At 71.9% G+C, this 111,876-nt stretch carries 105 protein-coding genes, 1 pseudogene and 1 riboswitch (2 of these 107 running past the window's edge); of the genes and pseudogenes, 43 read left to right on the top strand and 63 right to left on the bottom strand.

The window, feature by feature from the left end:
- A protein-coding gene (locus ACIOC1_RS23085) for a class I adenylate-forming enzyme family protein (RefSeq protein WP_401856208.1) crosses the window boundary here: on the top strand, positions 1 to 212 show its final stretch. 1,321 nt of this gene lie to the left of the window's left edge; only the last 212 of its 1,533 coding nucleotides appear in the window; the start codon falls outside the window, past its left edge; the stop codon is at positions 210 to 212.
- Positions 213 to 279: 67 nt separating this feature from the next.
- Here the strand turns inward: ACIOC1_RS23085 and mca are convergent, their stop codons facing one another.
- Positions 280 to 1,131, bottom strand: a complete 852-nt coding sequence (gene mca, locus ACIOC1_RS23080; protein WP_401856207.1) for a mycothiol conjugate amidase Mca — start codon at positions 1,129 to 1,131, stop codon at positions 280 to 282.
- Between the two features lie 104 nt (positions 1,132 to 1,235).
- On the opposite strand from mca, the gene ACIOC1_RS23075 reads away from it, so the two are divergent.
- Positions 1,236 to 1,874 carry a TetR family transcriptional regulator gene (locus ACIOC1_RS23075; RefSeq protein WP_391043161.1) on the top strand — a complete coding sequence of 213 codons (639 nt, stop codon included), beginning with the start codon at positions 1,236 to 1,238 and terminating at the stop codon, positions 1,872 to 1,874.
- Positions 1,875 to 1,968: 94 nt separating this feature from the next.
- Here the strand turns inward: ACIOC1_RS23075 and ACIOC1_RS23070 are convergent, their stop codons facing one another.
- On the bottom strand, positions 1,969 to 2,358 hold the full coding sequence (locus ACIOC1_RS23070; RefSeq protein WP_391043574.1) for an anti-sigma factor antagonist: 390 nt from the start codon (positions 2,356 to 2,358) through the stop codon (positions 1,969 to 1,971).
- Positions 2,359 to 2,640: 282 nt separating this feature from the next.
- Between ACIOC1_RS23070 and ACIOC1_RS23065 the strand changes: the two genes are divergently transcribed.
- Positions 2,641 to 3,219: a sigma-70 family RNA polymerase sigma factor gene (locus ACIOC1_RS23065; protein WP_355337555.1), complete on the top strand. Its 579-nt coding sequence runs from the start codon at positions 2,641 to 2,643 to the stop codon at positions 3,217 to 3,219.
- Positions 3,216 to 4,565 carry a maleylpyruvate isomerase N-terminal domain-containing protein gene (locus tag ACIOC1_RS23060; protein ID WP_401856206.1) on the top strand — a complete coding sequence of 450 codons (1,350 nt, stop codon included), beginning with the start codon at positions 3,216 to 3,218 and terminating at the stop codon, positions 4,563 to 4,565. Before ACIOC1_RS23065 ends, ACIOC1_RS23060 begins: the two co-directional genes overlap by 4 nt.
- A gap of 99 nt (positions 4,566 to 4,664) precedes the next feature.
- On the opposite strand, the gene purU is transcribed toward ACIOC1_RS23060, so the two are convergent.
- Both purU and ACIOC1_RS23050 read right to left on the bottom strand, forming a co-directional pair.
- On the bottom strand, positions 4,665 to 5,540 hold the full coding sequence (gene purU / locus ACIOC1_RS23055) for a formyltetrahydrofolate deformylase (RefSeq protein ID WP_188279924.1): 876 nt from the start codon (positions 5,538 to 5,540) through the stop codon (positions 4,665 to 4,667).
- 151 nt (positions 5,541 to 5,691) lie between these two features.
- A complete protein-coding gene (locus ACIOC1_RS23050; RefSeq protein ID WP_355337548.1) occupies positions 5,692 to 6,138 on the bottom strand; it encodes a hypothetical protein in 447 nt (148 codons plus the stop codon).
- A 160-nt stretch (positions 6,139 to 6,298) separates the two neighbouring features.
- Between ACIOC1_RS23050 and ACIOC1_RS23045 the strand changes: the two genes are divergently transcribed.
- Complete coding sequence (locus ACIOC1_RS23045) at positions 6,299 to 7,561, top strand: ABC transporter substrate-binding protein (protein WP_401856205.1); 1,263 nt, start codon at positions 6,299 to 6,301, stop codon at positions 7,559 to 7,561.
- Positions 7,562 to 7,616: 55 nt separating this feature from the next.
- Here the strand turns inward: ACIOC1_RS23045 and ACIOC1_RS23040 are convergent, their stop codons facing one another.
- The 3 genes from ACIOC1_RS23040 to ACIOC1_RS23030 form a co-directional block, all read right to left on the bottom strand.
- Positions 7,617 to 8,801 carry a serine hydrolase domain-containing protein gene (locus ACIOC1_RS23040; RefSeq protein ID WP_401856204.1) on the bottom strand — a complete coding sequence of 395 codons (1,185 nt, stop codon included), beginning with the start codon at positions 8,799 to 8,801 and terminating at the stop codon, positions 7,617 to 7,619.
- 200 nt (positions 8,802 to 9,001) lie between these two features.
- On the bottom strand, positions 9,002 to 10,498 hold the full coding sequence (locus ACIOC1_RS23035; protein WP_401856203.1) for a hypothetical protein: 1,497 nt from the start codon (positions 10,496 to 10,498) through the stop codon (positions 9,002 to 9,004).
- Positions 10,499 to 10,733: 235 nt separating this feature from the next.
- Positions 10,734 to 12,113 (bottom strand): transcriptional regulator, encoded by a 1,380-nt coding sequence (locus ACIOC1_RS23030; protein WP_188279929.1) that lies wholly within the window; start codon positions 12,111 to 12,113, stop codon positions 10,734 to 10,736.
- Between the two features lie 258 nt (positions 12,114 to 12,371).
- Between ACIOC1_RS23030 and ACIOC1_RS23025 the strand changes: the two genes are divergently transcribed.
- From ACIOC1_RS23025 to ACIOC1_RS23015, 3 genes are all read left to right on the top strand, one after another.
- Complete coding sequence (locus ACIOC1_RS23025) at positions 12,372 to 13,028, top strand: bifunctional DNA primase/polymerase (protein ID WP_391043148.1); 657 nt, start codon at positions 12,372 to 12,374, stop codon at positions 13,026 to 13,028.
- Positions 13,029 to 13,170: 142 nt separating this feature from the next.
- Entirely contained in the window at positions 13,171 to 14,052 is an 882-nt protein-coding gene (locus ACIOC1_RS23020) for an ATP-binding cassette domain-containing protein (RefSeq protein WP_391043145.1), read from the top strand.
- Positions 14,052 to 15,731 (top strand): transporter, encoded by a 1,680-nt coding sequence (locus ACIOC1_RS23015; RefSeq protein WP_401856202.1) that lies wholly within the window; start codon positions 14,052 to 14,054, stop codon positions 15,729 to 15,731. Before ACIOC1_RS23020 ends, ACIOC1_RS23015 begins: the two co-directional genes overlap by 1 nt.
- Here the strand turns inward: ACIOC1_RS23015 and ACIOC1_RS23010 are convergent.
- Positions 15,670 to 17,049: an MFS transporter gene (locus tag ACIOC1_RS23010; RefSeq protein ID WP_401856201.1), complete on the bottom strand. Its 1,380-nt coding sequence runs from the start codon at positions 17,047 to 17,049 to the stop codon at positions 15,670 to 15,672. The two genes, ACIOC1_RS23015 and ACIOC1_RS23010, sit on opposite strands and share 62 nt — an antisense overlap.
- Positions 17,050 to 17,243: 194 nt before the next feature.
- Between ACIOC1_RS23010 and ACIOC1_RS23005 the strand changes: the two genes are divergently transcribed.
- Positions 17,244 to 17,882 carry a CGNR zinc finger domain-containing protein gene (locus tag ACIOC1_RS23005; protein WP_401856200.1) on the top strand — a complete coding sequence of 213 codons (639 nt, stop codon included), beginning with the start codon at positions 17,244 to 17,246 and terminating at the stop codon, positions 17,880 to 17,882.
- 9 nt (positions 17,883 to 17,891) lie between these two features.
- Here the strand turns inward: ACIOC1_RS23005 and ACIOC1_RS23000 are convergent, their stop codons facing one another.
- The 15 genes from ACIOC1_RS23000 to ACIOC1_RS22930 all read right to left on the bottom strand — a co-directional run bounded on the left by ACIOC1_RS23000 (position 17,892) and on the right by ACIOC1_RS22930 (position 31,148).
- Positions 17,892 to 18,497, bottom strand: coding sequence for a hypothetical protein (locus tag ACIOC1_RS23000; protein WP_401856199.1), 606 nt, complete (start codon positions 18,495 to 18,497; stop codon positions 17,892 to 17,894).
- A complete protein-coding gene (locus ACIOC1_RS22995; protein ID WP_401856198.1) occupies positions 18,494 to 19,039 on the bottom strand; it encodes a hypothetical protein in 546 nt (181 codons plus the stop codon). Before ACIOC1_RS22995 ends, ACIOC1_RS23000 begins: the two co-directional genes overlap by 4 nt.
- Before the next feature lie 86 nt (positions 19,040 to 19,125).
- A complete protein-coding gene (locus ACIOC1_RS22990) occupies positions 19,126 to 19,521 on the bottom strand; it encodes a hypothetical protein (protein ID WP_401856197.1) in 396 nt (131 codons plus the stop codon).
- A 28-nt stretch (positions 19,522 to 19,549) separates the two neighbouring features.
- The gene (locus ACIOC1_RS22985; protein ID WP_401856196.1) at positions 19,550 to 20,887 is read right to left on the bottom strand and encodes a hypothetical protein; all 1,338 of its coding nucleotides are present in this window, start codon (positions 20,885 to 20,887) and stop codon (positions 19,550 to 19,552) included.
- A 5-nt stretch (positions 20,888 to 20,892) separates the two neighbouring features.
- Entirely contained in the window at positions 20,893 to 21,168 is a 276-nt protein-coding gene (locus ACIOC1_RS22980; protein ID WP_401856195.1) for a hypothetical protein, read from the bottom strand.
- Between the two features lie 136 nt (positions 21,169 to 21,304).
- Positions 21,305 to 24,379, bottom strand: coding sequence for a BTAD domain-containing putative transcriptional regulator (locus ACIOC1_RS22975; RefSeq protein WP_401856194.1), 3,075 nt, complete (start codon positions 24,377 to 24,379; stop codon positions 21,305 to 21,307).
- A 161-nt stretch (positions 24,380 to 24,540) separates the two neighbouring features.
- The gene (locus ACIOC1_RS22970; RefSeq protein WP_401856193.1) at positions 24,541 to 25,032 is read right to left on the bottom strand and encodes a Tad domain-containing protein; all 492 of its coding nucleotides are present in this window, start codon (positions 25,030 to 25,032) and stop codon (positions 24,541 to 24,543) included.
- Between the two features lie 3 nt (positions 25,033 to 25,035).
- On the bottom strand, positions 25,036 to 25,479 hold the full coding sequence (locus ACIOC1_RS22965; RefSeq protein WP_355337501.1) for a TadE/TadG family type IV pilus assembly protein: 444 nt from the start codon (positions 25,477 to 25,479) through the stop codon (positions 25,036 to 25,038).
- 4 nt (positions 25,480 to 25,483) lie between these two features.
- Positions 25,484 to 26,002, bottom strand: a complete 519-nt coding sequence (locus ACIOC1_RS22960) for a TadE family protein (RefSeq protein WP_355337498.1) — start codon at positions 26,000 to 26,002, stop codon at positions 25,484 to 25,486.
- A gap of 20 nt (positions 26,003 to 26,022) precedes the next feature.
- A complete protein-coding gene (locus ACIOC1_RS22955; protein WP_355337495.1) occupies positions 26,023 to 26,271 on the bottom strand; it encodes a hypothetical protein in 249 nt (82 codons plus the stop codon).
- 100 nt (positions 26,272 to 26,371) lie between these two features.
- On the bottom strand, positions 26,372 to 27,283 hold the full coding sequence (locus tag ACIOC1_RS22950) for a type II secretion system F family protein (protein WP_391162464.1): 912 nt from the start codon (positions 27,281 to 27,283) through the stop codon (positions 26,372 to 26,374).
- Positions 27,280 to 28,356: a type II secretion system F family protein gene (locus ACIOC1_RS22945; RefSeq protein ID WP_401856192.1), complete on the bottom strand. Its 1,077-nt coding sequence runs from the start codon at positions 28,354 to 28,356 to the stop codon at positions 27,280 to 27,282. The genes ACIOC1_RS22950 and ACIOC1_RS22945 overlap by 4 nt, the downstream gene beginning before the upstream one ends.
- Complete coding sequence (locus tag ACIOC1_RS22940; protein WP_391162465.1) at positions 28,356 to 29,663, bottom strand: ATPase, T2SS/T4P/T4SS family; 1,308 nt, start codon at positions 29,661 to 29,663, stop codon at positions 28,356 to 28,358. Before ACIOC1_RS22940 ends, ACIOC1_RS22945 begins: the two co-directional genes overlap by 1 nt.
- Complete coding sequence (locus ACIOC1_RS22935) at positions 29,660 to 30,463, bottom strand: hypothetical protein (RefSeq protein ID WP_391162466.1); 804 nt, start codon at positions 30,461 to 30,463, stop codon at positions 29,660 to 29,662. The genes ACIOC1_RS22940 and ACIOC1_RS22935 overlap by 4 nt, the downstream gene beginning before the upstream one ends.
- Before the next feature lie 19 nt (positions 30,464 to 30,482).
- Positions 30,483 to 31,148, bottom strand: a complete 666-nt coding sequence (locus ACIOC1_RS22930) for a hypothetical protein (RefSeq protein ID WP_355337480.1) — start codon at positions 31,146 to 31,148, stop codon at positions 30,483 to 30,485.
- A 506-nt stretch (positions 31,149 to 31,654) separates the two neighbouring features.
- Here ACIOC1_RS22930 and ACIOC1_RS22925 point away from each other — a divergent pair.
- Entirely contained in the window at positions 31,655 to 36,193 is a 4,539-nt protein-coding gene (locus ACIOC1_RS22925; RefSeq protein ID WP_401856191.1) for an FtsK/SpoIIIE domain-containing protein, read from the top strand.
- A 39-nt stretch (positions 36,194 to 36,232) separates the two neighbouring features.
- On the opposite strand, the gene ACIOC1_RS22920 is transcribed toward ACIOC1_RS22925, so the two are convergent.
- A complete protein-coding gene (locus ACIOC1_RS22920) occupies positions 36,233 to 36,739 on the bottom strand; it encodes a hypothetical protein (protein WP_401856190.1) in 507 nt (168 codons plus the stop codon).
- A gap of 287 nt (positions 36,740 to 37,026) precedes the next feature.
- On the opposite strand from ACIOC1_RS22920, the gene ACIOC1_RS22915 reads away from it, so the two are divergent.
- The 5 genes from ACIOC1_RS22915 to ACIOC1_RS22895 all read left to right on the top strand — a co-directional run bounded on the left by ACIOC1_RS22915 (position 37,027) and on the right by ACIOC1_RS22895 (position 41,490).
- Positions 37,027 to 37,248 (top strand): hypothetical protein, encoded by a 222-nt coding sequence (locus ACIOC1_RS22915; protein ID WP_317452509.1) that lies wholly within the window; start codon positions 37,027 to 37,029, stop codon positions 37,246 to 37,248.
- A 5-nt stretch (positions 37,249 to 37,253) separates the two neighbouring features.
- A complete protein-coding gene (locus ACIOC1_RS22910; RefSeq protein ID WP_355337470.1) occupies positions 37,254 to 38,597 on the top strand; it encodes a putative T7SS-secreted protein in 1,344 nt (447 codons plus the stop codon).
- A gap of 166 nt (positions 38,598 to 38,763) precedes the next feature.
- Entirely contained in the window at positions 38,764 to 39,645 is an 882-nt protein-coding gene (locus tag ACIOC1_RS22905; protein ID WP_401856189.1) for a hypothetical protein, read from the top strand.
- Between the two features lie 157 nt (positions 39,646 to 39,802).
- Positions 39,803 to 40,702 (top strand): hypothetical protein, encoded by a 900-nt coding sequence (locus tag ACIOC1_RS22900; protein WP_401856188.1) that lies wholly within the window; start codon positions 39,803 to 39,805, stop codon positions 40,700 to 40,702.
- A complete protein-coding gene (locus ACIOC1_RS22895) occupies positions 40,699 to 41,490 on the top strand; it encodes a hypothetical protein (RefSeq protein WP_401856187.1) in 792 nt (263 codons plus the stop codon). Before ACIOC1_RS22900 ends, ACIOC1_RS22895 begins: the two co-directional genes overlap by 4 nt.
- 117 nt (positions 41,491 to 41,607) lie before the next feature.
- On the opposite strand, the gene ACIOC1_RS22890 is transcribed toward ACIOC1_RS22895, so the two are convergent.
- Entirely contained in the window at positions 41,608 to 42,606 is a 999-nt protein-coding gene (locus ACIOC1_RS22890; RefSeq protein ID WP_401856186.1) for an alpha/beta fold hydrolase, read from the bottom strand.
- Between the two features lie 341 nt (positions 42,607 to 42,947).
- Positions 42,948 to 43,640 (bottom strand): metal-dependent transcriptional regulator, encoded by a 693-nt coding sequence (locus ACIOC1_RS22885; RefSeq protein WP_188279958.1) that lies wholly within the window; start codon positions 43,638 to 43,640, stop codon positions 42,948 to 42,950.
- A 124-nt stretch (positions 43,641 to 43,764) separates the two neighbouring features.
- On the opposite strand from ACIOC1_RS22885, the gene ACIOC1_RS22880 reads away from it, so the two are divergent.
- Complete coding sequence (locus ACIOC1_RS22880) at positions 43,765 to 44,526, top strand: SIS domain-containing protein (protein WP_355337455.1); 762 nt, start codon at positions 43,765 to 43,767, stop codon at positions 44,524 to 44,526.
- Between the two features lie 148 nt (positions 44,527 to 44,674).
- Here the strand turns inward: ACIOC1_RS22880 and ACIOC1_RS22875 are convergent, their stop codons facing one another.
- Together ACIOC1_RS22875 and pdxH are read right to left on the bottom strand one after the other, a co-directional pair.
- The gene (locus tag ACIOC1_RS22875; protein ID WP_401856243.1) at positions 44,675 to 46,024 is read right to left on the bottom strand and encodes a PAS domain-containing protein; all 1,350 of its coding nucleotides are present in this window, start codon (positions 46,022 to 46,024) and stop codon (positions 44,675 to 44,677) included.
- A gap of 485 nt (positions 46,025 to 46,509) precedes the next feature.
- Positions 46,510 to 47,148, bottom strand: coding sequence for a pyridoxamine 5'-phosphate oxidase (gene pdxH / locus ACIOC1_RS22870; protein WP_355338049.1), 639 nt, complete (start codon positions 47,146 to 47,148; stop codon positions 46,510 to 46,512).
- A 364-nt stretch (positions 47,149 to 47,512) separates the two neighbouring features.
- Between pdxH and ACIOC1_RS22865 the strand changes: the two genes are divergently transcribed.
- Both ACIOC1_RS22865 and serC read left to right on the top strand, forming a co-directional pair.
- Positions 47,513 to 48,613 carry a citrate synthase 2 gene (locus ACIOC1_RS22865; protein ID WP_401310041.1) on the top strand — a complete coding sequence of 367 codons (1,101 nt, stop codon included), beginning with the start codon at positions 47,513 to 47,515 and terminating at the stop codon, positions 48,611 to 48,613.
- A gap of 192 nt (positions 48,614 to 48,805) precedes the next feature.
- Positions 48,806 to 49,924, top strand: coding sequence for a phosphoserine transaminase (gene serC / locus ACIOC1_RS22860; protein WP_355337449.1), 1,119 nt, complete (start codon positions 48,806 to 48,808; stop codon positions 49,922 to 49,924).
- Between the two features lie 132 nt (positions 49,925 to 50,056).
- On the opposite strand, the gene ACIOC1_RS22855 is transcribed toward serC, so the two are convergent.
- On the bottom strand, positions 50,057 to 51,112 hold the full coding sequence (locus ACIOC1_RS22855; protein ID WP_391043106.1) for a hypothetical protein: 1,056 nt from the start codon (positions 51,110 to 51,112) through the stop codon (positions 50,057 to 50,059).
- A 47-nt stretch (positions 51,113 to 51,159) separates the two neighbouring features.
- Between ACIOC1_RS22855 and ACIOC1_RS22850 the strand changes: the two genes are divergently transcribed.
- Together ACIOC1_RS22850 and ACIOC1_RS22845 are read left to right on the top strand one after the other, a co-directional pair.
- Positions 51,160 to 51,840 carry a GDSL-type esterase/lipase family protein gene (locus tag ACIOC1_RS22850; protein ID WP_391043103.1) on the top strand — a complete coding sequence of 227 codons (681 nt, stop codon included), beginning with the start codon at positions 51,160 to 51,162 and terminating at the stop codon, positions 51,838 to 51,840.
- A gap of 103 nt (positions 51,841 to 51,943) precedes the next feature.
- Positions 51,944 to 52,939 (top strand): aldo/keto reductase, encoded by a 996-nt coding sequence (locus tag ACIOC1_RS22845; protein WP_391043100.1) that lies wholly within the window; start codon positions 51,944 to 51,946, stop codon positions 52,937 to 52,939.
- A 344-nt stretch (positions 52,940 to 53,283) separates the two neighbouring features.
- Here the strand turns inward: ACIOC1_RS22845 and thpR are convergent, their stop codons facing one another.
- The 3 genes from thpR to ACIOC1_RS22830 all read right to left on the bottom strand — a co-directional run bounded on the left by thpR (position 53,284) and on the right by ACIOC1_RS22830 (position 56,280).
- Complete coding sequence (thpR, locus tag ACIOC1_RS22840) at positions 53,284 to 53,877, bottom strand: RNA 2',3'-cyclic phosphodiesterase (protein ID WP_401856185.1); 594 nt, start codon at positions 53,875 to 53,877, stop codon at positions 53,284 to 53,286.
- Positions 53,878 to 54,097: 220 nt separating this feature from the next.
- Positions 54,098 to 55,585 carry an MFS transporter gene (locus ACIOC1_RS22835; protein WP_401856184.1) on the bottom strand — a complete coding sequence of 496 codons (1,488 nt, stop codon included), beginning with the start codon at positions 55,583 to 55,585 and terminating at the stop codon, positions 54,098 to 54,100.
- Positions 55,586 to 55,839: 254 nt separating this feature from the next.
- Positions 55,840 to 56,280, bottom strand: coding sequence for a MarR family transcriptional regulator (locus ACIOC1_RS22830; RefSeq protein WP_355337431.1), 441 nt, complete (start codon positions 56,278 to 56,280; stop codon positions 55,840 to 55,842).
- Between the two features lie 144 nt (positions 56,281 to 56,424).
- Here ACIOC1_RS22830 and ACIOC1_RS22825 point away from each other — a divergent pair, with 144 nt between their 5' ends.
- The gene (locus tag ACIOC1_RS22825; RefSeq protein ID WP_355337428.1) at positions 56,425 to 56,676 is read left to right on the top strand and encodes a ribbon-helix-helix protein, CopG family; all 252 of its coding nucleotides are present in this window, start codon (positions 56,425 to 56,427) and stop codon (positions 56,674 to 56,676) included.
- Here ACIOC1_RS22825 and ACIOC1_RS22820 read toward each other — a convergent pair.
- Positions 56,646 to 58,055: an NCS2 family permease gene (locus ACIOC1_RS22820; RefSeq protein WP_401310142.1), complete on the bottom strand. Its 1,410-nt coding sequence runs from the start codon at positions 58,053 to 58,055 to the stop codon at positions 56,646 to 56,648. The genes ACIOC1_RS22825 and ACIOC1_RS22820 overlap by 31 nt on opposite strands.
- 173 nt (positions 58,056 to 58,228) lie before the next feature.
- Between ACIOC1_RS22820 and ACIOC1_RS22815 the strand changes: the two genes are divergently transcribed.
- On the top strand, positions 58,229 to 58,507 hold the full coding sequence (locus ACIOC1_RS22815) for a DUF2530 domain-containing protein (protein WP_355337425.1): 279 nt from the start codon (positions 58,229 to 58,231) through the stop codon (positions 58,505 to 58,507).
- Positions 58,508 to 58,537: 30 nt separating this feature from the next.
- Complete coding sequence (locus ACIOC1_RS22810; RefSeq protein ID WP_401856183.1) at positions 58,538 to 61,021, top strand: HAD-IC family P-type ATPase; 2,484 nt, start codon at positions 58,538 to 58,540, stop codon at positions 61,019 to 61,021.
- A 21-nt stretch (positions 61,022 to 61,042) separates the two neighbouring features.
- Here the strand turns inward: ACIOC1_RS22810 and ACIOC1_RS22805 are convergent, their stop codons facing one another.
- Both ACIOC1_RS22805 and ACIOC1_RS22800 read right to left on the bottom strand, forming a co-directional pair.
- Positions 61,043 to 64,279: a sacsin N-terminal ATP-binding-like domain-containing protein gene (locus ACIOC1_RS22805; protein ID WP_401856182.1), complete on the bottom strand. Its 3,237-nt coding sequence runs from the start codon at positions 64,277 to 64,279 to the stop codon at positions 61,043 to 61,045.
- A 141-nt stretch (positions 64,280 to 64,420) separates the two neighbouring features.
- A complete protein-coding gene (locus ACIOC1_RS22800) occupies positions 64,421 to 65,329 on the bottom strand; it encodes a DUF3027 domain-containing protein (RefSeq protein ID WP_401856181.1) in 909 nt (302 codons plus the stop codon).
- 259 nt (positions 65,330 to 65,588) lie between these two features.
- Between ACIOC1_RS22800 and ACIOC1_RS22795 the strand changes: the two genes are divergently transcribed.
- From ACIOC1_RS22795 to ACIOC1_RS22780, 4 genes are all read left to right on the top strand, one after another.
- Positions 65,589 to 66,968, top strand: coding sequence for an MFS transporter (locus tag ACIOC1_RS22795; protein WP_401856180.1), 1,380 nt, complete (start codon positions 65,589 to 65,591; stop codon positions 66,966 to 66,968).
- 153 nt (positions 66,969 to 67,121) lie between these two features.
- Positions 67,122 to 67,613, top strand: a complete 492-nt coding sequence (locus ACIOC1_RS22790) for a hypothetical protein (RefSeq protein ID WP_355337414.1) — start codon at positions 67,122 to 67,124, stop codon at positions 67,611 to 67,613.
- A 77-nt stretch (positions 67,614 to 67,690) separates the two neighbouring features.
- Positions 67,691 to 68,353, top strand: a complete 663-nt coding sequence (locus tag ACIOC1_RS22785; RefSeq protein ID WP_401856179.1) for a futalosine hydrolase — start codon at positions 67,691 to 67,693, stop codon at positions 68,351 to 68,353.
- Complete coding sequence (locus ACIOC1_RS22780) at positions 68,343 to 69,227, top strand: 1,4-dihydroxy-6-naphthoate synthase (protein WP_355337408.1); 885 nt, start codon at positions 68,343 to 68,345, stop codon at positions 69,225 to 69,227. Before ACIOC1_RS22785 ends, ACIOC1_RS22780 begins: the two co-directional genes overlap by 11 nt.
- A 155-nt stretch (positions 69,228 to 69,382) precedes the next feature.
- Here the strand turns inward: ACIOC1_RS22780 and ACIOC1_RS22775 are convergent, their stop codons facing one another.
- Entirely contained in the window at positions 69,383 to 69,766 is a 384-nt protein-coding gene (locus ACIOC1_RS22775; protein ID WP_033173507.1) for a cold-shock protein, read from the bottom strand.
- 165 nt (positions 69,767 to 69,931) lie between these two features.
- Here ACIOC1_RS22775 and ACIOC1_RS22770 point away from each other — a divergent pair, with 165 nt between their 5' ends.
- Positions 69,932 to 70,180, top strand: coding sequence for a hypothetical protein (locus ACIOC1_RS22770; RefSeq protein WP_355337403.1), 249 nt, complete (start codon positions 69,932 to 69,934; stop codon positions 70,178 to 70,180).
- A 58-nt stretch (positions 70,181 to 70,238) separates the two neighbouring features.
- On the opposite strand, the gene ACIOC1_RS22765 is transcribed toward ACIOC1_RS22770, so the two are convergent.
- Positions 70,239 to 70,892, bottom strand: a complete 654-nt coding sequence (locus ACIOC1_RS22765) for a haloacid dehalogenase-like hydrolase (protein ID WP_391043085.1) — start codon at positions 70,890 to 70,892, stop codon at positions 70,239 to 70,241.
- Between the two features lie 280 nt (positions 70,893 to 71,172).
- Positions 71,173 to 72,183, bottom strand: a complete 1,011-nt coding sequence (locus tag ACIOC1_RS22760; protein WP_401856178.1) for a hypothetical protein — start codon at positions 72,181 to 72,183, stop codon at positions 71,173 to 71,175.
- A gap of 126 nt (positions 72,184 to 72,309) precedes the next feature.
- On the opposite strand from ACIOC1_RS22760, the gene ACIOC1_RS22755 reads away from it, so the two are divergent.
- Positions 72,310 to 74,838, top strand: coding sequence for a helicase C-terminal domain-containing protein (locus tag ACIOC1_RS22755; protein WP_355337395.1), 2,529 nt, complete (start codon positions 72,310 to 72,312; stop codon positions 74,836 to 74,838).
- Here the strand turns inward: ACIOC1_RS22755 and ACIOC1_RS22750 are convergent.
- Both ACIOC1_RS22750 and ACIOC1_RS22745 read right to left on the bottom strand, forming a co-directional pair.
- Entirely contained in the window at positions 74,801 to 75,838 is a 1,038-nt protein-coding gene (locus ACIOC1_RS22750; RefSeq protein ID WP_401856177.1) for a VanZ family protein, read from the bottom strand. The two genes, ACIOC1_RS22755 and ACIOC1_RS22750, sit on opposite strands and share 38 nt — an antisense overlap.
- A 117-nt stretch (positions 75,839 to 75,955) precedes the next feature.
- A pseudogene (locus tag ACIOC1_RS22745) lies at positions 75,956 to 76,075 on the bottom strand (LPXTG cell wall anchor domain-containing protein); the annotation flags it as partial.
- Between the two features lie 136 nt (positions 76,076 to 76,211).
- Between ACIOC1_RS22745 and ACIOC1_RS22740 the strand changes: the two are divergent.
- From ACIOC1_RS22740 to ACIOC1_RS22730, 3 genes are all read left to right on the top strand, one after another.
- A complete protein-coding gene (locus tag ACIOC1_RS22740; protein ID WP_401856245.1) occupies positions 76,212 to 76,715 on the top strand; it encodes a hypothetical protein in 504 nt (167 codons plus the stop codon).
- A gap of 172 nt (positions 76,716 to 76,887) precedes the next feature.
- A complete protein-coding gene (locus ACIOC1_RS22735) occupies positions 76,888 to 78,534 on the top strand; it encodes a DNA repair helicase XPB (RefSeq protein WP_355337392.1) in 1,647 nt (548 codons plus the stop codon).
- A gap of 110 nt (positions 78,535 to 78,644) precedes the next feature.
- Positions 78,645 to 79,232 carry a hypothetical protein gene (locus ACIOC1_RS22730; protein WP_401856176.1) on the top strand — a complete coding sequence of 196 codons (588 nt, stop codon included), beginning with the start codon at positions 78,645 to 78,647 and terminating at the stop codon, positions 79,230 to 79,232.
- 76 nt (positions 79,233 to 79,308) lie between these two features.
- Here ACIOC1_RS22730 and ACIOC1_RS22725 read toward each other — a convergent pair whose 3' ends face one another.
- The 3 genes from ACIOC1_RS22725 to ACIOC1_RS22715 are packed head-to-tail and all read right to left on the bottom strand — an operon-like array spanning position 79,309 to position 81,388.
- Complete coding sequence (locus ACIOC1_RS22725; RefSeq protein WP_355337386.1) at positions 79,309 to 79,785, bottom strand: hypothetical protein; 477 nt, start codon at positions 79,783 to 79,785, stop codon at positions 79,309 to 79,311.
- On the bottom strand, positions 79,782 to 81,158 hold the full coding sequence (locus ACIOC1_RS22720) for a glycosyltransferase 87 family protein (RefSeq protein WP_401856175.1): 1,377 nt from the start codon (positions 81,156 to 81,158) through the stop codon (positions 79,782 to 79,784). Before ACIOC1_RS22720 ends, ACIOC1_RS22725 begins: the two co-directional genes overlap by 4 nt.
- A 59-nt stretch (positions 81,159 to 81,217) precedes the next feature.
- Entirely contained in the window at positions 81,218 to 81,388 is a 171-nt protein-coding gene (locus tag ACIOC1_RS22715; RefSeq protein ID WP_391162493.1) for a hypothetical protein, read from the bottom strand.
- Positions 81,389 to 81,743: 355 nt separating this feature from the next.
- Here ACIOC1_RS22715 and ACIOC1_RS22710 point away from each other — a divergent pair, with 355 nt between their 5' ends.
- Entirely contained in the window at positions 81,744 to 83,858 is a 2,115-nt protein-coding gene (locus ACIOC1_RS22710) for a HelD family protein (RefSeq protein WP_401309987.1), read from the top strand.
- A 43-nt stretch (positions 83,859 to 83,901) separates the two neighbouring features.
- On the opposite strand, the gene ACIOC1_RS22705 is transcribed toward ACIOC1_RS22710, so the two are convergent.
- The 3 genes from ACIOC1_RS22705 to ACIOC1_RS22695 all read right to left on the bottom strand — a co-directional run bounded on the left by ACIOC1_RS22705 (position 83,902) and on the right by ACIOC1_RS22695 (position 85,592).
- Positions 83,902 to 84,306, bottom strand: coding sequence for a VOC family protein (locus ACIOC1_RS22705; RefSeq protein ID WP_188285367.1), 405 nt, complete (start codon positions 84,304 to 84,306; stop codon positions 83,902 to 83,904).
- Positions 84,307 to 84,358: 52 nt separating this feature from the next.
- Positions 84,359 to 84,778: a helix-turn-helix transcriptional regulator gene (locus tag ACIOC1_RS22700; protein ID WP_355338040.1), complete on the bottom strand. Its 420-nt coding sequence runs from the start codon at positions 84,776 to 84,778 to the stop codon at positions 84,359 to 84,361.
- A 103-nt stretch (positions 84,779 to 84,881) separates the two neighbouring features.
- Positions 84,882 to 85,592: a copper homeostasis protein CutC gene (locus ACIOC1_RS22695; RefSeq protein ID WP_391043066.1), complete on the bottom strand. Its 711-nt coding sequence runs from the start codon at positions 85,590 to 85,592 to the stop codon at positions 84,882 to 84,884.
- 60 nt (positions 85,593 to 85,652) lie between these two features.
- Between ACIOC1_RS22695 and ACIOC1_RS22690 the strand changes: the two genes are divergently transcribed.
- The gene (locus ACIOC1_RS22690) at positions 85,653 to 86,333 is read left to right on the top strand and encodes a hypothetical protein (protein WP_391162498.1); all 681 of its coding nucleotides are present in this window, start codon (positions 85,653 to 85,655) and stop codon (positions 86,331 to 86,333) included.
- Positions 86,334 to 86,348: 15 nt separating this feature from the next.
- Here ACIOC1_RS22690 and ACIOC1_RS22685 read toward each other — a convergent pair whose 3' ends face one another.
- Positions 86,349 to 86,615, bottom strand: a complete 267-nt coding sequence (locus ACIOC1_RS22685; protein WP_401856174.1) for a DUF4031 domain-containing protein — start codon at positions 86,613 to 86,615, stop codon at positions 86,349 to 86,351.
- A 25-nt stretch (positions 86,616 to 86,640) separates the two neighbouring features.
- Positions 86,641 to 86,994: a hypothetical protein gene (locus ACIOC1_RS22680; protein ID WP_391043064.1), complete on the bottom strand. Its 354-nt coding sequence runs from the start codon at positions 86,992 to 86,994 to the stop codon at positions 86,641 to 86,643.
- Between the two features lie 89 nt (positions 86,995 to 87,083).
- Between ACIOC1_RS22680 and ACIOC1_RS22675 the strand changes: the two genes are divergently transcribed.
- Together ACIOC1_RS22675 and murQ are read left to right on the top strand one after the other, a co-directional pair.
- Positions 87,084 to 88,052 carry an SIS domain-containing protein gene (locus ACIOC1_RS22675; protein WP_391043062.1) on the top strand — a complete coding sequence of 323 codons (969 nt, stop codon included), beginning with the start codon at positions 87,084 to 87,086 and terminating at the stop codon, positions 88,050 to 88,052.
- 40 nt (positions 88,053 to 88,092) lie between these two features.
- Positions 88,093 to 89,037 carry an N-acetylmuramic acid 6-phosphate etherase gene (gene murQ / locus ACIOC1_RS22670; RefSeq protein WP_355337360.1) on the top strand — a complete coding sequence of 315 codons (945 nt, stop codon included), beginning with the start codon at positions 88,093 to 88,095 and terminating at the stop codon, positions 89,035 to 89,037.
- An 18-nt stretch (positions 89,038 to 89,055) separates the two neighbouring features.
- Here murQ and ACIOC1_RS22665 read toward each other — a convergent pair whose 3' ends face one another.
- The 11 genes from ACIOC1_RS22665 to thrC form a co-directional block, all read right to left on the bottom strand.
- Positions 89,056 to 89,820: an enoyl-CoA hydratase/isomerase family protein gene (locus ACIOC1_RS22665; protein WP_355338034.1), complete on the bottom strand. Its 765-nt coding sequence runs from the start codon at positions 89,818 to 89,820 to the stop codon at positions 89,056 to 89,058.
- Positions 89,821 to 89,867: 47 nt separating this feature from the next.
- The gene (locus ACIOC1_RS22660; RefSeq protein WP_401856173.1) at positions 89,868 to 90,779 is read right to left on the bottom strand and encodes a cytochrome P450; all 912 of its coding nucleotides are present in this window, start codon (positions 90,777 to 90,779) and stop codon (positions 89,868 to 89,870) included.
- A 594-nt stretch (positions 90,780 to 91,373) separates the two neighbouring features.
- Positions 91,374 to 92,723 (bottom strand): cytochrome P450, encoded by a 1,350-nt coding sequence (locus ACIOC1_RS22655; protein ID WP_355337354.1) that lies wholly within the window; start codon positions 92,721 to 92,723, stop codon positions 91,374 to 91,376.
- Between the two features lie 54 nt (positions 92,724 to 92,777).
- Complete coding sequence (locus ACIOC1_RS22650) at positions 92,778 to 93,395, bottom strand: ATP/GTP-binding protein (RefSeq protein WP_355337351.1); 618 nt, start codon at positions 93,393 to 93,395, stop codon at positions 92,778 to 92,780.
- Positions 93,370 to 93,744: a DUF742 domain-containing protein gene (locus tag ACIOC1_RS22645; protein WP_355337348.1), complete on the bottom strand. Its 375-nt coding sequence runs from the start codon at positions 93,742 to 93,744 to the stop codon at positions 93,370 to 93,372. Before ACIOC1_RS22645 ends, ACIOC1_RS22650 begins: the two co-directional genes overlap by 26 nt.
- On the bottom strand, positions 93,741 to 94,145 hold the full coding sequence (locus ACIOC1_RS22640; protein WP_355338031.1) for a roadblock/LC7 domain-containing protein: 405 nt from the start codon (positions 94,143 to 94,145) through the stop codon (positions 93,741 to 93,743). Before ACIOC1_RS22640 ends, ACIOC1_RS22645 begins: the two co-directional genes overlap by 4 nt.
- Before the next feature lie 8 nt (positions 94,146 to 94,153).
- Positions 94,154 to 95,335, bottom strand: coding sequence for an ATP-binding protein (locus tag ACIOC1_RS22635; RefSeq protein WP_355337346.1), 1,182 nt, complete (start codon positions 95,333 to 95,335; stop codon positions 94,154 to 94,156).
- Between the two features lie 297 nt (positions 95,336 to 95,632).
- A complete protein-coding gene (gene groL / locus ACIOC1_RS22630) occupies positions 95,633 to 97,258 on the bottom strand; it encodes a chaperonin GroEL (protein ID WP_188285378.1) in 1,626 nt (541 codons plus the stop codon).
- A 308-nt stretch (positions 97,259 to 97,566) separates the two neighbouring features.
- Positions 97,567 to 97,773, bottom strand: coding sequence for a cold-shock protein (locus ACIOC1_RS22625; protein ID WP_093715500.1), 207 nt, complete (start codon positions 97,771 to 97,773; stop codon positions 97,567 to 97,569).
- A 476-nt stretch (positions 97,774 to 98,249) separates the two neighbouring features.
- Positions 98,250 to 98,525, bottom strand: a complete 276-nt coding sequence (locus ACIOC1_RS22620; RefSeq protein ID WP_188285379.1) for a MoaD/ThiS family protein — start codon at positions 98,523 to 98,525, stop codon at positions 98,250 to 98,252.
- Entirely contained in the window at positions 98,522 to 99,814 is a 1,293-nt protein-coding gene (thrC, locus tag ACIOC1_RS22615; protein ID WP_401309971.1) for a threonine synthase, read from the bottom strand. Before thrC ends, ACIOC1_RS22620 begins: the two co-directional genes overlap by 4 nt.
- A 17-nt stretch (positions 99,815 to 99,831) precedes the next feature.
- Positions 99,832 to 99,961, bottom strand: a riboswitch (SAM riboswitch).
- Between the two features lie 205 nt (positions 99,962 to 100,166).
- On the opposite strand from thrC, the gene ACIOC1_RS22610 reads away from it, so the two are divergent.
- Together ACIOC1_RS22610 and ACIOC1_RS22605 are read left to right on the top strand one after the other, a co-directional pair.
- Positions 100,167 to 101,135, top strand: a complete 969-nt coding sequence (locus tag ACIOC1_RS22610) for a glucosyl-3-phosphoglycerate synthase (protein WP_401856172.1) — start codon at positions 100,167 to 100,169, stop codon at positions 101,133 to 101,135.
- 117 nt (positions 101,136 to 101,252) lie between these two features.
- On the top strand, positions 101,253 to 102,674 hold the full coding sequence (locus ACIOC1_RS22605) for a trehalose-6-phosphate synthase (protein ID WP_401856171.1): 1,422 nt from the start codon (positions 101,253 to 101,255) through the stop codon (positions 102,672 to 102,674).
- Between the two features lie 15 nt (positions 102,675 to 102,689).
- On the opposite strand, the gene otsB is transcribed toward ACIOC1_RS22605, so the two are convergent.
- The 3 genes from otsB to ACIOC1_RS22590 form a co-directional block, all read right to left on the bottom strand.
- Positions 102,690 to 103,532, bottom strand: a complete 843-nt coding sequence (gene otsB / locus ACIOC1_RS22600) for a trehalose-phosphatase (protein ID WP_391043051.1) — start codon at positions 103,530 to 103,532, stop codon at positions 102,690 to 102,692.
- A 71-nt stretch (positions 103,533 to 103,603) separates the two neighbouring features.
- Positions 103,604 to 103,840: a DUF3263 domain-containing protein gene (locus tag ACIOC1_RS22595; protein ID WP_188285385.1), complete on the bottom strand. Its 237-nt coding sequence runs from the start codon at positions 103,838 to 103,840 to the stop codon at positions 103,604 to 103,606.
- Between the two features lie 74 nt (positions 103,841 to 103,914).
- Positions 103,915 to 105,165, bottom strand: coding sequence for an extracellular solute-binding protein (locus ACIOC1_RS22590; protein ID WP_355337328.1), 1,251 nt, complete (start codon positions 105,163 to 105,165; stop codon positions 103,915 to 103,917).
- A 418-nt stretch (positions 105,166 to 105,583) separates the two neighbouring features.
- On the opposite strand from ACIOC1_RS22590, the gene ACIOC1_RS22585 reads away from it, so the two are divergent.
- From ACIOC1_RS22585 to ACIOC1_RS22575, 3 genes are all read left to right on the top strand, one after another.
- Positions 105,584 to 106,516, top strand: a complete 933-nt coding sequence (locus tag ACIOC1_RS22585) for an ROK family protein (RefSeq protein ID WP_355337325.1) — start codon at positions 105,584 to 105,586, stop codon at positions 106,514 to 106,516.
- Positions 106,516 to 107,679 (top strand): N-acetylglucosamine-6-phosphate deacetylase, encoded by a 1,164-nt coding sequence (gene nagA / locus ACIOC1_RS22580; protein WP_391043049.1) that lies wholly within the window; start codon positions 106,516 to 106,518, stop codon positions 107,677 to 107,679. The genes ACIOC1_RS22585 and nagA overlap by 1 nt, the downstream gene beginning before the upstream one ends.
- A gap of 192 nt (positions 107,680 to 107,871) precedes the next feature.
- Complete coding sequence (locus ACIOC1_RS22575) at positions 107,872 to 108,831, top strand: 1-phosphofructokinase family hexose kinase (protein WP_355337319.1); 960 nt, start codon at positions 107,872 to 107,874, stop codon at positions 108,829 to 108,831.
- A gap of 19 nt (positions 108,832 to 108,850) precedes the next feature.
- Here ACIOC1_RS22575 and ACIOC1_RS22570 read toward each other — a convergent pair whose 3' ends face one another.
- Positions 108,851 to 109,894, bottom strand: coding sequence for a carbohydrate-binding protein (locus tag ACIOC1_RS22570; protein ID WP_401856170.1), 1,044 nt, complete (start codon positions 109,892 to 109,894; stop codon positions 108,851 to 108,853).
- A gap of 224 nt (positions 109,895 to 110,118) precedes the next feature.
- Here ACIOC1_RS22570 and ACIOC1_RS22565 point away from each other — a divergent pair, with 224 nt between their 5' ends.
- Positions 110,119 to 111,084, top strand: coding sequence for an SAM-dependent methyltransferase (locus tag ACIOC1_RS22565; RefSeq protein WP_401856242.1), 966 nt, complete (start codon positions 110,119 to 110,121; stop codon positions 111,082 to 111,084).
- Positions 111,085 to 111,202: 118 nt separating this feature from the next.
- Positions 111,203 to 111,876: the start of an Eco57I restriction-modification methylase domain-containing protein gene (locus tag ACIOC1_RS22560; RefSeq protein ID WP_401856169.1), read on the top strand. The gene runs 988 nt beyond the window's last position; the window shows 674 of its 1,662 coding nt (coding positions 1-674); its start codon is at positions 111,203 to 111,205; its stop codon lies beyond the right edge, outside the window.

Here is a 111,876-nt window from a genome sequence, read left to right as displayed (position 1 = left end):
GCGTGTGCGCCGTGGTCGAACAGCCGCCGGGCGCCGATCCCCTCACCCTGGCCACCATTACCGACCACCTGCGCCGCTCGGGGCTCGCCGTCCACAAACTCCCCGAGCAACTGGAGATCGTGGACGCCCTGCCCCGCAACGAGACCCTGCGCAAGGTCCTCAAGTTCAAGCTCCGCGAGCGCTTCGCCGACACTCACGAGCGGCCGAACTGAGCGGACCGGCCGGCCAGGCCCCGACCCGCGGCGCGCGTCCCGCGCTCCCTCCTCCCCGCACCGCCCGTCACTCCTTGATTCCGGCGAAGAGATCGGTCTCCGGAAGCTTGGCCGGGATGTAGGAGCGGGCGAGAACGTAGTCCTCGGTGGGCCACAGGGCCCGTTCGAGGTCCCGAGGGTGGGAGAAGAAGGGGTTGTCCGGAGCGGCCTGGCTGGCGTGCGCGCGAAAGGCGCGGTCGCGGGTGGCGAAGTGATCCTCGCAGCGGATCCGGGTCGTCGGGTGCAGCTCGACCGCCCAGTCGGGCCACTCGTCCAGCACCTGGCCCATCGAGGAGGAGAGCCCTCGGGCCGTCATGCCGTGGTGCAGGGTCTCGAACCAGGCGCGCGAGAAGGCCACTTGGTAGTACAGCTTCAGCGGTTGCCAGACCGGACCCGCCAGCGGGAAGCATGCCGGGTCCCCCGCCGCGTCGAACGCCTCGACGGCGACGCGATGGGTCTGGACATGGTCCGGATGCGGATAGCCGCCGGATTCGTCGTAGGTGACGAGGACATGGGGCCGGAACTCCCGGACCACCGCGACCAGCCGCTCTGCCGCGACCGGCGGATCCTCGCGGGCGAAGCAGCCCTCCGGCAGCGCCTCGCCCTGCCCGGGCAGTCCCGAGTCGGAGAAACCGAGGAACCGTTGGCGCACCCCGAGGACGGCCGCCGCGGCGGCCATCTCCCGTCGTCGCACCTCCGGCAGCCGGGCCCTGACCTCCGGTGTGTCCAGCAGCGGGTTGAGCACGTCACCGCGCTCCCCGCCCGTGCAGGTCACGACCAGGACATCGACCCCATGGGCCGCGTAGTGCGCGAGCGTGGCGGCGCCCTTGCTGGACTCGTCGTCGGGGTGGGCGTGGACGGCCATCAGTCGGAGTGTCATCACGGTCTCCTATTCCTCTATTTCTTGTATTGGACCTAAAGTTAGGACGGACCCACTCAACCCGTCAAGACTTTTTTTAGGTCCGACCTACTAAAGTGGGAACCATGGCCCAGCTCCGCGAGTTCAAGAAGCAACAGACCCGGCAGACCATCACCCACGCCGCCACCGCCCTCTTCGTCGAGCGGGGCTTCGAGGGGACGACGATCGCCGACGTCGCCGAGGCGGCCGGGGTCTCGAAGATGACCGTCACGAACTATTTCCCGCGCAAGGAGGACCTGTTCTTCGACATGCACGAAGAGGTGATCACCGGCCCCGCCCGCGCCTTCGCCGGCCGCCCCGTCGGCGAGTCCGCACTGGACGCGGTGCGCCGGGACTACCTCGAAGCGGTCGAGCGGCACGACGCGCTGCTCGGCTGGACCCAGCCCGGATTCACGCGGCTGATCGACGAGAGTCCGGTGCTGCGCGCCCGCCTCCGCGAGATGTACGACCACCAGGAGCAGGCACTGTCCGTCACGCTCGCCGAGGCCGTGGGCGACGAGCCGGACGCCTTCGAGCCGCGGCATGCCGCCGCCCAACTCAGCACGGTGCTGAGGCTGTTGTTCGGTGAGGCGCAGCGCCGGGTGCGACAGGGCACGACCGAAAGGGAGTTGTTCGACGCGCTGGGGCGGATTGCGCGGGAGGCGTTCACGCGACTGGAGCCGTCATTGGGCGCGTACGCGGTGCGGGAGTCCCCGCACGAGTGAAGACGGACGGGAAGGAAAGAGGAAAGGAGAGGAATGGTGAAGGCGAGCGAAGTCGAGCGAGATTGGCCGAAAGGGGCCGCCGGCAGAGGCCGGTTCAGGCCGAGAGCGGCCTGGCGGTGTCGTCCGTCGCGGCTTCCAGATCCGGATAGACCTCAAAGAGCCGTCGTACGCCGAGGGCGGCCAGCACCCGGTTGACGTGCGCGCCGCCGCCGTAGCCCTCGGTGGGCGCCGTCACCGTGGGAACGTCCTCGGGCAGCACGATGCGCAGGCGGCCCGCACAGGACCGCATCAGCCGCCGGGCACCGATCAGGACACCGACTCCGCTGGAATCGCAAAAGCGCACGTCAACGAGGTCGAGTACCACCCGGCGCCGCCCTGCGGCAACCGCGTCGTGAACCTTCTGCCGGACCGCGGGAGACGAGATCAGGTCCATCTCACCCGCGACCGTCACCACCACCCAGCCGTCTCGCTCGGCCTGGGTCACCAGCACCGGTTCCCACCTCGCCTCGCCGTCGACTTCAGGAACATCATCACCATGACCCTATGCCCGTTCTCCGTCGTAACTCTGCAATGTTCCGGTCACACCCGGATAACAGACCGCCAAAATCGATCACAGTCAGCAGCAGGTTGGTGCAAAGCGACGCACGTCGCAGGAGGTGCCCGTTACATTCGACCTGAGCGCATTCGGGCACGCTGAACACACTCGGCTACGGTCGGTGGCCGGGCAAGGGGCGACAGGGCAGGCGACGAGGCAAGGGGGCGGCAGATGGCGACACCCGCACCACCGCGCTGGGACCGCAAGATGCAGCAGCGGCTGGCGCGCGGTGAGGAAGCCGCACTCGGCGAGCTGTACGACCGGTACGCCTCACTTGTGCACGGCCTGGCCTATCGCGTGATGGACGACGACGACGCGGCCGACCTCATCACCCGCGAGGTGTTCGGCTACATCTGGGAAAATCCGGACGCCTACGACCCGAAGCACGGCTCGCTGCGGTCGTGGATCGCGACACTCACCCAGCGGCAGGCCGTGCACCGGCTGCGACAGCAGTCGAACCGGGGCCGTTCCACGCCGGACGAGGTGGAGGCCCGGGTACGCGAGGCCAACACGGCGGCCCGCGCCGACTTCATCGTCACCTCGATGCCCGCGCCGCTGCGCGCCGCCCTCGAACTGGCCTACCGGGAAAGGGTCGACTACCGCACCGCGGCGGCCGGGCTCGGGGTGAGCGAGGACGAGGCGCGCCGTCGGCTCCGGCTCGGGCTGCAACTGCTGTCCACGGCCATGGAACCGGGCGAGCAGGGCGACGACCACCCGCTGGATCCCCGGGGACAGCGAGGGCGACGATGAGCGGTCCCGCGTTCCACAACGGCGACGGCCCGCACGGCGGGGACGACGGCGAGCCGCGCGTCCCGTACCAGCGCGAGCAGCCCGAGACGCGGGAGACCGCGCACCGGCAGCCGCCCGCGGAGTCGCACCAGCCGATGCCCCAACTGCCGCACTACGACCACCGCACCCTCAAGTCGCTGCTCGGCGCGTGGGCGTTGTCGGTGTGCTCGCAGGACGAGGCGCTGGCGGTCGAAGTGCATCTGACGGACTGCGCCACCTGTGCGGATGAGGCGCTACGACTGCGGGACGCGGTGGGTCTGCTGCACCAGGAGGATTCGCTCGACCTCGATCCGCTGCTGCGGGCAAGGGTGTTGGAAGGCTGCCTCGGCCGTCGGCCGGCGCGTATCCCGGTGCCCGAGTGGGCCGGACCGTTCGACGCGGAGGCCGCCCGACTGGACGCGCTGCTGCGCGACCTCGGCGACGGCTACTGGAAGGCACCGGTCGAGCTGAAGTGGCACGACGGCGAGCAGCGGTCGACGGAGTTCACGGTCGCGCAGGTCATCGGTCATCTCACCGCCGTGGACAGCCTGATCGCCAGGTCGCTCGGGCTGCCGCCGGACGGCGGCGACCCGTCGGCGGACCCGCCGCGTTCCGGGCTCGGCGGCCTGGGCCTGGGCATCGGAATGGGCATCGCCTCCCGCGCCCGGCTGCGCAACGCCCGCAATATGGGCGACTTCCCGCTCACCCCGGTCGAGCGCACCGCCGCGCACTGGGCGACGCACAGCATGTTGCCCGGAGCGACCGTGCGCTCCCTGTGGCGCGAGCAGAGCCACAGCCTGGTGCGTACGGTCTCCTTCGCGGGCGGCGGCGCGGGCGGGCTCGATGTCGACTACGGCTCGTTCGCGCTGCCGCTGGAAGACGCCTTCCTGGACCGGGCCTTCGAGTGCTGGATCCACGCGTCGGACATCGCCGAGGCCGTGGACTATCCGTACGATCCCCCGGCGCCGCGCAATCTCAACCGCATCATCGACCTCGCCGCGCGGCTGCTGCCCGAGGCGCTGGCGGACCGGCGCAGGGCCGGTCTGACCACCTCGCCGACGCATCTGGTGACGGCCGGTACGCCGGGCCGTTCGCTGCTGCTCGAAGTCGAGGGCAAGGGCGGCGGCCAGTGGTATCTGCCGCTGGACTCGCCCGGCGCCGTCGCGTCGCCGGAGGAGATGGTCGCCCATGTGGCGATGGACTGCGTCGAGTTCTGCCAGTTGGCGGCGGGTCACATCGAGCCGGAGCGGATCGCGGTCGGCCAGATCGGCGACCGCGACGTCATCCGTGACGTGCTCTTCGCCACGGCGTCCCTGTCCCGCCTCTGAGACGGACGCCTCTGCCCTGACGAGGGCCGGGCGAAGAGCCCGCTCGGACAGAGAGCTCAAGCGAAGAGCTCGGACAGAAGGCTCAAGCAAAGAGCCCGCTCAGGCGAAGACGACCGTGCGGTGGCCGTTGAGCAGCACCCGGTGCTCGCTGTGCCACTTCACCGCGCGGGCCAGCGCCTGGCACTCCACATCGCGCCCGATGGCGACGAGCTGTTCCGGCGTGACCTCGTGGCCGACCCGCTCGACCTCCTGCTCGATGATCGGCCCCTCGTCGAGGTCGGCCGTCACATAGTGCGCGGTGGCGCCGATGAGCTTCACACCGCGGGCGTGCGCCTGGTGGTAGGGCTTGGCGCCCTTGAAGCTCGGCAGGAAGGAGTGGTGGATGTTGATGATCTGACCGGACAGCTCACGGCACAGGTTGTCGGAGATCACCTGCATGTAGCGCGCGAGCACGACGAGTTCGACGCCCTCCTTGCGCACGATCTCCAGCAGCCGCGCCTCGGCCTCGGCCTTGGTGTCCCTGGTGACCGGCACATGGTGGAAGGGAACGCCGTAGGAACCCACAAGTTCCTGGAAGTCGGTGTGGTTGGAGACCACGGCGGCGATCTCGACCGGCAGCGCGCCGATGCTGGTGCGGAAGAGCAGGTCGTTGAGGCAGTGCCCGAACTTGCTGACCATGAGCACGACCCGCATGCGCTCGTCTGACGGGTGGATCCGCCAGTCCATGTGGTACGCCTCGGCGATCGCCGCGAAGCTGGCGCGCAGCTTGTCCACGGTCACCGCCTGCTCGGCCGAGAAGTGCACCCGCATGAAAAACAGGCCGGTGTCCTGGTCGCCGAACTGCTGACTGTCGACGATGTTGCAACCGGTCATGAAGAGATAGCTGGAGACCGCGTGCACGATGCCCTGTTTGTCCGGGCAGGACAGGGTGAGGACGTACTGCGGGTCTGGCTGCGGCGGCTGCTGTTCGGTCACGCCGTCAGCCTCGCACAAACCGACCCCTTCAGGTCGGACTGTCCGTCAAGCGGAACCCACGGATATCGCGCGCCAGGTGGCGCGGGGAAAATCAGGTGCCACCGGAAAACACGCACCAGGTGCGGCCCGGGGACGTATGAACATCCAACGGTCACGCCGACCGTATGTAGATCGCCAGCACCTCCAGCGAGCGCGGCGGCGTGTCCGGGTCGTCGCCGTCGGCGGCGGACATCCGTACGTGGGCGTCGCGGGCGGCGCGGACCGCCTCCGGCCAGGCGTGGTGGTCGAGATAGGCGGCGACAGGTGCGTCGGCGCCCACCTGGTGCAGGATTTTGAGGACGCGCAGCACGGCGACGTCGACGAGCGCGGCCTCCTGCGAGTCGCGGAAGATCGTGCCCACGTACTTCTCGGCGGACCAGTTGTCGAGCCAGGTGTCCTCGACGAGCCGGTACACGGCGTCCGTGACGTCCCCGTATCCCTCGCGGCCGGTCTGCCAGACCTCCCGCTGGAACACCGGGTCGCTGATCATGTGCAGCGCGGAGCGCACATTGCTGCGCCAGCGCCACCAGGGCATGTCATTGAGCGGCATGCCCCCCATCGTGGAGGAGTGACGGCCGCGACGGGAAGACTTCTCCGAACCTTGCACAATGGCGCATCGTACGTTCTCCACCGACGCCACCCGTAATTCACCTGATAGTGACCGTCCGTTCGCTTGTGGTCACCCCGGCGTTGGGCGCGGGCCGGAATCTTCGCATGACATGAGGGAACGGCGTATCCGCAGGGTCCGCACGGCTGCCGTCGCGCTGCTGGCCACAAGTGCGCTGCTCAGCGGGTGCGGTGTGCTTCCCGGAGGTTCGGGCGGCTCCACTGGACCGCTCGTCGTGATGACGTGGGCGCCGGTCGACACGAAATCGACCAATATGCCGGGAATGCTCGCCATGGCGCAGGCATTCGAGAAGTACACCAACGAGCAGGGCGGTCTCAACGGCCGCAAGTTGAAGGTGCTGACCTGCAACGAACGCCATGACGCGGTCGCCGTCACGGACTGCGCGCAGCAGGCGGCGAAGGCGGGCGCGGTCGCGGTTGTCGGTTCCTACAGCGAAGAGGGCGGCAGTTTCACCACCGCCCTGGAGTCGAACGGCATCCCGTACATCGGCGGCTACGGCATCACCGCCGACGAGTTCCAGAGCCTGCTGTCGTACCCGGTCAACGGCGGTCTGCCCGCGCTGCTGGCGGGCAGCGGACGGCAGTTGGCGGACCTGTGCAAGAAGGTCAATCTGGTGCGGCCCGACACGATCACCGGTGACCAGTTCCCGATCTTCCTCGACCAGGGGCTCAAGAGCGGCGGCCGGCCGCCCGCGCGCGACATGCTCACGGCCGACGACTCCAACGACTACACCGACATCGCCACCGCCGCGGTCGGCAACAACAAGCCCTCCACCTGCGTCTCCGCGGTGCTCGGCGACCGCACCAGCACCTTCTTCGACTCTCTGCGCCGGGTCGGCGAGGAGCAGCCGAAAGTGCGGCTGTCCTCGGTGCTCGGCAGCGTGCAGCAGTCGGTGGTGGACTCGACCGGCGGCGCGGGCAGCCCGCTGGAGAACGCGTACGTGACCGGCTGGTACCCGCCCGCGTCCGACGCCAAGTGGGCCGAGATGAAGTCGGTGGTGAAGAAGTACGCGTTCGGCGACGACCGGATCGACGTCGCCGACCCCGGGGTGCAGACCACCTGGGTCGCGTACACCGTCTTCGCCAAGGTGGTGCGGGAGATGGACGAGAAGGTCAGCGTGAACGCGGACAATCTGCACCGCGCGATGGACACCACGACACACCTGTCGACCGGCGGCCTCACCCCGGATCTCGGCTGGACGCAGACGGATCTGCTGGGCATCCCGAGCCACTCCCGGATGGTGAACTCCAAGGTCACTTATCAGGTGGTACGCGACGGGCGGCTCGTGCTCGCGCGGCCGGGCTTCGTGGACCTGACCAAGACGCTCCGGCAGAACTCGTCCGCGCAGAACTGAGCGCCCCCGAGCGGCCCGTACGACCCCTAGCGCACCGTCCAGGACGCGCGCGCCCTCACACCCCCGCCGCGTACCGCCAGAAGTCCCGCATCACCTGGGGCGGCGTCGGGCCGGTCATCGAGCGCTGCGTGAAGAGGATGCTGACAGCGCCGGTCGAGGGCGTGACATGCGCCGTGGTGCCGCTGCCGCCGACCCAGCCGTAGCGGCCAAGGACGTTCCAGGGGTCGGTCTCCGCGACGTCCACCGAGCCGCCGAAGCCCCATCCTTGGCCTTCGAGGAACAGCTCGCTCGCGTCGCGCTGGGACCGCGTCAGGTGGTCGGTGGCCATCATCCGCACCGACCGCGCGGACAGCAGCCTGCGGCCGTCCACGGTCCCCTCGGCGAGCAGCATGCGGGCGAAGGCGAACCAGTCGTCGACGGTCGAGACGAGGCCGCCCGCGCCCGAGGTGAAACCGGGCGCCTTGGTCCACTCCTCGCCCGGCGGGTCCGACAGTTCGATACCGCCGTCCGCGCCCGTCCCGTAGGCGCTGGTCAGCCGGGCGAGCGCGGTCGCGGCCACGGTGAAGCCGGTGTCGGCCATGCCGAGCGGTTCGAAGATCCGCTCGGCGAGGAACTCGGCGAAGGAGCGGCCCGAGACCCGGGCGATCAACGCGCCCTGGATGTCCGAGCCGGTGTTGTACAGCCAGGCGTCTCCCGGCTGGTGGAGCATCGGGATACGGGCCAGCGCCGCCAGCCAGTCGTCGGGGCCCGCGAAGCCCGACAGCCGCGCCGGGCCCTGCTTCAGCTCGGTGAACAGCGGTTGCAGGGCGGGGAGTGAGAAATCGCTGGGCATGCCGTACCCGGCCCTGAAGGTGAGCACGTCGGCCACGGTGACCGGCCGGGCGGCCGGGACCACGTCGTCGACCGGGGCGTCCGGGGTGCGGACGACGACCGGCGCGGCCAGTTCCGGCAGCCAGGTCGCGATGGGGTCGTCCAGCGCGATCCGGCCGTCGTCGACGAGCATCATCACGGCGGCGGCGGTGATCGGTTTGCTGACGGAGGCGATCCGGAAGATCGCGTCCCTGGCCATCGGCACGGCGCCCTCGAGGTGCGCGGAACCGACCGCTGCGACCTCCACCCGGTCGCCGCGCGCCACCAGACCCACCGCACCCGGAATCGTGCCGTTGTCGATGTACGGCTCCAGGACGCCGCGCAGGCCCGCCGCCGGATCGGTCGTGGAACTGTTCGTGGGATGCGTCATCGGTCCACCTCTCGCATGGTGCGGTCGAGAGGAAGACTGCCGCGTCGGCGCGGATTCATCGGTCGGGCGCGGACGTGTCGGGTCCGTCACCGTCCGTCCGCGTACGCACGCATATAAGCGCACGGGAGCGCACAGGCGCGCAAGGAAACGCGCGGTGACGCGTATACGCGCGTGGCCCCGTCAACCAACGGCCCCGCGGCTCAGAGCTGGCTGTACTGCCGCTCGGTGAGCCCGTACTGCTTCGCTATGGCGTTCCACAACCGGACCGCGCGCTTCTTCTGCTCGGTGGCGGTGCCGCTCTCGCGGTTGCCGTCCTGGGCCTCGCCGGTGCTGCGGGCGTGGCCGCCCTTGCAGACGCTGTGGTTGTGCGCGGCCTGGTCGGCCCAGTTCGCGTAGTGGCCGTCCGCGGCGGCCGACGCCTGCCACGCCTTGGTGAGGGCTTCGGTCAGGTCGGCGTGGTTGGGCAGCTTGTCCACCGACAGGCCGCCGAGCTGGGTGACCAGGCCGGTGCGCTGGGTGGCGGCGGACCGCAGGTCGGCGGCGGCGGGCCCGAGATTCTTGCAGTTCTTGATCGACTCGACCGCGCTCACCACGGAGCTGCGGCTGTTGCCGCTGGTTTTCAGCAGCGCGTCGAGGCCCTGCGCCTGCTGCTTGACGGCGTCGTCGGCCGCGGAATCGGTGCTGCCGCTCGCGGACGTGCTCGGCGCGGAGGACGCCGGGGTGCCGCTCTTCGACGCGGTGTTGTCCGTCTTGGCGTCGCCGCCCTTGTTCAACAGCCCGCCGACCACGAGGCCCGCGACGACGCACCCGGCAACGACGATGCCGATCACCATGAGGGGCGACAGCCTGCGGCGCGGACCGTCGTCCTGACCGTGCCCGCCGTCGTAGCCGTAACCGGGGTCGTACGGCTGCTGCGGGGGCTGGCCCATGCCGCCCTGCTGCTGCCCGTACTGCTTCTGTTGCTGTTGCTGGGACGGCGGCTGGATGATCCGCTGGCGCAGCGGTTCCGGGCCGGGCACGTCGCTGCGGAACAGGTGGTCGTAGTCGCTGTCGTGCTGCGGCCCCGTCTGGGGCTGCTCCTCGTACCCGCCGCCCTGGCCCTGACCTTGGCCCTGGCCCTGGCCCTGACCTTGGTCGTACGACTGCTGGCCGTACTGCTGCTGGCCGCCGTACGACTGCTGCTGGTCGTACCCCTGCTGCCCGTAGCCGTCGTAAGGCTGCTCATAGGACTGCTCGTATGACTGCTGCGCGGGCGGGGACTGCGGGCCGCCGTACTGCGGCTGCTGCTCCTGCTGGTCGCGGTCCTGGAAGATCGACAGCGGCAGCGCCTGGGTGGCGTCGGCGGCCTGCTGCTGCGGGGCCGTGGGCGGTGCCTGCGGCGGTACGGGCGGCAGCGGCGGTACGGGGCCCGGCCCCTGGCTCGCGGCGGCCATCGGCATGCCGGGGTCGCCGCCGGGGTACGGGGGCAGCATTTGCGTGGCGTCGGCCACCGGGACGGCGGGCGGCGGCATGCTCCCGGGATACGGCGGCAGCATCTGGGTGGCGTCGGCGGGCTCGGGCAGCGGGGCGGGCTCGCCCCAGGGGGAGCCGCCGGCCGGCTGCACATGTTCCCCGTAGGGCGGCTGCTGCCGCCCCGCGGGCACCACGACGCCCCGGTACGCCTCAGGCGTCTCCTCGCCGCGTCCGTCGGTGTGCATCGCCGCTGACTCCCGCCTATGCCCTGTCGTCCGTTGCCGGATCCTTCCGAACCATCCGCCAACGCTACCGGGTTAACCGGACCATCAACCACGTACCCGAACGAGTGAACGTCATGACACACCGAGAGGGCGGAAGTACCGGGCGTACCGGGCCCGTTCCCGCAAGGTCTCTCCAGCGCTTTGGCCACCGCGCGGGGACGCGGTGTCGGTCGCGTAACGATTCGGTGATGGTCCGCTATGCGGCGTCCTGTTCCTCCAGACGGGCGCCGAACTCGCGGACCACGGGCTCCGCCGCGTAGGGCTCCAGGCGGCGGCGGAAGTCGTCCAGGTACTCCGCGCCGCGGTTGGAGCGCAGACCGGACAGAAGGGTGACGGCGCGGGTGCCCGTGTTGCAGGCCTCTTCCAGTTCACGCTGCTGCACCTGGGCGTCGGCGAGCAGCAGCATGTCGATGGCACGGCGCCTGGTGCGCGATTCGGGGTGCGCGGCGAGCGCTTCCTCCGCGCGGCGCGCGGCGGGCGCGGCCTGGCCGAGGTCGCGGTGACAGTGCGCCAGTTCGTCGGCGAGGTAGGCGTGGTCGAAGTGGGCGATCCAGGGCGGGTCGTCGTCGGGCCGGGAGTGTTCCATGGACTCGACCGCGAGGTTGGCCACGGTGGCGAAGGTGCGGGCGTCGCCGAGCAGCGCGTGGCCGCGGGCCTCCGCGGCGTAGAACATCGCCTCCGCCGTGGGTGTCACCTGGCCGCGGGCGCCTTCCTGTGCCGCGCGGGCGAGTTGGGCGATCTCGCGCGGGTTGCCGAGCGAGGCGGCGAGGTGGCTCATGCTGGCCGCGAGGATGTAGCCGCCGTAGCCGCGGTCGCCCGCCGCCTGGGCCAGGCGCAGCGCCTGGATGTAGTAGCGCTGGGCGAGTCCGGGCTGTCCGGTGTCGACGGCCATGTAGCCCGCCAGTTCGGTCAACCGCGCGACGGCGCCGAAGAGTTCCCTGCCGACCTGGTCGCGGTAGGTGCCCGCGAGTAACCCGGACACCACGCTGTTGAGGTAGTGGACGACGACCGGGCGGACGTGTCCGCTGCCGAAGCGGTGGTCCAGGTCGGTGAGCGCCTGCGTCGTCGCCTTGACGGCCTCGACGTCCGACATGCCCACCCTGGCACCGCCGTTGCGGGCGACGCCCTGGTCGGGGCGGGTGATCAGCCAGTCGCGGCTGGGCTCGACGAGGGCGGAGGCGGCGACCGTGGAGCCGGTGAGGAAGTCGCGGCGGCCGACGTCGCTGCGCCACAGCTCGCAGACCTGCTCGATCGCGCCGAGGACGGTCGGCGCGAAGTGCAGACCTATGCCGGTGGCCAGGTTCTTGCCGTTGGCCATGCCGATCTCGTCGATGGACACGGCGCGTCCCAGCTTGCGGCCGATCGCCTCGGCGATGATGGCCGGGGCCCGGCCGCGCGGCTGCTGACCCCGCAGCCAGCGGGCCACGGACGTCTTGTCGTACCGCAGGTCGAGGCCGTGTTCGGCGCCGCACATGTTGACCCTGCGGGCGAGCCCGGCGTTGGAGCAGCCGGCCTCCTGGATAAGTGCCTGAAGCCGTTCGTTCGGTTGCCGAGCCACGAGCGGTCGTGCGGCCATCAATTCCCCCACTTCGACGATGCGTACCTCGTCCTGGTGACAGGTGCCCATCTCATCACCGAAAAATGCCCTGTTAGAGCGGCATTTCATGTCGTTTTCGCCTTTAGCGGAACGAGCGGAACGACACGCGGACCCCAAGTGACTACCCGAATACGGGCCCGGATCGCGCACGCGCCCCCGGGCGTGCACCAGTGCGCCCGCCATGAGCCGAGGGCCCGGCCCCCGTAACTCACGCTGACGAGGGAAGTTGTGCAGCGCGTGGAAGACACCATCGGAGCACCGCGGCAGCTCACCGCCCAACTTCTCGACACGGCCGTCCGATACGCGCAGGAGCGGCACTGGGACGTGCTCCCCGGCTCCTGGATCGAGGACGACACGGGCGGCCCCGCGCTGTGCTCCTGCGCGTCTCCTACCTGCCCTGCTCCCGGCGCCCACCCGACCCGGCCCGACTGGGCGGCGCACGCCAGCGGCAGCGCCGACGCGGTACGGCGCATGTGGGGCAAGCAGCCGCGCGCCTCGGTCCTGTTGCCGACGGGCCGTACGTTCGACGCGGTCGACGTGCCGGAGGTGGCGGGGTGCCTGGCGCTGGCCAGGATGGAGCGGATGGATCTGCCGCTGGGCCCGGTGATCTGCACGCCCGACCGCAGGCTGGTCTTCTTCGTCCTGCCCGGCGCCACCGTCAAGGTGCCCGATCTGCTGCGGAAGTTGGGCTGGGCGCCCGGCTCGCTCGACCTGCGGGTGCGCGGCGAGGGCGACTGGATCGCCGCGCCGCCGACGCGGACGGGGCCGGGCGCCTCGGTGCAGTGGGCGCGGCAGCCGACCGCCCTGAACCGGTGGCTGCCGGACGTCGAGGAGCTGCTGAGCCCGCTGGCGTACGCGTGCGGGCGGGAGTTGGCGGCGGCGAGGGGCCGCTGACCCCTGCGCGCGGGGCTCACGCTCCCGAGTCCTTCGGTCACTGTCAGTGGTCGCGTCTAGGGTTGTCGGACATAGACCTTCGCGCGTCGTCCGACCAGCGGCGCGCCGGGGGCAGGGGCGCGAGACGGGGAGAGGTGCCGCCATGTCGGAGCCGCAGAGGTCGCAGGGGGAGCAGGAGTCGCAGCGGAAGCTGACGCCGTACCGGCCGGTGCCGTACGGGAGGACCGCCGAGGAGGTGTCCGAGGCGGCCGGAGACACCGATCCGGTCGCTGTGCGTGTGCGCGGGCTGTGGAAGCGGTTCGGCGAGCAAGTGGCCGTGGCCGGGATCGATCTGGAGCTGCCCGCGGGCCGCTTCATCGGCCTGGTGGGGCCGAACGGGGCGGGGAAGACGACCTCGCTCTCCATGATCACCGGCCTGCTGCGGCCGGACGACGGCAGTGTGCGGATCGTGGGCCACGACGTGTGGACGGACCCGGTCGGCGTGAAGTCCAGGATCGGCGTGCTGCCGGAGGGTCTGCGGCTGTTCGAGCGGCTGTCGGGACGTGAACTGCTCGGCTATACGGGTCGGTTGCGCGGTCTGCCGGGCGCCGAGGTCGACAAGCGCGCCGGTCAGCTCCTCGACGTCCTGGACCTGTCGGCCGCGCAGAACAAGCTGGTCGTCGACTACTCCACCGGTATGCGGAAGAAGATCGGCCTGGCCGCCGCCCTGCTGCACAATCCCGAAGTCCTCTTCCTCGACGAGCCGTTCGAGGGCGTCGACCCGGTGTCCGCGCAGGTCATCCGCGGTGTGCTGGAGCGCTATACGGAGTCAGGCGGCACGGTCGTCTTCTCCTCGCACGTGATGGAGCTGGTGGAGAGCCTGTGCGACTGGGTCGCGGTCATGGCCGCGGGCAAGATCGTGGCGCGCGGCCCGCTCGCCGAGGTGCGCGGCACCGCTCCCTCGCTCCAGGACGCCTTCCTGTCGCTGGTGGGCGCCGACCGGCGCGACGGGCAGGCGCTCGACTGGCTGAGCGGCGGCAAGTGATGACCACCTCGGCCACCGCCCCGCTCGCCGCTCCCGCGCCGCCGCCCCCGCCGGGTCGCGGTTCCTCGCTCACGCCAGTCTTCGTACGGCTCAAGCTCACCCTCTTCCGCAACGGCCTGCGCCGGTCCACCGGCCGTACGGTCGGCTGGTCCCTCGGCGTCGCCTTCGCGATGCTGTACGCGCTCGGCATGGGCGCCGGAATGGTCGCGCTGCGGAACAACCACTACGCACCGTCCGCCGCCGTCACCGTGACCGTCGTCCTGGTCGTGGGCTGGGCGATCATGCCGCTGTTCTTCTTCGGCGGCGACGACACGCTCGACCCGACCCGGCTGGCGATGCTGCCGCTACGGCCGCGCCCGCTGATAACGGCGCTGTTGGTGTCGTCGCTGATCGGCGTCGGTCCGCTCTTCACACTGCTGGTGTCGACCGGTGCGGTCGTCGCGGTCGCGCACGGCGGGGCCGCGTGGGTCGTCGCGGTCGTGGCCGTGGCCCTGACGCTGCTGCTGTGCGTGGCGCTGTCGCGGGCGGTGGCCGCCGCCAACACCCGGCTGCTGACCAGCCGGAAGGGCCGCGACCTGGCCCTGCTCAGCGGTCTGTTCGTGGCGGTGGGTGCCCAGCTCGTCAACCTCGGCGTCAACTCGCTGTCGTCCGACGGCGGTCTGCACCGGGCGACCTCGGTGGCGTCCGTACTGCGCTGGATTCCGCCCGCGCCCGCCGTGGACGCGGTGCGTTCGACGGCGCGCGGGTCGTACGGCCTGGCCGTCGTGCAACTGGCCCTCACCGTCGCCGTGCTGGCGCTGGTCCTGCGCTGGTGGCACGCCAGCCTGCACCGGCTGATGGTCTCGCCCGACGCGTCCACGCTCCAGGCGGCGCCGGAGCGCGAGGGGTCGAAGGCGCGGGGCGGGGCGGCGACGGGCCCTTCGCTGCCGGCCCGGCTGCTGCCCGGACGGCTGGTGGGCGGCCGGACGGCCACGGTGATGGAGCGGCAGTTCCGGTACCTGTGGCGCGACCCGAGGTCGAAGGCGGCGTGGGCGACCGGGCTGGCCGTCGGGCTGCTGCTGCCGCTGGTCGCGGTGGTGCAGCACGGCACCGTCTACCAGTGCCTGTGGGCGGCGGGGCTGCTCGGCATGCAGATGTACAACCAGTTCGGCATGGACGGCTCCGCTTTCTGGACGGTGTCGGCGACGATCACCACCCGCAGGGACGCGGCGCTCGAACTGCGCGGCCGGGCGCTGACGTTGGCCGCCATCGCCGTGCCGTACGTCACCGTCGTCACCACCGGCGCGGCGCTGCTGCTCCACCGGGTGTCGGCGCTGCCCGAGACGCTGGGGCTGTCCTTCGCCTTCCTGGGCGCGCTCATCGCGACCGGCAGCTACGCGAGCGTCCGCTACCCGTACGCGCTCCCGCAGGACAACCCGTTCGCCAACGCGGCGCCCGGCCAGGGCGGTCTCGTCGCGCTGAACGTCGTCGGCGGCACCTTCAGCGGCGCGGCCCTGTCGCTACCGGTGATCGCGCTGACCCTCGCCCTCCACTTCAACGATCTCCATTCGCTGCTGTGGCTGGTGCTCCCGGTGGGCGCGCTGTACGGGCTCGCGGTCGCGGCGGTCTCGCTGCGGTTCACCGCTCCGCGGCTGCTCGATCGTCTTCCGGAGATCCTGGGGGTGGTGGCGAAGGCGTGACGGACGGGGCCGGTGGCAGGTGGTCGTCGAGGGCGGTGCCGTCCTTGCCTGCCCAGCCTGTGCTGCCGTCCTTGCCTGCCCGGACTGTGCTGCTTTTCCTGTCGGCGGTGCCGGCCGTGTCGATGCCGTCCGCTCGGTCGGCGCGGCGCCGCGGGCCGCGCCATTCCGCGATCCAGTAGAGCAGCGCGAGGGCGGGCAGGGCGGCGCCGAGCAGGGCCACCGAGGTCCAGCCACCGGCGTGGTAGGCGTAGGAACCGGCTTGTGAGCCGATCGCGCCGCCGACGAAGAAGGTGGCCATGAAGGCGCTGTTGAGCCGGGACCTGGCCTGGCCGTCGAGCCGGTAGATCACCTGCTGGCCGAGGATCAGGGTGGTCTGCACGGCCATGTCGAGAAGCACCGCGGCGGCGCCGAGCGCGATGACGCTGTGCCGTCCCACCCCGGCGAGGCCGAAGGCCAGGGCCGCGGTGACGAAGGCGACGGCCGTCATCGGCCGGACCAGGCCGCGGTCGGCCCAGCGTCCGGCGAGCGGTGCCACCAGTGCGCCGCCCGCGCCCGCGAGCGCGAAGAGGCCGACCTGCCACTGGCTGTAGTTGAAGGGATCGCTGGTCAGAACGAAGGAGATGGTGGTCCAGAAGACGCTGAAGGCGCCGAACATCGCGGCCTGGTACAGCGCCCTGCGCCGCAGCGCCGGGTGCACGCGCAGCAGGCGGGCGGTGGAGCGCAGCAGCAGCCCGTACGACAGCGTGGCGGCGTCGGCTCCGGGAGCGCGGCGCGGCAGGGACCTGCGCAGTACCAGGGTCAGTACGGTCATCAGCCCGGCCGAGGTCAGGTAGACGACCCGCCAGCTGGTCGCGTCCGCCAGCAGGCTGCCGAAGGTACGGGACAGCAGGATGCCGGTCAGCAGGCCGCTCATCACCTGCCCGACGACCTTGCCGCGGCTCTCGTCCGGCGCGAGGTCGGCGGCGAAGGGCACGAGGATCTGGGCGACGACGAGCGTCGTGCCGACGATCAGCAGCGCGGCGAGCAGGACGGCGAAGCCCGGTGCGAGACCGGCAAGCACCAGACCGGCGATGGTGAGGGCGAGCAGGACGGTGGCGAGGCGGCGCTTCTCGATGACGTCGCCGAGCGGGACGATGAGCAGCAGGCCGGCGGCGTAACCGAGTTGGGAGACGGTGACGAGGCTGCCCGCGGCGACCGCGCCGATCCCGAACGCCTGGCGCAGCTCGCTGAGCAGCGGCTGCGCGTAGTAGAGGTTGGCGACGGTCAGACCGCAGGCCACGGCGAGCAGGACGATGAGGCGGCGGGGCGGGCCCGGCACGGGGACCGGTGTGGCGCCGACTGCGTGTCCGGGCCCTGCGGCGGCGGGTCCGGACGCGGGTATGTGCACGGGTTCGGGCCCTGGGGACGGTGCGTCGGACGACGGCTGGGACATCGATACCTCGTCGAAGTGGAAACCGGTTTAACCAGTTCCGAAGGTACCAGTTAAACCGGTTCCCCGGTAGAGTGGCCCGTATGACCGCGAACGGCATCGACGCCTACGCCCCGGCCCTGGACGGCGGCCGTGCTCAGCCGCGTTTCCGCGAGGGCGCCGGGCGGCTGTGCCTCGACTACCTGCGGACACTGCGCTACCGGGGCACGCCCGCGGTCACCGAGGAGCTGGCCGATCCGGAGGCGCTGATCGCCTGGGTACGGCAGTGCGGCCCCTGCTCCGACGTACCCGCCACCCCGCCCACACCCGCCCGGCTGCGCGAGGCCCGCGCCTTGCGCGAGGCGGTCCACGCGCTGGTCAGCGCCGCCATGGCCCCCGGCAGGGAACCCGGCGCGGCCCCCGGCTCCGGCCTCGGCGACACCGCCCGCGCCCGGCTCAACCGCGCCGCCGCCCACGCCGTCCCCGCCCCCCGCCTCGCCCCCTCCGGCGACCTCCAGTGGCGCGCGGACGACCCCCTCACCGCGACCCTCGCCCTGATCGCCCGCGACGCCCTCGACCTAGCCGCCACCCCCGAACTGCTGCCGCGCCTGCGCCCCTGCGCCTCCCCGACCTGCGGCGCCGTCTTCCTCGACCAGTCCCGTCCGGGGACGCGGCGCTGGTGCTCCATGGACGTGTGCGGCAACCAGGCCAAGAAGACGGCGCTACGGGCGCGGAGCGCGTAGCCGGTGACGTCAGGGGCCGAAGTGCAGGGCCCGCGCGAAGGCGTCGATGTCGTCCATCGCCCGGAGCACCCGCCCCGGATCGGGCGCCGCCGTCATCACCAGCACGTCCGCACCGTGCTCGGGCACGCGCCACGCGTAACGGAGGCCGATGGTGATGTCGTTGTCGTCCGGGTCGACGAAGTAGCGCATCACGCGGATGCCGGTGCCCAAGTGCTCACTGCCGAAGTCCTCGACGATCGGCGGCTCCACGGCGTACTCCGCGTCCGCGTGGGTGAGCTCCCGCAATTCGCCGGGCAGTTCGCCCTCGATGTCGAACTCCGCCCAGTACACGGCCAGCGGATTCCCGCGCGGGCCGTCCAGGTGGAAGTGCAGCCCGTACCCCGGATAGACGCGCGGATACCGCTCCATCCCGTACGTCAGCGCCTCGGCCAACTCCCTTACCTCGCCGGGGCCCGGCGTCAAGGCGCTGTCCTCCCAGTGCGCCTCGGCCATCACCCGCGCGTACGCGGCGGCGTCCGGGAACTCCCCCTCGCTCCCCGGCACCGGCCACCGCGGCGGGACCCACACCCACCGCGAACCGTCCACCCGCCGGGCGTCCAGCCGGCTCCCGCTCACGCGTAGCTCCAACGGAACGTCGTCATCAGCGCGTCGAACAACTCGGCCAGCGCCCTGGTGAATTCGCTGCCCGGATCCCCGTCCCCCACCGTCGAGAACGCCACCGCGAGCCACCGCCCCGCGCCCTGCCTCGGCATGGGGACGACGTAGTCGACATGCCGTGCACACGTCTCCACCGGTTCGCTCTCGCGGAGGGCCGGCGGCTCCACGTACTCCCACCGCACGCCCAACGTCCCCGCCACCTCCCGCACTTCCCCCGGCTCCCCGCCCCGCTCCTCCCCCACCAGCCGCCCCAACACGGCCTCCGCCCCCGTCTCCTCCCCCGCCCACTCCCCCGCCACCTCGGCGACCACGAACGACGCCCCCATCACCAGCCCCGCCCGCGCCTTCACCGGCACATACAGATCCAGCCCACCCCCCGCCCTCGCCTCCCGCGCCATCCCCTCCACCCTCCGGCGCACCTCCGCCCGAAACGCCATCCCCTCATCCCTCGGCACCCCCGCCGGAATCCGCTCGATCCCCCGAAACACCTTCTCGTCCAACGCCGTCGCGGTGCCCGCGCGCAGAGGGATCCGGGCCCAGCCCGGGGGCAGCACGAGGGTGTACCCGACGGGGGTGGTCGCGGCCGTCACCGGGCCGCCTCCGCCGGGGGTTTGCGGCGCAGCCGCACTTTGGCAAGCCAGGCGGTGGCTGGAGCCAGCAAGGGGATGGGCGCGAGGTAGACGATGCCGGTCGACGCGACCGCCAAGGCGTTGAACATGGCTCCGAGCCAGATATAGGCGAGCACGCCGGAGGCCCAGCCGCGAATGCGGAACAGGCCGAACATGCCGCACCACACGAATAGTTGTCCGGTAGCCGACAGCGACAACGTCTCGACGGTGAAGGTGAACCTGCTCGGGCGAAGTAGCGGCGCTGTGACGGCTAACAGGCCAAGCCCAGCAAACGGCACCACGCCTCCAGTCCGAATCAACCTGTCGCTACGTGCCAGGACAGGATCGCCATTCGCGTTGCTCACGTAGAACACGTGGACCTCGTCATCCCGCGCGGCACAGTCACCATGCCGAGCCAACCTCTCTCGTATACCGATCCTTGAAGGCTCCGTACGGACCGTAGTCCGGCTTCTCCGGCAGGGCGTCGCTGTCACCAACGGCTTTATCCGCACCGTCCACGGCGGTGGCCGCAATCCACGTTCCCTGGAACGTGCCCTTGTAGCCCTCAGCCCCCTGGCTGGCCCGCTGCACAGCGGCACTCTCCGGATACGCGGCCCGCATCCGGACCACGTCCTTGTAGAGATTCGCCGTCTCGCGGTCGCCTCCGACAAGCACCGCCTCTCGTTGGGAAGCCTCAGCCATCGGGGTGGCAGCCTCCTCCACGGCCGCGTTGCGACCGGCCCGCTCGGCTGCGGCTTTAGCGATGTTGCGGACGTGGCGGGCCCTGGCACGCGCCGCTGCTGTGGAGCCGCGACGGTTGACGGTGGCGGACGAGCGGTCGAGAACGGACCGGGAGGCCCGCGTGGCGGTGACGGCGGCCCGCTCGTCGGCAGCGGCTTGAGCGGCGAGCTTCGTCGCGGCACGTACGTCTTTGAGACCGTTCAGGGCGGCGCCCCCGATGCCCATCGTCAGCAGGCCGAAGATGTCCATGCCGACGTCGAGCCAGGAGCAGTCGCCTGCGGCGGCGAGGGCGATGTGTCCCGCTAGGACGCCGACCGCGAGCCAGACGGCGAGACCTGCGATCCAACCGGCGGGGGTGGTGAAGATCGCGACGATCGCGATGACGGTGGCGACCCAGCTCATCACATCCGCGACAAGCGAAATCGCCCCCTTCACCCCGTCGATCTCGTTCTTGCGCCGCTCCCACCAACTGTCCTTGATCTTGTCGTTGATCTCGTGCCGGATACGCGCCGCGTAGTGCGACGCCCGCTCGTCGCGGTGGGCCTCGACCCTGGTCAAGGAGCGGCGGTGCCTGGCGAGCGGGTCGTCGCTGGAGCCGGAACCGGAGCCCGGGCCCGAGGCAGATTCGGTGTCCTCAGGGGGAGCCGCCTCGGCGTCGGCGCGTGCGCCTCGCAGGATGCGGTCGGCGTCGGACTGGATGGCCTCCAATTCGCCGGCCCAGGCGGTGAGATGGCCGTGGACGCGTTCGTAGCGGCCGGCGGTCTCGCGGAGGTGGACTTCCAGTTCGCGGGCTTCGTCGCGGAGTTTGGCGGCGTAGCGGCCCTTGAGGCCGTCGCCGGCGCCGATGACCTTGAGGTCGGCGGCCTCGGCTCTGAGCATGCCCGCGAGGTGCTTCATGTGGGCGACCTCGTCGCGGATGGACTCGGGGTCGCCGGGGGTGGGATCGGTGTCGGTGAGGGGGTGCCAGTCGCGCGGGCGCGGCCTGGTGGTCGTCGCCACGGGGGTCAGCCGCTCTTGGCGAGGTGTTCGTCGGTCTGCTTGAACGTCTCGCGGGCCGCGCCGACGAGTCCGCCGACGGACTCGATGCCGCCGACGAGCTTCTTGCGGTACCACGCCCAGTTGTTGACGAACGCGTCCATCGCGCCCGCTACCGCGCCCGACCCCCAGATGTGGTGCAGGTCGTCCCGATGGACCTTGATGCTCTTGAACTCGAAGTGCAGCTTCGTCAACAGCCGCTCCGAATCGGCGAGCACCTGATCCGTCACAATGAGGTCCGCCATCCTCGTACCCCGACCACCCTCGTTGTCGCCGTCATATGCCGTTACCTACGGACTGACAACGACCCCGATCCGCCTCGGGGTTACGGGTGAATCGGATTTGACGGCGCGCGGCGCGTAAGGCAGTGCCTTCCGAGGGTCAGTTGGCGATGCTGCCGCGCCATTCGGGGAGCAGTTCGTCCAGGAGGGCTTCGACGCGGGGCGGGAGGCCGCGGCTGGGGCCGCTGAGGGAGTCGCTGCGGGCGATGAGGGAGTTGGCGGCGGCCTGGAGGCGGGCGGGGTCGCCGGTGGCCTGGGTGGCGCGGAGGAGTTCGAGCCAGAGGCGCTCGTCGTTGGGGGAGACGACCAGGGCCGCCTCGATGGCCGCGACGGCCGCCTTCGGCTTGGCCGCGTCGAGGTGGAGGGCGGAGAGCGCGAGGGCGATCTCGGCGACGAGGACGGGGTGTTGGGCGTCGACTATCTCGTGGGAGAGCCAGCCGTAGCGGCCCGCGGTGCGGTCCTGGAGGAGCGGGCCGCGGGCCAGCGAGAGGGCCTGGGTGAGCAGGCGGCGGCGGGCGGTGGGGTCGGAGGCGGCGCTGCCCTCGGTGGACTCGTGGTGGAGGGTCTGGAGGACGTCCCAGTCGGAGACGACGGAGGAGGCGAGGACGATCCGGCCGGTGTCGTCGATGGTGAGCCGGGCGATGCCGCCGGGGTCGGTGCCGAGCCAGTCGCGGAGGCGTTCGACGAGGGCGTCGCGTACGTCCTCGGTGACGCCGCGCGGCCAGAGCGCGGAGGCCAGGACGCGGGGGTGGACGCCTTCGCGGTGCAGGAGGAGCAGGGCCAGGGCCTCGTGGAGGAGCTGGCTGCGCTCGGCGGACGGCTCGTCGACGCCGACGAGTTCGAAGGAGCCGAGCAGGCGCGCGTACACGCCGGGCCGTCCCTGGTCGGAGAGGTCCACCATGAACGGCGGGGCGTCGGGGCCCGATCCGGGGCCGTCCTCGCCGCCCGCCTCGGCGAACAGCCGCAGCACGGCCTGGTATTGATCGGCGGGCAGCACCTGCGCTTCGAGGTCGAGGCCGAGCAGCGGGGCGAGCAGCCGTCCCGCGGAGGTGATCTCCAGCTCCCAGGCGGCGCCCGGCATGTCGGGACGGCTGGAGGCGACGAGGTAGCCGATGCCGAGCCGGCCCGCGTCGGAGGCGAGTTCGGCCAGCCGGTTCGCCTCCTCCTCGGTGGGCTCGGCGGCGAGCAGGACGAGGTGCGGTGCCCATTGGGTGTGCTGGGCGCGGCCGGTGCGGCCGGTGAGGACGCTGTCCTGGCCCGCCGTACGCAGGGCGCCCGCCCGCTGCGCGGTCTCCGCGGACATCGTCTCGATGACCTCGGGCACGTCGGCGAGGTGCCGGACGCGGGCGGGGGCGAGGGCCGTGAGGTCCTCGGCGAAGCCGACGAGGGTGACGGTCATCCGGTCCGACCAGCCGTTGGTGGCCAACTCCGAGGCGACGGAGGCCAGTACGGCCTCGCGGTCGGCGGCGGCTCCGGACAGCGAGACGATGCCGGGCACCGCTTCGAGGTTGAGCAGCAGCCGCGCGCCGTCGAGCGTGCCGAGCGCGACCAGGCCGGGGTACGGGGCCGCCGCCGACACGTCCGCGTCCTCGGTGAGGTCGGCGCGGTCGAGCCGCCAGAAGGTCTGGTCCTGGCCGAGCTGCCAGGGGGCCGGCGGCTGGCCCTCGGGCCAGGCCAGTTGCAGGTGCAGGGCCTCGTCGGTGAGCCACGCGGCGTAGACGGTCGGGAGCTTGAGGCCCTCGGCGTCGAGGCGGCCGGACAGCGCGCGCAGCGCGCGGTCGAGGAAGGCGACGGTGTCCTGGTCGGCGCCCACGCGCAGCGCGTCGGCGGCGTCGGCCTGCGGCCCGGTGGGGGTGCGCGGCGTGCGCAGGCCGCCCGCGGTGACCGACTGCCACAGGGCCGTACGACGGCGGCGGCCGAGCGCGGCGAGCAGGCCCGCGGCCAGCAGCGGGGCGGCGATCAGCGCTTCGGACAGGTCGAAGCCGTGCGAGTGGGAGGAGGAGTTCGCGGTGAAGGCGGCGGTGGGCCCGTGCTCGGGTGCCGTCTCGGCGTGGGCCGGGGTGGTGACGGCCGCGTGGCGACCGCCGGACCCGCCCGTACCGCCCGTACCCGTACCGCCCGTACCCGTACCGCCGGGGCCGGTCTCGGCGGACGCGCTGTCGGTGGAGCCGGAACCGCCCGATCCGCCGCCCTGGGCGCCGGTCCCGCCGCCGCCCTGCTCGGCCGCCGCGTGCTGGGCGGAGGCGTGCGCGCCCTCGGCCGCGGTGTCCTTGGCGCCGCCGTGCTCGGCGTAATGCTGCACGTCGGGCGCGACGTGCGTGGCCGCGACGGGCATCTCCACGAGGTCGCCGCCGTGCGCGTCGGAGGGCATCTCCATCACCCAGCCGGGCCGGATGAGGCTGGCCTGCGACAGCTTGGAGCCGTCCGGCTGCACGCGGTCCTTGTTGAGCTGGTAGATCTCGTTGTACCTGCGGCCGTCGCCGAGGTGGCGCTGCGCGATCTCCCACAGCGAGTCGTGGTGCCGGCCCTCGGGCGGCTGGATCCGGTAGAACTTGGTGTCCTTGTGCGCCGACTGACCCGCGCTCTGGTGCGATCCCGCCGCGTGCTGGGCGGCCTGCTGATGCGGTACGGCGGCGCTGACGGTACGTGCCTGGTGCTGCTGGCCGGGGGTCTGCTGCGCGGTGGCGGCCACGCCCGGCCGCGCCTGGCTCTCGTGCTGGTTGCCCTGGCCGAGTTGGGACAGACCGGGGACGAGGCCCGCGGTGCTCACGCCGACGAGCAGCAGCGCCGCGATCAACTGCCGTGCCAGCAACTGGCTCGGGCCCGCGCCCGGCACCCGGCTCGGCATGCCCACGCCGGAGACCGCCGCCTTGGTCTCGACCAGCACGCACGCCGTGAACTGCGCCCAGGCCAGCCATACGATCACGGCAAGTGTGTTGACGAACGTCTCGCTGGTGATGGGCTGTTGCACCAGGTCGGAGTCGAAGTGGTGCGGGAACGGCGACCCGATGAAGTACAGGAGCGCGCCCGGCACCCCCACCACGAGCACGGCGAGCGCCAGGAACGCGCCGAGCGCGCGCACGAAGTCGCCGAACGTACGGTGCCTGCGCGGCGGGCGCGCCGCCGCCCCACCCTGCTGCGTACGGTTACGTCCCGTGGCGGTCGTGCGTGCCATGGCTGCTTCCTCTGCCTTCGGTTGGAGCGGCTGGTGCTTCGGCTGAACGGCTGGTGCTGAACGGCTGATGCTGAACGACTGGTGCTGTACGGCTGGTGCTATACGGCTGGTGCTATACGGCTGGTGCTGTACGAATGCTGCTAAGGGCTGCTTGTCACGGACTAGTTGGCCGGTCCCGTGACGGACTCGGCCGCCGCCGTACCGTGGACGACGATGTTGTGGTCGTAGAAGAAACCGGTGAGCATCGGCTCATACGTGAGCTGGACGGTCACCTCCACCCGGTTGGGCAGGGCGGAGGTGCAGTAGGAGGCCATGACGTCGGCCGGGCTCAGCCCCGACTGCTCGGCGAAATTCCTGACCCTGCCGGTGCAGGCCCCGGTGTTGATCACGGGCTGGGTGCCCGCGGGAGCGTTGCGCAGCGCCTCGACGTCGATGTCCTGGGCCGCGTAACGGGCCGCCTGCTCGGCTATGTCGGCGGCGCGCTCGCGCTTGGAGATCGACAGTCCGCCGTCGACGACGAAGGCGGCGAGCGCCATGAACACCACGGCGAAGATAAGCATCGCGGCGGTGCCGGAGCCGCGGTCGGGGCGGCGTACCACCCTCCGCGCCACCCTTCCTACGAGGCGCCGTACGACGTGCCGTGTCCGGTGCATCGGTCACTCCGCCCGTCGGTACGGGTCGAGCGGTGAGGCCGCCGTCGACGTGATCGTCTTGTTGATCTTGAGGCCGAGCGAGGCGAGGCCGCGGATGGTGCAGCTCACCTCGACCCTGAAGAGGGTGTCGGCCTCGAAGCCCTCGCTGGTCTTCTTCACCGACAAGGTGCCGGCCACGCAGGTGTCGCCGAGGTCCGCCCGGGCCGCCGCGATCGCCTCGGACATGGCGACGCCCTGACTGCGCTGGATCGACCCCGCACGGGCGGCGTCCCTGGCGGCGCCGTCCACCGCGCCCCGGCCGTCGACGAGTTGGCCGAAGGCGACCAGGATCAGGATGAACAGGATCATGATCGGGGCGAGGATCACCACCTCGATGGTGGACAGCCCTCCGTCGGCCCGCTCCCCCACCCGTCTGGTGCGCAGTGCGGTTCGCAGTCGGGTACGCATCGGATCAGCCCCCGTTGTCCGGTACGAAGCGCTCCACCGGCCCCTGGGAACTCTCGTTCACCTTGAAGTGGAAGCCGGGGAAGATGGTCGGTACGTCGGCCGTGACGCGCACGCCGACCGTGGCCGCGTCCGGCTGCAAGGACGTCACCTTGCGGCCGTCCAGCAGATTCGGTCCGAGCTGGTCGATACGGTCCTCGGCCGCGCTGGTCGCCTTACCCGACCAGCCGCCGGGATCGGCGTCGGCCTCCGCCCGCGCCTTGCGGGCACCGGCGTGCGCGGCCGCCTGCGCGACATGGTCGGCGAAGGAGTACAGACCGAACTGCACCGTCGCGAAGATCATGAAGAACAGGACCGGGGTGAGGAAGACGAACTCGATCGCGGTCATCCCGCGGTCATCGCCGGTAGGCGCCCCCGCGCCGCTTACCGCTCTCGTGCTCGTACGGCTGCCCACGCCGCTGTCGCCGCGGGCGGCGTCCAGCCTGCGGCGTACGGCGTGGTGCAGCGCGTCGATTCGTCGTTCCATCACGGATATCGGTCCCGGCCTCAGCAGGTCTTGCTGTCCGTGGTGTTCGAGATGCAGTTGCCGACGTCCGATGCCTTGCCCTTGAGGGCGCCGTTGATGATGACGGCGACCACGCCGACGACGGTGACGACCACCGCGGAGATGATCACCCACTCGACGGCGGAGGCACCGCGGGACAGGCCCTCGGAACGGGCGCGCTCGACGCGCCCCTTGAGGAAGGTGAGAAGGAAGTCGACAGCCGGATGGCTGACCTTGGGCAAGCGGTTCATGGTTCAAGTCCTCTCGACTCGACGCTCGGCGTTTCGATGACAGTGGTGCTCAGGAGGGACGGTGACGATCGGAGACAGTGGTGCTCAGAGACGTTGGTGGTCAGACCTGGAACACGCGCATCGCGGCGGGAAAGATCAGGAAGACCAGGAAGCCCGCGCACAGCAGGAGTTGCGCGACGAGCATGGACTGGGACTTCTCGCCCGCGGATCCCTCGATCTCGGCGAGTTCCCGGTGCCGCATCGTCTCGGCGCGCGAGGCGAGCGACTCGCGGACCTTCGCGCCGTCGTCGGCCACCAGGCCGAGTGTGACGGACAGGTCCCTCAACTCCTCGACGCCCAGCTCGTCGCCGAGTCTGCCGAGGGCCACCCACTGGCTGGTGCCGGTGATCCGGGCATCGGCCAGGCAGTTGCGGATACGGGTCAGGGCCCAGCCGTCGCTGATCTCGGCGGCGGCCATCAGGGCCTCGGGCAGACCGCGGCCGCCCGCGAGGTTCATCGACACCAGGTCGAGGTAGGCGCCGATGACCCGGCGCAGGTCCTTGCGCTTGTCGGCGGCGTCGCGGCGCACTTCGAAGTCCGGCAGGAGGAAGAAGACGCCGCCGCAGATCAGGGCCATCCAGACCGGGATCACGGGGTTGCTGCCCATGCCGAGCTGCCAGATCACGGCGAAGAGGAACGGCCCGAAGATCACACCGGCCGCGGCCAGGATGATCTTCGTGGCCAGGAAGTTCTCCCAGCTCCGGTCGAGCACGGCGAGGTCGGCGCGGAGCGAGCGCTGCTCCCAGCCCTGCTGGAGGTAGAAGGTGGCGACCCGCTGGCCGACGCGGCCCTTGAAGTCGGTCGGCGCGGAGTGCGCCGGTCCGCTGCTGACCGGGCCCGCGGCGCGCATCGCGTCGATCTGCGCCACCGTGTGCACGGCGCTGCGCTTGCCAGGCATGAGCGCCCGGATGAGGACGAAGACGCCGAGGCCGACGGCCGCGCCGACCAGGCAGGTGAAGAGGATGTTGTTCATCGTGCCGCCCCCTGACCCGGGATGGCCTGGCCCGGTACGCCGCCGTGGCCGGGCACACCGCCGCGGCCAGGTGCCGTCGCGTGGCCGGGTGCGGCGTGCCCCGGCGCTCCGTGACCCGGCAGCGGCTGGCCGGGGGTCGCCTGTGCGTGGGCGCCGTGGCCGGGCGGCACTCCGATGCGGTCGGCGGCCGAAACGCGCTCCGGCTCATGGACCAGGAACCGGTCCGGCGTCTCGATGTTCGACAGCTTCCGCAGCCACCAGAATCCGGCCGCGAACAGCGCGCACACCAAGGTGAGTACGGCCTGGCCGATCGCCGTGCCGTACGGCTCGACGAAGCTGCGGTTGAAGATGGCCAGACCCAGCACGAAGGCCACGGACACCACGACGACGATCTGCACACTGCGCCGGGTGCTCGCGCGCTGCGCCATCACGCGCTGCCGCATGTCCACTTCCTCGCGGGCCGACTTGGCGAGCGCGCCGAGCACTTCGCGCAGACCGGGTCCGCGCAGGCGGGCGTTGAGGATGAGCGCGGCGATGATGATGTCGGCCGACGCGTCGTTGATCTCGTCGGCGAGGTGCTGGAGCGCTTCCGGCAGCGGGGTGCGCGACCTGAGGCGGTCGACGAGCGACGACAGGTGGCCGCGCAGTGCGGGTGCGGCGGCGCGGGCCGAGGCGGGTATGGCCTGTTCGAGGCCGACGGCGCCCGCGATGGTGTCGCGCAGCGACTCGGTCCAGGCCGCCAACGCCTCGACGCGCTTCATCGCGGCGCGTTCCTCCGCCGCGCCGCCGAAGAGCTTGTCCCAGGTGAAGACCAGCACGGCGGTGGAGACACCGAGGACGGCCCAGCGGGTCAGGCCGAGGACGACGAGTCCCGCGACGATGGCGAGCGAGCCGCGCTGCGACAGGAAGCGCATGAACTCCGCCGCTTTGTCGCCGGACGACTCACCCGGCGCTGTCGCACCGGGCTTGGGCGCCCAGCCGCGCATCGCGAGGACGAACAGCGCGATACCGCCGCCGACGGCGGCTCCGGCGAGCAGTCCGTAGAGCACGGACAGGGAGAAGATCCCGGTCATTACCGCCACACCCCCGTGGGCTGGTAGCCGTTGGCGAGGAGTTCCTCGAGGCAGGAGATCGGGGCGTGGGGCAGTGCCACGCCCTCCCGCCCCTCGGCGAACACCTCGCTGGACAGTACGCGGCCGTCCACGCCGTTCACCTCACGGACGGAGGTGACCACACGGCGCAGGGTGCCGCCGCGCTGGAAGTCGTTGCGTCGCTGCACGAAGACGACGAAGTCGATGGCGCCCGCCACCAGCATCTGCGACGCCTCGACCGGCAGCCGCTCGCGCGCCTGGAGTGCGTAGGTGGAGATGCGGTTGAAGACCTCGGCGGAGCTGTTGGCGTGAATGGTGGACAGGGAGCCGTCGTTGCCCTGTGACATCGCGTTGAGCATGGTGACGATCTCGTCGCCGAGCACCTCACCGACGATGACGCGCGAGGGGTTCATGCGCAGCGAGCGGCGGACCAGCTCGGCCATCGAAATGGCGCCCTGGCCTTCGGAGTTGGGCAGCCGCTCCTCGAACGCCACGACGTTGGGGTGGATCTCGGGGAACTGGTCGAGGCCGAGTTCCAGCGCGCGCTCGACGGTGATCAGGCGCTCGTGCGGCGGGATGACGTTGGCCAGCGCGCGCAGCAGCGTCGTCTTTCCGGCGTTGGTGGCGCCGGCGATCATCACATTCTTACGGGCGAGGACGGCGGCCGACAGGAAGGAGCCCAACTCCGGGGTGAGCGTGTAGTTGCCGACCAGGTCGGAGAGGAAGACCTTGCCGAGGCGGGCGCGGCGGATGGACAGCGCGGGGCGGCGCGTGACGTCCATGACGGCGGAGAGCCGGGAGCCGTCCGGGAGCCGCAGGTCGAGTTGCGGGTTCGCGGAGTCGAAGGGGCGCGAGGACAGGCCGGAGTACGCGCCGAGCACCTGGATCAGCTCGATGAGTTCCTCGTCGGACTCGGCGACCGGCTCGACCTGGAGCTCGCGGCCGTCGGAGTAGCCGACGAAGACCTGGTCGCAGCCGTTGATGTCGATGTTCTCGACCTCGGTGTCGTCGAGCAGCGGCTGGAGCCTGCCGACGCCGAAGAGCGCGGCGTGCACGGCTGCCGCGTACGCCTCCTCGGCCTGCGCGTCGGGCGGGGTGCGGCCGAGGTTGATCTCGGCGCGGGCGTAGTCCTCCAGGATCTGCGCGATGATCGCCCGCGCGAACTGCCGCTCGTCCTCGGGTGACATGGCGGGTTCACCGGTCACCTGGTCCAGTCGGCGCTGTTCCGAGATGCGGTCGCCCGCCTCCTGCCGGAACCGCTTGACCAACTGGTGGTCGACGGTGCTCATCGGAGCACTCCGTACCGGTGCGGTACGTCGGCGGTGATCTGCCGGGCCGAGCGGATCAGCAGGGACTTGTCCAGGCGGCCCCGGCGGCGGCCGTTGAGGGTGTCGGCGCCCGCCGTGTCGTGGGCGAGGGTGCCGACGACCCGTGCGGAGATCTGCGAGGCCACCAGCATCTCGTTGACCTGGCTGGCCTGTCGGGCGCTGTGGCTGGGGTCGGTGATGAGCACGATGCCGATCGGCGGGTGGCCGAGCGCGGCGGCGGCGCCGCGCTGCGAGCCGTGCAGTTTGGCCGACAGCGCACCGGCCCTGTCCCGTACCCGCGCGAGGTGTTCGGGTTCGGTGCGGGCCACCAGGAGGACGAGGGCGGCGTGCGAGAAGAGGTCGAGGGTGGGCGAGTCGGCGCCGATCCGGCCGCAGTCGGCGATCACGTCGGCGGCGCCGTTGGGCGACTCGGCGAGCGTGGCGAACGCCTGGCCGAGCATCGGCCACAGTCCGGACAGACCGGCGGCCTGTTCGGCGCTGCCGATGCCGACGAGGACGTCGAGTCCGCCGGCCAGCGGCTGGGCGTGGTCCCACAACTGCTCGGCGGCCAGGCCGCGTCGGGCGGTGGCGGCCAGCGAGAGCAGGCCGGTGTTGGGGTCGAGCATGCCGCCGTGCGCGGCGGGTGAGCGGTAGACGAGGTCGCCGCCCGCCGGGTCGGCCTCCGCCAGCAGGACACGGCGCGGCCAGACGGCGGCGAGCGCGACGGCGCTGGTGGTGACGCCTGGTGAGCCCTTGTCCGCGGCGATTGCGATCAGTGCCATGACGTATTCGCCCGCTCGCTCAGTTCTTGCTGTCGGGCATGAGCACGAGCGCCACTTCGTTCGCCGCGGCGGCGAGGGTGAGTTTGCCCGCGACGGAGGAGTCCGCGATCACGGTGACCAGGGTGTCGCCGCCACCGAGCCCGGAGGAGTCGGACTTCACGGACTTGATGATCAGGCTGTCGCTGATCAGCGTGTTGGCGCTCGCTCCGCCGCTGTCGCCCGAGGAGCCGTTCTGCCCCTTGGCCGCGTCGTTCCCCACCAGATACGCGGCGACGGTGTGGCCGTTGGCGAGACCGTCGGGGAACACGCCCTGCTTGAGGGAGAGTCCGACCAGCGACTTCCCGGCCGGGAGGGCGCTGCTGTTCGTCACCATCTCCTTGACCAGGACGGAGCCTTTGACGATGTTCGTGGACGCCCGGTAGTTCTTCTCCAGGTCGCCGCGCTGCTTCCACAGCACGAAGTTGACCCCGGAGTCGTCGGAGACCATGACCTCGCGGAGCGCGGAGGCGGGAATCCGGTCCCCGACCGGGATGTCCTGGTCGATCTTCACGACCGAGATCTTGTTCCCCGCGCGCATGACCATCACGGTGGCACCGAGCGCGCCGACGAGAATGAGCAGCACGGCCAGTGCGGCCAACGCGGGTTTGCGCTCCCGCGACACTGTCGGCAGCCGCTCTCCGCCCATCGGCGCCCCATGCATGGGCGCGGATCCGGACTGACGGCTGTTACTGCCGCCGCCCGCAGCGGAACGTTCTCTGGTCCTCACGTCACTGCCCCCGTCGAGCCGGCGTGCTTCTTCGAAATCGGTTGCGTGGGGAGAGACTGCCGCGCTCCTGTCCGGCGACAGCCCGCAGGCCGATGTCAAGTCACCGCACGCTATCAGCGCCTTACAAACACCCTCAAGGCGCATCCCGTGACAAGCGACTCACAGCCTTGCAACAGAACGGAACGGCTTCCGTGACATGCCCACGCTCGGGCCGCACGCTACCCCACCCGCCCCGTCCACCCCTCTTCCCTCCGGCCTGAGGACCACTGTCCCACCCGCGACGGGGGCCGTGTCCAGCCCTGTTCCCGGCCTGTGGATAAACCGGTGCAGGTTATCCACAGGCCGGGCACCTGAGGCCCCACGACCGGCCTCCAGCGGATATCGTCCTGAGAAACCAAGTCGAATCCGGGGGAACGAGGAACGTCGTGCGTCTGTCGTTGACCGTGGTCGACCCGCTCGGCGGGGACCGCGCCGATGTTGTGGTGGAGACCGAGTCCGCGTCGACCGTCGCGGATGTCGCGCGCGAGCTCGGACGGAAAGTCGGCGGAGGCGGCGCGGAGATCATCTCGATCTCCGGTGGCCCCTCGCGCGCGCCCGGCTCGCCCGCGGTGTACGTGGACGGGTACGCGGTGGACCCGAGTTGGTCGGTGGCCCAGTCACCGCTGCGCGAGGGCGCGGTAGTCAGCCTCTACGACCCGGCGGGCTGCCTGCCGGGCGAGCCCGCCGGTGTGGTCGAACTGCGGGTCGCGGGCGGCCCGGACGCGGGCGCGGTCCACCGTCTGGGCATCGGCAAGGTGGAGATCGGGCGCGGTGCCTCGTCCCGCATCCGCATCGACGACTCGGAGTTGGCGGAGCGCGCCGCGGTGCTGACCGTGGGCATGGGCGGCACCTGCCAGGTCACGGTCGGCGGCGACACGAAGGAATGGCCGCTCGGCGACCAGCTCTCCCTCGGCAACAGCCTTCTGGAGCTTGGCCCCTATATCCCGCCGAACGCGGCGCTGCATCCCGGCGAGGACGGGGCGACCTACGACTACAACCGTCCGCCGCGGCTGTCACCGCCCGAGCGGACCACCGTCTTCCGGCTGCCGACCCCGCCGAAAGAGCCGGCCGGACGGCCGCTGCCGTGGCTGATGGCGGTCATGCCGCTGCTCATGGCCGTGATGATGGCCTTCATGATGCACCGCATGATGTACCTGTTCATGGCGGTCGTCAGCCCGATGGTCATGGTCGGCAACCACTTCATGGACAAGAAGAACGGCCGTAAGTCGTACGCGAAGACGGTCACCGAGTTCCGCGAGCGCAAAGAACGCATCGAGCAGGACGCCAACAAGGCGCTCGACCTCGAACGCAAGGACCGGGCCGCGGCCTCGCCCGACCCGGCGACCGTGCTCAACACCGCGACGGGGCCGCGCACCCGGCTGTGGGAGCGGCGGCGCGGCGACGCCGACCACCTGCTGATCAGGGTCGGCACGGCGAAGCTGCCGTCCGAGGTGATCCTGGACGACCCGGAGCAGGAGGAGCACCGCCGCAAGGTCAACTGGGAGATCGACGACGCCCCGGTCGCGGTGGAGTTGCGCAGGCTCGGCGTGATCGGTTTCGCGGCGCCCGGCGACGACGCGCGGGCGATGGGCCGTTGGGCGGTGGCGCAGATGGCGACGCTGAGCAGCCCGATGGATGTGCAGTTCTATGTGCTCACCGAGCAGTCGGGGCAGCAGAGTTGGGACTGGGTGCGGTGGCTGCCGCACTCGCGGCCGACCGACGGGCAGGACGCCAGCGCGCTGCTGGGCACGGACGCCGAGACGGTCGCGGCGCGGGTCGCTGAGCTGACCTCCATTCTGGACGGACGGCAGAAGGCGAAGCAGAAGGCGGGCAGCGCGGCCAATCACGCGGCCTTCTTCAAGGACCCGGACATCGTGGTGATCCTCGACGGGTCGCGACGGATGCGGTCGCTGCCCGGTGTGGTGCAACTGCTGCGCGAGGGCCCAGGTGTCGGGATGTTCGCCATCTGTCTGGACTCCGAGGAGCGCTTCCTGCCCGGCGAGTGCCAGGCCGTGGTGATTGCGGAGTTCGAGGCGCCCGCCGTGGACGCGACCGTCGCTTCCGTTCCGGAGACCGCCGCGGCGGCCGCGCCCCGGCAGGGCGGCTTTCCCTCGGTGAACGCCTGGTACGCGGGCGCGCAGCAGGCCCAGGCGGTGGCGGCGGAACCGGCCTCCGGCGCCTTCCGGTTGCGCGTCGAGCAGGCGGGGGTGGCACGCATCCGCAAGGTGCGGCCCGACCTCGTCTCGCCCGCCTGGTGCTCCCGGCTGGCCCGCTGCCTGTCGCCGATCCGGGACATCAGCGGTGACGCCGAGGATTCCGCGATCCCGTCCGCCAGCCGCCTGTTGGACGTCCTGGAGATCGAGCCGCCGACGGCCGACGCCATCGCCTCGCGCTGGCGGCTGAGTCCGATCTCCACCCAGGCGGTGGTCGGCGAGTCCTACGACGGTCCGTTCGCGATCGACATCCGCAAGGACGGGCCGCACGGCCTGATCGCGGGTACGACCGGTTCGGGTAAGTCGGAGCTGTTGCAGACCATCGTGGCCTCGCTCGCGGTGGCGAACACCCCCGAGGCGATGACGTTCGTGCTCATCGACTACAAGGGCGGCTCGGCGTTCAAGGACTGTGTGCAACTCCCGCACACCGTCGGCATGGTGACCGACCTCGACGCCCACCTGGTGGAGCGCGCGCTGGAGTCGCTGGGCGCGGAGCTGAAGCGGCGCGAGCACATCCTGGCCGAGGCCGGGGCCAAGGACATCGAGGACTACACCGACCTGATGCGGCGCCAGCCCGAGCTGAAGCCGATGCCGCGGCTGCTGATCGTGATCGACGAGTTCGCCTCGATGGTCCGTGAGCTGCCCGACTTCGTCACCGGTCTGGTCAACATCGCCCAGCGAGGCCGTTCGCTGGGCATCCACCTCATCCTCGCCACGCAGCGGCCGAGCGGTGTCGTCTCGCCGGAGATCCGGGCCAACACCAACCTGCGGATAGCGCTGCGCGTCACCGACGGCAGCGAGTCCTCCGACGTCATCGACGCCCCGGACGCGGGCAACATCTCCAAGTCCACTCCGGGCCGCGCCTATGTGCGGCTCGGCGCGACCTCGCTGGTCCCCTTCCAGTCCGGCCGGGTCGGCGGACGGCGGCCGGGCGCGGTCGAGAACGTGACGGTGGCGCCCTGGGTGGGCATCGTCGACTGGTCGCAGCTCGGCCGTTCGGCCCCCCGCCGCCCCGCGGGCGCCAAGGGCGAGGAGGACGAGATCACCGACCTGAAGGTGCTCGTCGAGGCGATCTGCGAGGCCAACGAGCGGATGGCGATCCCGCCGCAGCACAGCCCGTGGCTGCCCGCGCTGCCCGACAGTCTGCTGCTTGACGAGCTGCCGACGCCGGTCGCCGCGGGGGCGCTGCCGCCCGCCGCGTACGGCATCGAGGACCTGCCCGCGCTCCAGGCACGGCGCCCGGTGGCCATCGACTTCCACACCTTCGGCCACCTGTTGGCGGCGGGCGCCCCGCGCTCCGGCCGCTCCCAGCTCCTGCGGACGATCGCGGGCTCGCTGGCCCGTACGCACTCCACCGCGGATCTGCACCTGTACGGCATCGACTGCGGCAACGGCGCGCTGAACGCGCTGACGAAGCTTCCGCACTGCGGCGCGGTCGTGGGCCGTGCGCAGTCGGAGCGGGCGATCCGGCTGATCGGGCGGCTCAAGGCGGAGATGACGCGCCGTCAGGAGCTACTGGCCGGTGACGGGTTCGCGGACATCGGCGAGCAGCGCGCGGCGGTGACCACCGAGGAGGAGCGGCTGCCGCACATCGTGATCCTGCTCGACCGCTGGGAGGGCTGGACGCCCTCGCTCGGCGAGCTGGACCACGGGGCGCTCAGCGACGAGCTGTTCATGTTCCTGCGGGAGGGCGCCTCGGTCGGCATCCACCTGATCATCACCGGTGACCGCACGTTGATGGCGGGCCGGATCTCCACGCTCACCGAGGACAAGATCGCCTTCCGGCTCGCGGACCGCTCGGACTTCTCGCTGATCTCGGTCAATCCGCGCAAGGTGCCGGACGAGATCCAGCCGGGCCGCGCGTACCGGGCGGAGTCCGGTATCGAGACGCAGGTCGCGCTGCTCACCGACGACTCCACCGGTCAGGGCCAGGCCGCGGCGCTGGCCGCGATCGGCGCCGCCGCCACCGAGCGGGACGCGGCGCTGCCCAGGGCGCGGCGGCCGTTCCGGGTGGACGTGCTGCCCTCGCGGCTGTCGTTCGCCGACGCGTGGGAGATGCGCGACACCGACGCGGCGCGCAATCCGCTGTGGGCGCTCGTCGGCGTCGGCGGCGACGAACTCACCGGCTACGGGCCCAACCTGTCCGACGGCCTGCCCGCGTTCGTCATCGGCGGCCCCGGCAAGTCGGGCCGCTCGACGCTGCTGCTCACCCTCGCGCGCAGCTACCAGCAGCAGGGCGTGAAGCTGGTCGTCGCGGCTCCCCGCCCGTCGCCGCTGCGTGAACTGGCGGGCGCTGAAGGGGTGTTGCGGATGTACACCGACAGCGACATACCCGCCGACGACCTGGGCAAGGCGCTGGAGGAGGCCGAGGGCGGCCCGGTGGTCGTCATGGCCGACGACGCGGAGCTGCTGCGCGACTGCGACGCCAAGGATGTGCTGAAGGAGATCATCGCCCGCGGTTCCGACCACGGCCGGGCCGTGGTCATCGCGGGCGGCGAGGAGGACATCTGCTCGGGCTTCTCCGGCTGGCAGGTCGACGCCAAGAAGGCGCGGCGCGGTGTGCTGCTCTCGCCGCAGCAGACCATGAGCGGTGAACTGATCGGTACTCGGTTGAGCCGCAGCAGCGTCGGCGGGCAGGTCACGCCGGGCCGGGCTCTGCTCCACCTCGGCGACGGTGAGCCGCTGACGGTGACGGTGCCGCTGACCACCTGAGCGACCGCCGTGGGGACCGGCGGCCTGACGGGCCGCCGGTCAGCTGCTCGGCAGTCCCGTGCGGGAGAAGGTGTCGGTCGGGCCACCGGTCCAGCGCACGGTGAGGGTCTTGCCGTCGCCGGTCAGTTCGCCGCGGCCGGAGGTGCGTTCCTTGTCGCCGTCCATGCAGGTCAGCGTCAGGCCGAGGCCGCCGCGGTCGGTGTAGGTGCCGCCGCACAGGTGGCTGCTGGTCAGCCCGGCCTTGCCCTTGCCGAGAACGAGTTGGACCTTCGTCGAGCCCTGCGTCGCCAGCCAGACGCCCTCGACGCCCTGCGTCGAGTCGCCGCCGACGACGGAGGAGGCGGTGGGACCGCCCGACGCCCCCGGCTCGGCCGACATGCTCGCCGCCGTGCCCGGAGTGCCGGTCGCGGACGCGCTCGCGCTCGCGCTCGCGGGCGGCGCCTTCTTCGCCTCGTTCCCGCCGCCACTGCCGCACCCGCTCACAGCGAGTGCGGTGACGACCGCCACCGCGGCGATTCCCGCTCCCGTGGACGTACGACGAAGCACCTGAACTCCCCCATGTCGCTGTCTGGACCCGGCGTCGGCAAGCTACCAGCAGGTCCCCGAAGCAGGCGTGGGTGAATCCGCGCACACACGCGACTGCCACAGGACCGTGACCAGTGGGCCATCGACGGCCCGCATACGCCTAATAGAGTAGGGGCCCTGAGATCCGCACGCGGCCCGCGGAATCTTACGTAATGCCGAGAAAGGGTTGATTTTCCATGGGGGACTTGCAGATCAACGGGACGGTGATGGGGGACTTGCGAAAGACGTTCTCCACCATTGCGGACCGAATGGACACGGTGAGCCGGGCGATGGGCAATGCCAACGGCGAGTCGGTCGGCGCGCCCAAGCTGATAGACGACGTCCACGACTTCGCCGACGACTGGCACTACGGCATCAAGCAGATCGGCCAGCACGCCGACACCGCGGTCCACATGATCGACCAGATCGGCAAGACCTTCGACGACGCCGACCTGCAACTCGCCAACTCCCTCAAGACCGGCGGGAAGTGACGGGCGTGACGCGCAGCTTTCCGCATCTGGGCTTCGACCCCACGCCCGGGGACGTCGAGCGCACCCGCTCACTGGCCCGGCAGATCGGTGATGTGCACACCGAGTTGAGCACCACGGTCTCCGAACTGGGCCGGCTCGACTGCGGTTACTGGAAGGGCGAGGCCGCCAGGGCCTTCATTTCTCACATCGACAGCGATGTCACCCCGTTGATCAAGAAAGCGCACGACTCCTTCGGCCGCGCGTCCAGCGCGCTGGGCCGCTGGGCCGAGCAGCTCCACGGCTTCCAGGCGGAGGCCGACACGCTGGAGCGGGAGGCCGCCACCAAGCAGGGCACACTCGACCACGCGAAGACCGCGGCGGGCATCCCCACGGACAACAGCGTTCCGCACCCGCAGCCTCAGGCGTCCCCCGACCCGGACCCGGCTGCCGCGGCCGACGCGAAGAAGAAGCAGCAGGCCGTCACCGACGCGAACAACGCGCTGGACGGCGTGCGCCACCGCGCGGAAGAGCTGCACAACCGTTTCACCAGCGCCGCCAACGCGATCAGCCACGACCTGGACAAGGCCGGTGACATCGCCCCGGACAAGCCGGGCCTGTTCAGCCGCATGGTGCACGGCATCGAGGACGCCTGGAACGACACGATCCAGTGGGTCAAGGACCACGCCGACATGATCAAACTCATCGGCGACCTGCTCAGCGACCTCAGCGGCCTCCTCGGCGTGCTGGCCATCATCACCGCGCCCTTCGAGCCGCTGGGCGCGATCTTCGCCGCCGCGGCCGTCGTCACCAGCGCCGCCGCGCTGATCACCCACCTGATCGCCATGGCCGCGGGCGCCGACGTGAGCTGGATCAGCATCGGCTTCGACGCGCTGGGCGCGATACCCGGAATCGGCGCCTTCGCCAAGGGCGCCAAGGTCGCCGACGGAGCCATCGCCGCCACCCGCGCCGCCGAACTCGGCGAGGGATTCCGCGGAGTCACCACCATCAGCCGGAACTTCGTCGGCAAAGCGGGCGATTTCATCGCCGGCGGCAAGCAGATAAAGCTGTTCAAGAACGTCACGCTGGAGTTCGGCGGCCTCAAGACCGCCGGGCAGGTCATCTCCGACGGCAAGATCATCAATCGTATGCAGACGGTTTCCGAGCAGCTTTACCACGGTGGCCAGTTGATCGGTACGAAGGGCATCAAGATGGTCACCGGCGGCCGGGTGGCGATCGACGCGATGGGCAACGTGGGCCGCTCCATCGACGTGGGGCTCAAGCTCGCGCCGAAGCTCTACTCGATCCCGCAGCACATCGGCGAGGCCGTCCACCTCGGCGACCGCTTCGACCGGGCGGCCACCGCCAACTGACGACCGGCGCCGACCGGCGACCGCGTACGGTCGTATCCGCACGGCCGCCGCACGAGGACTCCACGGCGACGTCGACAGCGACCCCGCACAGTGACTCAGCACAGCGACTCAGCACAGCGACTCAGCACAGCGACTCCGCTCAGAGCCGACCGAAAGGCGCACGACGATGGACTGGTTCCCGGATCAGGACGAATCCACGCTGGTACGTACGCCGATCCGTTTCGCCACCGGGTACGCGCATCCGGTGGCGGGCTCGCGGTGGTTCCGGGACACCGAGCGGCGCGACATCCAGGCGGAGCTGCCGGGCTGGCCCGCCGGGCCGGAGTACACCCTGCACTCCAAGACGACGCAGAAGGTCGACCGGGTCGGCGGCGGGCTGCTCGGCGGCATCGTGACCGCGCTGCATGTCGCCGTCGAGGCGGTGACCGGCGGCAACTCGGTGCAGGTCGGCGGGGCGTCGCGGTCGGCGCCGCAGGACCCGGCGAACGAGTCCGAGGACTTCCCGGTGATGTGGGCCGCGCCGGGGACCGTCGCCCGTACCGTGCCGTGGCAGTTGGACCCCGCGCGCAGCGCGGAGCGCACCCGCGTGGACGCGGTCGTCACCGAACGCCGCTTCCTGCTGCTGGGCGTCGGGCCCGACCTCACGGCGTCCGCCACCGTCCTGTGGGAGACGCCCCGCGAGTCGGTGGGCGGCGCCGAGCAGTTGGCGTTCAGCGAGGGCGGGCACGATGTGCGCGTCACCTTCACCGACGGGTCGTGGGTACGGCTGTCCACCGGAGCGGCCGACAAATTCGCCGGGGTGCTGGCCGAGCGGCGCAAGCCGCTGCCCGAGTCCGAACTGACCGCGGGACAGCGCGAGCGGCTGGCCCGTTTCGTCGGCGAACTGCCCGCTGCGGCGCAGCCGCCGCGCGCCTTCCGGCTGGCCAGCGGCGCCGTCCTCGTCGAGTCCCAGGTCCCGGCGAAGGTCGGCAAGGGGCTGTTCGAGACCCACTCCGTCATCATGGGCGAGTCCGGCGAACCGGCCCGCCCGCAGCCCGGCGACCTCTGACCCCGACGCTCCTCGTCCGCCGTCCGAAGCCCCACCGCCCGAAACCCCACCGCCCGACGCCCAGCCGTCCAACGCCCCGCTGTCCAAGGCCCCGACGCCCGACGCCCCGACTCCCCTTGACGACCTCTGCCGTCCAGAACCTCTAGGCGAGACCACCATGACGACTCCCCCTCCGGACGCCACCACCCCGGAAACCCCCGCCGCGGCGGGCCCGACAGCCGCGGCGGACGACACCGGCCTCGAACTCCAGGCCGTCGAGATGTCGGACGTCCCCCCGCTGTCCTTCGTCGTCCCCGAGTCCTTCCACGGACTGCCGATCGCGGCCACCCCCGAGGAGCGCGCCGCGCTCGCCGAGGAGTTCGTACGGGAGATGTACCCGGAGGGCAACGACGACCTGTGGACGCCCGCCGCCCCGTACTACGCGGCGCTCGGCGAGGCGATGGGCGACCGGGGACTCGCGTACTCCGCGATGGGCCTGTTCTCCATCGACGAGGGCATAGCCCACTGCTCCTTCACTGTCGCCGCGATCGCCTCCGACCACCCCTCCCCCGAGGTCGCCGCGCTCGGCATCCGGGAGATCCTGGTCCGCGAGGAGACCAACGACGCCCGCTGGCTCGACCTGCCCTGCGGCCCCGCCGTCTCCTGCGTGACCCTGCGCGAATACGTCATCGGCGCCGAACTCACCGCCAGCGGCGAAGAGGTCAAGCTCCAGATGGGCCAGGTGCAGGTGTACGTGCCCTTCCCCACCGGCCCCTACACCGCGGTCTTCACCCTGGACACCGCGGCCGTCAACTACTGGGGCGAGTTCAGCGAGCTGACGATGGCCATCCTGCGCAGCGTCAGCTTCGCGGACGACGACGGCACCGTCGGCGACGGCACCGCAACGGTATCCGCGGCCGAGGGCGGACCCGCAAGCGGGAACGGGAACGGCCAGACCGTGACGCCGACCGGCCCCGGCGCAAGCACGGGCGCCGACACGGGCACGGGCCCCGGCACCGGCACCGGCACCGGCACCGGCACCGGCACCGGCACGACCTCACCGCAGGCCGACCGATGACGGCGCCGCTTCCCGGCACGCCCCAGGACCCGGAAGCGGCCGGACCCCCCACCGGACTCGCGGCCGGACCGCCCACCGGATTCGCCCGCGTGTGGGAAGCGGGCCGGATCGGCTCCCCGACCCGCGGCGCCGCCTGGGCACGCTGCGCCGTCACCCTGCTGTTCACCGTGCTCGCCACCGTCGCGGTCGCGATCGGCTGGTCGCACGCCACCTACGCGGGCTCCTTCGCCGTGGCGGGCGTCGCCCTGATCGTGGTGACCGCCTCGGTCACCATGGTGCTGACGCTGTACTGGCTGCACGGCTCCATCGGTCAGGTCATGTGCGGTTTCCTCCTTCTGCTCTTCTGCATGTTCGTCGGTGGTTACGCCGTCTCCAGCGCGCTGTTCGCGGCGCGCGGTGAGGTGTCCACCGGTGTGATCACCGAGTACACGAACCGCACGACGCTGCGTACGTCCTGGGAGTCGTGCCGGGTCCGGCTGGACAGCGGCGCCATGGTGGACCGGGAGATCCGCTGCGACCGGGCGTCGGTCGGCAAGCACGTCACCGTGACGCAGGACCCCTCCGGCATCGCCGCCCCCGCGTTCGGCGATCGCACCGACGGCTCGCCGGTCCTCTCCGGCTTCGTCGGCGGCGCCTTCCTCCTGCTCGTCCTCACGATCGTGCGCGCCACCGCCGTCGGTGAGCGCTACCGGCTGACCGGCGCCGCCAGCCCCGCCGAGGGCCCGAACCCCGGCTACTACCCGCGTCGGCTGGCCTCCCCCGACTACGGCTCCCGCGCCTCCGCCTGACCGACCGCCGACGCCTGCCCCACCGGCTGGGAGGCCGGGCGGCACCGCGGCCACCACCGCCTCCCGACCGGCACCCGCGACCCGCCGCCGGACGAACGCCCCCCGTACGCCCCGGCCTCAGCGGCTCTCCGCAGTCTGCGGCTCCGCCAGCGCGCCCCGCAGGAAGCCCTCGACCGCCTCGCACCACGCGTCGGGCTGGTCCCACGGGACGAGGTGACCGGCGTCCGGGATCTCCGCGTAACTGCCCCGGGGCAGCACCCGGACCATCTCCTGGGCCTCCGCGCGGCCCAGCTCGCCGTCGAGACCGCGGACGACGAGGGCGGGGCAGCCGACCCGCGCCAGCTCGTCCCAGTGGGCGTCACGTATCCAGGGGTCGCGGGAGCGCAGCAGATGGCGGGGCGCGTAGAGCGGGCGCCAGCCGTCGCCCCGCTCCTCCATGACCTCGGCGAAGAAGTCGCCCCTGGCCGGATTCGGCGGATCGGCCCACGGGTCCTCCACGCCGAACCACCGGCGCGCGTCGGCGAGCGTGTCGAAGGGCAGCGGCCAGGACCGCGTCCAGTCCTCCCACTCGCGCTGCCCGGCCTCGCCGAGCGCCGCCGCGCGCATGTCGCAGATGACCACCGCGGCCACGAGGTCGGGACGGCTCGCGGCGACCTGCCAGGCGGTGAGCGCCCCCATGGAGTGGCCGACCAGGGTGACCGGGCCGAGGTCGAGCTGTTCGACGGCGGCGACGGCGTCCGCCACGTACGCCTCCGGGGTGTACGGGCCCTCCGGCTTCGCGCTGCGTCCGTGGCCGCGCTGGTCGAGGGCGACGGCCCGGTAGCGCGAGGAGAGACGGCGGGCGGTCGGCGCCCAGTGCGAGGCGCGGCCGAGCAGGCCGTGCAGGAGGAGCACGCCGGGACGCCGGGCACCGGATTCGGGACCGGGCCCGGGACCGGCTCCGGAACGGGAAGGGGAGTCACGAGCGGAACGGGAAGCGGAATCGGCGCCGGAATCCACCTCGGCCGCGTAATCCCAGGCGGCGAGCCGGGCCCCGTCGGCCCCGATCACCTCGGTGCGCCGGGTCGTATGCCGCGTCGTGTGCCGAGCCGCCTGCCGCGTCGCGTGGCCGGCCATGTGCCCCACCCCCTTCCGTCGATCTCGTCCGTCCGGCCGCACGCTCGCGGCCGGCTCGTCCAGAACCCCCACGCTATCGAACTTTTATTCGAACAAGCTCGTCCCGCGCCCAACACCGCTCTTTCGAGTGACAACGCTCAAGGATTGGCGGCTCAGGCCGAGGGGAGGACTTCTGCGGGGCGCGGCACGCAGGGGAAGCGGGCCGCGGGAGGCACTCGGGAGGCTCGGGGTCCCGGGTCCTTCGAGGGGGTCCCAAGGGGAGGGACAAGGGGAGGAGGGGCCCCGACGCCGTTCGACGGCGCCGGGGCCCTCACCCTTCAGGAAGGCACGAAGCCGTGGGTCTACCGCTTGGCCACGAAGACGTGCGAGGCGATTTCGGCGTCCAGTTCGGCCGCCTCGCCGCCGCTGCCGACGAGCACTCCGCCCGCCGACGACGTGACGCTGACCACGGCGCCCGGCTGCACACCGGCCCGCCGCAGCGTGTACATCACCTGCGCGTCGGTCTGGATCGGCTCACCGATCCTGCGCACCACGACGCTCGCCCCGGCGGCGCCCGGCTGCAGCTCGTTGAGACTGACCATGCCGTCCTCCAGGAACGGATCGGCCTCGCCCTTCTCGCCCAGCTCCTCGAGTCCGGGAATCGGGTTCCCGTACGGCGACTCGGTCGGGTGGCGCAGCAGTTCGAGCACGCGCCGCTCCACCGCCTCGCTCATCACGTGCTCCCAGCGGCACGCCTCCGCGTGCACCTGCTCCCACTCCAGGCCGATCACATCGACCAGCAGGCACTCGGCGATGCGGTGCTTGCGCATCACGCGGGTGGCGGTGCGGCGCCCCTCGTCGGTCAGCTCCAGATGCCGGTCGTTGGCGACGTGCAGCAGCCCGTCGCGCTCCATCCGCGCCACCGTCTGGGAGACCGTCGGGCCGCTCTGGTCGAGCCGCTCGGCGATTCGGGCGCGCATGGGGACCACACCCTCCTCCTCCAGCTCCAGGATGGTGCGGAGATACATCTCCGTCGTGTCGATCAATCCGGACATGCGCGCCCCTCGTTTGTTCGTGCGTGGCCCTCAACCAATTCTGACCCATAGCGCCGACAACGGTCCCCGATCCGGTCGTCGCCCTTTCTTGACACCGGCTCGCGGGGGCCGCACGGTGATCCGCATGAGTGAGCCTCGCGAGTCCCTGGCCGACCGATACTTCGACGCCGCGATCACCCTTCTGCACCGGATCAGGGACGAGGAGGCCGCCGGGATCCAGGCCGCCGCGGACGCCGTCGCCGACGCCATCGCCGCGGACGGGCGGGTCTTCGTCTTCGGTGCCGGCCACTCCTCGCTGCCCGCCCAGGACGTGGTCTACCGGGCGGGCGGCCTCGCCCTCATCAATCTACTGGCTGTTCCCGGCGTCGTCGGCGTGGACGTGATGCCCGCCACCTTGGGCAGCGCCCTGGAGCGGGTCGACGGCCTCGCGGGCGCCGTCCTGGACACCAGCCCCGTACGGCCGGGCGACGTCCTGTTCGTGATCTCCCTGTCCGGGCGCAACGCGTTGCCGGTCGAGATGGCGCAGAACGCCCGCGCCCTGGGCCTCACCGTGATCGGCGTCACCTCGGTCGCGTACGCCAAGGAGACGCGTTCCCGGCACGCCTCGGGCACCTTCCTCAAGGACCACTGCGACATCGTCCTCGACTCCAAGATCGCGGTCGGCGACGCGGAGCTGACCGACGACGCCATCCCCGCGCCCTTCGCCCCCGCCTCCACGGTCGTCATCAGCGCCCTGATGCAGGCCGTCGTCGCGACCGCCGCCACCGGGCTCGCCGCCCGCGGCGTCACCCCGCCCATGCTGCGCTCGGGCAACGTGGACGGCGGCCACGACTGGAACGGCCGGATCTTCGAGGAGTACCGGGAGCGGATCTTCTTCCGGCACTGACCGGCGACGGGCCACCCGCACCGGCCTTCCCACATCACCGACCGACGGCAGGCCGCCCGCACCGGCGCTCCGGCACCGACCGGCCGCAGGCCCGCCCGCACCGGCCTTCGTCCGCTGCCCGCCGACGCCCCGCGAAGGGCGTCGGCGCTCAGCGGTCCCCCGTCAGCCCGGCCAGGTCCAGCGCCATGGCGACCCGCGCCGCGACGTCCTCCGCGTACGCCGCGTCCGCCCGGTCGAAGAGCCTGCGGCCCGAGCCGCGCAGGAAGGTGAGCGCGCCGACCGTACGACCCCTGCTGCGCAGCACCGTGGCCAGCCCGTGCACGGTCCCGGAGGGCCAGCGCCTGGCCGCCGCCCACTCGTCGATCCGTTCACCGGTCGCCGGTTCGTCCGCCGTCAGCGCGCCGAAGCTGGCGCGTACGGTGCCGATCCGCTCCAGCGCCTGGAGGACGGGGTGGGCGACATCGTAGCCGACCGGGATGGAGTTGTCCTCGGTGGCGTCGGCGGGACCGGGCTCGCCCGCCGGGGTCGCCGCGATCCGGATCAGGCGGCCCGCGTCGTCGGTGATGTCGACCAGGGCGTGGTCGGCGAATCCGGCCAGTGCGAAGTCGAGCTGCAAGGTCGCGGCCTCAAGGGCGCTCTCGCACTCGGCGGCGGCGCGGTCGGCGCGGTGGAGCTGCTGGTAGCGGAACCGCACCTGGGCCCCGTCCTTTTCCAGCGCCTTCTGCCGGGTGATGTCCAGGAAGAGCCAGCCCACGCCCAGCGGTACGGGTTCCTCGCCCAGCGGCGAACCGAGGCGGACGAATCCGCTGCGCCAGCAGTAGCGCCCGCCGGTCTCGTCGCCGCGCACGGTCACCCACAAGTCGGTGGTGGCGGGCGGCGCGCCCTCGGAGAGCACGTGCTGGAGTACGTTCTCCAGCTCCTCGACGCCCTGGGCCAGCAGGTCGCCCAGCGGCCTGCCGAGCAGCGAGTCGCGGCCGGTGCGCAGCAGGCGGGCGGCGTGCGCGTTGACCACGGCGGGGCGCAGATCGGCGTCGATCAGTACCACACCCCATGAGGCGTCGGTGAAGAGCACTTCGCTGAGAGCGATCGACCGTTCCAGGTCGATCTGCGCGTGCACCTCGGAGAAGGCGCAATAGACGCCGCTCGGCTGCCCGTCGGCGCCCTGCACGGCCGCCGACTGGGTACGGACGAGCACCCGGCGGCCGTCCTTGGTGACGAGCGCGAATTCGTGCACCTGGCGGCCGGGGCCGTCCATGGCGCCGAGCAGGCGTTCCTCGGTCTCGCGGGCGTCGGCCGTACGCGCCGCCCAGCCGGCGAATCCGTGCCGCCCGATCGCGTCCTGCGCGGTCCAGCCCAGGATGCGGACGGCTTCGGAGTTCCAGTGGGTGATCACGCCATGGCGGTCGAAGGCGCACAGGCCCGCTTCCATGCCGTCGAGGAGCGCGGCGAGCAAGTGCTCGTCGCCCTCGTGCCCGCCATGGGCCCCGTCCGGGGCAATGCCGTCGCCACCCCCCTGGCTCCCGTGGACTCCGCCACCGCTGTTGTCGCCACTGCCGCCGTCATCGAGCGGCTTTGATTGCGCGTCGAAAGGCTGCACGTCGCAACATTGAACTCTGGTGTGGGCTGCGTCACACGAGATTTCCATAAATAGGTTGTGCGGTTCCGGCCGGCTTCTTACTGTTGCGGGACACACGAAGGGAGGTGGTCTGACGCATGAAGTGCACTCGGACACGTGAGGTGGCTGCGGGCTAGCTCCGCGCACTGGGCGTGCGCGAAGCGCGCCAATCCCACGCAGTTCACCCGACCCGCGGGCTCGTCGGACTTGTCCGGCCGGTGCCCGGAGCCTCCTGGCTCCGGGGAGCAGCCCGCGGGTCGTTCGCGTTCCAGCAGGACCAGCGCTCCAGGACCGGCCCTCAAGGACCGGCCTCCGGGACCCACGCTCCAGCACCGGCGTTCCGGCACCAGCGCTCCGGCACCCGCGTTTTACGGCGCCAGGCGCTCGATTCCCCATCCGCCGTCCGCACCGCGCGTATAGCGCAGCCGATCGTGCAGCCGGTTCTCCCGGCCCTGCCAGAATTCGACGGTGCGCGGCTCGACCCTGAAGCCGCCCCAGAACGGCGGTACGGGCACGTCCGTCCCTTCCGGCCAGCGCGCGCACAGCTCCGCGTAGCGCGCCTCCAGCACCTCGCGCGAGGCCACCACGGCCGACTGCTCGCTCGCCCAGGCGCCGATCCGCGAACCGTACGGTCGGCTGCGGAAATACGCCGCCGTCTCGTCCCGCGGCACGCGCGCCGCCGAGCCCCCGACGATCACCTGGCGGGCGATCGGATGCCAGGGGAAGAGCAGCGCCAAGTGCGGGTTGGCGGCCAGCTCGCGGCCCTTGCGCGACGCGTAATTGCTGAAGAAAACGAATCCGCGCTGGTCGTAGCCCTTGAGCAGGACCGTACGGGAGCTGGGTACGCCGTCGGCGTCGGCCGTGGACACCACCATGGCGTTGGGTTCGGCGAGCGCGCCGTCGTCACGTGCCCGTACGGCGTCGGCGAACCAGCGGGCGAACTGCTCGTAGGGGTCGGCCGCCAGCTCCGGCTCGGTCAGTCCCGCGGCCCGGTACTGCTCGCGCATCGCCGCCGGGTCCGCGGCCGGGAGGGGCCGCACCTGGCGCTCTTCATGTGGTTGTCGCACGGGCACATCTTGCAGGACGGCGGGTCCCGGCGCCGACGTCCGCGAATGTGCCGGAACTCACGCTGTCCGGCGCGTCCGGCAGCAAGGAGAATGACCGGCCGGGGCCAGGTCCTGTCCGGCGGATCGTGGGACGGTCCAGGCTGATCCGGATGGAGCAGGGTGACAGCCCCTCGGGCGGGGCATGACCGTGGGGTCGGCCCGTCCGGCACACTCCCGCCCGCACACCCCCGGGCACCGTCGTCGTCTCATTCATCAGGCACTGCCGCACCACCGCACTGTCGTGATCATCAAGAGGAGCCGCCTCATGTCCGACTTCGTACCCGGACTCGAGGGAGTCATCGCGTTCGAAACGGAGATCGCCGAGCCCGACAAGGAAGGCGGTTCGCTGCGTTATCGCGGTGTCGACATCGAGGACCTGGTCGGCCATGTGTCCTTCGGGAACGTGTGGGGCCTGCTGGTCGACGGGAAGTTCAACCCCGGTCTGCCGCCCGCCGAGCCCTTCCCCATCCCGGTGCACTCCGGCGACATCCGGGTGGACGTGCAGTCCGCGCTCGCCATGCTCGCCCCGGTGTGGGGTCTCAGGCCGCTGCTGGACATCGACGAGGCGGAGGCGCGCGACGACCTCGCGCGCGCCGCGGTGATGGCGCTGTCGTACGTCGCCCAGTCCGCGCGCGGCCAGGGGCTGCCCATGGTGCCGCAGAAGGAGATCGACAAGGCGCACTCCATCGCCGAGCGGTTCATGATCCGCTGGCGCGGCGAGCCCGACCCCAAGCACGTCGCGGCGGTGGACGCGTACTGGACGTCGGCGGCCGAGCACGGCATGAACGCCTCCACCTTCACCGCCCGGGTCATCGCCTCGACCGGCGCGGACGTCGCCGCCGCGCTGTCCGGCGCGGTCGGCGCCATGTCGGGCCCGCTGCACGGCGGCGCGCCGTCCCGCGTCCTCGGCATGATCGAGGAGATCGAGCGGACCGGGGACGCGGAGGCGTACGTGAAGGCCGCCCTCGACAAGGGTGAGCGCCTGATGGGCTTCGGCCACCGCGTCTACCGCGCGGAGGACCCGCGGGCGCGCGTGCTGCGGCGTACGGCGCGCGAGCTGGGCGCGCCGCGCTACGAGGTCGCGGAGGCGCTGGAGAAGGCGGCGCTCGCCGAGCTGCACGCCCGCCGCCCCGACCGGGTGCTCGCCACGAACGTCGAGTTCTGGGCGGCGATCATGCTGGACTTCGCGGAGGTCCCGGCGCACATGTTCACCTCGATGTTCACCTGCGCCCGTACGGCCGGCTGGTCCGCGCACATCCTGGAGCAGAAACGTACCGGCCGCCTTGTCAGGCCCTCGGCGCGCTACGTGGGGCCCGGCGTCCGCGGACCGCAGGATATCGAGGGTTTCGCGAGCATCGCGCACTGAACCGCGGCGCATTTCGGCGCAGGGCGCGGGAGGGCCGTCGGGCCGGTCCTCGCGCGCCCCTTCGCCGTTTCGCGCGCCGGTGCGCGACGCGGGGCCAGGTGCCCGGCCGGCCGGGGCGCACACCCTGTGTGACACCGTCTCACCCGATGGAACGCTCCCGGAAACACGCCCGTGACGGACTACGCTGCGACCGTGGCCGATATCGAGATTCCCGCTGACATCAAGCCCGCCGACGGACGATTCGGGGCGGGCCCCTCCAAGGTGCGGACGGAAGCGCTCGAAGCGCTGGCCGCGACCGGGACGTCCCTGCTCGGTACCTCCCACCGGCAGGCGCCGGTGAAGAACCTGGTGGGCCAGGTCCGCCAGGGAGTCAAGGAGCTCTTCTCGCTGCCCGACGGCTACGAGGTGGTGCTCGGGAACGGCGGCTCGACCGCGTTCTGGGACATCGCCACGCACGGGCTGATCGACAGCAAGTCGCAGCACCTGTCCTTCGGCGAGTTCTCGTCGAAGTTCGCGAAGGCGGCGCAGCTCGCGCCGTGGCTCCAGGAGCCGACGATCGTGAAGTCGGAGCCGGGTACGCACCCGGAGCCGGTCGCCGAGGCGGGCGTCGACGTATACGCCTTCACGCACAATGAGACGTCCACGGGTGTCGCGGCGCCGCTGCGCCGGGTCGCGGGCGCGGACGCCGGGGCCCTGGTCCTGGTGGACGCCACCTCGGGCGCGGGCGGTCTGCCCGTCGACATCACCGAGACGGACGTCTACTACTTCGCGCCGCAGAAGAACTTCGCGGCAGACGGCGGCCTGTGGGTCGCCGCCTTCTCCCCCGCCGCGCTGGAGCGGGCGGCCTCGGTCGCCGCGTCCGGGCGGCACATCCCGGCGTTCTTCGACCTGCCGACGGCGATCGACAACTCGGTGAAGAACCAGACGTACAACACCCCGGCGCTGTCGACGCTCTTCCTGCTCAAGGAGCAGCTCGAGTGGATCAACGGCCAGGGCGGTCTGGAGTGGGCGGTCAAGCGCACCGCCGACTCCGCGTCGCGGCTGTACGGCTGGGCGGAGAAGTCCTCCTTCGCGACGCCGTTCGTGGCGGACCCCGCGCAGCGCTCGCAGGTCATCGGCACCATCGACTTCGAGGACGGCGTCGACGCGGCGGCCGTCGCGAAGGTGCTGCGGGCCAACGGGATCGTGGACACCGAGCCGTACCGCAAGCTGGGCCGCAACCAGCTCCGGGTCGCGATGTTCACGGCCGTCGACCCGGCCGACGTCGAGGCGCTGACCGCCTGCATCGACTACGTCATCGGTCAGCTCTGACCGCTGCCACACATACGGCAACCGCGACCCCGGCCAGGCAGGACGGCCGGGGTCGCGGCATACCGTCGTATTGTCGGCCCGCCCATCCCGCTCGTACCGCCCATACGGGCGTACCGCCGCGCCCAGCCGGCGTCAGTCGCGGTGGCGTTCCCGGTTGCGGCGCAGCAGCTTGCGGGCGCCCACGCCGATGGCGCCGATCACGGCGAGCACCCCGATGCCCACGACCCTGCTGCCGGTGCTCGTGGTGCCGGTGTCCTTGGCCGTGCCCGGTGAGGCCCCGGGAGAGGCTGCGGAAGAGGCTTGAGAGCCCTTGTGGTCGTCCGCCGACGCGCTCGCCGAGGCGGCCACGCTGTCGGGCAGTTCGTCGCCGCTGAGCGGCGCGCGCCACACGTCGCTGTTCTTGCCCTCGCTGCCGAACATCAGATTCCGGCCGTCGGTGGTGAAGGTGACGGACTCGCCCTGCCGTTGCATGGGGACGTCGAGGCTGCCGATCTTGTGCGGGGCCCCGTCGGCCCAGCGGTAGCCGGTCGCCCCGAGGTAGCCGCGCAGCACCAGTCGGGTGCCGTCGGGCGAGAAGGCGCCGTCGGTCACCCAGGGGACGTCGGCTATGCGGTGGAAGGTGTTGACGCCGCCCGCGCTGAGCTCGGCCGGACCGGCGTAAAGCGCGCCGCCGTCCTGATTCTTGCTGGCGATGTACACCCGGCCCGTCTTCGGATGCACCATCAGGGCCTCGGCGTTACGGGGTCCCGCGTCGTAACGGACGGTGTAGCGGGTGACGTCGACGGTGCGGTCGCCGAGCTGCTTCGGCTCGGGGAAGCGGTAGATCCAGACCTCGGGCCAGGTGCCGCCCAGATTGTCGCCGATGTCGCCCACGTAGAGGTCGCCGTCGGGGCCCAGGGAGATCGCCTCCACGTCCCGCGCGTGGATGCCGCGCATGGTCACCCTGGCCACGGTCTTGCCGGTGGCCGAGTCGACGGCGTAGACGTACGGGCCGTCGTCGCTGTCGTTGTGCGTCCAGTACACGCCGGGGTGGAGGCGGCTGGCGGCCAGGCCGCTGGACTCGGTGATCCGCGGGTCGCGGAGGGAGAAGGCGACCGAGGGGCCGCTGTCGGCGACGGCGGGTACGGCGGTGCCGCAGGCCAGGGCCACGGCGGCGCACGCGGCGGCCGTCAGGAGATACGCACGCATGCACCCCAGTGTCCCTGGTCGGCGGGCGGTCGGGGATGATGCCCGGCATGCGTTACCTATTCGTCGGCGACTCCATGACCGTGGGCGCCGCGGGCGACTACACGTGGCGCTACCGCATGTGGCAGCACCTGAACGAGCTGGGCGAGCCGTTCACTGTGGTGGGGCCGCGCACCACGCTGTACGACACGGCGGCCGGCGCGGCCGTCTCCTCCGACTACGCCGACCCGTTGTTCCCGGAGCGGGCCAGGCGGCATCTGGCGGGCTGGGGCGAGGGCTGGCACCACATGGTGCCGATGATCGGCGACGTCGTACGGGAGCACCGCCCGGACGTGCTGCTGATATCGCTCGGCCTGATCGACCTCGGCTTCTACACCGACGCCGAGCAGACCGCGCGCAATGTGGAGCGGTTCATCGCGGCGGCCCGCGCGGCGGGCCCCGCGCTGCGGATGGTGCTGCTGCCGGTCATCCCCAACACCAGGGCCGATCTGGATCCGGGCTTCGCGGACCAGTGCGCGGAGCTGAACACCCGCATGGCGAAGGCGGTCGCCGAGCACGACTCGCCCGCCTCGCCGCTGCTGCTGGCCTCCCGCCCCGAGGGGTACGACATCCTGCTCCACACCTACGACGGCACCCATCCCAACGCGGCGGGCGAGCACAAATTGGCGGCGGCTTTCGCGGACGCGATGTACCAGGCGTGGGACATCGGGGCGCCCTACAACGAGTACTGAGCCGAACGGCGCCAGGACCGCGGGCCGAACGGCGGACGACGCCGCGGGTGCCCCCCGGATTGCCCCTTGATTCGAGCGCACTCCAAGAGCTTGGCTGAACGCCATGGAGTACACACAGCTCGGACGTACCGGCCTCAAGGTCAGCCGTCTGGTTCTCGGCACGATGAACTTCGGCCCGGAGACGGATGAGGCGGACAGCCACTCGATCATGGACGCGGCCCTCGCGGCGGGCGTCAACTACTTCGACACCGCCAACGTCTACGGCTGGGGTGAGAACAAGGGCCGCACCGAGAAGATCATCGGCACCTGGTTCGCCAAGGGCGGCGACCGCCGCGACAAGACGGTGCTGGCCACCAAGGTGAACGGCTACATGGGCACCGCCGACGAGCCCTGGCCGAACCACGACAAGCTCAGCGCGCTCAACATCCGGCGCGCCGTCGAGGCCAGCCTCAAGCGGCTGAACACCGACTACATCGACGTCTACCAGTTCCACCACGTCGACCGGGACACTCCGTGGGAGGAGATCTGGCAGGCGATCGACGTCCTGATCCAGCAGGGCAAGATCCTCTACGCCGGGTCGAGCAACTTCGCGGGCTGGCACATCGCGCAGGCCAACGAGGCGGCGGCGCGGCGCGGTTCGCTCGGTCTGATCACCGAGCAGTGCCTGTACAACCTGGCGGAGCGGCGGGCGGAGATGGAGGTCATCCCGGCGGCTCGGCACTACGGCCTCGGCGTGATCCCCTGGTCGCCGCTGAACGGCGGTCTGCTCGGCGGCGCGCTGCGCAAGCAGCGCGAGGGCGGCGGCGCGCGTTCCACCAGCGGGCACACCGCGAAGGCGCTCCAGGACGGCAAGCTGCGCGACCAGGTCCAGGCGTACGAGGACCTGTGCGACAAGCACGGCCTCCAGCCCGGTGATGTCGGTCTCGCCTGGCTCCTCACCCGTCCGGGTGTGACCGGTCCGATCGTCGGCCCGCGCACCCAGGACCAGCTCGACTCGGCGCTGCGCGCGCTGGAGCTGGAGCTGTCGGAGGAGTTCCTGGCGGCGCTCGACGAGATCTTCCCCGGTCCTGGGCCGTCCCCGGAAGCCTTCGCCTGGTAGGTCCCGGCACCGAGGGAACCCAGAGGAGCCCAGAGGAACACGGCGGAGCCCGGAGGAACACGGCGGGTACGGCGGGCGCGGCGCTCGGAACAGCCGCGGCGGCCGTGCCCGCCGAGCCGTGATCCGGCCCGGACGGCCGGATGGCCGGATGGCCGGATGGCCGGATGGCCAGGCGGTTGTGCGGCCCGCGCAGCCGGGTGGTGTGGACGGACGGGTCCGGGGTGCCGCCGCGGGTCAGCCCAGCGCGGCGGCGACGACCACCACCACGAGCATCAGGACGAAGGCGGCGGTCATCACACGAGTACGGGTCTTGGGGTCCACACCCCGAGGTTAACCGGCCCCGGTCACCCCTCCGGCCGGTGGGCCGCCGGGCGGCCCAGCCGCCAGGACTCCTGCGTCGTGTAGCGGGGCTGCTCGCCGGGGACCCCGGAGCGCGGCAGGGCGCTGCTGACCAGGTGGAGGGTGTCGGCGCTCCAGGCCGCCCCGTGGAGGGCGGTGAGGGCGTCGGCGAAGGGCCGCAGGCTCACCGCGTGGCCGCGCTGGGCGCGGGCCAGGGTGAGGTGGGGCCGGAAGGCGTGCTCCGCGTCGGGTGGCGCGCCCGCCCGCCGGGCCGCGTCCCGTACGGAGCCGGCCAGCGCGGCGAGACCGGTCAGGTCGCCGTCGGCGCCCGCCCACAGCGCGCGGTCGCCGAACCGGCCGCCGCCGGACAGCCGCAGTGCGCAGGGTTCGTGACGGGCGGCGGCCCGGCCGAGGCGTTCCGCCAGCTCAGGTCTGACGGGGTCGGCCACCTCGCCGAGGAAGGCGAGGGTGAAGTGCCAGCTCTCCCGGGCGGTCCAGCGCAGCGCCGAGGCGTCGGGCAGACGCCTCAACGGGCCGACCGCGTCGGCCAGTTCGTCGGCGACGGACGGTGGCGGCAGCAGCGCGACGAAGAGCCTCACGGCACCGGGCGAGCCGTGGCCGGGCGGCCCGGAACCCGCCGGGCCGGAGCGAGGCATGCCGTAAGCAGGCGTGCCGTAACCAGCCGTGCCCGAACCGACCGGGACAGAGCGAGGCATGCCGTAAGCAGCCGTGCCCGAACCGACCGGGACGGAACCGACCGTGCCGGAACCGACCCGGCGGGGGGCGCCGCCCGCACCGGTCCCGTGAGCCCGCGCGGGCTCATACGGCCGGGGTGAGCCGGGGCGCCGACTCGTCGTCCTGAGGCTGGGTCCGAGGCCGCGCCTGGCCCTGAGGCGTCGGCGTCTTCGCGTTCGGGCCGGGCGCCGGAGCGCCCTCCCCCGCCGCCTCCGGCGCGTCCTCGGCGTCCACGTCGCCGGTGACCGGCTCGCGGGGCACGAAGGAGAGCAGGGGCCGGCCCTTGGCCCTGCCGCGGCGCAGGTTCAGACGGGGCCGGAGGCCCCCGATCCGCGCCAGGACGACGGCGACGGCCACCGCGGCCACCGCGGAGATCAGGCCGCCGGACAGGAAGCCGACGCGGGCGCCGTAGGTGTCGGTCACCCAGCCCATCACCGGACCGCCGATCGGGGTGCCGCCGACGAAGACCATCATGTACAGGCTCATCACCCGGCCGCGCATGACGGGTTCGGTGGCGAGCTGGACGGTGGCGTTGGCCGTCGTGTTGAAGGTCAGGCCGAAGATGCCGATCGGGACCAGCAGGACGGCGAAGATCCAGAAGGCGGGCGCCACGGCCGCGGCGGCCTCCAGCAGCCCGAAGACGCAGGCCGCGGCGACCAGCATGCGCAGCCGGGTACGGGTGCGGCGGGCGGCGAGCAGCGCGCCGAGCAGGGAACCGGCCGCCATCAGGGTGTTGAGCAGGCCGTAGGTGCTGGCGCCGCTGTGGAAGACCTGGTTGACGAAGGCGGAGAGCCAGATCGGGAAGTTGAAGCCGAAGGTGCCGATGAAGCCGACCAGGACGATCGGCCAGATGAGGTCCGGCTTGCCCGCCACGTAGCGCAGGCCCTCGCGGAGCTGGCCCTTGCCGCGGGGCACGCGGTCGACCCGGTGCAGCTCGGAGGTGCGCATCAGCAGCAGGCCGACGAGCGGGGCCATGAAGGACAGGCCGTTGAAGAGGAAGGCCCAGCCGCTGCCGACGGCCGTGATCATCACACCGGCGACGGCGGGGCCGATCAGGCGCGCGGACTGGAAGTTCGCGGAGTTGAGCGAGACCGCGTTGCGCACATGGCTCGGGCCGACCATCTCCATGACGAAGGTCTGCCGCGCGGGGTTGTCGATCACGGTGACCATGCCGAGCAGGAAGGCGATCGTGTAGACGTGCCAGACCTGGACGACACCGCTGAGGGTGAGGACGGCCAGCAGGAGTCCCAGGAGGCCGAGTACGGCCTGGGTGAGGATCAGGATCTGCCGCTTGGGGTAGCGGTCGGCGATGACGCCGCCCCAGAGGCCGAAGAGCAGCATCGGCAGGAATTGCAGCGCGGTGGTGATGCCCACCGCGAAGGACGAGCCGGTGATGCTGAGCACCAGCCAGTCCTGGGCGATCCGCGACATCCAGGTGCCGGTGTTGGACACCACGGCGCCGGTCGCGAAAAGCCGGTAGTTGCGGACCTTGAGCGAGCTGAAGGTGCTCGTCCTGCCGTCCGCGGGTCGGTCAGGTTCGGTTGCGGTGCCTGGTCCGGCTGCCGAACTCAATCGGGTCTCGCCTCCCCTTCAACAGGTGGTCGGTCATGCTGTCCGATGGCTCGCGCGGCACAGGTGTCGTACGGGTCATACAGCTCGTGCGGTGCATACGGTCGTGCGGTTCGTGCTGGTCGTGCTGGTCGTGCAGGTCCTACGGTTCGCGCAGGTCATACGGTTCGTGCAGGTCATACGGTTCGCGCAGGTCACACGCTTCGTGCTGGTCATACGGTCATACGGTTCACGCGCGTCGTACGACGTCCTACCGGTCACAGGTGAGCGAGCTTCTCCAGGACGGGAGCCGCCTCGCGGAGCACCGCGCGCTCCTCGTCGGTCAGCCCCTCGGTGAGCCGGGCCAGCCAGGCGTTCCGCGTGTCGCGGGCGTCGGCGAGGATCGCCTCGGCCTGCTCGGTCTGGCTCACCACCACCTGGCGCCGGTCGTCGGGGTGGGGTTCCCGGCGGACCAGCCCCTTGGCCTCGAGCATCGCCACGATGCGGGTCATCGACGGCGGCTGCACGTGTTCCCTGCGGGCCAGTTCGCCAGGGGTGGCGGACCCGCAGCGGGCCAGGGTGCCCAGCACCGCCATCTCGGTCGGGCTGAGCGTCTCGTCGACGCGCTGGTGGCGCAGTCGGCGGGAGAGGCGCATCACCGCGGAGCGCAGCGAATTCACCGCGGCGCGGTCGTCCTCGGACAGTTCGGTCACGTTCATTAGGTTAGCTCATTAGCTAATCTAAGTAAAACTTGGCCAAGCGGGACCCCGCTCAACCCTCATGTGCCCTTATCTCACCCATACGGGTGAGATGGCCGCCGAAAGTCCCCCGCGGCGGCCCCCCGTCCGGGGACCTTTGGGCGTATGGCATCGAGAGTGCTCAGCCTCCGCATAGACGCAGACCTGTGGGACCGGATCCGCGACCATGCCGCCAAACGCGGAATGAGCGCCCAGGACTATGTGGTCCAGGCGCTCATCCGTGACGACTTCGACGAACGGTTCAAGACGGCCGTCGACGAGACGGAGCGGTTCTACGGGCAGGACGGGCCGCTGAGCGGACCCGCCCCCACCCCTCAGGCACCGGCTCAGAGCAGGCCGAGCGCGGGCATCAGGTAGTAGAAGGCGAAGACCGCGGCCACGGCGTAGAGCGCGACCGGCACCTCGCGCCAGCGGCCGGCGGCCAGCCGCAGCAGGCAGAAGCTCAGGAAGCCGATGCCGATGCCGTTGGTGATCGAGTACGTGAACGGCATCATCACCATGGTCAGGAACGCCGGCACCGCGATGGTGAAGTCGCTCCAGTCGATCTCCCGGACCGAGCCCGCCAGGATCAGGAAGCCGACCGCGACCAGGGCGGGCGTGGCCGCCTGGGCCGGGACCATGGTGGCCAGCGGTGTGAAGAACAGCGCGAGCACGAACATCAGGCCGGTCACGATGCTGGCGAGACCGGTCCTGGCGCCCTCGCCGACGCCCGCCGTGGACTCCACGAAGCAGGTGTTGGCGGACGAGGAGGAGGCGCCGCCGACGGCGGTGGCGATGCCGTCGATCATCAGCACCTTGTTGATGCCGGGCAGGTCGCCCTTCTCGTCGAGCAGATCCGCCTCGTCGCTGACGCCGAGGATGGTGCCCATCGCGTCGAAGAAGCAGGACAGCAGCACGGTGAAGACGAAGAGCACGCCGGTCAGGATGCCGACCTGGTGGAAGCCGCCGAAGAGGCTGACCTTGCCGACGAGGCCGAAGTCGGGGCTGGCGACCGGGTTGCCGGGCCACTTGGGAACGGTGAGGCCCCAGTTGGCGGCGGGGATGTCGGCGACGGCGTCCACGATCACCGCGAGGACCGTCATGGCGACGATGGAGATCAGGATCGCGCCCGCGACCTTGCGGATGATCAGCGCCAGAGTGAGCAGCGTGCCGAGGATGAAGATCAGCACGGGCCAGCCGTTGAGGTGGCCGTCGGAGCCGAGCTGGAGCGGCACGGTGGTGTGAGCGGCGTCCGGGATACGGGTGACGAAGCCGGAGTCGACCAGGCCGATCAGCATGATGAACAGGCCGATGCCGATCGCGATGCCCTTGCGCAGGCCGAGCGGCACCGCGCTCATCACGCGCTCCCGCAGCCCGGTGGCGACCATGATCATGATCGCGAAACCGGCGAGCACGACCATGCCCATCGCGTCCGGCCAGCTCATCTTGGGCGCGAGCTGGAGGGCGACGACGGTGTTCACACCGAGCCCGGCGGCGAGCGCGATCGGCACATTGCCGACCACGCCCATCAGCAGGGTGGTGAAGGCGGCGGTGATCACGGTCGCGGTGACGAGCTGGCCGCCGACCAGGTGGTGGCCGTACTTGTCCACGGCGGAGCCGAGGATGATCGGGTTGAGCACGATGATGTACGCCATCGCGAAGAACGTGGCGAGACCGCCGCGAATCTCCCTCGGGATGCTGGACCCGCGCTCGGAGATCCGGAAATAGCGGTCAAGGCCGGGGGCGGCGGGCGGCATACGGGTCCTCAAGGTGCTCAGCTTGGATGATCATACGAACAAATTCGGCCAGCGCGTGGCTGCTTCAGTATGAATAAACAACTTGTCAAACGCCATCTGCGCGCGTAGATCCTTGAACCGCACGGCCGCCACCACCTCGCGGGCACCGCGACCGGCCCCCTTACGATGGGCGCATGAGCAGCAACCGGACCCCCCTGCGCGAGGCCCCAGAGCCGCTGGAGGCCAACGATGTGGCCACTGTCACAGTCGGCACGATCATCTGGGCCGTGCTGTTCGTCGTGCAGCTCCCCTTCTACGGCTGGTACGCGGATCACGGCCATACGTGGCTGATCTGGACCTGTCTGGCGGGTGCGGGGCTCGGGCTGATCGGCCTGAAATACGTCACCGCGCGGCGGGCCGCGATCCGTCGCGCCGCCGCGGCGCGCGGTCAGGAAGGGACCTCCGCCGGGTAGAAGCGCCGGGCGCCACGTACCGTCGGACCCATGACGGAACGCACGGACACGGAGGTCGTCACCCGGAAACCGGGACTGACCGGCGGCGAGGTCGCGGAACGCGTCGCGCGCGGCGAGGTCAATGACGTACCGGTACGCTCCTCCCGCTCAACTTCCGAGATCGTCCGGGCGAATGTCTTCACCCGGTTCAACGCGATCATCGGCTTCCTTTTTCTGATCATTTTGGTGGTCGGTCCGATCCAGGACGGCCTCTTCGGTTTCGTGATCGTCGCCAACACCGCGATCGGCATCATCCAGGAGCTGCGCGCCAAGCGGACCCTGGACAGCCTCGCCGTGATCGGCGAGTCCAAGCCCTCGGTGCGCCGTGACGGTGCGTCGGCCGAGATCCACACCTCGGAGATCGTCCTCGGCGACCTCATCGAGTTGGGCCCCGGTGACAAGGTCGTCGTGGACGGCGTCATCGAGGAGGCCGACGGCCTGGAGATCGACGAGTCGCTGCTGACCGGTGAGGCCGACCCCGTGCTCAAGCACGCCGGGGACCAGGCGATGTCGGGCAGCTTCGTGGTGGCGGGCGGCGGCGCCTTCACCGCCACCAAGGTCGGCCGGGAGGCGTACGCGGCGCAGCTCGCCGACGAGGCGTCCCGCTTCACGCTGGTCAACTCCGAGCTGCGCAACGGCATCAGCCAGATCCTCAAGTACGTGATGTGGATGATGGTGCCGACCGCGGTCGGCCTGATCATCAGCCAGTTCACGGTGGAGAGCCACGACGGCAGCGAGGCCGTCCGCCGTACGGTCGGCGGCATCGTGCCGATGGTGCCGGAGGGCCTGGTGCTGCTGACCTCGGTGGCCTTCGCGATCGGCGTGATCCGGCTGGGCCGCAAGCAGTGCCTGGTCCAGGAACTGCCCGCGATCGAGGGCCTGGCACGGGTGGACATCGTCTGCCTGGACAAGACCGGCACCCTCACCGAGGGCGGCATGGACGTCTCGGACCTGCGCCCGCTGGACGGCGCTGACCGCGACTACGTCGCCCGCGTCCTGTCCGCGCTCGGCGCCTCCGACCCGCGCCCCAACGCCAGCCTCCAGGCCATCATCGACGCCTACCCCCGGCCGGGCGGCAGCGCTTCGAAGGACGGCTCCAAGGCAGGCTCCGAGGACGGCGACCAGGGCGGCGCCCAGGGCGGCGACCAGGACGACAACGCCGCCAAGGACACCGCCGCGGACGGCGGTTGGCGCTGCACCGAGGCGCTGCCCTTCAGCTCGGCCCGCAAGTACAGCGGCGCCGCCTTCAACGAGCCCGACGGCACCAGCAGTACGTGGCTGCTCGGCGCGCCCGACGTGCTGCTGCCCACCGGCCACGGCTCGCTCGCCGAGATCGACCAGCTCAACAACGAGGGCCTGCGGGTGCTGCTGCTGGCCCGCACCGACCGCCCGCTCGACGACCCGCGGGTGGCCGAGACCGTCACCCCGTACGCGCTGGTCGTCCTCGAACAGCGGCTGCGGCCCGACGCCGGGGACACGCTGCGGTACTTCGCCGAGCAGAATGTGCAGACCAAGGTCATCTCCGGCGACAACGCGGTGTCGGTCGGCGCGGTCGCCGGCAAGCTCGGGCTGCCGGGCGCGGACGCCCCGGTGGACGCCCGCCAACTGCCCACCGACCAGGACGAGATGGCGCAAGTGCTGGAGGACGGCGCCGTCTTCGGGCGGGTCACGCCGCAGCAGAAGCGGGACATGGTCGGCGCCCTCCAGTCCCGCGGGCACAACGTGGCGATGACCGGCGACGGCGTCAACGACGTACTCGCCCTCAAGGACGCCGACATCGGCGTCTCCATGGGGTCGGGTTCCGAGGCCACCCGCGCGGTCGCGCAGATCGTGCTGCTCAACAACAGCTTCGCGACGCTGCCTTCGGTGGTCGCCGAGGGCCGGCGGGTGATCGGCAACATCACCCGGGTCGCCACGCTGTTCCTCACCAAGACGGTCTACTCCGTGCTGCTCGCGGTGCTCGTGGTGTGCTGGCAGGTGCCGTACCCCTTCCTGCCGCGACACCTCACGCTGCTGTCCACGCTCACCATCGGCGTGCCCGCCTTCTTCCTGGCGCTCGCGCCCAACAAGGAGCGGGCCAAGCCGCATTTCGTCCGGCGGGTCATGCGGTACTCGACCCCCGCGGGGATCATCTGCGGGCTCGCGGCGATGCTGTCGTACCTGCTGGCCCGGCACCACTACTCCGGCAGCGGGGCGCTGGACGCCGAGACCAGCGCGGCCACGCTCACGCTGTTCCTGCTGGAGGTGTGGGTGCTGGCGATCGTGGCCAGGCCCTATACCTGGTGGCGGATCGCGCTGGTGCTGGCGATGGGCGTCGGCTTCCTGATCGTGCTGGTCGTCCCGTGGCTCCAGTCCTTCTTCGCGCTGAAGCTGGTGGGCGCGCAGATGCCGTGGACGGCCGTCGGTATCGCGGTGGCGGGCGGACTGGTGCTCGAAGTGGTGTGGGGGTGGGTGCGCAGGCGCGACACGGCGTGAGCCCCCACGCCTGAGGGTCCGTCAGTCGAACCAGCGGTCCATGGCCAACTCCTCGGTACGGGTGGGGTCTTCGAGGAGCGCGGCCAGTTCGAAGCGGCGGTGCCAGCGGGCCGTGGCCCACGCCAGGCCCGCGGCCACGCCCTCGACCGTGGAGGCGTGCAGGGTGCCGTCGACGTAGCGCCAGGAGAGTTCGACGTCCCCGGTGACGAGCAGTTCCTCGTGCTCGATGTACGTGGCGGGGGCGCCGGGAAGCAGGTCGTGGACGGCGGGCAGCACGTCGTGGATCTCGCCCTCGGAGACGACACGGGCCTCGACGGCGTCGCTGAGGCGGCGGACCTGGAAGAGGTCGGCGAGGTCCGCGGCCAGCCGCGGCGGTACGGGCAGCAGGGCGCGGCCCGCGGCGAGCGGCAGCAGGTCGGGGGCGTCGGCGACCAACGCGTCGGCGGCGTCGACCACGCGGGGCACGCCGTCCACGACAGCCCGCAGGTCGTCGGGGAGCGTGACCTGCTCGGGGTCGAGTTCGGCCAGCGCCGCGTAGAGGTGGTGGAGCTGGGCGGGGGTGACCCGCCGCTCGGGGTCGGCCAGCCGCGCGAGGAGTTCGGCGGCCCCGCCCGGTTCGTCCAGCAGCGCGCGTACGGAGGTGCGGACGCCCAGCGCCCGCAGCACCTGCTCGTCCACGGCCGTGCCGGTGGCGGCCTCGTCGTAGAGCCCGGCGAGCAGCGGGTCGCCGCCCGCCGCGCGCAGGCCGACCGGGCGGCGGCCGTCGAGCACGGGGTGGTCGCGGAGCCACCAGGCGGCGTAAGGGCGTACGGAGTCGGTGGTGCCGTCGGGGAGCAGGACGCGTACGGGTGCGGTGATCGCGTCGCGCAGCGGGGGGCGGGAGAGCAGTGCCAGCGCCTGCGGCCAGGCGTCGTCGTCCACCAGGTCGAGGTCGCGGACGCCGATCACCTCGGTGGCGACCGGCGGCACGTCGGTCTCGGGGAGGCGGTCCAGGACGTCCTCGCACCACACGTCGACGGCGTCGAGCAGGCCGATGTCGTCGGGCTCGGCCCAGTCGCTGTCGCGCGGTTCGAGGTCGTCGGGGTCGAGGACGACGTCGGCGGCGCGGACCAGCGCGAAGGTGGCGAGCACCCCGACCGCGGCGAGCGGCTGTTCGCCCCAGCGCTCGGCCAACTCGGCTTCCACGGCGGCCAGTTCACCCTCGCGCAGGACGGATTCCAGGGCGCTGCCGGGGAAGACCAGCTCGCCGGCCGGGGCGAGTTCGCCCTCCTCGTCGGGCAGCGCGAGGGCGGCGAGCCACGGCTCCTCGCCGGGCGCGAGCCCCGCGGCGCGGGCCAGAGCGAGGACGGTGTCGGCCAACTCCTCGGTGTCCAGGGCGTTCTCGTCGTCCCAGGCGGCGCCCTCGTCGTCCAGCGAGGCGGCCACGGCGGCCCTGACCTGAGGGGTGGTCAGGACGGCGCGCGGGGTGGCGGGGGACGCGCCGAGCTTTTCGAGCAGCGGGTGCACGGCGTCGGCGTGGGCGACGCGCAGGCCGAGGCGGGCCAGCGCGGCGGGGTCCACCGCGCCCGTGTCGCCGTCGTCCCCCTCCCCCGGCACCGGCAGCAGCACCTGGCGCGGGCCGACGACCGTACGGCCGTCGGCGAGCGGCACCGGGAGGCCGCTGAGGACGTCGGCGTCGGTTCCGGCCAGCGCGTCGTACAGGCGCCACCACCAGCCCGCGGGGCGTTCGGTGCCCGCGAGGCGGTCCACGGCGTCGGCGAGGGTCAGCCGGGCGACGCCCAACTGGCGCAGCGCGGGCCGCCGTTCGAGCGTGGAGGGGACCAGCGTCGGCAGCACCTCGGCCAGGACGCGTACGGCTTGCGCGGTGGCGCCCTCCACGACCTCGGCCTCGACCGGGCGCAGCGCGGGCGCCTCACCGGCCAGCGGGCCGCCGCCGTCCCAGGAGCCGTCGTCCGCGGCCTTCTGCGCCGCCTCGGGGCCGTCGGGGCCGTCGTCGGGGCGCGGCTCGGCGGCGCGCGGCAGGAAGGCGGTACGGGGCAGCTCGGCGAGGATTCTGCGGCGCAGCTCGGCGTCGAGTTCGCCCTTGCCCAGCGGTCCCGGCACCAGGTCGACCACGCCGGTGCCGACCGGCCGCCAGCCGGCCAGCAGCGCCACGTACGACTCGGCGGCGCGGGCCAGCAGGAAGTCGGTGAGCGGGCCGAGGGCGGCGTGGCGGCGGGTCGGGTCGAGCGGGAAGGAGGCGAGCAGCAGCGCGGGCAGGCCGAGCGGTTCGTCGGTGGGCGTGGGCGCGTGGACGACGGGCGCGGTGCGGGGCGCGGCCGGGGCGCCCTCCTCGTCCACGGGGACCGCCCAGGTCACCGACCAGACGGGGCGCAGCCGTTCCTCGACGGGGCGGTCGGCCAGCAGGTCGGGGGTGAGGGCGCCGGAGGCGGACGACACCCGCCAGCGGGCGGCGCCGTCGCGGTCGCTGTCCTCGATGACCACGTCGCCGTCGTCGGTCTGACGGCGGGTCAGGGTCCGTACCCCGTCCGGGGTTTCCACCACGACCTCGGACAGGCCCGGCAGCGCGAGCAGCAGCGCGTCGTCCACGGCCGCCAGCAGCCGGGCCACGAGGTCGCCCGCGGCGCCGTCGCGCAGCGGCAGCAGCACGACGGTGTCGTACGTGTCGGGCGCGCGGCCCTCCGCGGGGAACGGCAGGCGCAGCAGCGGGACATGGCCGTCGCGGCGCCGCAACTCATCGGTCAGGCCGGGGACTTCGGCGGCCAGCGCGCGGGCCTCGGCCAGCGACCAGCGGACGCCGCCGGTGCGGCCGACCACGGCCGGTTCGTCGCTGACGGCCAGCACCGCCGCGAAGCCGACGCCGAAGCGGCCGACGGCGGCCGGGCCGTCGTCGCGCTTGGCGGAGGCGCGGAGCGTGGACAGCGATTCGACGGCGGCGGCGTCGAGCGGCGCGCCGGTGTTGGCGGCGGCCAGCAGGGCGGGGTCGTCATCGCCCTCACCGGCCCCGTGGAGGGTCAGCCGCAGGCGGCCGGGGACACCGGCCCGTACCGCCGCGTCGGCGGCGTTCTGGGCCAGTTCCACGACGAGGCGGTCGCGGTAGCCGCCGAGGGCCAGGTCCTCCTCGGCGTTCGCGTCCTCACGGAAGCGGGCGGCCGACGCGGACCAGGCGGTGGTCACGCCCGCGCGGAGCGCGGCGGTGCCGAAGGGGTCGCTGGTGGCTTCCGTGACGACCGTCGGTCGGGTCCCTGCGCGGCTCACGTGGCCCTCCGGTTGTTGCTGCGGCCCGCGGCCGGGCCCCTGTCGGGGCGACCGTACCGCCAATGGCGCCGCGCCCGCGCGGCGCGGTCGTCCGCACGGGGTTCACCGCCGCCCCCGGCCCACCGGCCGGGGGTACCGCGGCTACGAGCGGCCCGGCCCGTCCGCCGCGGCGGCGTCGTCGTCCGCCGGGGACACGCGGCCGGGGTGCAGGGAGACCTGCTCGGTCTCCTCCATGTCGTCCAGGACCATCGGCGGCGGGGTGGGGGTCTTGGGCATCACGGCGGCCTCGGAGTGGCCGCCGCAGCCGTAGGACAGGGAGACCAGGCGGCCGTCGGCGGGCGAGAACTCGTTGGCGCAGATCCCGAACGCCTGGCTGAGGGAGCCCTTGATCGCGACGAGGAAGCCGCAGCTCACGCAGTTGGCGGGCGCGGCCTGGGCCATGGGCGTCTTGGCGCCGAACTGCTCCTCCCAGCGGTCGGCGGCGGCGTGCAGACCGTAGCGGGAGAGCACCCGCGGCCGTCCCATGCCGATCTCGGCGGCGACCGCGGTGATCGTCGCGGGCGTGGGCACCACGAAGTCGGCGTCGGAGGAGTCCGCGGCGCTCTCGGCACCCGCGGAGCCGTCCGGGGCGTCGGCCGACCCGTCGGGGAAGCCCGGGAAGCGCTCGTCGTCCTCGCCGGTCCACCCCGGCTCCAGGCGCAGGTCGTCGGCCTCGGTGGGCAGCAGGTCGCCGGGGCCCATGTCGCCGGGCCGCAGCCGCTCGCTCCACGGCACCCATTCGGGCGCGAGAATCGCGTCGTCGCCCGGCAGCAGCACCGTCTCGTCGATGGTCACGACCTTGGCGCGGGAGGCCCGCGTGAGGGTGGTGGCCCAGCGCCAGCCGCGGTAGGCGGGCTCTTTACAGGCGAAGTAGTGGGTGACGACGCGGTCCCCCTCGGCGACGACGCCGAGGTGCTCGCCGACGGACTGCGGCCCCGCCGCCTCCTCCGTCACAGCCAGCGCGACATCGACCGCCTCGGCGCACAGGCGGTCAGGGGTACGGCTTCGCATCGCAGCACTCACAGAAATCGTTTCTCTCTCTACGCCGTCTCACGTGTGCGCCGCGACGCGACGGACCCGACGCGGAAAACCGGGGCGGAGCGGACCTGCGGACCGCTTCGACGCCTTGGTTTTCTGCCTTCGTGGCCCTGCCCGAGCGTCTTCGGGCGCACCTGTTGTCACCCATTCTGCGCGATCGCACGCTACCTGTGCGCACCACGTGCGCAAAGGAGGGGGTGCGTGGTCTTCCGATTGGGGCAGGATTGCTGTCGTGGCACGAACGGTGACTGCGGGCCCAGGGCCCGTGCGCAGGGCCGGACGCGCCCTCGCTAACGGCGTGGGGCGGTCCGGCGGTGCCTTGCGCCGTCGTATCAGGCGTACGACACACGCGGGCGGCGCGGGCGAGTCGGGGCTGGCGAAGCTGATCGAACTGCACGCCGTGAATTCGGCGGGCGACATGTTGATCACGATCGCGCTCGCGAGTTCGGTGTTCTTCTCGGTCCCGACCGGACAGGCCCGCGGCCGGGTCGCGCTCTACCTGCTCGTGACGATGGCGCCGTTCGCGCTCCTGGCCCCGGTGATCGGTCCGCTGCTCGACCGGCTCCAGCACGGCCGCCGGGCGGCCATAGCGATGGCGATGATGGCGCGCGGCGTGCTGGCCTGGACGATGGCCGGGGTGATCAGCACCGCGGGCCTCGGCCTGTATCCGATGGCGCTGGGCGTGCTGGTGGCGTCGAAGGCGTACGGCGTGGTGCGAAGCGCGGTGGTGCCACGGCTTCTGCCGGACAGAACGACACTCGTGAAGGCCAATTCACGGGTGACGCTGGCGGGTCTGCTCGCGACGGCCATCGCCGCGCCGGTCGGCGCGGGGCTGCACGCCATCGGCCCGCAGTGGCCGCTCTACGGCGCCTTCGTGATCTTCATCGTCGGCGCGCTGCTGTCGATGTCGCTGCCCTCGAAGGTCGACTCCTCGCGCGGCGAGGGCAAGGTCCGGCTGTCGGCCGACGAGGAGGCGCCGCCGGAGCCGTCGGGGATTCCGGGCAAGCGGCCGAGCCTGCTGGGCGTCGGCTCCTCGGTGCTGCACGCCCTCCAGGGCAACGCGGGGCTGCGCTCGCTGTCCGGCTTCCTGACGATGTTCCTGGCGTTCATGCTGCGCGAGCATCCGCTGGGCGGCCTCACCGCGGCGACCTCCCTGGGCGTCGTGGTCGTCTCCGCCGGCGCGGGCAACGCGCTGGGCACGGCGCTCGGCGCGTGGCTGAAGGCGCGCGGCCCCGAGATCATCATCGGCAGCGTCCTGATCTGCTCGCTGACGGCGACGATCGCCGCGGCCACCTGGTACGGGCTGGTCACCGTCGCCGCCGCGGCGGCCGTCGCGGGCATCTCGCAGGCCCTGGCGAAGCTGTCCCTGGACGCGCTGATCCAGCGCGACGTGCCGGAGTTGGTGCGCACCTCCGCCTTCGCCCGCTCCGAGACCGCCCTCCAGCTCTCCTGGGTGGTCGGCGGCGGCCTGGGCATAGTGCTCCCGCTCAACGGCCAGCTCGGCATGTCGGTCGCGGCCTGTCTGGTGCTGGTGGCGTTCGTGGTGTCGGTACGCGGCCTGTTCGGCTCGGCGCGGCGCGGCGGAAACACGGCGTCGGCACGGGTGGCGTAAGGGCACCGGCCGTACGCGGTAGGGGCCCTGGCGTACGCGGCGGGGGTCCGGCCGTAACCGGTACGGGTGTACGGCGGCGGTGATCGCCGGGCCGTCGCGGGACACGTCCCACCCCCGCGCAGCCTGGGGGCAACAGCCCGGTAGCCTCCTGCCATGAGCATTCGCCGCGCTGCCACCACCATCGGTGCCGTCTCCCTCGGGCTCGTCGCCCTGACCGCCTGCGACAAGCCGACCCCCCTGGCAACCGTGACCGTGGGCACCCGGTCCGTGACCGCGGAAGCCGTGGACAAGTGCTACGCCCACGGCAAGCTGCTCCCCCAGGCGATCTTCGAGGCGTGTCTGACGGCCGCCCCCAAGCACCACCTCACGGTCGGCCTGGGCGACCAGGTACGCATCGGCGTCGACCCGAAGCTGGCGAAGAAGGGCTGGCTGCTCGCCAACGGCACCCAGCTCGTCACGCAGGAACTGCTCAAGAACCAGACGTACTGGACGCTCGACAGCGGCACCCTGTTCACCGTGCAGGACCAGCAGACCGGCCAGTCCACGCAGGTCAAGGAAGTCACCTTGAACATCGTGGAGTCCGGCGACCTGACGGGCCGCAAGACGTACGGCATCTGGAAGATCAAGCTCGTCCGCGGCAAGTGACACCCGACCGCGCCGCCGGTCCCGCGCCCGGCCCGGAACCCGGTCCCGCGCCCGCGCCTTACGGCAGGCTCCTCGTCGTGACCGCGGTGGACGCCGAACGCGCGGCCGTCGAGGCCGGGCTGAGCGCGGCGCCACCGCCCACCGCCGTGACGGCGGACGTGATCGCCGCCGGTGTGGGTCCGGCGGCAGCGGCGGCGGGCACCGCCACCGCGCTGGCGCTGGCCGAGGCGGCGGGCGCTCCGTACGGCCTGGTGGTCTGCGCCGGGATCGCGGGCGGTTTCGCGCCGGTCGCGCCCGTGGGCCATGTGACGGTCGCGGAGACGGTCGTGGCGGCGGACCTGGGCGCGCAGACCGACGAGGGCTTCGTACCGGTCGTGGAGCTGGGTTTCGGCACCTCTGAGCACCGGCCGCCCGCGCGGCTGAGCCGGGGCGTGGCGCGGGCGCTGGGCGCGGCGTACGGCCCGCTGCTGACCGTGAGCACGGTCACCGGCAGCGGGGAGCGGGCCGCGGAGCTGAGCGGCCGTCACCCGGGCGCCGTCGCGGAGGCGATGGAGGGCTTCGGGGTGGCGGAGGCCGCCGCGGCGCGCGACGTGCCGATGCTGGAGATCCGCGCGGTGTCGAACGCCGTCGGCCCCCGTGACCGCGCGGCGTGGCGGATCGGCGACGCGCTGGCGGCCCTGACGGTGGCGTTCGGGAAGCTCCCGGCCGCCTTGGAGGTTGAAGCCACACATGACGACTGACACCGCGAACACGGGCCCGGCCGGGGCGCCGCACGACGCCGCGCTGCGGATCGCGTACTCCCCCTGTCCCAACGACACCTTCGTCTTCCACGCGTGGGCGCACGGCCTGGTGCCGCAGGCGCCGCCGCTCGACGTGACCTTCGCGGACATCGACATCACCAACGGGATGGCCGAGCGCGGCGAGTTCGACGTCCTGAAGGTGTCGTACGCGGTGCTGCCGTGGGTGCTGGACGAGTACGCGCTGCTGCCGTGCGGCGGGGCGCTGGGGCGCGGCTGCGGGCCGCTGGTGCTGACCCGGGAGCCGGGCGCGGACCTGGCGGGCAAGACGGTCGCGGTGCCCAGCGAGCGGTCGACGGCGTATCTGCTGTTCCGGCTCTGGGCGGCGACCGAGGTGCCGGGCGGGGTCGGGGCGATCGTGGTGCTGCCGTTCCACGAGATCATGCCCGCGGTACGGGACGGCCGGGTGGACGCCGGTCTGGTGATCCACGAGGCGCGCTTCACGTACCGGAACTACGGCCTGCACAAGCTCGCGGACATGGGTGAGCACTGGGAGGCGACGACCGGGCTGCCGATCCCGCTGGGCGCGATCATCGCCAAGCGCTCGCTCGGCAAGGAGCGGCTGCACGCGCTCGCCGAGTCGGCCCGTACGTCGGTGCGGATGGCGTGGGACGACCCGGAGCCGTCGCGCGACTACGTGCTGGAGAACTCGCAGGAGATGGACCCGGCGGTCGCGGACCAGCACATCGGGCTGTACGTCAACGAGTTCACCGCCGATCTCGGCGAGGACGGATACGCCGCCGTACGCGGACTGTTGACGCGGGCCGCCGCCGAGGGACTGGTGCCGCCGCTCGCCCCCGACGCGCTCGCATTCTGACCGAGATTTTCGTCGGGTGGCCGGAATTCACCGTGCCCGTTGCGCACTTGCGCACTTCGGCACTTGCGTACTTCGGCACTTCGCCGCTTTACCGGAAGGCGGGCTTCCGGCAAAGCGGCGCTAAAAACGGTCGACTTCCCTACGTCATAGCGGACTCATACGTCGAGCTGATCGGCGACAACGCGCAGTACGGAAGCGATCTTGTGTCCGTGCGCCTTGTCGGGATACCGGCCGCGCTGGAGGGAACGCGCGACGTCTTCGAGCAGCGTGGTGAGGTCCTGGACGATCGGCAGCAGCTCATCGGGTTTACGGCGCTGTGCCGCCGCCACCGAAGGAGCGGGATCCAGAAGTGTCACCGAAAGCGCCTGATCACCGCGCTGTCCTGCGACGACGCCGAATTCCACGCGCTGGCCGGGCTTGAGCGCAGCGACTCCGTCAGGCAGCACCGACGAGTGCACGAAGACGTCGCCGCCGTCATCGCGGGAGAGAAAGCCGAAGCCCTTCTCGCTGTTGAACCACTTGACTTTGCCGGTAGGCACGTCCGACCTCGTCCTCATTGCTCGAAACGACTCTGAATAAGACTTCAGCGGGTCCATCGGAGACCCGCTGGCACCAAGGCTAATGGCCTGGTGCTGTGTGACAAGACGCCAAGGTCCCGTTCCCCGGCCGTTCGACCGCCCCCTGAACGGATCTACCCTTGTCCGGTGAGCAAACAAACCATGGGCGCCGGTGACCTCCTGGTCCGTGTCGGCGCGATCGTCTTCCTCGTGGGCGCGGTCGGCACTCTCGTCACCGTCGCGCCGCTGTTGCTGGGCACGCATACGCTGCCGACGCCCGCGTATTTCGTGTCCATGCTGATGGGCGTGGGTATGGCGGTGGCGCTGTGCGGGCTGCTGCGGTCGGCCCTCGCGCAGCGGCAGACCTCACGGGAGCGGGGCGCGGCCGGTTCCTGAACCGGCCGCCGGGCTCTCCCGCCGAAGCCGGCGGCGGCTTGCGCCGTCCCCGGTGCGCTCAGGCAGCCGCGGACGTGTGGGCCGCGAACCAGGCCGGAAATTCGGTGAGATCGTCCAGGACGACATCGGCTCCGGCCGCCCGCAGTTCCGCCGCGTCGCACGGGCCCGTGGCCACCGCCACCGACAGCGCGCCCGCCTTCCGCGCGCCGCGCACGTCCCCGACGTGGTCGCCGACGTACACGCTCGCGCCGTACTCGATCAGCGCCTGCGCCTTCTGCTCCGCCCACAGCCAGCCGCGCACCTCGGCCTCGATCCCGACGTGCGCCAGGTGCAGTTCCGCGTTGGGCCCGTACTTCGCCGTCACCACCACGGGCCGCCCGCCGCCCGCCCGCACCGCCGCGACCGCCTCCGCCGCACCGCGCATCGCGGGCGTCGGCGCGATGGCGTGGTCCGGATACAGCGCCCGGTACAGATCGCCGATCTCGGCCACGCGCTCCGCGGGGAACCAGTTCGCCAGCTCGTCGTCCAGCGGCGGGCCCAGCCGCGTGACCGCCAGCTCCGAGTCGATCCACACGCCGGTTTCCGCCGAGAGCCGGTCGTACACGGCCTTGATCCCCGGGCGGGAGTCGATGAGGGTCATGTCGAGGTCGAAGCCCACCGTGAGGGTGGGCCGGGGCGGTACGGGGCTGAGGTCGCTGGTCACGCCCTCCATTCTCCCCTGCCGGGTCAACCCGATTTTCGTCCCCGTAGGGGGCGCGGGGAACTGCGCGGCCCGCCCCCACCGGCCGGTGGTCGGGACACCACCGAATTGCCCCTCTGGGGCCGGTGGTGACCTGCGGGAGCATCGTGGCTGAGCGCGCAGTTCCCCGCGCCCCTAAAAGATCGGCCCGCCGCCCAGCGGAAAGGGACCGCCTGGGCAGCGCCCCTAAAAGAGCGGCCCCCCGCCCCGGGGAGGACCCGCCTTCGTGAGGGGGGCGTACCGGGGCGGAGCCCTAGGCGCGGCGGCGGGCGCGGAGGATCAGGTAGAGGGCGGAGCCAACGGCGGCGACGCGGACCGCGAAGGGATAGGCGTCCTGGAAGGCGTGGCCCATCTGCCCCTGGGCGATGGGATCGCCCCATTTGCCGGTGTCGCGCCCCCAGACCCAGACGACGAGCCCGAGGGCGGCGGCCCCGGGAATCCCGAGGATGCCGAATTTGGCCTGGCGGCGGGTGAGTTGGCGGGAGAGATAACCGGCGAGCCAGCCGAGGCCGAGGGGAATCCAGGAGCCGATGACGGCGCCCGCGACGAGAAGGGCGGCGGCGAGCAGGAGCAGCGGGCTGCCCCAGGTGACGGTACGGGCGGCGCGGCGGCGCGGCAGCCAGCGGCGGCGCGACCGGGCGGCGACCTCCTCCTCGTACTCGGCCTCCTCCTCGGCCTCTTCCTCGACCGGCGCACGCGGCGCCCCGGGCCTGACCCTGGCCCGGGTGTCACCGTCGTCGTCCAGATCCTCGTCGTCGAAGGGGATGAAGACGCCGCCGGTCATACCGGGCAGGCCCGTGAGTTCGTCACCGGCCCTGAGGTGACCGTCGCGGCGCTCGTCCCGGTCCCACCAGTCGTCCTTCTTCCCCGCGCCCCTGCCGCCGCCGCCCTTGCCGCCGTCGGCCTTCTCCGTACCGTCCCTGCCCGCCGTCTTCCGCATCGACGGCACGCCGTACGGGCCGTACGGGCCCCCGGCGGGCGCGGACGGGGACGAGGGCGGGGCCGGGACCTCGGGGGCGGCGGCGCCGGACGAGGCGTCGCCGGAGCCGCCTGCCGCGGCCTCCACGACGGCGTCCGGGCTGCCGATCCGGCCCAGGATGCGGCGGACGGTCGCCGGGTTGTCGCTGTCCTTGCGCTCCCGGTCGATGTCGGTGCGGAGCTGCGCGACCAGCCGCATGCGCTGGGAGGCGGGCAGCGCGGTCTGCGCGAGGTCGCCGATCCGGCTGAGGTAGTCGAACACCATCTGGTCGCTCTCGACACCCACCGCCAAGCCCCTTTGTCCGCGCCCGTGTCCGACCCTGCACCGACCGTACCCGCCCGCCGTCACCGCTGTCCTCATCCGCGGCCGCCATCCATGGCCGCCGCGACGAGGGGGGCTAATGTGGAACGGATGACGACCGGAGGGCAAGGATCTGTCCCGCGCACGCTCGCGGAGGACCTGCGCGCACGTGACGACGAGGCGCTGGGGCGGCTGCTGCGCGCCCGGCCGGACCTGCTGAGCCCCGTACCGAACGACCTGACGCAGCTCGCGACCCGCGCCTCCACCCGTACGTCGGTGGTCCGCGCGCTGGAGCACCTGGACCGCTTCACGCAGCAGGTCGCCGAGGCCCTGTCGGTGACGCGGGACCCGTGCTCGTACGGGACGCTGCTCACGCTGATGACGGGCGGCCCCGAGGGCACCGGCCACGCGGAGCCGCTGGACGCGGAGCTGGTGGCCGCGGTGACCGCCGCGCTGCCGCGCGCCGTGGACGTCCTGCGGGCGCGGGCGCTGCTGTGGGGCCCCGACGACCGGCTGCGGCTGGTGCGCACCGCGCGGGACGTGCTGGCGCCCGCCGCCACCGTGCCGTCCGCGACCGGCCTCGGGCCCTCGGTGAGCGAGGCGACCTCGGGCATGTCGCCCTCCCGGCTCCAGGAGATCCTGGCGGACGCCGGGCTCGATCCGACGCACGACCCGATGAGCGCGGTCACCGCGCTGGCCGGACTCTTCGCGGACCGCGACCGCACGGCGGCGCTGCTGGACACCGCGCCGGACGGGGACGCGCGCAAGGTGCTCGACCGGCTGGTGTGGGGGCCGCCGTACGGCGAGGTACGGGACGCGACCGTGCCGGTGCGGGCCGCGGACGCGGTGACGCCCGTGCAGTGGCTGCTCGCCCGCGGCCTGCTGCTGCCCGCGGGCCAGCACAATGTGCTGCTGCCGCGCGAGGCCGCGCTGAGCCTGCGCGGCGGCCGGGCGCACCGTACCCCGGAGCCGCTGCCGCCCGCCGTCGCGCCGGTGCCGCGTACCGAGCGGACCGTGGACATGACGGCGGCGGGGCAGGCGTTCACGGCCGTCAGCACGGTCGGCGAGCTGCTGAAGGAGTGGCAGACCGGCGGTCCTTCGGTCCTGCGCGCGGGCGGCATCAGCGTCCGCGACCTCAAGCGGACCGCGACCGCGCTCGACCTGACCGAGGCGCAGGCCGCCTTCTGGCTGGAGCTGGCCTACGCGGCCGGGCTGATCGCGACGGACGGCGAGCTGGACGAGGCGTACGCGCCGACGCCCGCGGCCGACGAGTGGCTGCTGCTGCCCGCGCAGGAGCGGTGGGCGACGCTGGCCGCCGCCTGGCTGACGGCGACGCGGACGCCGGGCGTGGTCGGCAGCAAGGACGCCAAGGGCCGCGCGCTGTCGGCGCTCGGCCCCGACCTCGACCGGTCGCTCGCGCCCCGGGTGCGCCGCCGCGCGCTGCGCGTCCTCGCCGATCTGCCGCCGGGCTCGGCGGCGGCCCCCGACGAATTGCTGGCCCGGCTGCGCTGGGAACGGCCGCTGCGGCCCGGCGCGGACGCGCTCCGCGCCGACCTGCTGCGCTGGACGCTCCAGGACGCCGAGAATCTGGGCCTGACCGGGCGCGGGGCGCTCGCCGCGCACGCCAGGCCGCTGCTGGGCGGCGCGGGGACCCGCACGGCGGCGGAGTCCGCCGCGGCGGCCGGTGCCGCGGCCGGGCTGCTCGCGCCGCTGCTGCCCGAGCCGCTGGACCACGTGCTGCTCCAGGCCGACCTGACGGCGGTCGCGCCGGGGCCGCTGATGGCGCCGCTCGCCGAGACGCTCGGGGTGCTGGCCGACATCGAGTCCAAGGGCGGCGCGACGGTCTACCGCTTCACACCGGAGTCGGTACGGCGCGCCCTGGACGCCGGGCGCACGGCGGCGGAGCTCCAGGACTTCCTGACCTCGCACTCGCGCACGCCGGTGCCGCAGCCGCTGAGTTACCTGATCGACGACGTGGCGCGCAGGCACGGCACGCTGCGGGTGGGGGCCGCGTCGGCGTATCTGCGCTGCGACGACGACGCGCTGCTGACCGAACTGCTCGCCGACCGGCGCGCGTCGGGCCTCGGGCTGCGCCGCCTGGCGCCGACGGTGCTCGCGGCCCAGTCCGAACCGGCCGTGCTGCTCGACAAATTGCGCGCGATGGGCCTGGCGCCGGCCGCCGAGTCCGCGGACGGCGATGTGCTGATCACCCGCGCCGACGCCCGCCGCACCCCGCCGCGTACGCCGCCCACGCCCGTCACGGACGGGCCGCCGGTGCCCGCGGAGGCGCTGCTGGGGGCCGCGGTGAAGGCGGTCCGCGCGGGCGACCGCGCCTCGACCGCCGTGCGCCGCTCGCCGGACTCCGCGGTGTCCTCGACCGCCGCCGGGAGCGCGGACGGCGGCCTGCCCCGTACGCCAGCGGCCGACACGCTCGCCACCATGCAGGCGGCGGTGCTGAGCGGCGAGTCGCTGTGGATCGGCTACGTCAACGCGGACGGCGCGGCGAGTCAGCGGGTGATCGCGCCGGTACGGGTCGAGGGCGGCTATGTGACGGCGTACGACCACACCGTGGACGAGGTGCGCACCTTCGCGCTGCACCGGGTCACGGGCGTTTCGGAGCTGGCCGACGACCCGGCCTGACGCGCGCCCGCACGGTCCCTTCCGGCCGCGCGATCCCTTCCTGCCGTAGGCCCCGCCGGACGTCGCGGCGCCCGTCCTGGCGCGGTCCGCTGTCCGGGCGCCTGCGCTGCCACCAGTGGTGGCGGCGCGGGTAGAGGGCGCGGCCGAGGCGCAGGCCCAGCAGCAGGTAGCCGATGAGGGCACCCGCGGTGTTGAGGATGACGTCGTCGATGTCGAAGGACCGGCCCACGATGATGACGCCCTGGGTGGTCTCCACCGTCAGCATCACCAGACCGGTCAGCACGCCCACCCTGAGCAGGCCGCGCGCCTTCGGGAACAGCATCGGCAGCAGGATTCCGAAGGGCACGCCGAGCAGGATGTTCCCGCCGATCTGCTTCACCGCGTCGCGCGTGCTCGGCCCGTTGAGGTAGGCCCTGATCGAGTGGCCCGGATGCAGATTGGAGTGGATCAGCGAGACGGACGCCGGTGACGGCACCAGCGTGACCTTCGCCAGCGCCACCGCGAAGGCCACCATCCCGACGATCGCCGCCGCGAGCACCACCACGCGGGCGAGCGTCGCGCCCCACGAACGGCGTTGCAGCAGGGGGACGTACGGCTCCTCGACCGGCTCGGGCTCGACGACGGGCGCGGCCTTGGGCTTCGGCCCGAACCTGGACTTCAGCGTGGGCCTCGGCTCGGGCTCCGGGGTCGCCTTCGGACCGGCCTCGGCGGCCGGGGGCGCGGCCTTCGTCCAGGGCCAGGTCCGGGCGGGCGCCGTGTCCCGAGCCGTCGTCCGCGCCGTCACTGCCGTCTTCGCGGGTGCTTTCACCGGTGCCTTCTGACGGGTCCTGGCCTGGGCGCTGGTACGCGGCTGAGCGGCCTTGCGTACGGGGGTGCGTGCGGGCTTGGCCGCGGACCTCGCCGTGGGGGCCGGGTCCGCCGTGGCCTTCGGCGCCTTCGCCTTCGGCCCGTCCTTCGGTTCCTTCGGCGCCGTGCGGAACAGCGCCATCCTCACCGCCATGAACCCTTGCCCCCCTCGGATAGGCACTGTCATGGCGGCGCATACCCGCGACCGGCCGCCGTACGCCGTCCGCACACGACGACTCGGACGGCCGATCTCCTTGGGCGGCAGGGGACTTCAGCCGTGGCGGCCCCTGCGTCGCGTCGCCGCGACGAGCAGCCCGCCCGCTCCCAGCGCTCCGGCCGCCGCGACGGCCAGCCACTCGGTCTCCGCACCGGTGTGCGGGAGGTGTCCGGGGGGCGAGGTCGGAGGGGACGTGGGCGGGGAGGTCGGGGGTGACGTGGGCGGGGAGGTCGGGGGCGTCGTCCAGCCCGTCGTGGGCGGAGTGGTGGGGGGCGTCGTGGGGGGTGTCGTCGGAGGTGAGGTGGGGGGCGTGGTCGGAGGCGAGGTCGGGGGCGTGGTCGGAGGCGAGGTGGGCGGCGAGGTGGGCGGCGTCGTCCAGCCCGTCGTGGGCGGGGTCGTGGGGGGCGTGGTCGGAGGCGAGGTGGGCGGCGTGGTCGGCGGGGTCGTCGGAGGCGTCGTCCAGCCCGTCGTCGGCGGCGTGGTGGGCGGGGACGTGGGAGGCGAGGTCGGAGGCGTCGTGGGCGGTGACGAGTACGGCGGGGTCGTCGGCGGGCACGACGTGCTCTCGCTGGGCGACGGCCACCCGGTGTCGGGGGCGGACGACCATCCCGTATCGCTGTACGAGGGCCCGTCCGCCGGGCTCGGGGCCGCGCCGGCCGCCGAACCGGGGAGCAGCAGCCCGGCCGCGGCCATGACCGCGGCGCCGACGACGGCTGTGGAGGCCGCTACGGCCCGCAGCTTCCCCCGCTCACGCGGGTCTGCGGGGGGAAGCGCGGGGGGAGGAGACAGTGGGTTGTCCATAGCGGGCAGATAACAGCAGGTCGGGTGCGACGCGCCGGTCGCCACGTACGCGATCGGCGCAGCTTCGCTCGGATGGCGAACGGTTGCGCGCAGGGTTGGCCGCCATCGGGGTGAACCGCGACACGCGGTCTTGACCGCCATTCGCAGTACAATTCTCTGTTCGGTCCCGTCAGCGGAGGTAATGCGTGTCCTGTCTCATCGTGCAGAGCGACAAAACGCTCCTCCTGGAGGTCGATCACGAGCAGGCGGACGCCTGCCGCCGGGCCATCGCGCCCTTCGCGGAGCTGGAGCGCGCCCCCGAGCACATCCACACCTACCGGCTGACCCCGCTCGGCCTGTGGAACGCGCGGGCGGCGGGCCACGACGCCGAGCAGGTGGTGGACGCGCTGGTCGAGTACTCGCGCTATCCGGTGCCGCACGCGCTGCTGGTCGACGTGGCCGAGACGATGGACCGCTACGGGCGGCTGCGGCTGAGCAAGCACCCCACCCACGGCCTGGTGCTGACCAGCACCGACCGCCCGGTCCTCGAGGAGATCCTGCGCTCGAAGAAGATCCAGCCTCTGGTGGGCGCCCGGATCGACCCGGACACGGTGCTGGTGCACCCCTCCGAGCGCGGCCAGATCAAGCAGGTGCTGCTCAAGCTCGGCTGGCCCGCCGAGGACTTCGCCGGTTACGTGGACGGCGAGGCGCACCCGATCGAGCTGGACGAGACCGGCTGGGCGCTGCGGCCGTACCAGCGGCAGGCCGTGGAGAACTTCTGGCACGGCGGCTCCGGTGTCGTCGTGCTGCCCTGCGGCGCGGGCAAGACGCTGGTCGGCGCGGGCGCGATGGCCGAGGCCAAGGCGACCACGCTGATCCTGGTGACGAACACCGTCTCGGCGCGGCAGTGGAAGAGCGAGCTGATCAAGCGGACGTCGCTGACCGAGGAGGAGATCGGCGAGTACAGCGGCACCCGCAAGGAGATCCGGCCGGTCACCATCGCCACGTACCAGGTGCTGACGACCAAGCGGAAGGGCGTCTACGCGCACCTGGAGCTGTTCGACTCCCGCGACTGGGGCCTGATCCTCTACGACGAGGTGCACCTGCTGCCCGCGCCGGTCTTCAAGTTCACCGCCGACCTCCAGGCCCGGCGGCGGCTCGGCCTGACCGCGACGCTGGTGCGCGAGGACGGCCGCGAGTCCGACGTCTTCTCCCTCATCGGCCCGAAGCGGTTCGACGCGCCCTGGAAGGAGATCGAGGCGCAGGGCTACATCGCGCCCGCCGACTGCGTCGAGGTCCGCGTCAACCTCACCGACTCCGAGCGGCTCGCCTACGCGACCGCCGAGCCCGAGGAGAAGTACCGCTACTGCGCCACGACCGCCACCAAGCGGCGCGTCACCGAGGCCCTGGTCGCCCAGCACAAGGGGCAGCAGACCCTCGTCATCGGCCAGTACATCGACCAGCTCGACGAGTTGGGCGAGCACCTCAACGCCCCCGTCATCAAGGGCGAGACCACCAACGCCCAGCGCGAGAAGCTCTTCGGCGCCTTCCGCAACGGCGAGATCTCCGTCCTGGTCGTCTCCAAGGTCGCCAACTTCTCCATCGACCTCCCCGAGGCCACCGTCGCCATCCAGGTCTCCGGCACCTTCGGCTCCCGCCAGGAGGAGGCCCAGCGCCTCGGCCGCGTCCTGCGCCCCAAGGCCGACGGCCACGAGGCCCGCTTCTACTCCGTCGTCGCCCGCGACACCATCGACCAGGACTTCGCCGCCCACCGCCAGCGCTTCCTCGCCGAACAGGGCTACGCCTATCGCATCATCGACGCCGACGGCCTCCTGGAAGGCGAGACGGCCTAGACCGTTTCCGATCTCCTGGGCCGTTTCCGATCTCCAAGGCCACGAAGGGGATCTCCGTATGCGCGGGCACGGCGTCCGACGACCGGGGAGAGGGCGGTGAGCAGCGCTTCATGCCACACGGGACTGCGCTCACCGCGCTGAGGGACGCCGTCGCCACCGGACGCGACCAGTACGAGGTGCGGCTCACCTCTCCGGGCCTGAGGACACTCGCCGCCTACGCCTATGTGGCCGAGCAGTTCGGCTACCGGTACGCGGGCCCGGCGCCCGGCAGCCGTTCGATGAACCAGCCGCTGATGACCTTCCGGCGGAGCCCGGAGTCGGGGGATCTCGCCGCGCGGACCGCGGTCCGGTGTCCCGACCCGGCCGGGGGCGGTCCGCTGCCGGGGATGGTCGAGGGACGCGGACTGCGGCCCGCGAAGTCGGCGGCGGGTGACGTGCGCCTGATCCATTCGCGAATGGTCGTCGACGCGTGCCTGCGCTACGGCCGACGGGTGCGGAAGAACATCCTGGTGCTGCTCGTCGTCATAGCGGTCGTCCTCTTCTTTCCCGGATACACCGTGCGTCACGTCCTCATCGGCGCGGGCGTATGGCTGGCTTTCTTCGCCGTGTACCTGATCGGGCTCGGCATCGCGCGGCTCAGACTCGCGCGGCATCGGAACCGCTTGGCGGCAAGCGGAGTCCGGTGGCCGCCGCCGTAGATCCAGGCGGCGGGCGACGGTGTGCGGCAGCGACTGCGACCGCTGCCGTGCGGGCCCGGCGTCATGACGACGGGGCTCAGCCGGCGGCGGGGAGGTGGAAGTAGATCAGGAGGGTGGTGACGGCGAGGAGCGGGGCGGCGAGGGAGGCGACGGCGCGGGTCGTGCGGTGGCGCAGGCGCCAGGGGAGGGCCCAGGACACGACGAGCGCGACGACGGCGAGCAGGAGGACGGCGGGGGCGACCAGGAGCATGGTGGTCAGCGCCTGGCAGCCGTTCGGCGTGCAGGAGTCCGTCGCCATCGGGGAGAACATCGCGATCAGGCCGCAGAAGGCGATGACCGGGCCGCCGAGGACGGTGGCGATCAGCGGGGCGACGTAGGCGTGGCTGTCGTGGTCCGGCGGCCTGAAGCGGGGCACGAAGGGAGGCATGACGGGGGCGGGGCCGTAGGCGGGGCTCTGCCGGACCTGCGGACGGGCGCCCGCGCCGTGCTGCCACTCGTGCGGCTGCGGCGGGCCGTACGGGTCCTGCGGGACGTACGGGCGGCTGTTGGTCATGTCATCCATTCAACGGACCGGACGGCCGGGCCGGATCCGGCGTCGTACTCAGGTCGGCGTGGGCGGGTACTCAGGGCGGTGCCGGCCAGCAGGGCGAGGCCGAGCAGGGGGTAGGGGGCGGCGAGGGGCTGTTCCCACCAGGAGAAGCGCAGGTCGCGGTCGCCCTGGTGCGGCACGAGCCACATGCTGCGGCCGTAGAAGACGGCGCCGCACCCGAGGAGCGCGGCGCGGCGGCCGAGCAGGTCGGCGGCGCGCGGGCCGCGCGACCGTGCCGTACGGGAGCCGGGGCCGGGGCCGCTGTCCGGGCCTGGGCCTGGGCCCTCTGCGGACAGGCGCGTGGCCAGGAACGCCAGGAGGGGCACGCACCAGACCCAGTGGTGGGACCAGCTCACCGGCGAGACCAGCAGCGCGGTGACGGCCGCGCAGAGCAGGCCGAGCGCGGGTCGGCCGCCGCGGTGGGCGCGAGCGGCGACGGCGAGTCCCGCGGCGGCGGTGACCAGGGCGGACGCGGCCCAGAGCAGGCCGGGGGCCGGGGTGTGCAGGACGCGGGCGAGCAGACCCTGGAGGGACTGGTTGTCGACGATCCAGACCTCGCCGACCCGGTCGGTCTCGTAGAGCCGGGCGGTCCAGAAGTCCAGCGAGGCGCCGGGCAGGACGGCGAGCCCGAGCGCCGCGCTCGCGGCGAATCCGGCGGCGGCGCGGGCCGCCTCCCGGCGGCGGCCGGTGAGCGCGAGGTGCACGGCCAGCAGCGCGGGCGTGATCTTGACGCCCGCCGCGAGGCCCAGCGCGAACCCCTTGCCGCGCGCGCCCTCGGGGCGGGTGAGGTCCCACAGGACGAGGACGGCGACGGCGAGGTTGATCTGCCCGAAGACCACCGTCTGGAAGACGGGTTCGAGCCAGAGCGCGCCCGCGGTGCCGAGCAGGACGGGCGCCGCGTACCGCCGGGACCGTACGGCGTCGGCGGCGGCGGTCCCGGTGTCCGCGGCCAGCCGCAGGGAGAGGCGGACGAGGGTGGCCAGCAGGGCCAGATTGGCGGCGACGCAGGCCGCGCGGGCGGCCGACAGCGGGAGCCGGGCGACCGGGGTGAAGAGCAGGGCCGCGAAGGGCGGGTACGTGGCGGGCAGCCGCCAGCGTGTGACGCGGAATCCGTACAGGTCCCGGCCGCCGAGGACGGCGGCGCCTTCGGCGCGGTAGACCTGAAGGTCGGCCATCGGGACCGGGCGGCGGAGCCACCAGGCAGCGAAGAGGGCGAGGGAGAGCGCGAGCGCGGCGAGCGCCAGCGCGGTGGTGCCGGGACAGCGGGCGCTACGGGGACGGCGAGGGTCGGCGGGACGGTCGGCGGGGGGCGCCGGGCCGAGCGCGGGAGCGGTCACCGCGGCGACAGTAGTGGACCCGCCCGCCGGTGATCGTCAACGCGGCGCGGGGCCGCCGCTCAGTGGCGCTTGCCCTCGTTGCCGAGCAGCACCACTTCGACGGCCGTGACGGCGAAGACACGGACCGCGCGCAGCGTGCTTCCCAGCAGGTGGCGGGGGTGATCGGGGCGGGCACCGAGAGCGGTGCCGCCGTGGACGGTGGGACCTGGGGCAACGGTGGTGGTGGTCATGAATCCACCGTACGAAATCAGGCATACGGCCTACGTCGGGCTCAGGGCTTAACTCGCACGCTCCGTGTCCGACTCTGGTCTGACACCGGACCCTGACCCGGGTATCAGGGTCACCCTGAGGCCCTACGACCTGCGGCTCCCCCGGGCCCCCGGGCCCCCGCGCCGCGTCCCCGCCCCGTCCGACCGCAGGTCGAACGGGGGGTGAAATTCGTTCGCGGCTCCCCGCGCGGACGCGTATGATCGCCGGTCTTGCCGCCTCCCCACGGGAGTGCCGCCGGCCGGACGGAAACCGGTCGGCTCGTCGCCTCGCCGACGACCCCTCGCGTACGCACTCGTATCAGCCGGAGGCAAAGCCGTGCCCTCGCACGTCCCGACCCAGGGCAGCAGCCCCAGCCCGCAGGACCGCACCGACCACTCCCCCGACCCGCTCGGCAGGGAACGCTCCCACCTCGCCTCGTCCCGTACCGCGCTGCGCGCCATGCGGCACGACGTGGAGTCGCTCGACATCGCGGACGTGACGGGAAACTGGGTCAACGCCAAGATCCTCGCCGCCGAGATCGACGACCGCATCAAGGCGCTCTCCGACCTCGCCGACACCCCGCTCTTCTTCGGCCGCCTGGACTACCTGCACGCGCCCGGCACGGAACTGGCCGAGGGCGCGACCGGCGAGCAGTTCTACATCGGCCGCCGCCATGTGCACGACGCGGACGGCGACCCGATGGTGATCGACTGGCGCGCGCCGGTCTCGCAACCCTTCTACCAGGCGTCGCGCCGCAAGCCGATGGACGTACGGCTGCGCCGCAGGTTCGGCTACACCGGCGGGGACCTGACCGCGTACGAGGACGAGTACCTCACCGACCCGCCGGAGGGCGCGGCGGATCCGGGGACGTCGAGCAAGCTGCTCCAGAGCGAGATCGAACGGCCCCGCGTCGGCCCCATGCGCGACATCGTCGCCACCATCCAGCCCGAGCAGGACGAGATCGTCCGCGCCGACATCACCGGCAGCGTCTGCGTGCAGGGCGCGCCCGGCACCGGGAAGACCGCCGTCGGCCTGCACCGGGTCGCGTATCTGCTCTACGCGCACCGCGAGCGGCTGGCGCGGACCGGCACGCTGGTGATCGGGCCGAACCGGTCCTTCCTCCAGTACATCGAGCAAGTGCTGCCCGCGCTGGGCGAGTTGCAGGTCAAGCAGGCCACCGTGGACGACCTGGTGGCCCATGTCGAGGTGCGCGGCACCGACTCGGCGGCGGCGGCCACGGTCAAGGGCGACGCGCGGATGGCGGAGGTGCTGCGACGGGCGGTGCGGTCCGGCATCCGGATGCCCACCGAGCCGGTGATGGTGGTGCGCGGCTCGCGGCGCTGGCGGGTCCCGGCGTACGAACTGGAGGAGATCGTCAAGGAGTTGGCGGCCCGCGACATCCGGTACGGCGCCGCGCACGACGCGCTGCCGCAGCGGATCGCGCACGTCGTCCTCGTACAGATGGAGCGCTCGGGCGAGGCGCCGGACGACCGCGTGCAGGACGCGGTGGCGCGAACTCCCGCCGTGAAGGCGGCCGTCAAGGCGTGCTGGCCCGCGGTCGATCCGGCCAAGACGGTGCTGCGGCTGCTGTCGGACCCGGAGTTCCTGGCCGAGGCGGCGGACGGGGTGCTGGACGCCGAGGAGCAGCGGACGATCCTGTGGGCGAAGCCCGCGCGGGGGCTCGCGTCGGCCAAGTGGTCAGCCGCCGACGCGGTGTTGATCGACGAGGCGTACGACCTCGTGCAGCGGACGTCGTCGCTCGGGCATGTGGTGCTGGACGAGGCGCAGGACCTGTCGCCGATGCAGTACCGCGCGGTGGGGCGGCGCTGCTCGACCGGGTCCGCGACCGTGCTCGGCGACCTCGCGCAGGGCACCACGCCCTGGGCCACCGGCTCGTGGGCCGAGGCGCTGGGCCATCTCGGCAAACCGGACGCCCGCGTCGAGGAGTTGACGGCCGGTTTCCGTGTGCCGCGCGAGGTGATCGCGTACGCCACGCGGCTGTTGCCGCAGATCGCGCCGGGCCTCGCGCCCGCCACGTCCGTCCGTGAGGCGGCCGGCACGATGTCGGTACGGGCCGTCGCCGCCGGCGCGCTGGACGCGGCCGTGCTCGCGGCCTGCGACACGGCGCTCCGGCACGAGGGGTCCGTCGGCCTGATCGCCGCCGACCCGCGGATTCCCGTACTGGCCACGGCACTTGAGGCCGCCGGAATCCAGTACGTCTCGCCCGGTGAGGAGACCTCCGCCGAGGCCCGCGTCACGCTGGTGCCCGCGTCCCTGGCCAAGGGCCTGGAGTACGACTACGTCGTGCTCGACGAGCCCGCGGACATCGTGGCCGCCGAGCCCGACGTCCGCACCGGCCTGCGACGCCTGTACGTCTGCCTCACCCGCGCCGTCTCCGGCCTCGCGGTGCTGCACACCGCGCCGCTCCCCGAGGCCCTGGCCCCGGCCTAGGCCGCGTCCGCAAGGTCTCGTCTGGCGGGCGCGCCGCTGCGCGCTACGCCTGCTCGATGCGGAAGAAGTTGCCCGCCGGATCCCGTACGGCGCCGTCCCGTACCCCCCACGGCTGGCTGGCGGGCTCCTGGAGCACCTCGGCCCCCGCCGCCCCCGCGACGGCCTCGAACGTCGCGTCGAGGTCGTCGCTGCGGAAGTGCAGCGGCCGCAGTTCCCCCTTGGCCAGCAGCGCCGCCAGCGTGTCCCCGTCCTCCTTCGACCGCCCCGCGTGCGGCTGCGACAGCACGATCTGGATCTCCGGCTGGCTCTTGGTCGTCAGCGTGATCCACCGGAAGCCGTCGTGCTCGACCTCATTGCGCACGGTGAGACCGAGGGTGTCCCGGTAGAAGACGAGGGCGGCGTCGGGATCGTCGACGAAGACGTGCACGGCACTGATGGAAACGGTCATACGGCCGATGCTAGGGCGTGTCCGGCCGATACCGGAGGCGACGGGCGCGGGCTCACAGCGGCGAGCGCGCGGCGGCGCCGCCCGTCTTGCGGGGGCGGGTCACCAGCATGACCTGGCAGCCGGGGACGACCTCCAAGTCGCTGTGGTCGCGGGCGCGGTAGGCGCTGGGGGTCTCGCCGACGATCTGGGTGAAGCGGGCGGAGAAGGAGCCGAGGCTGGTGCAGCCGACGGCGAAGCAGGCGTCGGTGACGCTGACGTCGCCGCGCCGCAGGAGGGCGGTGGCGCGCTCGATGCGGCGGGTCATGAGGTAGGAGTACGGGGTCTCGCCGTACGCCGCGCGGAACTGGCGGCTGAAGTGGCCGGTCGACATCAGCGCGGTCCGGGCCAGGGCCGGGACGTCGAGCGGCTGGGCGTACTCGCGGTCCATACGGTCGCGGGCACGCCGAAGAAGCCGCAGCTCGCCCAGGTCCATGACGCTCATGGCTCCATTGTGGCGCGGGGGTACGACAACCGCCGGTACGCGCCCCGGCCCGGCGGGACCGTCCGGGGCGGCGCGACGGCCGTACCGCCCGGCCTCAGGAGACCGGGACCGGGGTGTCCAGGGCGGCGCGCCAGCGGGCGACCGCGCGGACGTCGACCGGGGAGGCCCAGCCCGCGGGGCGCACGGCGCCGCCGACGTGGAAGCCGTCGAGCCCGGCGCCGCGCAGGTGCGGCACATGCTCCAGGAGCAGGCCGCCGCCGACGAGGAGCTGGGGTTCGTACCCCGGTTCGCCGGTGCGCGCGGCCTCGTCGCAGAGCACCGGGAGCCCGGCGGGCACGCCGTCCGCGGCGCCCGCGGTGAGGTATGTGTCGAGGCCCGGCAGCCCGGCGAGCTGGAGGCGGAGCGCGTCGCGGTCGGCGGCGCGGTCGATGGCCCGGTGGAAGGTCCAGCGGCAGCCGTCGATGACGTCGACCAGCGCGTGCACGGCGTCGAGGTCGGCGCGCCCGCCGTCGTCGAGGAAGCCGAGGACGAACTCGTCGGCGCCCTCGGACCGCAGGGACTGCGCGGCGGCGCACAGGGCGTCGAGGTCGCGCGCGTCACCGGCGCTGAATCCGTCGGACAGCCGCAGCATGACGCGCAGCGGGATGTCGACGGCCGCCCTGATCGCCCCGAAGGTGGCGCGGGAGGGGGTGAGCCCGTCCGCGGCCATGTCGGTGACCAGTTCGAGGCGGTCCGCGCCGCCGTCCCGGGCCGCTACGGCATCGTCCGCGCCGAGGGCGATCACCTCGAAGATTGGTCTAGACATATGAGCAAGGGTGCCACATGCGTCACTCCCGCGCGAGACGTGTAGCGCACAATTACCGGCATGTCCTTCACGCCCGCCGCCCCTCACCCCCGCTACGACGCCCTGCTCGCCGAGTGGTGCGACCTGCTGCGCCGCTGCCAGGAGCCGACAGCGGACGACGCGCCCGCCCCCGACCCCGCGCCGTACGGCGCCGATCTGCTCGGCCGCTGGGCCGAACCGCAGCGGCGTTACCACACGCTGGACCATCTCCAGGCGGTCCTGGACCACGCCACCGAACTGACCGCGTACGCCGCCGATCCGGACGCGGTGGCCCTCGCCGCCTGGTTCCACGACGCGGTCTACCGCCCCGACCGCTCGGAGAACGAGGAGCGCAGCGCCCACCTCGCCGAACGCGCCCTGCCCGAGGCGGGCGTGGCCGCCGACCGCACCGCCGAGGTCGCCCGCCTGGTGCGTCTGACGGTCACCCACGACCCGGCCGAGGGCGACCACAACGGCGAGGTCCTCTGCGACGCCGACCTCGCCGTCCTGGCCGGCGACCCCGCCGCCTACGCGGCCTACGCCGCCGCCGTCCGCTCCGAGTACGGCTTCGTCCCCGACGACGCCTTCCGCGCCGGCCGCGCCGCCGTCCTGCGCCAACTCCTCGCCCTCCCCGACCTGTTCCGCACCCCTTACGGCAAGGACCAGTGGGAGCGCACGGCCCGCCGCAATCTGACGACGGAGCTGGAGCTGCTCACGGCCTGACGGAGCCGGACCTGCTCACGGCCTGACGTATTTGCGCCGCCGCAGGCCCGCGGCGGTCAGCAGGCGGACGATCTCCTTGCTGCCGGTCTCGACCGCGCCGAGGGCGACCGCGTCGGCGTACCGCTCGGAGGGGATGTCGTAGTGGTCGTGTTCGAAGGCGCGGGACGGGGCGCCGAGGCGGGCGGCGAAGGCGTGCAGTTCGGCGTAGGAGACGTCGCTGACCAGGTGGGACCAGTGGCGGCCGTGGCCGGGCCAGGTCGGCGGGTCGATGTAGAGGGTCATGAGGGGTCCGACTCGGTGTCGTGGGTCATACCGGGTTCACCGGGGTCAGGGCGCCGACGGGGGCGACGACGGCGCCGCGGGCCTCGCAGACCCAGTGCGGGTCGGGGCCGAGTTCGGGTTCGACGGCCAGGGCGTGCGGGTCGTCGCAGTCCGGGCACAGCGGCCAGCGCCCGTAGCGTTCGAGCAGGGCGTCCTGGACGTCCTGGGCGAGCAGCCCGGGGATGTACTCCGCGCCGTCCGGCCACTGCTCCAGCCACCAGCGGCGCTTGCTGACGGCGTCCTCGACCAGCGAGACGATGTCGGCCTCCGCGACACCGCGGGCGCTGAGGTCGGACAGCACGAGAGCGCGGGCACCATGCAGCACGGTTTCACCTTCCATCCCTCCATTGTCGCAAGCCCGGCGGACGCGGACGCCGTGATCGTCGGGTGCCTTGACGTACGGCCGTCTCTGAAAATACCTTTCAGAAGGTGACCTATAGCGTGAAGGAAACTTTCTCCCCGAGCGTCCGCGCCCTCCGCGGCGTGTCCGGCGCGCCCGTCCTCCCCGTCACGCCCCCCGACCCGGGGGCCCTCGCCGCCAAGGTCCGCACCCTCGCGCCGTCGATGACCCGGTCCATGCACCGGGTCGCGGAAGCCGTCGCGGGTGATCCGGCGGGCTGTGCCCATCTGACCGTCACGGCGCTCGCGGTGCGTACCGGCACCAGCGAGGCGACCGTCGTCCGCACCGCCCGGCTGCTGGGCTACCCCGGCTACCGCGATCTGCGGCTGGCGCTGGCCGCGCTCGCCGCCCAGCAGGCCACCGGGGCGCCGCCCGCCGTCACCGCCGACATCGCCGTCGACGACCCGCTCGCCGACGTGGTCACCAAGCTGGCCATGGAGGAGCAGCAGACCCTCGCCGACACCGCCGCCCAGCTCGACATGGGCCAACTGGAGGCCGCCGTCGCCGCGTTGGCCGCCGCCCGGCGGACCGACATCTACGGGATAGCCGCGTCCGCGCTGGTCGGCCAGGACCTGGCGCAGAAGCTGCTGCGGATCGGCCTGATCGCGCACGCGCACGCCGACCCGCACCTGGCGGTCACCAACGCCGTACAGCTCAAGCCGGGCGACGTGGCCCTGGCCATCACGCACTCGGGCAGTACGCACGACGTCATCGAGCCGCTGCGGGCCGCGTTCGACCGGGGGGCGACGACCATCGCCATCACCGGCCGGGCGGACGGCGCGGTCACGCAGTACGCCGATCTGGTGCTGACCACGTCCACCTCCCGCGAGAGCGAGCTGCGGCCCGCCGCGATGTCCAGTCGTACGAGTCAGCTCCTCGTCGTCGACTGTCTGTTCATCGGCGTCGCGCAGCGCACCTACGAGACCGCGGCCCCGGCGCTGTCCGCCTCGTACGAAGCGCTCGCGCACCGGCACAGTCCCCGCTCGGGCCGCGCCTGACGGCCGGTCCGCACCACTCCACGACCCCCACAGCAGAAGGATGAACGAGCCGCATATGTCGCACTACACCGAGCTGCGCCGCGAGCTGGAGACCCTCACCACCGAGGCGTTCCGGCCCGAGCTCGCCGAGATCGACCGGATGCCCACCCTGGAGATCGCGCGGACCATGAACGGTGAGGACGCCACCGTTCCGGCCGCGGTCGCCGGGCAGTTGCCCGTGATCGCCGCCGCCATCGACGGGATCGCCGCCCGGATGGAACGCGGCGGACGGCTGATCTACGCGGGCGCCGGTACGGCGGGCAGGCTCGGCGTGCTCGACGCGAGCGAGTGCCCGCCGACCTTCAACACCACGCCGGGACGCGAGGTGCTCGGACTGATCGCGGGCGGCCCGTCCGCGATGATCACCTCCATCGAGGGCGCGGAGGACAGCAAGGAGCTGGCCGCCGCCGACCTCGCCGCGCTCGGACTGACCCCGGCCGACAGCGTCGTCGGCGTCTCCGCCTCCGGGCGCACTCCCTACGCGGTCGGCGCGGTGGAGTACGCGCGCGCCACGGGGGCGCTCACCGTGGGCCTGTCCTGCAACGCGGACTCGCCGCTCGCGGCGGCGGCCGACCACGGCATCGAGGTCGTCGTCGGGCCCGAACTGATCGCCGGTTCCACCCGGTTGAAGTCCGGCACCGCGCAGAAGCTCGTGCTCAACATGCTCTCGACCATCACGATGATCCGGCTCGGCAAGACGTACGGGAACCTCATGGTCGACGTGCGGGCCTCCAACGAGAAGCTGCGGGCGCGCTCGCGGCGGATCGTCGCGCTGGCCACCGGCGCGGACGAGGAGGCGATCGAGGACGCGCTGACCGCCACCGACGGCGAGGTCAAGCACGCGATCTTGACGCTGCTCGCCCATGTGGACGCGGCCACGGCGGCCCGGCTGCTGACGGAGTCGGGCGGCCACCTGCGGCAGGCGCTGGAGGCCGCGCCGAAGTAGCCGCGCGGGAGCGGGAGTTCACTGGCGCTTGGCGGACTCGGCCGCCATCAGCACCGAGGCCAGCCATTCGCCGTCGAAGAGGGTGGCGTCCGCCAGGCGGTGGGCGCCGCCGTACGCGTTGAGCATCGTCTTGGCGGCGCGCAGCGCGGCCGGGGAGCGGCGGAGCATCGGCCGCGCCCACTGGTCGACGGCGGCGTCCAGCCCGGCCTCGGGCACGGCCTTGTGCAGGACGGACAGCTCGACGGCCCTGGCCGCGTCGAACGCCTCGCCGGTGAGGACGAGTTCGCGGATGCGGGCGGCTCCCACCTCGTTGAGCAGCCGGGGCAGGATGCCGCCCCAGGCGGGCGGCAGGCCCAACGCCAGCTCGGGCAGCCGGAACCGGCTGGTGTCGGCGCCGACCCGCAGGTCGCAGAACATCGCGAGCGCCACGCCCGCGCCGATCACGTCGCCGTGCACCCGCGCGACGGTGACGGCGCCGAGCGTGGCGAGCGCCTCGCACACCTGCCGCGCCTTGTTGCCCATGGTGCGCAGGCCGGACCCCGTGGGGTCGGCGGCCAGCGACTCGGCGAATTCCCTGCGGTCGCCGCCGAGGCAGAAGTGCTCGCCGGCGCCGGAGAGTTCGAGCACCCGTATGCCGGGGTGGTCCTGCACCGAGCGCAGTACGGCCAGCAGTTCGTCCAGGACCGGGCCGGTGACGGCGTTCCCGGTCTCCGGGGTGTTCAGCCGTACGCGCAGCAGCGCTCCTTCCTGGCTGACGCGCAGGACCTTGAAGTAGTTCATCATGCTGTCGTTCGCCACCGGTTCTCTCGTGCGGTCGTGCCGTGTGCGGCCTACAGGTCTCTGGGGCCCGCCTGTTCGGGGACGCGGGCGGACGCGGAGTCGGACACCGTCAGTGTCGTCATCCGCCGGAAGGCGACCCGCGGCGCCCACTCGGGGTCGCGGTGGACGCTCAGTCCCGGCAGCTTCCTGAGCAGCGCGGTCAGCAGCGCGGTGGCCTCCATCCTGGCCAGCGGGGCGCCGACGCAGTAGTGGATGCCGCCGCCGAAGCTGAGGTGGTTGACCTTGCGGCGGATGTCGAAGATGTGCGGGTCGGCGTACTGCGCGGGGTCGTGGTTGGCGGCGGCGAGCATCAGGTGGACGGTCTCGTCCTTGGGCACCTCGATGCCCGCGAGCGTCATGTCGTCGCCCGCGACCCGCGTCACGACGTGTATCGGCGGGTCGTAGCGCAGCACCTCCTCGACGGCGCCGGGGATGTCCTGCGGGTGGGCGCGCAGCCAGCCCATCTGGCGGGGGTGCTCGGCGATCAGCCACGTCATGGTGGACAGCAGATTGGAGGTGGTCTCCAGGGCGGCGAGCACCACCAGCAGCGCGAGGTAGTAGACGGCCTCGTCGGCGCGGTCGCGGTCCGGCTCCAGCCCGTCCCAGGTGCGCAGCCACTGCGAGACCGGGTCGTCCCCCGGTGACCTGCGCCTTTCGCGCACCAGCGCGGCGAAGTACTGGTGCAGTGTCACGGTGGCTTCGTCGGAGATCGCGAGCTGGCTCGGGGTGGGCAGCAGCTCCTGGGTGAACACCTGGGCGTGGGTCAAGTCCCGCAAAAGGGGGAAGTCAGCGGAGGGCAAACCCATCCACTCCCCTATCGCGCGCACCGGCAGCTCCTCGCTCACCAGTGAGACAAAATCGGCCACTCCGTCGCGCAGGCGTTCCGCGAGCCGGCCGACCAGGCGGTCCGTTGTCTTTTCCACCGATATCCGAATGTCACCGAGCGCCCTCCGGTCGAACATATTTCCGACCGAGCGGCGCATCAATGTGTGATGCGGTGGATTGAGCCGGACCAGAGTCTGACCGATCTGCCGTGAGGAAGGCGCGCTCCAGCGCGTTCCCTGGCCTTGCCTGGCGGCCCATTCGTTGTCGGTCACACGCCAGGCCCGGTCCCTCAGCACCTGGTCACTGAGGCCGAACGACGTGATCAGGTGGCCGCCCCAGGGCGCTGGGACGACATCCCCCATCGAGCGAAGCTCGTCGTAAAGAGGCAGCGGACTTTCCTGTCCGCCGGGCTTACGGAGTCGGGAAAAAAGTGATACAACTCTTCGCCGGTCGGTGGGGGCGACCGAATACGGTGTGACCATGGCGGCATTTCTCCTTGGTCCTCAATGCCAGGCCGGATTGACCTGTCCTGCATACCCTGGGCACGAGATGCGTATCCGATCGGACACTGCTCGTAATTGTGGCAAGCGTCACACCGTCGGCGATGATTTCCGGCCAGGTCCGTTCTTTATCGAAACCGGCCGACCGCGAAGCCGCGGTCGGCCGGTTTTCGACTTGTGCGTCGCCGAGTGTTACGCCTTGAGCCAGTTGAGGAACGAGCTCCAGCGGCTGGCCGCCTTCGGCTTGCCCTGCGTGTGGTCGGCCGGAGCCTGAGCCGACTGGCTCTCCTGCGAGCGGACCGGCTGCCGCGCCGGGGTGAACCGGGCGGGCAGCGAGGTGAGCGCGCGGTGGAAGGGGCCCGGACGCCAGGTCAGGCTCTCCACCGGCACCGCCAGGTCGATGTCCGGCAGCGTGTTGAGCAGCTTCTCGATGGCCCGCAGCGAGATCAGCGTGGCCGGGTCCTTGGCCGGGCAGACATGGGGACCCGCGCCCCAGCCCAGGTGCGCCCGCTTGCTCATCGTCTGGCCGCCGCCGCCCAGGCTCGGGTCGGTGTTGGCCGCCGCGTAACTGATCACCACGGGGTCGCCCGCGCGGAGTGTGATCCCGGCGAGGTCCACGTCGTGCACCGGGTAGTGCACGCCGTAGTTGGCCATCGGCGGGTAGTTCCACAGCACGTCGTTGAGCGCGTCCTCGACCAGCAGGCCCGCCATGTGCTGGCTGTCGGCGTACTTGTCGTCGGACAGCAGCAGCCGCAGCGCGCTGGAGATCATGTTCTGCACCGGCTCGGTACCCGCGGCGATCATCGGGAAGAGCTGGTGGATCATCTCCTCGGTGGTCAGCGCGGAGCGGTGCTGCATCATCCAGGAGGTGATGTCCTCGCCCGGCGTGGTCCGCTTCAGCTCGACCAGTTCGACCAGCGCCCCGGTCAGCACCTCCAGCGACTTCTCGACATCGATGCCATCGAAGATGCCGGAGATCCCGAACACCAGCCGGTTGCCGATGTCCTCGGTGCAGCCGAAGAGGTCGTTGAAGACCAGCAGCGGCACCTGCTGCGCGTAGTCGGCGACCAGGTCGGCCCGCCCCTTGGCGCTGAACTGGCTGATCAGATACGAGGCGACCTGGTCGACGTGCCGGCTCAGCCGGTGCGAGTCGACCATGGCCAGGCTGTCGGTCGCCGCCTGCCGCAGCCGCATGTGCTCGGCGCCGTCGGAGAACAGCAGATTCGGCCGGTAGGCCATCATCCCCATCACCGGGCTGTCCGCCGGTATCTGACCCTCGTTCATCGCGCGCCAGCGGCGCGAGTCGCGGGCGAAGGTGCCCGGGTTCTGGAGGACCCGCAGCGCCTCGGTGTAGTCCGTGACGAGTTCGGCCTCCACGCCCGGCGCCAGCTCCACCGGAGCGCTCGGGCCGAACTGCCGCATGTAGGAGTAGAACGCCTCCGGAGCGGCGGCGAACTCCGGGCCGTACAGCGGCACACTCTGGCCGCTGTCGTGCGCGGGGCAGCCGGGCGGCGGGGCCTGGAAGTCCGGAGGGGTCTGCATGCCTGTGCTCCTCGTTGAAATACCTGAGCTACCTGAACTACCTGCGGTGACCTACTAGTTGAGGCGAGACTGCAAATACTGCACCAGAGCGATCAGTGAACCCGCCGATGACCGCTCGTCGCGTGCGTCGCACGAGACCACCGGGGTCTCGGGAAGCAGATCCAGCGCCTCGCGCACCTCTTCGAGCGAGTGCGGGGGCGCACCGTCGAAGCGGTTCACGGCGATGGCGTACGGCAGACCGTGCCGCTCCACGAGGTCCATCACGGGGAAGGACTCCTGGAGCCGCAGCGGGTCGACCAGCACGAGCGCGCCGAGCGCGCCGCGCGACAGGTCCTCCCACAGCCGCACGAACCGCTGCTGGCCCGGCGTACCGAACATGTACAGCACCAGTTCGTCGCTGAGGGTCAGCCGGCCGAAGTCCATCGCGACCGTGGTGGTGGTCTTGTTGGGCGCGCCCCTGAGGTCGTCGATGTCCGCGCTGGCCTGCGTCATCACTTCCTCGGTGCGCAGCGGCGGGATCTCCGACATGGTGCCGATGAACGTCGTCTTGCCCACGGCGAAGTGCCCGACCACGAGGATCTTGGCGACCGTCCGTACCGAACTGGGCAGATAGACGTTCTCGCGCGGCGTCTGGGGAGCACTGTCCCTATCCGAAGCGAGCCCGGAGCCCATGCAGCACCTCCTCCAGCAGTTCCCTCTCGACCAACTGCGCGCGGGGAACGGGTGCCCGCGCGAGCAGATACCCGTCCTCCACCAGATCCGACAGAAGGATCTTGACCACGCCCATCGGCAGCCCGGTGTGCGCGGCGATCTCCGCGACCGCGAGATAACCGCCCGAGCACAGTTCCATCACCCGCAGCTTCTCGGGATCAAGAACCCTTGTCCGGGGCGCGTTTTCGGATACGGCGACCAGTGTGATCATCGTGAAGCCGCCGTCGACCGGAAGCTCGCGACCGTTGGTGATCACATACGGGCGTACTAATTCCGTGGCTTCTAACTCCAGCTCCGGTTCGCCCGTCAATTGACGTCAGCGTTCTCGCGAGGAGGTGTGGTCAGCACCTTGCCGAGTTGGCCGACGAGCTGCTGCATCCGGAAGGTGATCTCCGCGAGGTCCGCGTCCGGGGACGCGGAGACCGCGAGATAGGCGCCTTCACCTGCCGAGATGAGGAAGACCCAGCCGTGGTCGAACTCCACCAGGGTCTGCCGCCACTCCTGGCGGCGGTCGTCGCCGCCGACGAAGTCGGACACCGTACGGCTCAGCGACTGCATGCCGCTCATCGCCGCCGCGACGGTGTCGGCGTGGTCCCTGCCGACCTCGTTGGAGCGGGCCATCAGCAGGCCGTCGGCCGACACCAGGATCGCGTGCCGGGCCTCGGGCACCTCAAGGGCGCTGTCGAGCATCCACGACAGATCTCTTCCGATCATTGGGCTCATTGGGCGTCCTGCCCTTCGCTGCTCGCGCCGATGGAACGGCGGCCGGACTGAGTGCCCCGCTGGAACGCGCCCATGCGGGAGGCGACTTCGTGGCTGTCGCGCACCGGCTCGGGCGCCCGCTCGACTCTGTCCCCGGCTCTGTCACCGGTTCTGTCGTCGGACCGCTCCTCGGCCGTGGGCACTATCGAGATCGGGTGCCGGAAGCGCCGCCGCTTGGGCAGGCCGCCGAAGGTGGTGGCGGGCACCACCGGCTCGGGCGCGCTCTGCTCCACCGGCTCGGACGCTTCACCCACGACGGGAGTCTCCTCGGGCTCGATGGTGGTGGTGAGGAGTTCGTCGGGGAGCAGCAGCACGGCGCGCACTCCGCCGTACGGCGAGGTGGAATCCACCGAGACGCTGAATCCGTAACGGTTGGCGAGTACGCCGATCACCGCGAAACCGAATTGCGGCGGATTTCCGAGGCCGGAAACACCCGGAGTGCGCTGGCCGGTGAGGAGTTCTCCCGCCAGCGTCTTCTCTTCGTCGCTCATGCCGACACCCGCGTCGTCGACGACGATGCAGACGCCCTTGGGCACGGGCTGGATATTGATTTCGATGGACGTTTCAGGGGCCGAATAACTCGTGGCGTTGTCGAGCAGTTCGGAAAGGGCGAGTGCGACCGGTTCGACCGCGCGGCTCACCACCGCGAAATTGCTCTGCGAACGGATTTCCACGCGCGTGAAATGCCGGATGCGGCCCTTGGCGCTGCGGACCACGTCGTAGACCGACGCCGCGTTCTTGCGGCGGCCGAGCCAGCCGTCGCAGAGCACGGCTATGGACTGGGCGCGCCGGGTGAACTGCGCGTTGCCGTGGTCCACGTCCAACAGGCCCTGGAGCGCCGCGTGCTCGCCGTTCTCCCGCTGGAGCTTCGCGATGGCGACCTGCTGCTCGCCCGCCAGACCCTGGAGGGTGCGCATGGCGGCCTTGAGCACGCTCTTGGTGCCCTCCTCGGCCCGGCGTCTGGCCTCATCCACGATCTGCTCGCGGCCGACTTCCAGGGAGGCGCGGCGCGCCGACTGCTCGGCGAGCGCGGCACGGAGCTTCGCATTAGTTTTCCGGCTGAGCGCAATCGCGGTCGCGGCGACAGGAGTACCTGCGATCAGGCCCCAAAGTGCTGGATCATGTAAGTAGGACGTCATGAGGCTCTCTTCAGGCGAGGGGCCGCCATTTGCGGAATCTCTTTCAAATCCGAACAAAAATGCGGAACACTTGCGCATGACACTTGCCAAGCAATGAGAGCCTAGCAGCAGGTTTGACCCCGGTACCCCCCGTACTTGTCCTGCTACCGGCATCTGACGGTAATTCAAAATTGCCCCGTTTTGGGACAGTCTTGGTGAATTGTTCCCAACAATGCGCCGGACACAAAGACGGCACCCCCCGGGTGACCGGGGGGTGCCGTCGTGCGGTCCTGCTGATCCGGGCTCGCGCCCCGTGGATCAGAAGTCCATGTCACCGCCGGGCATGCCGCCCGGAGCGCCGCCGGGGGCGGCCTTCTCCGGCTTGTCGGCGATGACGGCCTCGGTGGTGAGGAACAGCGCGGCGATGGAGGCCGCGTTCTGGAGCGCGGAGCGCGTGACCTTCGCCGGGTCGATGATGCCCTCGGCGATCATGTCGACGTACTCACCGGTCGCGGCGTTGAGGCCGTGGCCGACGGGCAGGTTGCGCACCTTCTCGACGATGACGCCGCCTTCGAGACCACCGTTGACGGCGATCTGCTTCAGCGGGGCCTCCAGCGCGAGCTTCACGGCGTTGGCACCGGTCGCCTCGTCGCCCTCGAGCTCCAGCTTCTCGAAGACCGCGGTCGCCTGGAGCAGGGCCACGCCGCCACCGGCGACGATGCCCTCTTCCACGGCGGCCTTCGCGTTGCGCACCGCGTCCTCGATGCGGTGCTTGCGCTCCTTGAGCTCGACCTCGGTGGCGGCACCGGCCTTGATGACGGCCACGCCGCCGGCCAGCTTCGCCAGGCGCTCCTGGAGCTTCTCGCGGTCGTAGTCCGAGTCGCTGTTGTCGATCTCGGCGCGGATCTGGTTGACCCGCCCGGCGACCTGGTCGCTGTCACCGGCACCGTCGACGATGGTGGTCTCGTCCTTGGTGATGACGACGGTACGGGCGCGGCCGAGCAGGTCCAGGCCCGCGTTCTCCAGCTTGAGGCCGACCTCTTCGGAGATGACGGTGCCACCGGTGAGGATGGCGATGTCGCCGAGCATGGCCTTGCGACGGTCACCGAAGCCGGGCGCCTTGACGGCGACGGACTTGAAGGTGCCGCGGATCTTGTTGACCACCAGGGTCGACAGGGCCTCGCCCTCGACGTCCTCGGCGATGATCAGCAGCGGCTTGCCGGACTGCATGACCTTCTCCAGCAGCGGGAGCAGGTCCTTCACCGAGGAGATCTTGGAGTTGACGATCAGGATGTACGGGTCGTCGAGCGACGCCTCCATACGCTCCAGGTCGGTCGCGAAGTAGGCGGAGATGAAGCCCTTGTCGAAGCGCATGCCCTCGGTGAGCTCGAGCTCGAGCCCGAAGGTCTGCGACTCCTCGACGGTGATGACGCCTTCCTTGCCGACCTTGTCCATGGCCTCGGCGATCAGCTCGCCGATCTGGGTGTCGGCGGCGGAGATGGAGGCGGTCGAAGCGATCTGCTCCTTGGTCTCCACGTCCTTGGCCTGCTCCAGCAGAGCGGCGGAGACGGCCTCGACGGCCTTCTCGATGCCGCGCTTGAGGGCCATCGGGTTGGCGCCGGCCGCGACGTTGCGCAGCCCTTCCTTGACCAGGGCCTGGGCCAGGACGGTCGCGGTGGTGGTGCCGTCACCCGCGACGTCGTCGGTCTTCTTCGCGACCTCCTTGACCAGCTCGGCGCCGATCTTCTCGTACGGGTCCTCGAGCTCGATCTCCTTGGCGATGGACACACCATCGTTGGTGATCGTGGGGGCGCCCCACTTCTTCTCGAGGACGACGTTGCGGCCCTTCGGGCCGAGGGTGACCTTGACGGCGTCGGCGAGCTGGTTCATCCCGCGCTCGAGACCGCGCCGTGCCTCCTCGTCGAACGCGATGATCTTTGCCATGTGAAGTGTCCTCCGCGGACTGGGGTTCCCCCACCGGAGCAGGGGGCGACGGCTCGGACCGTGTGGTGCCCGCGACGGACGGCCGACCTGGTCGCCGGTTCCTTCCCGGCGGCCGGGCGGGCCTCACCGACCCGGTCCTTCAGCACTCTCACTAGGAGAGTGCTAACGCCAATGATTAGCACTCGACCCCATCGAGTGCAAGCGCCTGTGGACAACTCCGGGCCACGCACGAAGGACCCGTCCCCCCTAAGAGGTACGGACCCTTGGTGCGTGAGTGCGTCGTGTCGGTCGCCGAGCGCGCCGGGCCGTCAGGCGGTGGCCAGCCGGACCATGTCCGCCTGCGGCCCCTTCTGACCCTGCGAGATCTCGAACTCGACCCGCTGGCCTTCTTCGAGGGTGCGGTAACCGTCCATCTGAATCGCGCTGTAGTGGACGAAGACATCCGCACCACCGTCGACCGCGATGAAGCCGTAGCCCTTCTCCGCGTTGAACCACTTGACGGTGCCCTGAGCCATTCCTAACTCCCCTATTACTGGCCCTATCGCGGCCCCGCACTCCGCGGGTCCGGGTCAGACCTCACCGCCGGGGAAGCCGTTGTCTGAGCGACAGGGGATCCCTGGTGGTGTGCGCCGGAACGCGTCGACCGCGGCTGAATGTATCTGCACGGATGCCCTCTGCAACAGGTCAATCGGACGAGAATTCGGGGAGCGACCGATCGGAAATACACCAGAATAGGGCGCTATGGCGGGGCATCTCGGACCGGACATACGTCGCCTATGCGACAATCCACACGTGAATTTGGCGATAAATCGCCGCACTGACCGTTCGCGGCGGCAACTTGCCCGTGGCAACAGTACAACCTTTCAACTACCGCCCCGGACACGGCCGTTCGACCCGGTCCGGCCCCCGTACAGCACTGTGCCCCATCCACCGCAAAAGGGTGAAAGGGGCACAAAACGGCAGGTGTAGCCGGGCCGTTACGGGAAGTTGATCAGCCGCCCGCTACCGCCGGAATGATCGAAACGCTCGCGCCGTCGGGGACAGCGGTGGCGAGACCGTCGGAAAAGCGAACATCGTCGTCGTTGACATAGACGTTCACGAAACGACGGAGTTTTCCGGTGTCGTCGAGAACGCGCGCCGAAATGCCCGCGTGATTCTTCTCCAGCGAGTCGATCACCTCGGCCAGCGTGCCGCCCTCGGCCGGAACCTCGGCCTGGCCGCCGGTGTAGGTGCGGAGAATGGTGGGGATACGAACAGAAGCACTCATGCGAGGCCAGCCTCTCGGAACGCGTCAAGGGTCGGGCGGATGGTGGCGGTCGGGCCGGTGGTCGGTGCCACCGCGTCCAAAGTCTTCAGTCCGTCGCCGGTGTTGAGGACGACGGTCTCGGCGGCCGGGTCGAGCTGCCCGGTCTCGATCAGCTTCTTCAGCACCCCCACGGTCACCCCGCCCGCGGTCTCCGCGAAGATCCCCTCGGTGCGCGCGAGCAGCTTGATCGCGTCCACGACCTGCTCGTCGTTCACGTCGTCGACCGCGCCACCGGTCCGCCGGGCGATGTCCAGCACGTACGGGCCGTCCGCCGGATTGCCGATCGCCAGCGACTTGGCGATGGTGTCCGGCTTCACCGGCCGCACCACGTCGTGCCCCGCCTTGAACGCCGCCGAGACCGGCGAGCAGCCCTCGGCCTGGGCGCCGTAGATCTTGTACGGCTTGTCCTCGACCAGGCCGAGCGCGATCAGCTCGCGCAGGCCCTTGTCGATCTTGGTGAGCTGGGAGCCGGACGCGATCGGGATCACCAGGTTGTCGGGGATGCGCCAGCCGAGCTGTTCGCAGATCTCGTACGCCAGGGTCTTGGAGCCCTCGCCGTAGTAGGGCCGCAGATTGACGTTGACGAAGCCCCAGCCCTCGCCGATCGGGTCGCCGATCAGCTCGGAGCAGAAGCGGTTCACGTCGTCGTACGAGCCCTCGATGCCGACCAGTTCGCCGCCGTAGACCGCGGCCATGACGACCTTGCCCGCCTCCAGGTCGTGCGGGATGAACACGCAGGAGCGGAAACCGGCGCGCGCGGCGGCGGCGCCGACGGCGCCCGCGAGGTTGCCGGTGGAGGAGCAGGAGAGCGTGGTGAGGCCGAAGGTGCGAGCGGCCTCCAGGGCGATGGCGACGACGCGGTCCTTGAAGGAGTGCGTCGGATTGCCGGAGTCGTCCTTGATGTGCAGGCCGCCGGTGATGCCCAGTTCACGGGCGAGGTTGTCGGCCTTGACGAGCTTGGTCCAGCCCGGGTGGAGGTTGGGCTTGTCGGTGACGTCGGCGGGGACCGGCAGCAGCGGCGCGTACCGCCAGATGCTGGTGGGTCCCGCCTCGATCCGCTTGCGCAGCGACTCGGGGTCGCCGAGCGGCAGGTCGTACGCGACTTCGAGGGGCCCGAAACACTCCTCGCAGGCGAAGACCGGGCTCAGCGGGAAGCGGGTGCCGCACTCCCGGCAGGACAGCGCGGAGGCCGGTCCGAAGGGGGGAGTGCTGGTGCTGTCGTGGGTGCTGGCGACGGTCTGCACAGCCATGATGGCGAGGCCCTTTCTCCTCATCTTCCTTGTGACGTACGTCGCCACAAGACGGAATTGGCACCTTCCCCACCGTGTGACCTCGCGGTCGGCGGGAGGGTTGCCGGGGCTTCAACGGGCCGTTCCCTCTGCCCCTCTGGATGAGCGGTATGGCGCCTGCCCGCCTTCTGTGCGGCGGCGACGCGTTTGTCCCGCGCTACGACCCCCGGCATGCGGCGGTCATACGCGTTGTTCAAGACTGTAACCGACAAGCGTGACAGTTGAGATAGTCGTCCGAACGGCGAGATGGCCGCTGGGGCGGCCGTCCGGCTGGTTTCTGAGGGCTCACACCGTACGAAAAGGGGACGGGACCGTGCTCGATGAGGTGGAGCGGTGGCTGGAGCGGCGGTCCTGGTCCGCCGCCGACCGGCCGCTCGACCTGCTGCTCGCCGCGAAGCGGGCCGCGGGGCCGCAGGGCACGGTCAGCGTGGTGCTGCCCGCGCTCGACGAGGAGGCGACGGTCGGCGAGATCGTCGCGGCGATCCGCCGCGACCTGATGACCGACGAGGTGCCGCTGGTCGACGAGCTGATCGTGGTCGACTCCGGCTCCCGCGACCGTACGGCGCAGGTCGCGGCGCGGGCCGGGGCGCGGGTGGTGCAGCGCGACGCGATCCTGCCGCGGCTGCCCGCGCTGCCCGGCAAGGGCGAGGTGCTGTGGCGGTCGCTGCTGGTCACCCGCGGCGAGATCGTCTGTTTCGTGGACGCGGACCTGCGCTCGTTCGACTCGCGCTTCGTGTCGGGGATCGTCGGGCCGCTGCTCACCGAGCCGGACGTGGAGCTGGTCAAGGCGATGTACGACCGGCCGCTGGAGACCGGCGGCTCGGTGGTGCCGGCGGGCGGCGGCCGGGTCACCGAGCTGGTCGCCCGGCCGCTGCTCAATCTGCACTGGCCGCGGCTGGCGGGCTTCGTCCAGCCGCTGGGCGGGGAGTACGCGGCGCGGCGCTCGCTGCTGGAGCGGCTGCCGTTCCCCGTCGGGTACGGCGTGGAGCTGGGCATGCTCATCGACGCCCTGTCCCTGGCGGGGCTCGACGCGCTCGGGCAGGTGGACGTGGGCGTCCGGCACCACCGGCATCAGGACGGGCAGGCGCTCGGGCGGATGTCGGCCGCCATCTATCGCACGGCGAGCCTGCGGCTGTCCCGGGCGCCCCTGGTCCGCCCCCGCCTCACCCAGTTCCACCGGGACCCCTCCGGGGGGTTCACCCCGCTCACCCACCCCGTCGACGTCGACGAACGCCCGCCCATGGCTCACCTCCCCGAATACCTCGCCCGCCGCGCCGCCTGACGGCTCCCCCGCCAGGCCCCCGCGCCGCCGGGGCCGCGGGGCTGACCGGCGCGGTCTCCTACGGAGCAGGAGGGTCCACGACGTTTGGGGCGGAGCCCGCGCGGCTAGGCTGGCGGCATGGTCGAAACGCGTGCGGCACGGATTCTGGTCGCTTCGAATCGGGGGCCGGTTTCGTATGCGCTGGGGGACGACGGGGAGCTGAGCAGCAGACGCGGCGGCGGCGGCCTGGTGTCGGGCCTGAGCGCGATCGGACCCGAGGCGGACGCGGTGTGGGTGTGCGCGGCCCTGGGCGAGGGCGACCGTGAGGCGGTACGGCGCGGGGTCGGCGAGCCGGGCGCCCGGATGATCGCCGTCGAGGAGAGCGTCTTCGAGGCCGCGTACAACGACATCGCCAACTCGGTGCTGTGGTTCGTCCACCACCTGCTCTACCAGACGCCGTTCGAGCCGCTCTTCGACGAGGACTTCCGCGGCCAGTGGGCGGCGTACCAGGCGTACAACGAGGCGTTCGCCGAGGCGCTGGCGGAGGAGGCGGCGGACGGCGCGCACGTCCTGGTGCAGGACTACCACCTGTCGCTGGTCCCGGCGCTGCTCCGGGCCCGCCGCCCCGACCTGCGGATCGGCCACTTCACGCACACCCCGTGGGCGCCGCCGGACTACTTCCGGCTGCTGCCCGACGACATCGCCGCAGAACTGCTCGAAGGCATCCTCGGCGCGGACCGCGCCGCGTTCCTGACCCGCCGATGGGCCGACGCCTTCGCCGCGTGCTGCGTCAGCGTGCTGGGCGCCACGCTCCGCGACGACGGCCGGGCGGTCACCCACCGCGGCCGTACGACCCGGCTCGGCGTGCACGGCCTCGGCGCCGACGGCGACTTCCTGCGCGAGCGCTCGCACCGCCCGGACGTCGCCGAGCGCATCACGCGGCTGCGGTCGGAGACGGGTGCCGACCGCAAGCTGATCGTGCGCGTGGACCGTACGGAACTGTCCAAGAACATCGTGCGCGGCCTGCTCGCCTACCGGCAGCTCCTCCAGGAGCACCCCGAATGGCTCAGCCGGGTCGTCCACGTCGCCTTCGCCTACCCCTCCCGGCAGGATCTCGCGGTCTACCGCGAGTACACCGAGGGGGTCGCCCGGCTGGCCGAGGAGATCAACGCCGAATTCGGCACGCCCGACTGGCAGCCGGTGCTGCTCAAGGTCGACGACGACTTCGCCCGCTCCCTGGCCGCCTACCGGCTCGCCGACGTGGCCCTGGTCAACCCGATCAGGGACGGCATGAACCTCGTCGCCAAGGAGGTCCCCGTCGTCTCCGACAACGGGGTGGCCCTGGTGCTGTCCCGCGAGGCGGGCGCCTTCGCCGAGCTGGGCGACGACGCGATCGTCGTCAACCCGTACGACATCCGCGAGACCGCCGCCGCCCTGCACACGGCCCTCACTCTCCCGGAGGCGGACCGCGCCGAGCGCACCAAGCGCCTCGCCGACGCGGCCACCGCGCTCCCCCCGTCCCGCTGGTTCCTGGACCAGCTGCACGCCCTGGACGGCTGAGCACCGGGTCCGGACTCAGTCCAGGGCGTCCGCGAGGGCGTCGAGGAGGGAGACGACGCCCTCGGGGCCGGGGACGGCGAGGTCGGCGGCGCGGAGGACTTCCTCGGGCGTCTCGGGCGCGGCGCTGGCGACGAGCAGGCCGGGCAGGCCGTCCTCGCGCAGGGCCTGGACGGCGGCGAAGGCGGCGAGGTCGCCGAGGTCGTCGCCCGCGTAGAGCACCGAGCCGGCGCCGACCTCGCGGAGGTAGGCGGCCAGGGCGACGCCCTTGTCCACGCCGGGCGGGCGCAGTTCGAGGACGAAGCGGCCGGGCTCGACCATGAGGCCGTGCCGGGCGGCGAGTTCGGCCAGCGGACCGCGCAGCGCCTCGAAGGCGGCGTCGGGGTCCTCGGCGCGGCGGGTGTGGACGGCGACCGCGCGGCCCTTGTCCTCGACCCAGGTGCCGCGCCAGGCGCCGTTGCGGTCGAGGAAGCCGGGCAGCTCGGCGCGGACCGAGGTGACGCCGGGGTGGTCGCCGGGGGTGTGGACGGAGCCGGTGGGCGCGTCCCAGCGCTCGGCGCCGTAGTGGCCGAGCACGACGAGGTGTTCGAGTCCCGCGACCCCGGCGAAGCCGCCGTAGCGTACGGCGACGCCCGCCGGGCGGCCGGTGACGACGGCGACGGCGGCGAGGTGCGGGGCGAGCCTGACGAGGGCGGGGACGGCGCCGGGGTGGGCGCGGGCCTGCTCGGGGTCGGGCACGATCGGGGCGAGGGTGCCGTCGAAGTCAAGGGCGACGACGGCGCGTTCCGGCCGCGCGAGCAGCGCCGCGAGACCTTCCTTTCCCTCGGGCGTGGTGGGGGCGGGGATGTCGGCGGAGGCCATGCAGCCGACCCTACCCGCGTCCCCCGGGCGCATGCCCGGCGTACGGTGGCACGCGCGCCCCGCGCGGGCCGTCAGCGCAGGTCGCGGCGGGCGTCGCGCTCCTTGCGCAGCCGGTTGACCGTCACCGGGTCGTGGGCGACGGCCCGGGGGTCGTCCAGCAGGGCGTTGAGGAGCTGGAAGTACGCGGTCGGGGACATGCCGAGGCGTTCGCGTATGGCCCGTTCGCGCGGTCCCGGTCCGGTCCAGGTGCGGGCGGCGATGGCCAGGACGGCGATGTCGCGCGCGGAGAGCGGTTCTTCCCGTGTCATGGCGCCCCTCTCCCCTGTCGGTGCGGTCGGGCCGTCGGCGTACCCGACGGCCGTCACCGTACCGCCGCGGGCCGCTACTTGCCGGAGTCCGTCGTGAGCGCGAAGCGCTGGAGGTCGGACAGGACCGTCTTCGGGTCGCCGTGCACGGCCTGGCCGATGTTCTTCTTGACCTCGTCGCTGACCGGGCCCCACGAGGTCTTGTTGACCGGGTAGAACACGGCGTCGGGCAGCAGGTTCAGGAACTGGACCAGGTCCTTGTTGGCCGGGTTCTTCCGCATCGCCTGGGACGCGGTGATGGTCACCGGCAGCAGCCCGTACTGGTTGAGGAACTTCAGCGAATTCTGCTCGTTGAAGACGAACTGGAGGAATTTGCCGTCCGCGTCCCGGTTGCCGTTCTGCTTGAACGCCATCATCCAGTCGGCGACGCCGAGGGTGTCGCTGCTGGGGCCGCTCTGGCCGGGCAGCGGGACGACGCCGACGTCGATACCGGCGGCCTTGGCCTGGGTGAGCAGGGTGGGGTGGCCCATGACCATGCCCGCCTTGCCGGCCAGGAAGGCGGCGAAGGTGTCGCGGCGGTTGGTCTTGGCGGGGTCGGTCGGGCCGACCAGGCCGGTCTGGACGAGGTTCTTCTTGACCCAGGCGAACGCCTCGACGTTGGGCGCGGAGTCGAAGGTGTAGCTGCCGACGGTGTCGGTGTAGCCGCCCTGCGCGCCGAGCATCCACATCAGGGACTCGGCCTGCGCCTCCTCGGGGGCCAGCGGCAGTCCGTAGGGCACCTTCACGCCGTCGGCCTTGAGCTTGACCGCGTCGGCCTTGAGCTCGTCCCAGGTCTCGGGGGCGTGCTTGATGCCCGCGCTCTTGAAGAGCTTCTTGTTGTAGAAGAACATGCGCGAGCTGGAGACGAAGGGTATGCCGTACTGGGTGCGGTCCACGGAACCGGCGTTGACCATCGAGGGGATGAAGTCCGACTGCATGCTGATCGGGAACAGCTCGTCGGCGCTGTAGAGCTGCTTGCCGGCGGCGTAGGCCGCGTAGGAGCCGATCTGCGCGACGTCGGGGGCCTTGTTCGCCTTGACCATCTGGGCGACCTTGTCGTCCACGTGGTCCCAGTCGATGATCTCGACGTTGATCTTGATGTGCGGGTTGCGCGCCTCGAAGGAGCGCGCGAGGTCGTCCCAGTACGTCTTGGAGCTGTTGTTCGTCTTCGGGTCGCCGTAGTCGGCGGCGACGAAGTGCAGGGTGACGTCGCTGTTCAGCGGTGAACTGTTGCCGCACGCCGTAAGAGTGGTGATCGCCAGGGCCGACGTGATGCCGATCGCCGCCAAGCCGTGAAGTCGTCGCCGCTGCACCGTTCCTACCGCCTTCTTGCACACTTGCTCGCGTACCGCTACGGAAGCGTCGAGTCTTCCCCACACCTTTGCCCAAGGTCTACACCATGAGTGGTATCGCTTGCGCAACGGGTCCGCGCGCGGACCGGCGACGGGCGCGCTCCGGGACCGGCGGGAGACCGGCACGCGAGCGGCACGCGACCTGCGCGGGACCAGCCCGGAAAGCGGCCAGGAAAGCGGCCCGGAAAGCGGCACGGAACCGGCGTACGTCCGGCGGGCGTCCGTCGTGTGTCCCCCGGATGTCCCGTCGCGGCGCGCCCGAGTGTCCCGTTGCTCCGCAAACGCCGCCTGACGCGTGATCTTTCCTCGCCGAGTGGACTAGACCTTTTTAGGTGTTAGCCGCGACACTGTCCCCGTGAGACATGTCATCGCTCTCGATGTGGGCGGCACCGGAATGAAGGCCGCGCTGGTCGGCGCGGACGGAACGCTCCTGCACCAGGCGCGCCGTCCGACCGGCAGAGAACGCGGCCCCGACGCCGTGGTCGCCGCGATCCTCGACTTCGCGGCCGAACTGCGCGACCACGGCGTGCGCGAGTACGGCGAACCCGCCGCCGCGGCCGGGGTCGCGGTGCCCGGCATCGTCGACGACGTCAACGGGATCGCCGTCTACGCCGCGAACCTGCGCTGGAAGGACGTCCCGCTGCGGGCGTTGATGTCCGAGCGGCTGGACGGCGTACCGGTCGCGCTCGGCCACGACGTCCGCACCGGCGGCCTCGCCGAGGGCCGGATCGGCGCGGGCAACGGCGCCGACCGCTTCCTCTTCCTCCCGCTGGGCACCGGCATCGCGGGCGCCATCGGCATCGAGGGCCGGATCGAGGCGGGCGCGCACGGCTACGCGGGCGAGATCGGGCACATCGTGGTCCGCCCCGGCGGCCCGGAGTGCGGCTGCGGGCAGCGCGGCTGTCTCGAGGCGCTGGCCTCGGCGGGCGCGGTCTCGCGCGCCTGGGCCGAGGCGAGCGGCGACCCGGACGCGGACGCCGCGGACTGCGCGCGCGCCGTCGAGACCGGCGACCCGCGGGCGCTCGCGGTGTGGGGCGAGGCGATCGGCGCGCTGGCCGACGGCCTGGTCACCGGGCTCACCCTTCTGGACCCGCGCGTGCTGATCATCGGCGGCGGGCTCGCGGAGGCCGGGGACACCCTCTTCGGGCCGCTGCGCGCGGCCGTGGAGGCACGTATCACCTTCCAGAAACTCCCCCTCATCGTCCCCGCCGCGCTGGGGGACACCGCTGGATGCCTGGGCGCCGGCCTGCTCGCCTGGGATCTACTCTCCGTGGAGGTAACCGCCTGATGGCCCCCGTAACGACAACGCAGCGCACGGTGCTGGCGGGTGCCCGTGTGGTCCTGCCGTCAGGTGTGGTGGAAGGCGGCCGGCTGACCGTCGAGGGCACCCGGATCGCGGCGAACGAGGCCGACGAGCACGTCTCGACGGCCACCGTGGACCTCGCGGGCCACACCGTCGTGCCCGGCTTCGTGGACATCCACAACCACGGCGGCGGCGGCGCGTCCTTCACCTCGGGCACCGCCGACGACATCCTCACCGGTGTGCGCACCCACCGCGCGCACGGCACGACCACGGTGGTCGCCTCGACCGTCACCAACGCGCTGGACGTCCTGGCCAAGCAGGCCGGGCTGCTGTCCGAGCTGGTGGAGCAGGGCGACCTCGCCGGAATCCACTACGAGGGCCCGTTCATCTCGCCGTGCCGCAAGGGCGCGCACGACGAGGCGCTGCTGCGCGACCCCGACCCGGCCGATGTGCGCAAGCTGGTCGAGGCGGGCCGCGGGGCCGTCCGGATGGTCACCCTGGCGGCCGAACTGCCCGGCGGAATCGATTCCGTACGGCTGCTGGCCGACCTCGGCGTGATCGCGGCGATCGGCCACACCGACGCCACGTACGAGCAGACGCTGGAGGCCATCGACGCGGGCGCGACCGTGGCCACCCATCTGTTCAACGCGATGCCGCCGCTCCAGCACCGCGCGCCCGGCCCGATCGCGGCGCTGCTGGAGGACGAGCGGGTGACCGTCGAGCTGATCAACGACGGTACGCATCTGCACCCGGCCGTCCTGGAGCTGGCCTTCGGGAGCGCGGGCGCCGGGCGGGTCGCCTTCATCACCGACGCGATGGACGCGGCCGGTTTCGGCGACGGCCACTACGACCTGGGCCCGATGAAGGTCGAGGTGCTCGACGGGGTCGCGCGGCTGGTCGAGGGCGGCTCGATCGCCGGGTCGACGCTCACCCTGGACACCGCCTTCAAGCGGGCCGTCACGCTGGACGGGCTGTCGCTGACCGACGCCGTACGCGCCATCTCCACCAACCCGGCGCGGCTGCTCGGCCTGGACGACCGCATCGGCACGCTGGAGCCCGGCAAGGACGCGGACCTGGTGGTGCTGGACGCGGCGTACGACCTGGTGGGCGTCATGCGCAAGGGCGAGTGGGTCGTCCGGCCCGACTAGCCGTCGCCGGAGGGTGCGCCCGGCAGGTGTGTTCGGGGGCGTCCGGCAGGCGTGTTCGGAGGCGCCCGGGCGGTGAGTTCGGGGGCGTCCGGGCGGTGAGTTCACCCGATTTTCGCGGATTCTCGCTAAAAGCTGCGTAACGGCGGTCGGCGCGCACTGGGCCGACCGCCGTACTTTTGTCATCATCGTCAGGTGATCATCACCGTCACGCTGAACGCCGCCCTCGATGTGACCTACCGGGTCCCGTCGCTCCGACCGCACTCCACCCACCGGGTCACCCACACCGCGGAACGCCCCGGCGGCAAGGGACTCAACGTCGCCCGCGTGCTGGCCGCGCTCGGCCGCCCCGCCGTCGTCACCGGCTTCGTCGGCGGCCCGGTCGGCGCCGAGCTGCGCGAACGGCTCGCCGAGCGGGCCGCCGAGTACGACGACGGGCTGCTGACCGACGCGCTGGTGCCCATCGCGGGCACCACCCGCCGCACGGTGGGCGTCGTGGACGACACGACCGGCGACACGACGATGTTCAACGAACCGGGGCCCACGGTCACCCCGCGCGAGTGGGGCGGGTTCCTGGAGCGCTACCGCGCGCTGCTCGCCGACGGCCGCGCGACGGCCGTGGCGCTGTGCGGCAGCCTGCCGCCGGGGCTGCCGGTGGGCGCGTACGCGGAGCTGGTGCGCGAGGCGCGGGCCGCCGGGGTGTTCGTGCTGCTGGACACCAGCGGGGAGCCGCTGCGCCGCGGGCTGGCCGCGCGCCCCGACCTGATCAAGCCGAACGCGGTGGAGCTGACCGGCCTGACCGGCTTCTCCGAACCCGCCCGCGCGGCCGGTGACGCCCGGCGGCGCGGCGCCCGCGCGGTGGCCGCCTCGCTCGGCGAGGACGGGATGCTGGCGCTGACCGAGGAGGGCGGCTGGCAGGCGCTGCCGCCCGCGCGCCTGGCGGGCAATCCGACGGGCGCGGGCGACTCGGCGGTGGCGGGGCTGCTGTCCGGGCTCGCGGAGGGCCTGACGTGGCCGCGGCGGCTGGCGCGGGCGGTCGCGCTCTCGGCGGCCACGGTCGCGGCGCCCGCGGCGGGCGAATTCGACGCGGCGGTCTACGCGGAGCTGCTGCCCCAGGTGACGGTGGTGCCCGCGGAGCCCGGCGCGGCGGTGTGAGGGCGGGCCCCGGCGGCGGCTACTCGGTGACCTGGCCCTGCTTGAGTTCGAACTGGTCCAGGTTGACCGCGCACTGATTGCCCTGCTGGCAGCTCAGCGTCACGGTGTTGGAGCCCTCCTTGAGGTCGATCCAGGAGTAGGTGTGGTTGTTCCACGCCTTCGCCCAGTCCGTGTAGTGGCCGTAGTTCTTCAGATTGACGGGGCCGCTGCGCGCCTTGCCGTTCACCCCGAGGGTGAGCGTCGCGTCGTCGCCCGCGTTCCCGTAGTACGTGAAGAGCGTGTACGGGCCGTCCTTCGGCACCGTCACCGTCCACGTCACGGTCGCGCCGACCTGCGTCAGGTGGTCGACATAGGTGCCGCCCGCCGCGCTCGCGCCCGGGTGCTCGGTGCTCGTCTGCGCGCCGCCCGTCAGGACGAGCGTCGAGGCGTCGGTCTTCTTCGAGTCGTACGGGGTCGGTTCCGCGGAGGCCGACGGCGTCGTCTCGGTGGGCGCGGCCGAGGTGACCGCCGGGCTGGAGGGCTTGTCGCTGGCCTTCTTGTCGCCGTCGCCCGAGCCGTTGGTCATCGCGAAGGCGATGCCGATGGCCACGGCCGCGACCACGGCGACCGCCGCGATCAGCAGGCCCTTGCGGTTGGGCGCGCCGCCGCCCTGCTGGCCGCCGCCGCCCGCGCGACGGGTGTGCGGGGGCTGCGCGGGAGGCTGCTGGCCGGGATAACCCTGCTGGCCCGGGTATCCCTGCTGGCCCTGCTGGCCCTGCTGCCCTTGCTGGCCGCCGTACTGCTGCTGGCCGGGCTGCTGGCCGTACGCCTGCGTCTGCTGCTGGGTCTGCTGCGGATAGCCGTAGCCGGAGGGCGACTGCTGCTGCGGGTAGCCGTAGCCCGAGGGTGTCTGCGGCGGCTGCGGACGACGCTCACCGACCCGCTGGATCTGGTGGTGCGAGGTACGCGGCATGCCCGGCTGCTGCACCGGGGCCTGCTCGGGCTGCTGCTCGCCGCCCTCCGACCGGTAGAGATAACCGAACGGGTCGTCGTTCTCAGGGGCGCCGTCGTTTCCGGCAGTCATCCGCTGTCCACTCCCTCACTGCACTGCACACACGCTGCACACGCCGTCGCGGCGCCTGTGGTATCTCCGGAACACTACCGGCCCCGAGAGACACCCCGCTCAAGCCTTCGACGCATCTCCAGGTCAGGAAGGTTCCCCTGTGAGCAGGCACACTTCACCGGACACGTACCGTTAACCCCGTGGACAGCGAGTGGCGGGAGCGGTGGGTGCCCTGGCGGGAGGCCATGGACCGCGCCCTGTACGGCCCCGAGGGCTTCTTCGTACGGGAGCGGCCCGCGGCGCATTTCCGTACCTCCGTGCACGCCTCCGCGCTCTTCGCGGGGGCCGTCGCCGAGCTGCTGGTCCGGGTCGACGCGGCCCTCGGGCACCCGGCCGAGCTGGCCTTCACCGACATGGGCGCGGGCCGCGCGGAGCTGTGCTCCGGGGTGCTGGCCGCGCTCCCCGCGCCGGTCGCCGGCCGCGTACGCGTCCACGCCGTCGAACGCGCACCGCGCCCGCCGGGGCTCGACCCGCGGATCACCTGGAGCGACCGGCCGCCGCGTGGTGTGCGCGGCCTGCTCTTCGCCAACGAGTGGCTGGACAATGTGCCGCTCGACGTCGCCGAGACGGACGAGGCGGGCGTGCCCCGCCAGGTGCTGGTCCGCCCGGCCGACGGCGCGGAGCGCCTCGGCGAGCCGGTGCGCGGCGCCGACGCGCGGTGGCTGGAGCGGTGGTGGCCGCCGTCGCCGGAGCCCGGCGCCCGCGCCGAGATCGGGCTGCCGCGCGAGGCCGCCTGGGCCGAGGCGGTCGGCTCGCTGGACGCCGGGGCGGCCGTCGCCGTCGACTACGCCCACACGCGCGCGGCGCGGCCCCCGTACGGCACGCTCACCGGCTACCGCGACGGCCGCCAGGTGGAGCCCGTCCCCGACGGCTCCCGCGACCTCACCGCCCATGTCGCCCTCGACGCCCTGCCGGGCACGGCGCTCCCCCAACGCGCCGCCCTGCGCTCCCTCGGCCTCTCCGCCGCCCGCCCCCCGCTCGCCCTGGCCGCCGCCGACCCGGCCGCCTACGTCCGCGGCCTCGCCGCCGCGGGCGAGGCCGCCGAACTGACCGCCCGCGGCGGCCTCGGCGACTTCACCTGGCTGGTGACCCCAACGGGGTCACCAGCCGCTATCGCGGCCCTCCGCACGAAGGTCAGTGCATTCATCTAGAAGCGTGATCTGCACTCGGAACATGGCCGCCTGTCCCCGGCTGGCTCCGGTCGGTGTCATCCGGCGCGGGGGTACCGAGGTTCCGGCGGCTGTCAGCCGGTGCAACTAGTCTTCCTCCATGCGTCTCTCAGCGTCCGACTTCACCCCAGTCAGACCCCCTTCGGCCAATTTCGGTGCGGTGTTCACACGACGCTGGGTAGTCGAGTTGATTCTGGACCTGTGCGGTTATGAGGTGGAGAACGACCTGACCCGGCTATGCGCGGTGGAACCCGCAGTCGGCTCCGGGGCGTTCTTCGGCGTCATGGTGGAGCGACTTACGGAATCCCGGCAAAAGCATGCGCCGGATCTCGACTGGCAAGACCTCGCCGGGTGCCTCCAGGGGTGGGACCTGCAGATCGATCAAGTGCACAACTGCCGCGAAGCCGCAGTCGAGGCCCTCGTCAAGGCAGGTTGTCCCGCCGCGTCCGCATGGGAGTTGGCGAGCGGGTGGGTCCGGTCGGGAGACTTCCTCCTAGCGGAACACAACGCGCAGACAGCGGATCTCGTCGTGGGCAATCCGCCGTACATCCGGATCGAGGACCTCGACGCGCGGCTGCTGGCCGCATACCGGAGCGCCTGCCCGACGATGGGAGGGCGAGCCGACGTGTACATCGGATTCTTCGAGCGAGGTCTCGACTTGCTCAAGCCAGGTGGCAAGTTGGGTTTCATCTGCGCGGACCGTTGGATGCGTAATCAGTACGGGAGACGGTTGCGAGAGAAGATCGTCTCCGGTCCGTTCGCCATGGACGCTTC

The sequence above is a fragment of the Streptomyces sp. NPDC088197 genome (assembly GCF_044741185.1).
Taxonomy (GTDB): domain Bacteria; phylum Actinomycetota; class Actinomycetes; order Streptomycetales; family Streptomycetaceae; genus Actinacidiphila.
This window is presented reverse-complemented; position numbering and strand designations above follow the sequence as displayed.

What these genes read in the sequence shown, in the direction of transcription:
- mca (WP_401856207.1), bottom strand. Translation starts at nt 1,131, where the DNA reads ATGACACTCCGACTGATGGCCGTCCACGCCCACCCCGACGACGAGTCC.
- ACIOC1_RS23075 (WP_391043161.1), top strand. Translation starts at nt 1,236, where the DNA reads ATGGCCCAGCTCCGCGAGTTCAAGAAGCAACAGACCCGGCAGACCATC.
- ACIOC1_RS23065 (WP_355337555.1), top strand. Translation starts at nt 2,641, where the DNA reads ATGGCGACACCCGCACCACCGCGCTGGGACCGCAAGATGCAGCAGCGG.
- ACIOC1_RS23060 (WP_401856206.1), top strand. Translation starts at nt 3,216, where the DNA reads ATGAGCGGTCCCGCGTTCCACAACGGCGACGGCCCGCACGGCGGGGAC.
- ACIOC1_RS23050 (WP_355337548.1), bottom strand. Translation starts at nt 6,138, where the DNA reads ATGGGGGGCATGCCGCTCAATGACATGCCCTGGTGGCGCTGGCGCAGC.
- ACIOC1_RS23045 (WP_401856205.1), top strand. Translation starts at nt 6,299, where the DNA reads ATGAGGGAACGGCGTATCCGCAGGGTCCGCACGGCTGCCGTCGCGCTG.
- ACIOC1_RS23040 (WP_401856204.1), bottom strand. Translation starts at nt 8,801, where the DNA reads ATGACGCATCCCACGAACAGTTCCACGACCGATCCGGCGGCGGGCCTG.
- ACIOC1_RS23035 (WP_401856203.1), bottom strand. Translation starts at nt 10,498, where the DNA reads ATGCACACCGACGGACGCGGCGAGGAGACGCCTGAGGCGTACCGGGGC.
- ACIOC1_RS23030 (WP_188279929.1), bottom strand. Translation starts at nt 12,113, where the DNA reads ATGGCCGCACGACCGCTCGTGGCTCGGCAACCGAACGAACGGCTTCAG.
- ACIOC1_RS23020 (WP_391043145.1), top strand. Translation starts at nt 13,171, where the DNA reads ATGTCGGAGCCGCAGAGGTCGCAGGGGGAGCAGGAGTCGCAGCGGAAG.
- ACIOC1_RS23015 (WP_401856202.1), top strand. Translation starts at nt 14,052, where the DNA reads ATGACCACCTCGGCCACCGCCCCGCTCGCCGCTCCCGCGCCGCCGCCC.
- ACIOC1_RS23005 (WP_401856200.1), top strand. Translation starts at nt 17,244, where the DNA reads ATGACCGCGAACGGCATCGACGCCTACGCCCCGGCCCTGGACGGCGGC.
- ACIOC1_RS22980 (WP_401856195.1), bottom strand. Translation starts at nt 21,168, where the DNA reads ATGGCGGACCTCATTGTGACGGATCAGGTGCTCGCCGATTCGGAGCGG.
- ACIOC1_RS22975 (WP_401856194.1), bottom strand. Translation starts at nt 24,379, where the DNA reads ATGGCACGCACGACCGCCACGGGACGTAACCGTACGCAGCAGGGTGGG.
- ACIOC1_RS22970 (WP_401856193.1), bottom strand. Translation starts at nt 25,032, where the DNA reads ATGCACCGGACACGGCACGTCGTACGGCGCCTCGTAGGAAGGGTGGCG.
- ACIOC1_RS22965 (WP_355337501.1), bottom strand. Translation starts at nt 25,479, where the DNA reads ATGCGTACCCGACTGCGAACCGCACTGCGCACCAGACGGGTGGGGGAG.
- ACIOC1_RS22960 (WP_355337498.1), bottom strand. Translation starts at nt 26,002, where the DNA reads ATGGAACGACGAATCGACGCGCTGCACCACGCCGTACGCCGCAGGCTG.
- ACIOC1_RS22955 (WP_355337495.1), bottom strand. Translation starts at nt 26,271, where the DNA reads ATGAACCGCTTGCCCAAGGTCAGCCATCCGGCTGTCGACTTCCTTCTC.
- ACIOC1_RS22950 (WP_391162464.1), bottom strand. Translation starts at nt 27,283, where the DNA reads ATGAACAACATCCTCTTCACCTGCCTGGTCGGCGCGGCCGTCGGCCTC.
- ACIOC1_RS22945 (WP_401856192.1), bottom strand. Translation starts at nt 28,356, where the DNA reads ATGACCGGGATCTTCTCCCTGTCCGTGCTCTACGGACTGCTCGCCGGA.
- ACIOC1_RS22940 (WP_391162465.1), bottom strand. Translation starts at nt 29,663, where the DNA reads ATGAGCACCGTCGACCACCAGTTGGTCAAGCGGTTCCGGCAGGAGGCG.
- ACIOC1_RS22935 (WP_391162466.1), bottom strand. Translation starts at nt 30,463, where the DNA reads ATGGCACTGATCGCAATCGCCGCGGACAAGGGCTCACCAGGCGTCACC.
- ACIOC1_RS22930 (WP_355337480.1), bottom strand. Translation starts at nt 31,148, where the DNA reads ATGGGCGGAGAGCGGCTGCCGACAGTGTCGCGGGAGCGCAAACCCGCG.
- ACIOC1_RS22915 (WP_317452509.1), top strand. Translation starts at nt 37,027, where the DNA reads ATGGACACGGTGAGCCGGGCGATGGGCAATGCCAACGGCGAGTCGGTC.
- ACIOC1_RS22905 (WP_401856189.1), top strand. Translation starts at nt 38,764, where the DNA reads ATGGACTGGTTCCCGGATCAGGACGAATCCACGCTGGTACGTACGCCG.
- ACIOC1_RS22900 (WP_401856188.1), top strand. Translation starts at nt 39,803, where the DNA reads ATGACGACTCCCCCTCCGGACGCCACCACCCCGGAAACCCCCGCCGCG.
- ACIOC1_RS22895 (WP_401856187.1), top strand. Translation starts at nt 40,699, where the DNA reads ATGACGGCGCCGCTTCCCGGCACGCCCCAGGACCCGGAAGCGGCCGGA.
- ACIOC1_RS22890 (WP_401856186.1), bottom strand. Translation starts at nt 42,606, where the DNA reads ATGGCCGGCCACGCGACGCGGCAGGCGGCTCGGCACACGACGCGGCAT.
- ACIOC1_RS22885 (WP_188279958.1), bottom strand. Translation starts at nt 43,640, where the DNA reads ATGTCCGGATTGATCGACACGACGGAGATGTATCTCCGCACCATCCTG.
- ACIOC1_RS22880 (WP_355337455.1), top strand. Translation starts at nt 43,765, where the DNA reads ATGAGTGAGCCTCGCGAGTCCCTGGCCGACCGATACTTCGACGCCGCG.
- pdxH (WP_355338049.1), bottom strand. Translation starts at nt 47,148, where the DNA reads ATGCGCGAGCAGTACCGGGCCGCGGGACTGACCGAGCCGGAGCTGGCG.
- ACIOC1_RS22865 (WP_401310041.1), top strand. Translation starts at nt 47,513, where the DNA reads ATGTCCGACTTCGTACCCGGACTCGAGGGAGTCATCGCGTTCGAAACG.
- ACIOC1_RS22855 (WP_391043106.1), bottom strand. Translation starts at nt 51,112, where the DNA reads ATGCGTGCGTATCTCCTGACGGCCGCCGCGTGCGCCGCCGTGGCCCTG.
- ACIOC1_RS22850 (WP_391043103.1), top strand. Translation starts at nt 51,160, where the DNA reads ATGCGTTACCTATTCGTCGGCGACTCCATGACCGTGGGCGCCGCGGGC.
- ACIOC1_RS22845 (WP_391043100.1), top strand. Translation starts at nt 51,944, where the DNA reads ATGGAGTACACACAGCTCGGACGTACCGGCCTCAAGGTCAGCCGTCTG.
- ACIOC1_RS22830 (WP_355337431.1), bottom strand. Translation starts at nt 56,280, where the DNA reads ATGAACGTGACCGAACTGTCCGAGGACGACCGCGCCGCGGTGAATTCG.
- ACIOC1_RS22825 (WP_355337428.1), top strand. Translation starts at nt 56,425, where the DNA reads ATGGCATCGAGAGTGCTCAGCCTCCGCATAGACGCAGACCTGTGGGAC.
- ACIOC1_RS22820 (WP_401310142.1), bottom strand. Translation starts at nt 58,055, where the DNA reads ATGCCGCCCGCCGCCCCCGGCCTTGACCGCTATTTCCGGATCTCCGAG.
- ACIOC1_RS22815 (WP_355337425.1), top strand. Translation starts at nt 58,229, where the DNA reads ATGAGCAGCAACCGGACCCCCCTGCGCGAGGCCCCAGAGCCGCTGGAG.
- ACIOC1_RS22810 (WP_401856183.1), top strand. Translation starts at nt 58,538, where the DNA reads ATGACGGAACGCACGGACACGGAGGTCGTCACCCGGAAACCGGGACTG.
- ACIOC1_RS22800 (WP_401856181.1), bottom strand. Translation starts at nt 65,329, where the DNA reads ATGCGAAGCCGTACCCCTGACCGCCTGTGCGCCGAGGCGGTCGATGTC.
- ACIOC1_RS22790 (WP_355337414.1), top strand. Translation starts at nt 67,122, where the DNA reads ATGAGCATTCGCCGCGCTGCCACCACCATCGGTGCCGTCTCCCTCGGG.
- ACIOC1_RS22780 (WP_355337408.1), top strand. Translation starts at nt 68,343, where the DNA reads ATGACGACTGACACCGCGAACACGGGCCCGGCCGGGGCGCCGCACGAC.
- ACIOC1_RS22765 (WP_391043085.1), bottom strand. Translation starts at nt 70,892, where the DNA reads ATGGAGGGCGTGACCAGCGACCTCAGCCCCGTACCGCCCCGGCCCACC.
- ACIOC1_RS22755 (WP_355337395.1), top strand. Translation starts at nt 72,310, where the DNA reads ATGACGACCGGAGGGCAAGGATCTGTCCCGCGCACGCTCGCGGAGGAC.
- ACIOC1_RS22750 (WP_401856177.1), bottom strand. Translation starts at nt 75,838, where the DNA reads ATGGCGGTGAGGATGGCGCTGTTCCGCACGGCGCCGAAGGAACCGAAG.
- ACIOC1_RS22730 (WP_401856176.1), top strand. Translation starts at nt 78,645, where the DNA reads ATGCCACACGGGACTGCGCTCACCGCGCTGAGGGACGCCGTCGCCACC.
- ACIOC1_RS22725 (WP_355337386.1), bottom strand. Translation starts at nt 79,785, where the DNA reads ATGACCAACAGCCGCCCGTACGTCCCGCAGGACCCGTACGGCCCGCCG.
- ACIOC1_RS22715 (WP_391162493.1), bottom strand. Translation starts at nt 81,388, where the DNA reads ATGACCACCACCACCGTTGCCCCAGGTCCCACCGTCCACGGCGGCACC.
- ACIOC1_RS22705 (WP_188285367.1), bottom strand. Translation starts at nt 84,306, where the DNA reads ATGACCGTTTCCATCAGTGCCGTGCACGTCTTCGTCGACGATCCCGAC.
- ACIOC1_RS22700 (WP_355338040.1), bottom strand. Translation starts at nt 84,778, where the DNA reads ATGGACCTGGGCGAGCTGCGGCTTCTTCGGCGTGCCCGCGACCGTATG.
- ACIOC1_RS22695 (WP_391043066.1), bottom strand. Translation starts at nt 85,592, where the DNA reads ATGTCTAGACCAATCTTCGAGGTGATCGCCCTCGGCGCGGACGATGCC.
- ACIOC1_RS22690 (WP_391162498.1), top strand. Translation starts at nt 85,653, where the DNA reads ATGTCCTTCACGCCCGCCGCCCCTCACCCCCGCTACGACGCCCTGCTC.
- ACIOC1_RS22685 (WP_401856174.1), bottom strand. Translation starts at nt 86,615, where the DNA reads ATGACCCTCTACATCGACCCGCCGACCTGGCCCGGCCACGGCCGCCAC.
- ACIOC1_RS22680 (WP_391043064.1), bottom strand. Translation starts at nt 86,994, where the DNA reads ATGGAAGGTGAAACCGTGCTGCATGGTGCCCGCGCTCTCGTGCTGTCC.
- murQ (WP_355337360.1), top strand. Translation starts at nt 88,093, where the DNA reads ATGAACGAGCCGCATATGTCGCACTACACCGAGCTGCGCCGCGAGCTG.
- ACIOC1_RS22665 (WP_355338034.1), bottom strand. Translation starts at nt 89,820, where the DNA reads ATGATGAACTACTTCAAGGTCCTGCGCGTCAGCCAGGAAGGAGCGCTG.
- ACIOC1_RS22655 (WP_355337354.1), bottom strand. Translation starts at nt 92,723, where the DNA reads ATGCAGACCCCTCCGGACTTCCAGGCCCCGCCGCCCGGCTGCCCCGCG.
- ACIOC1_RS22650 (WP_355337351.1), bottom strand. Translation starts at nt 93,395, where the DNA reads ATGGGCTCCGGGCTCGCTTCGGATAGGGACAGTGCTCCCCAGACGCCG.
- ACIOC1_RS22635 (WP_355337346.1), bottom strand. Translation starts at nt 95,335, where the DNA reads ATGACGTCCTACTTACATGATCCAGCACTTTGGGGCCTGATCGCAGGT.
- groL (WP_188285378.1), bottom strand. Translation starts at nt 97,258, where the DNA reads ATGGCAAAGATCATCGCGTTCGACGAGGAGGCACGGCGCGGTCTCGAG.
- ACIOC1_RS22625 (WP_093715500.1), bottom strand. Translation starts at nt 97,773, where the DNA reads ATGGCTCAGGGCACCGTCAAGTGGTTCAACGCGGAGAAGGGCTACGGC.
- ACIOC1_RS22620 (WP_188285379.1), bottom strand. Translation starts at nt 98,525, where the DNA reads ATGAGTGCTTCTGTTCGTATCCCCACCATTCTCCGCACCTACACCGGC.
- thrC (WP_401309971.1), bottom strand. Translation starts at nt 99,814, where the DNA reads ATGGCTGTGCAGACCGTCGCCAGCACCCACGACAGCACCAGCACTCCC.
- ACIOC1_RS22605 (WP_401856171.1), top strand. Translation starts at nt 101,253, where the DNA reads ATGGTCGAAACGCGTGCGGCACGGATTCTGGTCGCTTCGAATCGGGGG.
- otsB (WP_391043051.1), bottom strand. Translation starts at nt 103,532, where the DNA reads ATGGCCTCCGCCGACATCCCCGCCCCCACCACGCCCGAGGGAAAGGAA.
- ACIOC1_RS22595 (WP_188285385.1), bottom strand. Translation starts at nt 103,840, where the DNA reads ATGACACGGGAAGAACCGCTCTCCGCGCGCGACATCGCCGTCCTGGCC.
- nagA (WP_391043049.1), top strand. Translation starts at nt 106,516, where the DNA reads ATGGCCCCCGTAACGACAACGCAGCGCACGGTGCTGGCGGGTGCCCGT.
- ACIOC1_RS22570 (WP_401856170.1), bottom strand. Translation starts at nt 109,894, where the DNA reads ATGACTGCCGGAAACGACGGCGCCCCTGAGAACGACGACCCGTTCGGT.
- ACIOC1_RS22565 (WP_401856242.1), top strand. Translation starts at nt 110,119, where the DNA reads ATGGACCGCGCCCTGTACGGCCCCGAGGGCTTCTTCGTACGGGAGCGG.